We start from the raw sequence: 113,415 nt of genomic DNA, 5'->3' as shown, positions 1-113,415 counted from the left end.
AGCAGCGCCTTCCCGAGCGGGCTGTCGAAGGTCACCAGGGTGAGGTCCCGCTCCTCCGCGATCTCCGAGATCTCGACGGTCTCCTCCGTGCCGTCGTCGAACCGCACGTTCACCGTCGACCCCACCCCGACCACCCGCGCGGACGGCTCCCCGGCGACCTCGGCCTCCCGCAGCCGCGCCTCCAGCTCGACGATCCGCCGGTCCAGCCGCGCCACCTCCGACGCCCGCTGCAACTCGTCCGCCGCGTCCGCCCGGTCCCCCACCGGCTCCACCCCGCGCAGCGTCGCGGCCACCTCCCCCCGCTCCACCCGCAGCTGCGCCAATTCCTCCCGCACCGCACGCAGACCCTCGGCACTGATCGGTTCCGGCCCACCGCTCATCCCAAGCTCCCGGGGCTGCTCGTCACACACTCGAACACCGGCCGTCTCCCATTACCCCACCACCCGCACCCCCGGGCAACTTCCGGGCCGGTCGACCACCCGGAGCGGGCCCCGCGGGGCCGTGGGTCAGCGGGTGAGCAGCCGGGCCGGGGCGATCGGTTCGAGGAAGACGCTGGGTGTGCCGTGCCAGGACACGCTGAGGGCCTCGCGGGCGCGGGTGCACGCCACGAAGAGCAGGCTCAGCTCGCCGGTGAGGTCCTCCTGGTGCTGCAGCGGGTCGGTGTCCGCCGGGGTGATCGCGCTGCGCAGCGGGACCGTGCCGTCGCTGACGCCGACCACGGCGACGCAGCGGTACTCCAGGCCCTTCATCCGGTGCATGGTGCCGACCCGTATGCCGGGGGACGGCGCGTCGCCGAGCACGTGGGTCGGGATCCCGGCCTGCCCCAGGGCGTGGGCGGCCTCGCGGCCGAGCCGTCCGGTCCGTACGGCGACGCCGATGTCCTCCGGGCTCACGCCCGAGGCGGTCCACTCCTCGACGCGGGCGACGAGGGCCCGGAACTCCTCGGCCCGGTCGGGGTGGCCGGACACGTCGGGGTGGGCGCCGTGCAGGGTCGAGTGGTAGCCGGCCAGCGAGTCCTCCCCGCCGTCCATGTCGTCCGGGCGTTCGCCGGTGAGCAGGGACGCGGACCAGGTGAGGATCTCCTGTGTCGTCCGGTAGTTGATCCGGAGTCGGAAGGAGCGGCCGACCACCTGGATGCCGAGCGAGCGCAGCGAGACCTTGTTCCCGTAGATCCGCTGGTGCGGATCGCCGGAGAGGAACAGGTCGTCCGGGCCGGTGGCCACGAGCGCGCGCAGGAACCGCCATTGGACGGGGTGCAGGTCCTGCGCCTCGTCGATCACCACGTGCCGGAACGGGCGGTCGCCCTGTTCGTCGAGCATCCGCGCGGCCCGCGCGCAGACCTGGAGGTACGTCAACTCCCCGGCCTTGCGCAGCTCCTCCTCGAACGCGGCCACCGCGCGCCACAGTTCGGTCCGCTCCGGCGTCCCGAGGGCCTTGCCCCGTCCGGTCCGCGGGGCCTTCAGGTACTGCTCCCGGCTCCCGATCGACTGGGCCAGTACGACCTGCCGCCACTCCTGGTCGAGGAACAGGTCGGTGAACCCGACGCCGAGCCGGCGGGCGACCCGTCCCCAGCGGGCCAGGATCGGGTGCTGCTGGAAGAGGACCTTCGACGGGGCGCCGCCGGGGGAGCGCCGCAGGACCTCGGCGGCCAGCGCGTCGACGGTGACCACCCGGACCTTCGCCCGGATCCGTCCGTCCGTCACGAGCAGGGCGAGGCAGCGCTCCAGCTCCGCGGCGAGGTCCTCGGAGGAGGTGGTCAGCAGAATCGATCCGTCAGGCGCGTTCGCCGGCAACCGGCGGGCCAGGTGGTAGGCCCGGTGCAGGGCCACCACCGTCTTCCCGGTGCCGGGGCCGCCGGTCACCCGGGCCGGCCCGCTGTACGACTCCCGGTAGGCGACCCGGTACTGGGCCGGGTGCAGGAAGATCCGCCAGGCGTCGAAGGGGCGTTCCAGGATCTCCAGCAGTTCGTCGGGCCCGGACACCAGGGCGACCCGGCCGCGCGCCCGGGCCATCGCCGAGACCAGCCCGTCGGCGGGCTGGTCGACGCTCGTGGGCGCGGCCGCCCGGGCGTACGCCCGGACGATCTCACGATCGATCTCGGCCGGCTCCATCCCGCTCGCGAGGCCGACCAGGACGTCGAACTGCTGCTCCGGCAGCACGCGGTGGAGCGCCTCCAGGTGGGCCTCGTCGGGGAGCAGCCGGATGATCGGCAGGATCTCCTCGTCGACGCCCAGGCTGCGCAGGACCTTGTCGGAGCGGTCGGCGAAGAGCCTGCGGGGTTCGTCGGCGGCCAGCGCCTTCAGCGACCGGGAGGCCCGTTCCAGCGCGACGTCGTTGCGGATCTCGACGCCCTGGGTGGCGGCGTTGACGGAGGCCCGGTGCTTGACCGCCCAGTCGTTGGCCTTGTCGTGCGGAAGGACCTTCAGCAGGAGGTAGCCGTCGCCCCGGTCGGCCTTGAGGACGACCCCGCGCCAGAAGTCGGTGATCCGGATGGTCCGGATCCGGGGGTCCCGCTGGTTGGTGAGCTTCTCCAGGTGCACGCCGGTGTGGGTGGCCTCGGTGAACTTCTCGAAGGTCTCGAAGACCCGCCGCTGCACCGGCTTCTCCAGCGCCGCGAACTCCATCAGGAAGTCCCGGTGCATGCCCAGCGTCGCCACCCCGGCCCCCTCGTGCCCGTGCCCGTCCGCCCGGGCCGTGCGTTTCACTGTACTGGCCCGGATGATCACTCACGCCGGGCCGCCCGACGGGTGGTCGGATCGAGGGTGGCGGTGATCACCTTCGGGGGTGGGGGTGGGGGGAAAGCGCAGGTCGGGGGCTCGGGTGGGGAGGGTGGGGGAGGGACCGGCGGTCGGGGCGCGGGCGGGCGAAGCTACCATGTGGGCAACACCCTCAGCTCGAAAGATGGACTTGTGACTGTCAACGACGACGTGTTCACGGACTGGAAGAACCGCGAGGAGATCGCGGAGTCGATGATCCCGATCATCGGGCGGCTGCACCGGGAGCGGGACGTCACCGTTCTGCTCCACAGCCGGTCCCTGGTGAACAAGTCGGTGGTCAGCATCCTCAAGACGCACCGCTTCGCCCGGCAGATAGCCGGCGAGGAGCTCTCGGTCACCGAGACGATGCCGTTCCTCGAGGCCCTGACCGCCCTGGACCTCGGCCCCTCGCAGATCGACCTCGGCATGCTCGCCGCGACGTACAAGGCGGACGACCGCGGCCTGTCGGTGGCGGAGTTCACCGCCCAGGCCGTCGTCGGCGCCACCGGTGAGAACAAGCTGGAGCGCCGGTCCGGGCAGGACGTCGTGCTGTACGGGTTCGGCCGCATCGGCCGGCTGGTCGCCCGGCTGCTGGTCGAGAAGGCCTCGGGCAACGGCCTGCGGCTGAAGGCGATCGTCGTGCGCAACAGCGGCGGCGACGACCTGGTCAAGCGCGCCTCGCTGCTGCGCCGTGACTCCATCCACGGCCAGTTCCAGGGCACGATCACCGTCGACGAGGCGAACAACAAGATCATCGCCAACGGCAACGAGATCACGGTGATCTACTCTGACGACCCGACCACGGTCGACTACACGGAGTACGGGATCAAGGACGCGATCCTGATCGACAACACCGGCCGCTGGCGCGACCGCGAGGGCCTGTCGAAGCACCTGCGCCCCGGTATCGCCAAGGTCGTGCTGACCGCGCCGGGCAAGGGCGACGTCCCGAACATCGTGCACGGCGTGAACCACGACACGATCAAGCCGGACGAGCAGATCCTGTCCTGTGCCTCGTGCACCACCAACGCCATCGTCCCGCCGCTGAAGGCGATGGAGGACGAGTACGGCGTGGTCCGCGGCCACGTGGAGACCGTCCACTCGTTCACCAACGACCAGAACCTGCTGGACAACTACCACAAGGCCGACCGCCGCGGCCGCTCGGCGCCGCTGAACATGGTGATCACCGAGACCGGTGCCGCCTCGGCCGTCGCCAAGGCCCTGCCGGACCTCCAGGCGAAGATCACCGGCAGCTCGATCCGCGTCCCGGTGCCGGACGTCTCCATCGCGATCCTCAACCTCCAGCTGAAGCGGGAGACCAACCGCGAGGACGTCCTGGAGTACCTGCGGAACGTCTCGCTGACCTCGCCGCTGAAGCGCCAGATCGACTTCACCGACTCGCCCGACGCCGTCTCCAGCGACTTCATCGGCTCGCGCCACGCCTCGATCGTGGACGCCGGCGCGACCAAGGTCGAGGGCGACAACGCGATCCTCTACCTGTGGTACGACAACGAGTTCGGCTACTCGTGCCAGGTGATCCGGGTCGTCCAGTACATCTCGGGCGTCGAGTACCCGACCTACCCGGTTCCGGCGGTCTGATCCACCGGTAGGGCAGGACGACGGAGCAGTACGGCGGGGTGGTGACCGACAGGTCGCCGCCCCGTCGGCGTTCGCGGGCGGGGCGGTCGCTATCTTGAGGGATCACTGACAGGACTGGGGAGGGTGATCGGGATGGGTGGTCGGCGGGTGCTCGCCGCGGTGGCGGCGGCCGGGGTGCTGACGGGCGTGCTGACGGGGTGCTCCTCCGGGGGGTCTTCGAAGGCCGCGGGCGGGGCGGCCGCGGGTTCGACCGCGGCTTCGTCCGCGTCGAGTCCGGCCACGACGGGAGCGGCGACCGGTACGGCGGGGGCGTCCGCGTCCGCGCCGGCGGCCGCCGACGCCCCCGGGGCGGCCTCGGCGCCGGCCTCCGCACCGGCCCCGGCCGCTGCCGAGGCCCCGCACGCGGACCTGGAGGCGGCGCTGCTGGACGACAAGGTGGTCGGCCAGGTGCTGCCGGACGCGAAGGCGATGACCGGGTGGGAGGAGGAGAAGCGGAAGGTCGACACCGCCGACCACCAGGTCACCTGTGCCGGTGCCGCCGCGGCCTCCTGCGCGGGCAAGCCGCTGAGTGGGTCGGTCCGGTTCTCCTCGGGCGACGTGGTCGTCCGCTTCCTGGTGGACACCCTGCCCAGCCGGGACGCGGCGGCGCAACGGCTGAAGGAGAACTACGCCTCGTACTCCGCCGGGCCGTTCAAGAAGGTCGACACCCCGGCGCTGGGCAGCGAGAGCCAGGCCTTCCAGGGGCCGTTGGCCGAGGGCGAGGGCGTCGGCATCGTGGTGCGCTCGGGCACCGTGGTGGCGAGCGTCACCAGCGAGGGCGGTCCGGTGGACGTGCCCGCGACGCGGAGGTTCGCGGTGATGCTGGTGAACCGGATCGAGCAGGCGCAGGCCGGGAAGACGCCGGACGCCGGGCTCGGCGCGGCCTGACGGAACCCCCTCGCCGGGCGGGCAGGGCGCTGGGCTGGGCAAACGGATGTCAGTCGACCGTGATATGTACTTTTCCCGTGGCCGCTGTGCGGTCGTGCGAAAGATACCGATGACGTTCGAGGGGGCCAGACATGCCGCTGTTCCGACGCCGCTCCGGCGGGGAGGGCGCGGAGGACCGGGCCGAGCGGCGCGGGTTCGGGTTCGGCCGCCGGGGAGCCGGAGCACCCGCGCCGGCCGGTGGCGGCGAGCCGCGGCTCGACCCGGCGTACGGGGACGAGTCGCTGCGCCTGATGCTCCGGCAGGCCTCCGCCGGGGACTGGGCCGCGCTGCGCCCCGCGCTGGCCGCCGCCCAGGGCGAGGAGCTGACCTTCCTCGTCGGGGCGATATCCGACGTGCCCCGGGTCGAGCAGTGGACGTCCCGCGCGCTGGCCGACGCCCCGGACGACACGCTGCTGCTGTTGCTGTCCGGCGCCCGGCAGATCGCCTGGGGCTGGGAGGCCCGGACGGGCGCCCGGGCCAAGGACGTCACCGAGGAGCGCTGGAAGGCGTTCCACGAGCGGCTGGACACCGCCGAGGAGCAGCTGCTGGAGGTCGCCGAGCGCGAGCCGTCCTGGCACGCCCCCTGGCGGTTCCTGCAGACCAGCGCCCTCGGGGCCTCGCTCGGCCCGGAGGTCGCCACCTGCCGCTTCGAGGCCGCGGTGCGCCGGGCGCCCGGGAGCTCCGCCTCGCACTGGGTCAGGCTTCAGCAGCTGAGCGCCAAGTGGGGCGGTTCGCACGAGGAGATGCACGCGTTCGCCCGCTCGACGATGCTCGCTGCCCCGGAGGGCAGCCACCTCGGCGAGCTGGTCGCGGTCGCGCACCTGGAGCACTGGCTGGCCCTCCCGGACGGCGAGGACCGCGCCTACCTGACCAGTCCGGCCGTGGTGGCCGGGCTGCAGGAGGCGGCCTTCCGGTCCGTCCTGCACCCGGCCTTCGAGCCGGCGCGCGGCTGGCAGGGCTCCTTCAACACCTTCGCGATGGCCTTCTCCCTCGCCGACCAGCCCAAGACCGCGCGCCTGCTGTTCGAGGCGCTGGACGGCCTCGTGACCAAGGCGCCCTGGCGCTACCTGTCGGGCGATCCGGTCAAGGCCTTCCGCGCCCACCGCGACCGCTGCACCTCGTACTGGCGCTGACGCGCACCCGGCGCCGGGCCGTACCGGCGCCGCCGCCGACCCGCATCCCACCACCGTCATCCACCCCGCGATCGAAAGAGCCTCCGGTGTCCCCTACCGACAACCCGACGAGTGCGCACACCTTCCAGGTGGACCTGCGCGGCCTGGTGGACCTGCTCTCCCACCACCTCTACTCCAGCCCGCGGGTCTACCTGCGCGAGCTGCTGCAGAACGCCGTGGACGCGATCTCCGCCCGCCGCGCCCTCGACCCCGGGGCGCCGGCCAGGATCACCGTCCGGGCCGACGACGAGCTGTCCGTCACCGACACCGGCATCGGCCTGACCGAGCAGGACGTCCACACTTTCCTCGCCACCATCGGCCGCAGCTCCAAGCGCGACGCCGACGGCCGGCTCGACGGCGCCGGGCTGGCCCGGGCCCGCGGCGACTTCATCGGCCAGTTCGGCATCGGCCTGCTCGCCTGCTTCGTGGTCGCCGACGAGATCACCGTGGTCACCCGCTCCGCCGCCACCCCGGACGCCCCGGCGATCGAGTGGCGCGGCAGCGCCGACGGCAGCTACACCATCCGCACCCTGCCCGCCTCGGCCAAGCCCGAGCCGGGCACCACCGTCACGCTGGTCCCGCGCGCCGACGCCGCCGAGTGGACCCGCGCCGGCCGGGTCCTCGCCCTCGCCCGGGACTTCGGCAGCCTGCTGCGCCACGACGTCACGGTGGTCGACGGCAACGGAACCGAGCACCGGGTCAACCGCACCCCGCCGTGGGCCGAGCGCCACGCCTCCCCGCTGGCCAGGCGTGACGCGCTCGCCGAGTACTGCCGCGCCGCCTTCGACTTCACCCCGCTCGACACCATCGAGCTGGACCTGCCGCTGGTCGGCCTGCGCGGTGTCGCGTACGTCCTGCCGGACGCCGCCCCGCCCTCGCGCCGCAACGGCCACCGGGTGCACCTCAAGGGCATGCTGCTCTCCGACCAGGCCGACGAACTGCTGCCGGACTGGGCGTTCTTCGTCCGATGCGTGGTCGACACCGACGGGCTGCGCCCCACCGCCTCCCGCGAGGGCCTGTACGCCGACGAGACGCTGGCCGCCGTGCGGGACGCGCTCGGCGCCCGGATCCGCGACTGGCTGACCGGCCTGTCCGCGAGCGACCCGGCGCTGCTGCACCGCTTCCTGTCCGTCCACCACCTGGCCGTCAAGGAACTCGCCCGCTACGACGACGAGTTGCTGCGGATGATGCTGCCGTGGCTGCCGTTCGAGACCACCGACGGCAACGTCACCCTGGACGAGTTCGCCCGCAGCCACCCGGCGGTGCTGGTGACCAGGACGGTCGAGGAGTTCCGCCAGGTCGCCCCGATCGCCGGCGCGGCCGGGCTCGGCGTGGTCAACGGCGGCTACACCTACGACCACGACCTGGTGCACCGGCTGCCCGAGATCCGCCCCGGCGTCTCCGTCTCCGACCTCGACCCGGGCACCGTCACCGCGCACCTGGACACCGTCGACCCGGCCGCCGAGCTGGCCGCCAACGCCTTCCTGGCGATCGCCCGCGAGGTGGTCGGCCGGTTCGACTGCGACGTCGCGCTGCGCAGCTTCCACCCCACCAACGCGCCCGCCCTGCTGCTCGACAACCGGGAGGCCCGGCACGAGCGCACCCGGGCCCAACTCGCCGACGAGGCCGACGGGTTGTGGGCGGACATCCTCGGCTCGCTGCGCGCCGAGGCGCCCCGCGCCCAGCTGGTGCTCAACCACCTCAACCCGCTGGTGCGCCGCGCCGCCACCGTCACCAGCCGCGAGCTGGCCGTCACCGCCGTCGAGGCGCTGTACGGGCAGGCCGTGCTGATGACCCGCCGCCCGCTCAAGGCCAGCGAGTCCGCGCTGCTCAACCGCTCGTTCATCAGCCTGCTCGACCACGCCATGCTCGGCCACGAGGCCGGCGGGGCGGGCGGGGCGAACGAGTCGAACGAGGCGGGCGGGGCGGCGTGATGCTGGACACCCCCGACGCGGTGATGGCCGCGCTGCGCGAGAACGACGCCCGCCCGTACGGCCGGACCAGGACCGTCACCGCCGAGGAACTCGTCGACGCCACCGAGCAGTTCGACGACACCGGCGTCCTCTCGATGGCCCTGCTGGAACTGATGGAGGCCTACGAGTACGACGGCGAGCGCGGCAAGGGCCCGGTCGTCTTCGCCCGCGTCCTCAGACTCTGGGACACCGACCCGGACGGCTTCGGCGAGTGGGCCCGGCAGCAGGTGCTCTGGCGCTTCAAGTGGGTCGCCGACACGCTCAAGGACAACCCGGACGTCCCGCTCGCGGCGGTGCGGCGCTGGCACACCGAGCTGCGCGACCGCTACCGCGCGGCCGGCCAGGACCTCCAGCCGTACTACGCCCAGCGCTACCACCTGGCCGCGCACACCGGTATCGACGTGCAGGACGCCTACGAGCTGTGGGCGGCCCGCCCGCGCGCCGAGCTGAGCGACTGCCACGCCTGCGAGACCCGCGCCCGCGCCCGGCACCACCTCGCCGCCGGGGACGACGCCCGGGCCCTGGAGGCGCTCGCCCCGGTGCTGGACGGCCGGAGCGGCTGCGAGCAGGAGCCCCACCTCAGCCAGGCCACGGCGCTGCTCGCGCAGCTGCGCCAGGGCCGGTCGGACGAGGCCCGCTCGGGCCACCTCGCCGGCTACCGCCACGCCCGCGGCAAGGCCTCGATGCTGAGCGCCGTCGGCCTGCACATCGAGTTCTGCGCGCTGTCCGGCAACGAGCCGCGCGGCCTGGAGCTGCTCGCCGAGAACCGCGCCCTGTTCGCGGTCACCGGCGATCCGGCCGCCCGGCTGGACTTCCTGACCGGAGCCGAGGTGCTGGTCGCCCAGCTCGCCCGGGCCGGCCACGGCGAGCTCGCGGTCAGCGGCCCGGCCGGCACCGCCTGGACGGTGGACTCCCTGCTCGCCCACCTGCGCGCCGAGGGCGACGCGCTGGCCGGCCGCTTCGACGCCCGCAACGGCACCGACGCGGTCGGCGCCGGGCGGCGCGCCCGGCTGGCCGTGGAGCCGCTGCTCGCCGAGCCGCTGGCGCTGGGCGTGCGGGCCGCCGCCGCTTCCGGGCTGTCGGCCGCCCCGGCGGCCGCGCCCGCGCCGCGCCGGCCGGTCGAGGCGGAGCCGGAGGACTTCACCGCCCTGGTGCTGCGGGCCCGCGAGCTGGAGGTGCTCGGCCACCCGGACGCCGACCGGCTGTGGAAGCGGGTCGCCGAGCGCGCGGAGGCCGCGGACTTCGTCCACCCGGAGAGCGCCGAGCTGGGCGGCCCCGAGCGGCTGCGCGCCGAACTCGCCGAGCAGCGGGCCCACGAGGCGCTCCAGCGGGACGCGTGCGAGGAGGGCAAGGCCGGGCTGCTGGCCGCCGCCGAGCTGTTCGAGCAGGCGGGGCTGGCCGGGTCGGCGCTGATGTGCCGGGCCCGGACGCTGATCGCGGACCTCGACGAGGGCGACGAGAGCGACGAGGGCGCCGAGGCCGAGGGCGCTGCGGACGGCGAGGGCGCCGGGCGCGGCGGCCGGCGGGCCGACTGGGCGGCGCTCGACGCGGCGCTGGCCCGGGCCGAGGAGCTGCGCGCCGGCGGCGAACTGACCGACGACGACTACCTGATCGTGCTGCAGACCCGCGCCTACGCCGCCCACCACGACCTGTCCGAGGCGCTGCCCGAGCCCGCCGCCGAGGTGACCGGGCGCTTCGAGGCGGCGGTCGGCGGCTACCGGCGGGCCGCCGTGGAGCTGGGCTCCGAGCGGCGGGCCGCCACCTCCCGGCAGTACACCGCCGACATCGCCGCCCGGCAGGGCCGGCTGGCCGAGGCGGAGGCCGAACTGCGCGAGGTGCTGGCCCAGTTGGACGCGGCCGAGCTGCCCTGGCACACCCCGCGGGTGCTCGGTCTGCTGGGCCAGGTGCTGCTGCAGGGCCACGAGCCGGGCCAGGCGGTCGAGGTCTTCCACCGGGCGCTGGCCGAGGCCGTGCGCTGGGGCGACGACTCCTACCCGTACGCGCCGACGTACATGATGCTCGGCCACTCCTGCCTCCAGGTGGGCGACCTCGGCGGCGCGGTCCGCGCGCTGTCGGAGGCGGCCGCGCGCTACGACCGCAAGGGCGCCGAGGCGGTCGAGGAGGCCGCCCGGGTGCGCCTGCAACTGGCCGACGTGCTGCGTGACGCCGGCCGGGCGGCGGACGCGGTGGCCGTCCTGGAGTCGGTGCTGCTGGACGCGTCGGCGGCGCGGCTGGACGTCCGGATGCTCGCCCAGGGCCGGCTGGACCTCGCCCGGGGCCTGTCCGACCTGGAGGAGCACCGGGACGCCGCCGAGGAGTACCTGCGGCTCGCCGACCTGGTGGCCGGGTGGGAGGACCAGGAGACCCACACCATGGTCGCCTGCGAGGCCACCCTGGCGCTCGCCCGGGCCGAGCGCTGGGACGCCGCCGAGGCGGCGCTGGCCCGCGCCCGGGAGGCGCACGGGAAGGCCCCGCAGGTGGACCAGCTGGCCGCCACCCTGCGGGAGCTGGCCCGGCTGACGACGCGGGAGAAGGGCGAGGAGGGGCTGGCGGCCGCGCTCGCCCTGCTGGCCGAGGCGGACGCGGTCGGCGAGGCGGCCGAGCGGTCCGGCGAGGAGTACAACTCCTGGTACCTGCGCGGCGGTTCGCACTACGAGCGGGCGCGTTCGCTGGCCGTCGCCGGGCGGCACGAGGAGGCGCTGGCCGAGGTCGAACGGGCCATCGCGGAGTACGAGGCGGGCGGGGTGCGGGCCGAGTCCCCGCGGGCGGAGGCCGTCCGGCTGGCCGCGCTGATCGAGGGCAGCGACCTGGGGCGTACCGACGCGGCGGTGGCCCGGCTGGCCGCCGGCATCGCGCGCTGCGAGGCGGCCGGGCTGCCGGAGGCGGCGGAGGTGCTGGCGGAGCTGCGGGAGCGGTTCGCGAACTGACCGGCGGGGGGCGGGCGTTCATGGCGCCCGCCCCCACCGGTGGTCGCCGGTACGGCCGTCAGCAGGGCCCGTCGTCGGCCCAGACGCCCCACTGGCCACTGGCGCTCGGCACCTCGTTCAGCGTCCACCACTTGGCGTGGTAGGCGTGCCCGTTGTACGAGACCTTGGCGCCGCCGTTGTACGTGGTGCTCGCGCTCCACGCCGGGGCGGCGCAGTTGCCCGGGGTGGTCGGCGGCGTGGTCGGGGGAGTCGTCGGCGGGGTGGTGGGCGGCGTGGTGGGCGGGGTCGCCCCGGCGAACTTCACCGTGAACCTGGTGAAGTCCCAGTCGTTCTGCACCACGCTGGAGCAGGAGCCGGACAGCCCCGGGTCGACGTTGCCCGCGCACTGGCGGTCCCGGTTGACCGACCAGTAGGTGTACCGGGCCAGGCCGTGCGCGGTGGCGAAGTCCAGCACGGTCTGGAAGTCGGACTGGTGGAAGTACTCGGCGGCGTCGGTGCGGCCGTTCATCATCGACACGCCCTCGTGGGCGTAGGCGGTGGCCTCGTTCCAGCCGAAGGTGGTCTGCAGGATCTGGTTGAACTTCACCAGCGCGTCGGTCTGCGCCGCGGCGCCGCTGAAGCCGCCGTCGAACGGCATGATCGAGTAGTTGTCGGGCGTGAAGCCCTGCGACTTGGCCTCGTTGAGCATCTGGGTGCCGAACCAGCCGGTGCCCGCGTTGGTGCCGGCGGTGGTGATCGAGACGTACAGGCCGGGGTTGTTCTGCTGGAGGATCCGCGCCGCGCCGATCTCGTTGTGGATGGCCGCGGTGTTCTCGTACTCCGGCTCCTCCAGGTCGAAGTCGATCGCCTTGAGGCCGTACTTGGTGATCACCTTCTGGTACCCGGCGGCGGTCGCCTCGGGGGTGCCGCAGACCTGGCCCAGCTTGGTGCCGCCGTACCCGCCGACCGACACCGAGACGTCCCCGCCCTTGCCGCGGACGGTCTGGATGACGCTCGGCATGGTGGTGTCGGTGTCGATCGGGGAGGTGCCGCCCCAGGCGGGCGAACAGCTGGTGCCCTGGGCCAGGATGAACGCCAGCTGGAAGGCCTTCTGGCCGGTGGCGTCCATGACGGCGGCGGCGTCCGGCGGGCTGTTGTCCTCGGGCATCAGGTACGGCGCCGAGGCGTACCAGTTGCTGCCGAGCCCTCCGGCGGCCCCGGCGGCCCCGGTGCCGGTGGTGTCCGCGGCGGCGGAGCCGGTGCCGGCCAGGGCGGCGACGCCGCCGGCGACCAGGCCGAGCGCGGCGGCCACGGCGAGTACGGCGCGGCGCCTGAAGGGGGGACGTGCGGTGTGCTGTGGGGGAAGAGCGCGCTCCATCGGAAGCCTTTCCAGGACACGGCAGTGGGGGAGGCGGGCCTGCTCACGCCGGGTGCGGGGGTGGCGTGGCGGCCGAACGGGCCGTCGGCGGAGGGTGGTTGCCGAAGGTCCTCACTGGTATAGACCTGTCAGGGAAGGGTGGTCAACCCCAAGGAGGTCAAGGCGCACCGGTCGGCCGACGGGCCCTGGAGCCGGCTCACCGGGACGGAACTCCGGCCGCCGCCCCAGCCGCCACTCCCGGCGCCATCCCCGCCAGCAGCGAGCCGACCGCCGGGGTCCACGGGCGGCCGGTCGGCCCGGTCAGCGACAGCGTCCGGTGGACGGCGGGCCGGATCGGGACCAGCACGCAGTCGGCCGGGAGCATGGTCAGCGCCAGCGCGGGCATCACCGAGACCCCGACGCCCGCGTGCACCATGCCGATCAGGCTGTTCAGGTCGCGGATCCGGTGCCGGGGCGTGAAGCGGGTGCCGGCCCGCCGGTAGGCCTCGCGGATGTGGCGCTCGCAGCCGCCCTCCGAGAGCAGGAAGTCGTCGTCCTCCAACTCGGCCACGTGGACGGTCGGTTGGCCGGCGAGCGGGTGGTCGCGGCGGAGCAGCGCGTGCATCGAGTCGGCGCCGAGCGAGACCGCCCCGGGCGGCAGCGGCCCGGCGTCCACCAGGACGGCGGCGTCCACCGTGCCCGCCTCCAGCCAGGCCGCCAGCTCGTCGTCCTCGCCCTCGAAGACCCGGACGGTCACCTGCGGGTAGGCCGCCCGCCAGTCCTTGAGCAGCCCGGGCAGCAGCGCCTGGCAGACGGTGGTCGGCGCCGCCAGCCGTACGGTGCCGGTCGGGCCGCCGGAGTGCCGGGTGGCGATCGCGCGGACGGCGGCGGCCGAGGCGACGGCGGTCCGGGCGTGCGGCAGGACCTGCTCGCCCAGTGGGGTGGGCCGGCAGGGGGTGCCGCGCCACAGCACGGGGGCGCCGAGGCTGCGCTCCAGCGCGGCGACGGCGTGCGAGACCGCGGACTGGCTGATGCCGAGCTCGTCGGCGGCCGCGCTGAAGCCGCCGGCGTCGGCGACCGCGACCAGTGCCCTGAGCTGGGCCAGGTTGACGTCCGGGGTCATGAGACTTCCTCATCGCGAGTGCACTGCCACTTGTTGGACTCATGCTGCGGCGCCGGGCCACGCTCTGTCCAGAAGACGCGACGGGAGGACGGAGGTGGTCGGGGTGAGGCGCTGGTTGCCGGGCTTCGTGGCACTGTCGGCGATCTGGGGCGCGAGCTTCGCCCTGATCAAGGTGGCGGTCGAGGCGGGCGTGCCGCCGCTGTGGGTGGCGCTGTGGCGCTGCCTGCTCGGCGCCACCACGCTGTGGGCGGTGCTGCTGCTGCGCGGCGAGCGGGCCCCGCGCGACCGGGCGCTGTGGGGGCACTCGGCGGTGGTCGCGGTGCTGCTCAACAGCGTGCCGTTCACCCTCTTCTCCTTCGGGGAGACCAGGGTCAGCTCGGTGCTCGCCGGGGTGATGAACGCGACCACCCCGCTGTTCACCCTGCTGTTCGCGGTGCTGACCGTCCCCGAGGAGCGCCGCCCGGGCACCCGCCGGCTGGCCGGTCTCGGGCTCGGCTTCGTCGGTGTGCTCACCGTGCTCGGGGTCTGGCACGGCCTGGGCGCCGGTGCGACCGCCGGTGCGCTGGCCTGCCTGGCCGCCGCCTGCTGCTACGGCGCGGGCTTCGCCTACCTGCGCCGCTTCCTGTCCGGCCGCCCGGAGTCGGTGACCACCCTCTCCACGCTCCAGATCACCTGCGCCACGGTGGAGTTGGCCCTGGTGGCGCCGTTCGCCGCGGGCCTCCCGCGCTGGCCGGGCGCCGCCGCGGCCGGCGCGCTGCTGGTGCTCGGCGCGCTCGGTACGGGCGTGGCGTACCTGCTCAACCTGGCGCTGGTCCGCGGCGCCGGGGCGACGGTGGCCTCGGCCGTGACGTACGTGACGCCGCTGTGGTCCACCGCGCTCGGCGCGGCCTTCCTCGCCGAGCCGGTCGGCTGGAACGCCCTGGCCGGCGGCGCCCTGGTGGTCGCCGCCGTCGCGCTGACCAGGCCGCGCGCGGCCCGCGCCCGGGCCCCGAAGGACCGTCAGCCGGTCGGTTAGGGTGGACCGGGTGAACGAGGGGTCGGTGACGGACGGGGAGCGGCGGCCGACGTCCGTCCGCGAGGCGCTGCGGGCGCACCCGCTGCGCTTCCCGTTCACCCGCTGGGTGCCGCGCTGCTGGGCGTACCTGCTCGGCGGGGCGCTGTTCGGGCCGGTGCTGCTGGTGGTCCTCGCGGTGCTGCTGGTGGTCGGTGCGGGCCTGTCGGTGGTCGGCCTCGGACTGCCGGTGCTGCTCGCCCTGGCGCTCGCGGGCATCCCCGCCGCCGGTGTGGCCCGGTGGCGGCTGCGGCTGGTCGAGCCGGTCCCGCCGCCCGACCCGCACCGCAGTCTGCCCGGGGCCGGCCGCCGGGCCCGTGTCCGCACCCGGCTGCGCGAGCGGGCCACCTGGCGCGAACTCGCCCACGCCGGGCTCACCTCGACCGTGCTGGCCGCCGCCTCGCTGGGCTTCACCGCGCTGCTGGTGATCTCCGGCGCGTTCACGGTCTCCCCGCTGGTGGTCTGGGCGCTCGCCCCGGAGACCGTGATGCTCGTCCCCGGGCGCGCCGTCGCCGGGCCGTTCGCCGCCCTGCCGTTCACCGCCGCCGGACTGGCCGGTCTGCTGCTCTGCGCGTACGCCGGAGCGCTGCTGGTCCGGGCCGAGGTCGCGCTGGCCCGCTTCCTGCTCGGACCCCGGGAGGACGACCTCGGCCACCAGGTGCTCGAACTCACCCGCTCCCGGGCCCGGTTGGCCGACGCCTTCGAGGCCGAGCGGCGCCGGATCGAGCGCGACCTGCACGACGGCGCGCAGCAGCAGCTGGTCGCGCTCAGCATGACCCTCGGGCTCGCCGAGTACGAGCTGCGCGACCGGGACGGCCGGGCGGCGGAGCTCGTCACCCGGGCGCGCGGCGAGGCCCGGCAGGCGCTGGAGCAGCTGCGCGGGCTGGTGCGCGGCATCCACCCGCAGGTGCTCACCGACCACGGGCTCGCCGCCGCCGTCGACGAGGTCGCGCAGCGCCACCCGATCCCGGTGGCCACCGACATCGAGCTCCCGGAGCGGCTGCCCGCCCCGGTGGAGACCACCGCCTACTTCACCGTCACCGAGGCGCTCACCAACGCCGCCAAGCACAGCGGCGCCACCGCGATCACCGTCCACGGGCGGCTCGCGGGCGGCCGGCTGGTCGTCCAGGTGACCGACGACGGCCGGGGCGGGGCGGACCCGGCCGCCGGGGCCGGGCTGGCGGGACTCGCCGACCGGGTGGCACTGCTGAGAGGACGGTTGATGGTGACGAGCCCGACGGGCGGCCCGACGACGCTGCGGCTGGAGGTCCCGTGCTCCGGGTCGTGATCGCCGAGGACGCGGTGCTGCTGCGCGCCGGGCTGGTCGAACTCCTCACCCTCGGCGGCCACCGGGTGACCGCCGCCGTCGGCGACGCGGAGGCGCTGGCCGCGGCCGTCGACGCCGAGCGGCCGGACATCGTGGTCACCGACGTCCGGATGCCCCCCGACCACACCGACGAGGGCCTGCGCGCCGCCCTCGCCCTGCGCGAGCGCCACCCGGGCCTGCCCGTCCTGGTCCTCTCCCAGTACGTGGCCACCCCGTACGCGACCCGGCTGCTCGCCGCCGCCGGCGCCCAACCGGCCGGTCTGGGCTACCTGTTGAAGGACCGGGTCGGCGACGTCGCGGACTTCCTGGACGCGCTGCGGCGGGTCGCCGACGGGGAGACGCTGATCGACCCCGAGGTGGTCCGGGTGCTGCTGCGCGGCCGGTCCGCCGACCGCCCGCTGGCCCGGCTCACCCCGCGCGAGCGCGAGGTGCTCGCGCTGATGGCCGAGGGCCTCAACAACCAGGCCGTGGCAGGCCGGTTGAGCATCACCGAGGCCTCGGTGGTGAAGCACTGCGGGAACATCTTCATGAAGCTGGACCTGGACCCGACGGAGGGCAACCGGCGGGTCCTCGCGGTGCTGGCCCACCTGCGCGGGGAGTGAACGGGCGGGCTCCGTACGGCTTTTGAGTGACGCCCTTGTCAGGGCGGCCGCGGTGCCGGAACGATGGCGGCATGGCGAGGACACGGGAACCGCAGAGCGCGATCGTCAACCGGATGCTCAAGGGCGAGGCGACCAGGGACGACACCACGACGGCCCAGACCAACTTCCTGCTGTGGCTGCGGCAGGAGTGGGCCGGGGACGGGGACCAGGCGCTGGCGGCCTGCCAGGACGTGCTGACGGCCGCCGGGGGCGAGGAGTGGCGAGCACTTCCGGAACGCGACCTGTCCGCCCACGTCTGGCTGTTCAGCTTCTCCTGCCCGAGCCGGGAGGACCTGCCGGGCCAGGCGCGGAACTGGGTGACGGCGGTCGGCGCCAACGGCGGGGCGCCCGCGATCGCCCGGCTGGTCAGGCACCTGCGGGGGCAGCCGGAGTGACCGCGGCGGCCGGGTCGGCCGGGTCGGCCGGGTCCGGCAGGGGCACGGCGGGGTCGAGCAGCTCGGTGAGCCGCCGCGCCGAGGCCTCCCAGGTCCAGTGCTCCTCCGCCCAGCGCCGCCCCGCCGCCCCCATCCGGGCGCGCTCGGCGGGCGGGGCGAGCAGGATCCGGGTCAGGGCGGCGGCCACTTCGGCGGGCGCGCGGCCGTCGACGACCGCGCCGGTGACGCCGTCCAGGACGGTGTCCGGGGCGCCGCCGGAGCGGCCGACCACCACCGGGAGGCCGGCCGCGGCCGCCTCCAGGAAGACGATGCCGAGGCCCTCGGCCTCCAGGCCCAGCCGGCGGGTGCGGCACGGCATCGCGAAGACGTCCGCCTCCGCGTAGTGGCCGGCCGTCGCGGCGTGGTCGAGGCCGCCGGTGAACACCACGCTGCCCGGCTCGGTGAGGCGGAGGGCGAGGCCCCGCAGCCGGTCCTCGTCCGGGCCCCGGCCGACCAGCACCAGGGTCGTCCCGGGCACGGCCCGGCGGATCGCGGGCAGCGCGCGGATCAGCACGTCCTGGCCCTTGCGCGGGACCAGCCGCGCCACGCAGAGGACCACCGGGGCGGCGGACGCCTCCCCGACGGAGTCCTCGGCGGCCGGCCGGAAGACCGCCGGGTCGACCCCCGGCACCAGGCGCGCCAGCCGGGCGTCCGGTCCGAGCGCAGGCGCGATCCGGGCGCGGGTGTAGGCGCCGAGGTAGGTGACCACGTCCGTGCCGCGGCCGATCCGGCGCAGCAGGCCGCGGGCGCCCGGGGTGCGGGCCCACCAGATCTCGTGGCCGTGGGTGGTGGCGACGGTGCGGCGGATGCCGGGCGCCAGCCGCCGCAGGCCGGGCGTCATCGCGGCGAGCGGCGCGGCGGCGCCGAACCAGACCCGGTCGCAGCCGTGCGCCCGGGCTATCTCGGCGGCCCGGCGGGTGGCCCGCGGGGTCGGCAGCAGGGTGCGGGCGCGGTCGCGGATCACCGGGTAGGGGAGAGCGGCGTCGTGCTGCTCCGCACCCGGTTCGGCCGAGGTGTAGACCACGAGGTCGTGACCGGGGACGCGGTCGGCCATGGCCTTGACGAAGGTTTCGATGCCGCCCTGGCGCGGCGGGAAGTCGTTGGTGACGACGAGGGTGGTGCCCATGGCAGGCCTTTCGGAACGGGGAGTGGAACGGAGGACGGGAGGGGGAGCGGAACGGAGGACGGGAGGGAGGACGAGACGGAGGACGAGAGGGAGAGCAGGACCAGGACGAGCGGCAGCGCGAGGTAGCCGAACCGCCCGGCGGGCGCCAGCAGGAAGGCCGCGGTCAGTCCGAGCGCCAGCCGGTGCACCGCGGCGGGCGCGGTGCGGGGCGGCCGGACGGCCAGGGACGCCCCGACGGCGAGCCCGGCGAGCAGCAGCAGTCCGACGGCGGCGCACCAGCCGGCCGGGCCGAGGTCGGCCAGCAGCCGCCCGGGCAGCGGGCTCGCGGCCGGCGTCGGCAGGCCGCCGCGCCCGGTGGGGAAGGCGAACACCTGCTCCACCAGCGGCCCCGGTGCGCGCAGCGCCACCGGCAGCACCGCCAGTGCCGCCGCCCCCACCGCGACGGCTACCCCGCGCAGCGCCGCGCGCCGTCCGGCGGTGGCCGCCAGCAGGGCCGCCACCACGGCCAGCGCCGGCCAGGCCGTCCACTTCAGCGCGCAGGCGGCGGCCAGCGCCAACCCGGCCGCCACCGGCCGCCGTTCGGCGGCGCGGACCAGGGCGAGCCAGCAGAGGCCGGTGAGCGGCAGGTCCACCCCGCTGACGCAGAGCGGCAGCGCGACCACCGGCGAGGCGGTGAGCGCGGCGGCGCCGAGCCGGCGCCCGGCGGGCACCGTCCGCAGCACGCAGACCAGGAACACCGCCGCGCACCACAGCCGGGCGTCGCCCAGCGGGGTGCCGCCCAGCGGGGTGCCGTCCAGCAGCGCCCGGGGCAGACCCAGCAGGGCCATCCCGGGGAGGTACGGGGTGTACTCCTCGACGGTCCGCGGCTCGGCCAGGTACGGCGTGCCGGTGTGCAGCAGCAGCGACCCGGAGCGCTCGATCACCCCGACCTCGCTCTGCCCCCGCCCGTCCAGGACCAGCAGGAGCAGCGGCACCAGCACCGCCCCGAGGGCCGCGACCGCCACCGAGACCTCACGTCCGCGCCGCCGCACCAGCACCACGGCGAGCGCCGCCAGCAGGTACCCGCAGGCCGCCCAGGCGCCCCAACTCCGGTGCGGACCGAGCCCGGACACCACCGGGAACGCCCCCGCCCACCCCGCCGCGACCAGCCACCCGCCGCACCACCACCACGCCCGTTTCGTCACCGCTTCATTGCATCGCCGCAGCTCGGCGGGGTCATCACGGCCAGGTCGAGTCTCGTGGTCGGGTTTTCCCTACCCCGCCCCGACGGCCGCCGGCGGCGGGCGCCGTCCTCGGGGCCGGCCCGGCGGCGGGGCGGGGTCGGCGCCACCTCCCGCTCCCCGCACTGACATTCGGTGGCGGCCGGATTACTGATCGTCCCCGCCGCGCCGCTATCCTCGCCCTGTGGTGAGGTCGTGGGATGCGGCGGTGGAGCGGGCGCAGGACCGGCTGGCGGCGGGGCCGCGGCTTCGGGCGGCCGGGCCGGGGGACGAACGGCGGTTCGCGCTCTGGGACTTGGCGTCCCTGGTGGAGGGCGGGTTGGGCGAGCTGGTGGACCCGGACGGGCTGGCGCCGCCGGCGGAGCGCGCCTGGCGGGAGCGGCTGGGGGAGAGCGGGCGGGAGTGGCCGGGCGGTGAGCTGTACCGGCGGCGCTACTGGATCCAGGACGACGACGGCGCCGTGGTGGGCACCGTCGCCGTGGACAACTGGACCAAGGGCCCGAGCCAGCTCGCCGTCTCCTCCCTCTACGTGACCCCGGCCGCGCGCGGGCGGGGCCTGGCCGCCGCCGCGCTGGACGAGGTGTACGCGGCGGCCACCGCCGAGGGCCTGCCGGGGTTCCGGCTGGAGGCGCACTGGACCTGGCAGCCGGCGGTCCGCTACTACCTGCGCCGGGGTCTGTGGGTGGTGGGCTGGAAGCACTCGCTCTCCTTCGCCCGGATGCCCCAACTCCCCCTGCACCGGGTGCGGGAGGAGGACGGCCGGCTGCTCCTGCTGGTCGCCGACCGGCTGCGCGGCTGGGTGCCGATACTGGCCGCCGGGCAGGAGGGCCACTGGCTGCGGCTGGACGAGACGGCGGACTACCGGGGCTGCGACGGCTGGGTGCACGAGTACGCCCGCTCCACGCTGGCCCTGTACCTGGCGCTGGCGGGCCGGCCGCTGGTGCGCGGCCCGCAGTGGTGGGCGGAGGCGTGGCGCTGGTCGGACGCCGGGGAGCCGGAGGGCCTGGCGTACCGGATAGAGGAGTTCGAGCGGGTGGCCCGGGCGGCGGGCCGGCGGGTGGTGAGCCCGTACCGCCCAGTGCCGCTGCCGGAGAGCGCATTGCCGGAGGGCGCGTCGCCGGAGTCCGTTCCGCCGCAGTCAGTGCCCCCGCGGTCCGCGCTGCCGGGTTCCGCGCCGCGGCCCGGGTCCCCGCAGCTGGCAGACTCGGGGGATGGCTGAGATCGAGATCGACGGCGCCCCCGCCGACCCGGCGCGGCTGGCCGCGCTGGGGCTGCTCAACTACGGGCACTTCACCACCCTGCGCGCCGAGGCGGGCCGGGTGCGCGGTCTGGCCCTGCACCTGGACCGGCTGGTCCGGGACTGCCGGGCGCTGTTCGGCGCCGAGCTGGACCGGGCGGCGGTGCGGGAGCGGATCGGCGCGGTGCTGCCCGCCGACGGTGCGCCGGTGATCGTCCGGGTCACCGTGTACGACCCGGCGCTCGGCCTGGAGCGCCCCGCCGCCCCGGCCGCGCCCGCCCTGCTGGTGACCACCCGCCCGGCCGCGGCGGCCGAGCCCGCCCCGCTGCGGGTCCGCACCGCGGCGTACCGGCGGGAGCTGCCGGAGGTGAAGCACGTCGGCCTGTTCGGCCTGGTGCACCACCGTCGGCAGGCCCAACTGGCGGGCTACGACGACGTGCTGTTGGTCGGCGAGGACGGCCTGGTGGTCGAGGGCGCGACCTGGAACGTCGGCTTCCTGGCCGGGGAGCGGCTGGTCTGGCCGCAGGGCCCGAGCCTGCCCGGGGTGACGGAGGCGCTGCTGTCCGGCGCGTACCGGGGCCCGCAGTCCCGCGAGCCGCTGCCCGCCGACGGGCTGGACCGCTTCACCGCCGCCTTCGCGGTGAACGCGGGGGTCGGGGTGCGCCCGCTGGCGGCCGTGGACGGCACCGCCTTCGACCCCGCGCACCCGGCGCTCGCCGTCCTGCGCGCCGCCTACCTGGGGATTCCCGCCGAAGCGGTGGGGGGATAACCCCACCGCCGTTCCGCCGGTGGCCTGCATGGTTCGCGGAGCCCGTCGTCCCTAGGTTGGAGCACGTTGACGACGAGCGACGCAGAACCGAAGGAAGGCCCACCCATGGCACGCCGCCAAGACCGCCGCAGGACCGACGAGTTCGGGACGGATCAGTACGGCCCCGGCGGCCACGCTGCCGAGGGGTACGGCCCCGACGGATACGGCCGCGAGGGCTACGGCGCCGACGGTCACGGCGGGTACGCCCCGGCCCCGCAGGCGGCCCCCGCGATCGAGCTGCGCGGGGTGCGCCGCACCTACGGCCGCGGCGAGGCGACGGTGCACGCGCTGCGCGGGGTCGACCTGGCGCTCGCCCACGGCAGCTTCACCGCGGTGATGGGCCCGTCCGGCTCCGGCAAGTCCACCTTCCTCCAGTGCGCGGCGGGCCTGGACCGCCCGGACTCCGGGCAGGTCCGGCTCGGCGGCGAGGACATCACCGCGCTGAGCGAGAACCGGCTGACCAAGCTGCGCCGCAGCCGGATCGGCTTCGTCTTCCAGGCCTTCAACCTGCTGCCCTCGCTGACCGTCGAGCAGAACGTGCTGCTCCCGCAGCGCCTCGCCGGGGAGCGCCAGGACCGGGCCCGGGCACGGGAGCTGCTGGCCCGGGTGGGCCTGGGCGAGCACGCCAAGCGGCGGCCCGGCCAGCTCTCCGGCGGCCAGCAGCAGCGGGTGGCGATCGCCCGCGCGCTGATCACCCGCCCGGACGTGGTCTTCGCCGACGAGCCGACCGGCGCGCTGGACACCCGCACCGCGCACGAGGTGCTGGCGCTGCTGCGGCAGGCCGTGGACTCGCTCGGCGCGACGGTGGTGATGGTGACCCACGACCCGGTGGCGGCCTCCTTCGCCGACCGGGTGCTGTTCCTGGCCGGCGGCGCGATCGTCGACGACCTGCCGCACCCGAGCCCGCAGACCGTCGCGGACCGGATGGTCGCGCTGACCGCCCGCCCGGTGGGAGCCGCGGCATGACGAACGGACTCGCGCGCTCCTCGGTGCGCTTCCGGCCCGCGTCCTTCGCGGGCACCCTGGTCGCCCTGCTGCTGGGCGCCGCCGTGGTGGTGGCCTGCGGCGTGCTGCTGCAGACCGGTCTGACCGCGAGCCTCAAGCCGGCCCGGTACGCGGACACCCCGGTGGTGGTCGCGGCCGACCAGGCGGTGAAGATCCAGCGGAAGGTCGGCACGGACACCGAGACGACGGAGGAGGCCACCCCGGAGCGGGCCCGGACGGACGCCGCGCTGGCCGGCCGGCTGGCCGCGCTGCCCGGGGTCGCGGCGGCCCGCCCGGACACCGCTTTCCCGCTGCCCGCCTCCGGCCGGGCGCCGGCCCTGACCGGCCGGGGCTTCGCCGCGCTCGGTATCGCCGGGCCGGGCGACACCCTGGTCGAGGGCCGCGCGCCCGGCGCGAACGAGGTGGTGCTGGACGCCGACACGGCGCGCGCCGCCCACATCGCGCCCGGCGCGAACCTCACGCTCACCGCGCCGGGCGGCACCGCGGACTACCGGGTCTCCGGCCTGGCCGCCGCCCAGCAGGCCGGCCCCACCGCCTGGTTCGCCGACGCCACCGCCGACCGCCTCTCCGGCCACCCCGGCCGGATCGACGCCATCGCCGTCCAGCCCCGCGTGGGCGTGACCACCGCCGCGCTCGCCGCCCAGGTCCGCCAGGCCGTCGGCGGCGACGCCGGTGCCGGAGCCGGTGCCGGAGCCGGTGCCGTCAAGGTCCTCACCGGGGACGACCGGGGCGCCGTCGAGCACCCCGACCTCGGCGGAGCCCGCACCCTGCTGATGGCCCTCGGCGGCAGCTTCGGCGGCTACGCCACCATGACCGCGGTCTTCGTGGTGATGAGCACCGTCGCCCTCGCCACCGGCCAGCGCGCCCGCGAGTTCGCCCTGCTGCGCGCCATCGGCGCCACCCCGCGCCAGATCCGCCGCACCATCGCCGCCGAGGCGATGCTGGTCGCGCCGCTCGCCGCGGCGCTCGGCATCCTGCCCGGAATCGCCCTCGCCCGCTGGTGGTTCGACCAGCTGGTCGAGCGCGGCGCCGTCCCCGCGGACGTCCGCCTGGACGTCGGCCCGCTGCCGATGCTCGCCGCCGTCCTCGCCTGCACCCTCGCCGCGCTGACCGCCGGGTTCCTGGCCGCCCGCCGGCCGTCCCGGATGCGGGCCGCCCAGGCGCTCGGCGAGGCCGCCGTCGAAGCGCCCCGCCCGGGCGCGGTGCGCACCGTCCTCGGACTGGTCTTCGCCGCCGGCGGCATCGCGGCCGCGGCCATCGCCACCTCCCTGGACGGCGCCAAGGCCGCCCAGACCGCGCTCGGCGTGGTGATGTGCTTCATGATGGCCGTCGCCCTGCTCGGCCCCTGGCTGGCCCGGGTCGCCGCCGCGGTGCTCGGCGCCCCGCTGCGGGCCGGCGGCGCGCCCGGCTCGCTGGCCGCCGACAACACCCGCGCCAACGCCCGCCGCCTGGCCTCCGCGATCACCCCGATCGTCCTGGTCACCGCCTTCTGCGGCACCCTGCTGATCATCCAGAGCACCGTGCGCCACACCAGCGGCGAGAACGTCCGGGCCGGCGTCACCGCCGACCACGTGGTCGGCGCCACCGGCCCCGGCCTGCCCGCCGGGACGGCCGAGCGGGCGGGCCGGGTGTCCGGCGTGGACACCGCCGTCGGCGTGCTGCGCACCGGCGTCGTCTACCGCAACGGCGACCAGCTGAGCTCCGCCCCCGTGCTCGGCGTCGACGGCGACCCGGCCCGGCTGCCGAAGGTGCTCGACCTGGGCGTGCGCAGCGGTGCGCTCGCCGACCTCGGCCGCGCGCCCGACACCGTGGCGCTGAGCTCCACCCTGGCCGAGGCGTTCGGCGCCAAGGTCGGCGACCGGGTCCCGCTCTGGCTCGGCGACGGCACCGCCGTCCGGCCCGCCGTGGTCGCGGTGTACGACCGCGGGCTCGGCGTCGGCCAGGCGCTGCTGCCCCGGGCCGCGGTGGCCGCGCACGTCACCGCCGGGTACGACAGCCAGGTGCTGGTCGCCGACGCGCCGGGCGCCGACCGGGCGGCGGTGGCCGCCGGGCTGGGCGGGCTGGCCGGGGCCGCGGTGACCGACCGGGCCGGGTTCGTCGCCCAGTCCGACAAGGCGATGGAGGTCAACGGCTGGGCCAACACCGTGATGGCCGCCGTGCTCGGCGGGTTCGCCGCCGTCAGCGCCGCCAACACCCTGGTGATGACGGTGCTGGACCGGCGCCGCGAGGTCGCGCTGCTGCGGCTGGCCGGCACCACCCGGCGCCAGGTGCGCGGCATGATGCGCTGGGAGGCGCTGCTGGTGGCCTCGACCGGGCTGGTGGTCGGCGCGGTGATCGCCGCGGTCACCCTGGTGCCGGTCGCCCGGGGCGTGGCCAACTCCGCCCCGTACGTCCCGCCGATGCTGGCCCTGCCGCTGGCCGCCGGAGCCGTGCTGCTCTGCCTCGCGGCGACCGGGGTGCCGGTCCGGGCGCTGCTGCGGACCCGGCCGGCGGGGCTGGGCGCGGCGCGCCAGTAGCGGGCCCGCGGGAGGCGAGGAAGGGGGTGCTCTTGAGGACGACTCAAGGGCACCCCCTTCCTTCGGGTGAGAACGACGGCCCCGAGCGGGCGGTCATGGGGACCACATGACGGTCCGATGACCTTTTCAAGAGCTGATCGTGACGTCGCATCAGTTACGCTCGCGCCCGCCCCGCCAGACCGTCGACGCAGAGAGTAGCCCGACCATGAGCAGTCCTCCTGCCGCCCCCGCGCCCCGCTGGCCGCTGATCCTGCTGCGTACCTCCACCACCCTGCTCGCCCTGCTGGCACTGCTCCAGGTCATGCTGGCCGGCAGCTTCCTGAACGGCACCTACGACTCCCTGAAGGACCACGAGGGCAACGCGATGATGCTGGCCACCGTGGTGGTGCTCCAGCTCGCGGTGGCCGTCGCCGTCCGGTGGCCCGGCCGGGGCCCGCTCTGGCCGCTGTGGACCACCGCCGTGCTCACCGTCGCCGTCATCGGCCAGATCACCGCCGGCTACGCCCGGGCGCTCGGCGTGCACGTCACGCTCGGCGTGCTGCTGGTCAGCGGCGTGCTGTTCGGCCTGGTCGGCACCTGGCGGCTGCCGCTGCCGGCCCGGGAGGCGCGGGTCGTCGGCGGTCCGGACGGCACCGGGCGGCTGCCGCGCCCCGGCGGACCGGTCGAGGTGGTCAAGTGAACCGGCGCCGGTTCCTGCGCGTCGGCGCCTCCGTGCTCGGTGCGGGCGCCCTGGTCTCGGTGGCCGGCCCCTCCGTTGCCCGGCTGCTCGCCGAGGGCCGCCCCGGGCAGCTGCTGAGCAGCGAACTCGACCTGCCGGAGGCCTTCCGGGCCGCGCTGCCGGTGCCGACCGTGCTGCAACCGGTGCGCACCGACGCGACCGCCGACCACTACGAGATCACCCAGCAGGTCGCCCGGCTGGAGATCCTGCCCGGGGTGCGGACCGAGGCCTGGACGTACGGCGGCGGCTTCCCCGGGCCGACCGTGGTCACCCGCTCCGGGCGGACGGCGGTGGTCAAGCACCGCAACGAGCTGCCGGTGCCCTCGGTGACCCACCTGCACGGCGGGCACACCCCGGCGGACAGCGACGGCTACCCGGTGGACCTGCTGCTGCCGGTGGGGTCCTCGGCGGACGCCGCCCAGCAGGCCGGCGGCATGGCCGGGATGGCCGGCATGGCGGGGATGTCCGGGACGGACCACGCCGCCGCCCGCACCGCCGTCGGCGAGCGCAGCTACACCTATCCGGGCAAGCAGCGCGCCGCCACCCTCTGGTACCACGACCACCGGATGGGCTTCACCGGCCCCGGCGTCTGGCGCGGACTGGCCGGCTTCCACCTCGTGCACGACGACGAGGAGGACGCGCTGCCGCTGCCGCGCGGCGAGCGGGACCTGCCGCTGATGATCACCGACCGCTCCTTCGCCGCCGACGGCTCCTTCCGCTACCCCGCCGTCGACCCGCAGCTCGCCGAGCCGGGCGTCACCGACGCCTACGCCAACGGCGTGCTCGGCGACGTCATCCTGGTCAACGGCGCGCCCTGGCCCCGGCTGGACGTCGACCGGGCCCGCTACCGGCTGCGGCTGCTCAACGCCTCCAACGCCCGGCTCTACCGGCTCGAACTCGACCCGCAGCCGCCCGGCGGCGACGCCCTGGTCCAGATCGGCTCCGACGGCGGCCTGCTCGCCGCCCCGGTCCGGCACGACGGCATCGAGATCGCGCCCGCCGAACGCTTCGACGTCGTGGTCGACTTCTCCCGCTACCAGCCCGGCACCCAGGTCCGGCTGGTCAACCGCTTCGGCAGCGGCCGGACGGCCGAGGTGATGCGCTTCGACGTCACCGCGAAGCAGCCGGCCGACGACGCGACGGTGCCCGACCGGCTCGCCGCCGTCGAGGCCCTGGACGCCTCCGCCGCCGTCGCCACCCGCGACTTCACCTTCCGGCGCAGCCGCGGCGACGGCTGGACCATCAACGGCCGCCCGTACACGCCGGGGGAGTCCATCGCCACGCCCGCCCTCGGCGCGGTCGAGCTCTGGCGCTTCTCCACCGACCTGCACCACCCGGTGCACGTCCACCTCGACCACTTCCAGGTGATCGGCCGCAACGGCGCCGACCCGGGCCCGTACGACGCGGGGTGGAAGGACACCGTGGACCTGCGCCCGGCCGAGGCGGTGGAGGTGCTGGTGCGCTTCACCGACTACGCGGGGGCGTACATGCTGCACTGCCACAACCTGGAGCACGAGGACATGGCGATGATGGCGGACTTCACGGTGCGCTGAGCCGCCGGGGTTCACCCGGACGGCCGACCGCCGGAGGGCGCGCGCTGCGCCCTCCGGCACCCGTGTCCTAGCCTCGCGGGGAGGAGGGGACCCGCCGACGCCCGGAGCCGCGCCATGACCACCCCCGCCGAACGCCGCCGGCACGGCCGGGCCGCCCGGGAGCGGGTCTCCCGCTCCGCCCACGGCCGGTGGATCCCCGCCGCCGACCGGCCCGACCCGCTCGGCGTGCTGGAACGGCAGGGCGCGGACCGGGTCGCCCGGCTGCTGCCGATCCGCCACGGGCGGATGGCGGAGAGCCCGTTCGCCTACCTGCGCGGCGCCGCCGCCGTCCTGGCCGCCGACCTCGGCGCCCTCCCCGACACCGGGCTCACCGTCCAACTCTGCGGCGACGCCCACCTGTTGAACTTCGGCCTGTACGCCTCGCCGGAGCGCGCGCTGCTCTTCGACGTCAACGACTTCGACGAGACCTTCCCCGGCCCCTTCGAGTGGGACGTCAAACGGCTCGCCGCCAGCGTCGCCGTCGCCGCCCGCGACAACGGCCAGGACGACCGGCGGGCGCGCCGGGCCGCGCTCGCCGCCGCCCAGGGGTACGCGACCGCGATGCGGCGGCTGGCGGGCCGGGGTGAACTCGACGTCTGGTACGCCCGGGTGGACACCGCGCAGCTGCTGCCGCTGCTCGCCAAGCCCCGGCAGCGCAGGCGGGCCGAGGCCGAGTTCGCGCGCGCCCGGCGCCGCACCAGCCTCCAGGCCTTCGGCAAGCTCACCGAGGAACGCGACGGGCGGCGCCGGATCATCAGCGCTCCGCCGCTGATCGAACCGCTGAGGAAGACCGAACTGCGCGGCGTCGGCAAGGTGTTCAGCGACTACCGGGCCACCCTCGCGGAGGACCGCCGGGTGCTGCTGGACCGCTACCGGTTCGTCGAGGCGGCCACCAAGGTGGTCGGCGTGGGCAGCGTCGGCACCCGCTGCTACATCGTGCTGCTGGAGGGCGGGAACGGGCACGACCCGCTGTTCCTCCAGCTCAAGGAGGCCGGCCGGTCGGTGCTGGAGGACCACCTGCCGCCGCTGCGGGCGGACGCCGAGGTGCTCGCCCACCACGGCGGCCGCCGGGTCGTCACCGGCCAGCACCTGATGCAGGCCGCCAGCGACATCTTCCTCGGCTGGACCACCGGCCCCGCCGGGCGCCACTTCTACGGCCGCCAACTGCGCGACATGAAGGGCTCTGCGGACATCGCCGACTTCCGGCCCTCCGGCCTGCGCGCCTACGCCGACCTCTGCGGCCGCACCCTCGCCCGCGCCCACGCCCGCACCGGCGACCGCCTCGCCATCGCCGGCTACCTCGGCAGCGCCGACACCTTCGCCGAGGCGGTCGCCGACTTCGCGCTGCGCTACGCCGACCGGACGGCGGCCGACCACGGCGAGCTGGTCGCGGCGATCGCCGACGGGCGGGTGGCGGCGACCCCGGGGGTGTGAACCGTGGCCGGGGGACGGCGAGTTCGGCACGGCCTTCGGCGCCGGTGGGGTCAGCGGGGCCGCAGGCCGTCCATGACCAGCCCGAAGAGGTGGTCGCGGCGCTCGGCGAGGGTAGGCCCCTGGTCGGCGGTCCAGCTCAGGGCGTTGACGAGGACGAAGACGTCGAGCGCCGTGACGTCCGGGCGGATCAGTCCCTCCTGCTGGGCGGCGGCGAGCAGCCGCCCGCCCGCCTGGCGCATCCGCAGGCAGCTCGCGTGCAGGGCGGACTCCGGGTCCTGCAGGGTGGCCATCAGGGTGGCGGGCAGGCCCCGGTAGGCGGCGGCGTCGAGGAACTCGTGGAGCCAGGTGGTCAGGGCGGGGCCGGCCGGTTCGGCGGCGGCGAGGGTGTCGGCGCGGGCGGTGAGGAGTTCGAAGCGGCGGCCGAGCAGGGCCGCCAGCAGGTCCTCGCGGGTGGGGAAGTGCCGGTAGAGCGTGCCGAGGCCGACCCCGGCGCGGCGGGCGACGTCCCGCAGGGAGGCCTGGGTGCCCTCGTCGGCCATCAGGGCGGCCGCCTCGGCCAGGATCCGGTCGCGGTTGCGCTGGGCGTCGGCGCGGGGCGCCGTCTGCGGTTCAAGGGGCATGGGGTTCCTCGCCGTTGACAACTGGAGCACTGCTCCGGTTAGCTTTCCGGAGCGGCGCTCCGGATTCTAGTCGGAGCCCGTCCGTCCTGCGTCGGGGGAGAGCACATGGCCACGGAGAACACGATGAAAGCCGTCCGGCTGCACGCCTACGGCGGACCCGAGGTGCTGCGGTACGAGGAGGTGCCGAGGCCCGTCCCGGGGCCCGGAGAAGTGCTGGTCCGCGTCCACGCGGCGGGCGTCAACCCGCCCGACTGGTACGTCCGGAGCGGCTTCACCACCATCCCGGCCGAACGGCGGCCCGACTGGCCGCTGCCGCTGACCCTCGGCACCGACGTCTCCGGCGTGGTCGCGGAACTCGGCGGCCCCGACACCGGCTGGAACGTCGGCGACGAGGTCTTCGGACTCCTCGGCTTCCCCGGCCGCCCGTCCGGCTACGCCGAGTACGTCGTCGCGTCGGCCGCCGACCTGGCGCGCAAACCGGCTGCCCTCGGGCACGTCGAGGCCGCCGCCGTCCCGATGGCCGGGCTGACCGCCTTCCAGTTCCTGTACAAGCGCCTCGGCTACGCCGGGGGCGGATCGGCCGTGGTGGTCGGCGCGGCCGGCGGGATCGGACACCTCGCGGTCCAACTCCTGCGCCTGGCCGGGGCGGAGGAGGTCGTCGCGGTCGCCTCCGGGCGGCACGAGGAGTTCCTGCACGGCCTCGGCGCCGACCGTTTCGTGGACTACACCCGCACCCCGGCCGCCGAGGCCGTCCAGGGCGCCGACCTGCTGGTCGACACCGTCGGCGGCCCCGAGGCCCACCGCCTGCTGGGCGCCCTGCGGCGCGGGGGCCGACTGGTGTCCTGCTTCCTCGGCGACTACCGGCCCGAGCGGGCCGCGGAACTCGGGGTGGCCCTGAACGAGGGCCTGTGGCAGGTCCGTTCCAGCGGCGGCGACCTCGCCGAACTCGCCCTGCTGCTGGCGGACGGCCGAGTCCGGGTGGCCGTGGACGGCGTCTACCCGTTGCGGGAGGCCGTCGCCGCCCACCGCCGGGCGGAGCGGGGGCACATCCAGGGCAAGATCGTGCTGCGGGTGGTCGGGTAGCGGGGGAGGGGGCGTGCCGGGGCCGTACGGGGGTCGGTCCCGGCAGGCAGTCACCCTGCGTCGGGCTGCGGCGCGGGTCGTCGCGGGTGGGGGAGCCGGCTGTCAGGGCCGGTCCCCGGCGGGGCGTCACCGGGCCACCGGCCGCCGTGGGCAGCGGAGTTGCACCGTCGGGGCCGGTCTCCTGGGTGCCGGGCCCGGCCCCGCCGCCCGGGCGATCGACAGGCGCCGGCCGGCGTGCACGCCCGGGTGCCGGTCGACACGCCGGACCAGGAGCGGCCCACCGCGCCGCGGGCGGCGGCCGGCTTCCGCCGCCGCCCGCAGCCGGCTCCGGCAGGGCTCAGCCGAGCCGCGGCCGCACCGCCGCGACGAGCAGTGCGGCGGCGACCAGCAGGCCGCCCGCGTAGAACGGGCCGAGGTCACCGGCCGCCGTGCCGAGGGAGGCGGCGGCCAGCAGCGGGCCGGCCGTGGCGCCGAGGTTGAGGGCGGCGGTCGCGTAGGCGCCGGCCAGCGCGGGGGCGCCGGCCGCCTCGTACAGCACCCGGGTGATCAGCGTGCCGCCGACCGCGAAGGACAGCCCGCCCAGCAGGAACACCAGCGGCAGCAGCGCGCCCGGCGCGTCCGCCAGGACGGCCAGGGCGGGCCAGCCCGCCAGCAGCAGCGGGCCGCCGACGGCGAGGACCAGGCCGGGGCGCCGGTCCGCGAGCCGCCCGGCGACGGTGACCCCGGCGAACGACCCGGCCCCGAACAGCACCAGCGCGACCGGCACCCACAGGTCGCCCAGCCCGGCCGGGCCGGTCACCACGGGGGAGAGGAAGGTGAAGCCGCCGAAGGTCGCCGCGTTCACCAGCGCGGCGAGCAGCATCGCGCGGAGCAGCGGGGGGCGGCGCAGCTCGCCGAGCTCCGCGCGCAGGGCCGGGGCCGGGTCCGGGGCCGCGGCCCGGTCGGTCGACGGGGCAACGGGCGGAAGGCCCTTGGCGATGCCGACGGCGGCCGGCAGGCAGAGCAGCGCGACGGCCCAGAACGCGGCGCGCCACCCGAACAGCGCGCCCAGCACCGCCCCGCCCGGGACGCCGGCGACCGTCGCCACCGTCGTCCCCGACAGCAGCACGGCGAGCGCCCGCCCCTTGCGGTCCGCCGGGACGAGCGCGGCGGCGGTGGTCAGCGCCACCGCCAGGAACCCGGCGTTGGCGAGCGCGGCGACCACCCGGGTGGCCACCAGCACCGGGAAGCTCGTCGTCACCGCCCCGACGGCGTGCGCCGCCGCGAACACCAGGACGAACCCGAGCAGGCTGCCGCGCCCCGACCGGCCGCGGGCGAGCCCGGCCATCAGCGGCGCGCCGACCGCCATCCCGACCGCGAAGGCCGAGGTCAGCCCGCCGGCCGTACCGACGGTGACGCCGAGATCGGCGGCGAGTCCGGGCAGCAGCCCGGCGAGCATGAACTCCGAGGTGCCCATGGCGAACACGGCCAGGGCGAGCAGATAGAGCGGAAGGGGCATCGAGAGGCTCCGAAGCGGGGCGGTGGGAACGAGGAGGACGGATGTCTCGTCACCGCACGCTCAACCCCCGGGCGGCGCAGGCGTGGCGCTCGCTCGGACCTCGGTGGTTCAGGATCTCCGGGGTTTCAGGGGGCTGACGGCGCGTGACCGAAAGCCCCCACCCTGGATGCCTCAGGGCTCGACATGCCCGGCACGCTACCCGACCCCCTTCCGCCGGGTCACCCGGTTTTCCCGGCGGCCGGGCCGGGAGCCACCGGCCGGCGCGCCGCGAATCGAGGAGGGCCCGCGCCCTCCTCGATCGCGACGGCCGGCCGGCACCGGCCTACTGCCTACCGTCCACCGGGACCGGCCTGCGGCTGGCGCAGGTGCCGGGCGAAGAACCCGGCCGCGTCCTCGCCCGCGAACCGCGGGACGCCCGTGTGCCCGCCCATGTTGGCGTGCAGCGTCTTCTCCCGGGAGCCGAAGGCGTCGAACAGGTCCAGGGATGCCTGCCGGTCGTTGCCCTCGTCGTCCCACTGCAGGAGGACGTGCAGCGGAATGGTGACCCGGCGGGCCTCCTCGAACACGGCACGGGGAACGAGGCTCCCGGCGAAGAGGCCGGCGGCCACGATGCGCGGCTCGACCACCGCCAGCCGGACGCCGATGGAGATGACTCCCCCCGAGTACCCGACCGGGCCGCCGATCCCGGGCAGGGCGAGGAGGGCGTCCAGGGCGGCCCGCCATTCCGGGACGGACTTGTCGACGAGCGGGAGGACGAGGGCGTCGACGATCTCCTCGCCGACCGGCTCGCCGGCCTCCATGGCCCGGCGCAGGTCGGCGCGCGCCTGCTCGAGGGCGGCCCAGCGGGGCCGGTCCCCGCTGCCGGGGAGCTCGATGGTGGCCGCGGCGAAGCCGTCCGCCGCGCAGCGTCGGGCCCGGGCGACCAGCCGGGGGTGCATCCTGCGCAGTCCGAGCGGGGGGTGGCCGAGCAGGACCAGCGGGACCGGCTCGGACGGGGAGGCGGATGCGGGCGTCCACAGGATGCCGGGGATCTCGCCGAGGGTGAACCCACGCTCGAGGACGCCGCCGTCGAGGTGCTGTTCGGAAGTGAAACGCATGGTCGTGCCTTTCGGGAGTGCACTGGAACGGCGCTCCCGGACGACGACCTATCGCCCGACCGTGACCCCGGAGGAGAGCACCCATGTCGAAACGTTCACGGGTACCACCTCCTCGTTCTCTCGCACGGCCTCCAGGAGGCTAGCAGACCGGCGGTACCGGGGCACCGGAGAACCTCTCGGCCGGGCCGGGGCGGGCAGCGCCCCAGGATGCCCGGAAACCGAGGAGGGGGTTCGATGGCGAACCGTGGGAGAGCCGGCGGCATCGTGGCCGTCACCGCGCTGCTGCTGCCGCCGGCGCTGTGGGCGGTGGGGCGGATGGAGTCCGGCAACGGCGGGCGGGCGGTGGCGGCCGACGTCCTGAACCGGCCGTGGGCGATGCTCGGCCTGGCCGCCGTCCTGCTGCTGGCCGCGGTCGTGGTCCGCGGCCGGTGGGACGTCGTCGGCGGGCTGGCGTCGGCGTTCGCGGTGTTCGGGCTGCTGCTGTCGGGTGGCGGCCACGTCCTGCAGATGTTCGGACCGAAGGTCCAGGGGGTGAGCCGCACCGCCTCCCCGGAGCGGGCGGACCACGTCCTGACGGTGGCCCACCACGACGATCCGGAGGGCTACAACGGGCGCTACTTCGTCCGGCTGGAGACCGGCACCGGCCTGGCGACCCGCCGCTGGGACGTCCTCGCCCTCCACACGGGCGGCTTCCGGGGCCAGGGGGAGTTCGTCGCGGCGGAGTGGGCCGGGTCCGGCCGGGTCAGGGTCACCACCGACGCCGGCTACCGCGTCTTCACCGTCGACCCGGGCTCCGGCGAACCGACCCTCACCGAGAGCGTCGGCGAGCTGAAGTCCCTCGTCCAGGGGGCCTGAGCACGGACGACGGGACGTTCGCCGCCGAGGCCGCCGCGGCCTGGGACGACGGGTTCACGGTGGTGGAGGGGCCGGGGCGGGAGAACCGCGTGCCGCTGGAGACGGCGGCCGTGGCGGCGGCCGTGGCGCTGCCGGCCGGCCGGGTACGGGCGTGGCGGGCCTGAACCGCCGGATCTGTTGCGGGGATCGGCCGCCGGGGATCGGCCACGGGGATTGTCAGTGCCGTGTGCAACGGTGACGTCATGCTGGCGATCACGGTGCAGACGAACGAGACGCGGCACCTGAGGGTGTCCGCGGACGACCTCGCGGGGATGGTCCGGCGCATCGGTGCGCCGGACGACCGCTTCCTCGTCGTGGAGCGGATACCGGACCTGCCGGACGTGTACGTGCAGGTGTGGCACGCCGACGGCGAGGAGTACACGCTGGAGCACCGGGACGGCTCCGCCGAGCGGCACTTCGAGGTGCGGCTGGACGGGCCCGAGCCGGTGGTCGCGGCGATGACGGGCTGGGCGCGCGGTGCGGCGGGCTGGGACGAGGGGCTGGACTGGCAGCCGCTCGACCTGGGCCCGGCGCCGGCGCCGGTGCCGCCGATCGACCTGGAGGCGGGCGAGCGGCGGGAGTTGGAGGACCGGCTGCGGCTGACGCTGGCCTGCGGCTACACCGACCGCGCCCGGCTCGCCGAGCAGGCCGAGGAGCACCTGGTCGCGGGCGACCGCCGCCCGCTCTCGCGCCCCCAGGCCGAGCAACTCGCCGACCGGCTCTGGCTGGAGCGGGTCGGCGAGCAGACCGGCTGGATCGGCGAGACGGATCCGGAGCGCCTGGCCCGGGCCTTCGCCGCCCTGGAGGCGGGCGGCATCACGGCCCGGGAGGACTTCGGCTGCTGCCGCTCCTGCGGCGACGCCGAGATCGCCGAGGCCGGCGAGGCCGACGCCCGCGGCTTCGTCTACTTCCACGCCCAGGGCACCGAATCCGCCGCCCTCGGCCACGGACTGTCCCTGCTGTACGGCGGCTTCGACGGCTCCCCGGCGGCCACCGCCGCGGTCGGGAAGGAGGTGGTCGCCGCCCTGGCGGAGGCCGGCCTGCCGACGGTCTGGAACGGCGACCCGTCCCAGGCCGTCGAGATACGCCCGCTGCTGTGGCGCCGCCGCCTGGCGGGGTGAGACCGGCACCGCGGTCCGGCGGCACCCCGACGGCCGGACGGCGGCGTCAGCCCCTCACGGCACCAGCACCCGCAGGGCGTCCGGTACCACCGCGACGTCCACCGGGAGCGCGGCGATGAACTCGCCGTCGGCGTAGGCGGTGATGCCGGGGGACTCGATCCGCAGGGCTTCGGTGCGCAGCGTGGTGACCTCCGGGTAGGTGATGTGGGTGCCCTTGAAGAGCGTGGGGAAGAAGCGGGCGATGCGCAGCCGGGGCATGGCGTCGACGAGGGTGAGGTCGAGCAGTCCGTCGTCGGGCAGGGCGGCGGGGCACATCAGCATGCCGCCGCCGTAGCTGCGGGTGTTGCCGACGGCGGCCAGGGTGAGGTCGCGTTCGATGACGGTGCCGTCGGCGAGGGTGATGCGGAACGGCAGCGGGCGGAGGTTGGCGAACTCGGCGGCGATGGCGAGGTTGTAGCGCATCCGGCCGCGCGGCCAGCGCAGCCGGTTGGCGCGGTCGCTGACCAGGGAGTCGAAGCCGGTGGCGAGGACGGAGCCGTACCAGCGCACCGCCCCGTCCGGGCCGGTGATCCGGCCGAGGTCGACGCCGCGGGTGCGCCCGGCGGCGATGACGTCGGCGGCGGCCTCGGGGGCGCCGAGCGGCAGGCCGTACTCGCGGGCGTGGTCGTTGCCGGTGCCGGCCGGTATCACGCCGAGCGGGACGGGCGTGCCGGCCAGGGCCTGGAGGGCGAGGTTGATCATGCCGTCGCCGCCGACCACGGCCACCGCGTCCACGCCGTCGGCCGCCGCCTCGCGGGCGAGCCGGACGGCGTCCTCGGGGGAGCGCCCGGCCCGCGGTTCGACGTCGACGCCGAGGGCCCGCAGCCGGGTGGTGGCCCGGTGGGCGGCGGGCTCGGCGTGGCCGATGCCCGCCGCCGGGTTGGTGAGAACGGCGACCCTGCGGACGGTTCTCACGTCGTTCACGGGATCAGCTTGCCCGGGTTGAGGATGCCCGCCGGGTCGAGTTCGGCCTTGACGGCGCGCAGGATGCGCACGCCGAGGTCGCCGATCTCCTCGGTCATCCAGGGCCGGTGGTCGGCGCCGACGGCGTGGTGGTGGCTGATGGTGCCGCCGGTGCGGAGGATGGCGTCCCCGGCGGCGCGCTTGGCGGTACCCCAGCGGGTGAGCGGGTCCTCGCCGAGGGCGGCGACGACGGTGAAGTAGAGCGAGGCGCCGGTCGGGTAGACGTGCGAGACGTGGCAGAGCACCAGGGAGCCGGGCAGGGCGCCGGTGAGCGCCTCGGTGACGGCGGCCCGCAGGGCCGGCAGCCGGCTCCAGGAGGCCGCGGTCTCCAGGGTCTCGCACAGCGCGCCCGCGGCGAGCAGCGAGTCGCGCAGGTAGGGGGCGCTGAACCGGCCGTGCTCCCAGGCCCGGGCGGGGCCCTCGCCGAGCGAGGTGCCGCCGGCGGCGAGCAGGGCGTCGCGGGTGAGCTGCTGCCGGGCGGCGACCTGGGCGGCGCCGCCCTCGAAGACGGTGACGGCCAGGCAGCCGCTGACCGCCGGGGCGCCGCCGATCTGCTCGGTCATGGCCAGGTTGATCATGGTCTCGGCCTCGTCGGAGAGCCGGATCACGGTCGGGCCGGTGCCCTGCTGCTCGACGGCGCGCAGCGCGGCCGTGCCGGTGGCGAAGTCGGGGAAGCTCCACGCCTCGTACGCCTTGACGGCGGGCAGCGGGTGGACGCGCAGCCGGACGGCGGTGATCACGCCGAGGGTGCCCTCGGAGCCGAGGAAGAGCTGGCGCAGGTCGGGGCCGGCGGCGGAGGCGGGGGCGCGGCCGAGGTCGAGCACCCCGGCCGGGGTGACGACGCGCAGCCCGCGCACCATCTCGTCGAAGCGCCCGTACCCGGCCGAGTCCTGGCCGGAGGAGCGGGTGGCCGCGAAGCCGCCGATGGTGGCGTAGCGGAAGCTCTGCGGGTAGTGGCCGAGCTCCCAGCCGCGCTCGGCGAGCAGCTCCTCCGCGGCCGGGCCGGTGAGGCCGGCGCCGAGGACGGCCTCGCCGGAGGTCTCGTCCAGGTCGAGCAGCTGGTCAAAGCGGCGCAGGTCGAGGGAGACGACGGCGGCGAGGCCGCCGCGCTCGGGGTCGAGGCCGCCGACCACGCTGGTGCCGCCGCCGAACGGGACGACGGCGATGCGGCGTTCGGCGCACACCGCGAGGACGGCGGCGACCTCCTGCTCGCTGCCGGGCAGCACGACGGCGTCGGGGGCGTCCTGCGCCTCGCGGCTGCGGCGGCGCAGCAGGTCCGGGGTGGACTTGCCGCCGGCGCGCGGCAGCCGGTCGGCGTCGGCGGCGCTGACGTGCTCCTTGCCGACCGCGCCGGCCAGCGCGTCGAGGTCCTCGGCGGAGAGCCGGGACGGGTGCAGGACGACCTCGTCGGCGCTCGGCCCGGGGGCGGCGTCGCCGGTGACGCCGAGGGCGGCGGCGAGCAGTCCCTTGATGTCGGCGGACAGCTCCTTGGCCAGGGCCGGGTCGCCCCAGGCGTCCCACTTCATCGGGGGGAGCGGAAGTGCGGCGCCGGCCGGTCCCGCTTGCGTCTCAGGTGCCATGCGTTACAGTTTCACACATCATGTCAAGTAGTAACGACGAGCCCGAGACGCCGGGCCAGACCCACGGGGGCACCGGCCAGGTCCCGGGGGCCCGCAGCACCGACGACGCGATCCTGGACGCCGCCGCCGACCTGATGGTCCACCTCGGCGTGCGCCGCACCCAGCTCGCCGAGATCGCCCGCCGTGCCGGGGTCAGCCGGCCGACCGTCTACCGCCGCTGGCCGGACGTCCGGGCGGTGATCGGCGCGCTGCTCACCCGGGAGATCCTGGCCACCCTGGAGGCCGCCGTGCCGACCGGCCGGGACCGGGAGGCCTTCGTCGAACGGACCGTGGAGATCGCCGTCCGGCTGCGCGACCACCCGGTGATCGGCGCGCTGCTGCGCTCCGACGACTCCGACCTGCTGCTCGAGTACGTCGTCGAGCGGCTCGGCGCCAGCCAGCGCGGCCTGCTGGAGGCACTGCGCACCGGCATCGAGCAGGGCCAGGCGCACGGCTCGATCCGGGAGGGCGAGCCGCTCGAACTGGCCGCCATGGTCCTGCTGACAGCCCAGTCCACCGTCCAGTCGCACCGCATGGTCGCCTCCCTGCTGCCCGAGGCGGCCTGGCGGCGCGAACTGGCCAGAGCACTGAACGGATACCTCGCGCCATGACCCCCACCGCAGGCCCGCACACCGGTCCGCACTCCAGCTCGCACACCGGTCCGTCCTTCGGTTCGCACGCGGGCCCGTACACCGGTCCGCACGCCGGGACCTCCCGGCTCAACGCCGTCCGAAGGGCGGCGGAGCTGGAGGCGCTCGGCGACGACGCCCGGATCGACCTCCTGGTCATCGGCGGCGGCGTCACGGGTGCCGGAGTGGCCCTGGACGCGGCCTCGCGCGGCCTGCGCACGGTGCTGGTCGAGGCCCGTGACCTCGCCTTCGGGACGAGCCGCTGGAGTTCCAAGCTGGTGCACGGCGGCCTGCGCTACCTCGCCTCCGGGCGGATCAAGGTGGCTCGGGAGAGCGCGGTGGAGCGCGGCGTGCTGATGACCCGCACCGCCCCGCACCTGATCCGCGCACTGCCCCAACTGGTGCCGCTGCTCCCGGACCTGCTGCGCCCCGGCCAGGCCGCGCTGATCCGTACCGGCTTCCACGCCGGGGACGCGCTGCGCCTGACGGCCGGCACCCCGGGCGCGCTGCTGCCCCGGGTGCGCCGGATCGACGCCGACCGGACCCGCCGGCTGGTGCCGGGCGTGCGGACGGACGGGCTGCGCGGCGCGCTGGTCGCCCACGACGGCCAACTCGTGGACGACGCCCGGCTGGTGGTCGCACTGGCCCGGACCGCCGCGCAGTACGGTGCCAGCGTGCTGACCAGGGTGCGCGCCGAGCAGGTCACCGGCACCTCAGCCCGGCTGGTCGACACCCTGACCGGGCGGGAACTCGCCGTCCGGGCCGGCGCGGTGGTCAACGCCACCGGCGTCTGGGCGGGCGAGGTGGACACCTCGATCCGGCTCCGGCCCAGCCGGGGCACCCACCTGCTGGTGGACGCGAAGGCCCTCGGCAACCCGGCCGCCGCCCTCACCGTGCCGGTGCCCGGCTCCACCAGCCGTTTCGTCTTCGCCCTCCCGCAGCAGCTCGGCCGGGTCGCGATCGGCCTGACCGACGAGGACGCCCCGGGCCCGATCCCGGACGAGCCGCAGCCCACCGAGGCCGAGTGCTCCTTCCTCCTCGACACCGTCAACGCCGCCCTCGCCACCGCCCTGACCAGGGCGGACGTGATCGGCGCCTACGCCGGGCTGCGCCCGCTGATCGACACCGGGGACGGCAGCACCGCCGACATCTCCCGCGAGCACGCGGTGCTGGAGAGCCCGTCCGGGGTGATCACCGTGGTCGGCGGCAAGCTCACCACCTACCGCCGGATGGCCGAGGACGCGGTGGACGCCGCCGTCCGGCTGCGCGGCCTGCCCGCCCGCGCCTGCTGGACGGCCCGGCTGCCGCTGGTCGGCGCCCCCGGCCACGGGGACAGCCGCCCGCTGCCCGCCGGGGTCCCGGAGGGCGGAACCGCCGGGCGGGTGCCCGCCTCACTGCTCGCCCGCCACGGCGGCGCGGCCCACGAGGTGCTGGCGGCCGGGGAGTTGACGCCGATCGCCGAGGGCCTGGACGTGACCCGCGCCGAGATCGCCTACGCCGTCAGCCACGAGGGCGCGCTGGACGCGGCCGACGTGCTCGACCGCCGCACCAGGATCGGGCTGGTCGCGGAGGACGCCGAGCGGGCAAGGAAGGCGGTCGAGGAGATCGTCGAGGGGACCGTCGAGGAGCGTGCCGGGCGGCGTCAGGACGGCTGAGCGGCCCGGGGGAAGGGGGCGAGGTCCGGCTCCACCCAGGTGGTCCGGGCCCGCTCGCCCGCGAGCGTCCCGGGCCGGTAGTGGCGGGTGAGCAGCTCCTTGTCGAGCAGCTCGGGGTGGCGGGCCGCGAACGTGTCGAAGTCCGGTGCGGCGTCGGCGTGGTGGGCCACCAGCTCGACCCAGGCGCGGGTCATGGTGACGTGGAACTTCTGCGGTGCGCCCGCCTTGGCGGCCGTGCGCCGGATGCCCTCGCCGACCAGGGTGAGGGCGTCGGCGGCGCCGTGGCGGCGCACCGCGAGCCAGGTGAGCCGGACGTGCTGGCGGTGGCCGAAGCGCTCGGAGCCGGCCATCGCCTCGCCCAGGAGGGTGTCGAAGGCGTCAGGGGTCGCGGGGGTGGTCATGGGAGGGCTTTCGTCGTGGGGGTCCGGGCCGGTGGGTCCGGACGGTGGATCGTAAGGTTTGGTGGCATTTGCGGGCAAACCGCCCGAACGGGTGGTTTCGGTGCACCGAAGGGGATCGCGGACGGTCGAGGGTTGACCGAGGGGGTCGGCCACGAACGGGGAACGGGGTCTCCGGCTCCACGCCCTCGGAAGGCGGCCGTGGATGGGCGCGGCCGTGCGGAGGAGGCGGAATTCGCGGGGGGAGGAAGCGGAATCAGCGCGCCGTGCGCTCGGGCATCGGGTGCTCGGCGCCGGACAGCTCCAGGACGCAGGAGAGCGGGTGCTCGGCCCGGCCGGTGCGGTCCAGCCGCACCGCGAGCGGCCTCGGCGGGGTCGGCGGCTCCTCGGCGACCTGGGCGGTGAGGGTCAGTGGATAGTCGCCGTGCCCGTGGACGCGGTGGAAGTCGCACTCCTTGCCGTCGACCAGCAGCTCGGTCTCGGTGATCCAGCCGGACCGGACGTTGACGGTCACCGAGTGCCCGCCCTGGTCGAGGTGGAAGCTGTACCGCTGGCGCATCGGGACCTCCGGCGACCGGGCCTGCGACGAGGGGAGACGGCGGCGAGCCGACGAGGGGGAACGGGGGAAGAGCGGACGAGGGGAAGTCCACTGCCAGTCTAGGGCGGGAGGTCGCTAGGGTGCTCGGCATGCGGAGCACAGCGGGCGGCCTGCGGCCGTACGGGCCGGACGAGGAGGTGGCCGAGGACGAGTACGTCCTCGGCCTGTACCGGGTGCCGGTCAAGGCGAGGACGGGGCGCGGGGCCGGCCCGGCGCCGCAGCCCGGGCGGCTGGAGGCCTGGGTCGACGGCGGCGCCCTGCGGGCCGTCCTGCGCCGTCTGGGTGCGCGGACCCTGCCCACCCTCGCCCGCCACGAGCCGGACCTCGACTTCAGCAGCCGGATCCGGCAGCCGTCGATGGCCGCGCTGGTCCGGGAGATCGAGCAGGTGGACCTGGCCCGGCTCCCGGCCGCCGAGCGCGAGGTGCTCGGCCTGCTGCTGGGCTGGGGCCGCAGGGCGACGGCCGAGAACGGTGCGCTGCGGATCGAGATCGACGCCGTGCGGTGACGTCCTGGCCGGGCCGGCGGCTGTTCCCCCGCAGGGTTCCCGTGTGCGACCCGGAGAAATTCCCGGGGTGGGCCCGCCTGCAGACGGATTCTCGTGATCTCTACAGTGTTGTAGATTCGTCCACAGGGAGAGATCAGAGGAGGGCATTGTGGGAGTTTCGCTGGCCAAGGGCGGCAACGTCTCGCTGAGCAAGGAGGCGCCCGGTCTGAGCGCCGTGATCGTCGGTCTCGGCTGGGACGTGCGCACCACCACCGGGGCCGACTACGACCTGGACGCCAGTGCGCTGCTGTGCAACGCGCTGGGCAAGGTGGTCTCGGACCAGCACTTCGTCTTCTTCAACAACCTCCGCAGCCCCGAGGGTTCGGTCGAGCACAGCGGCGACAACCTGACCGGCGGCGGAGACGGGGACGACGAGCAGATCAAGGTCGACCTGGACCGCGTCCCGGCCGACGTGGCCAAGGTGGTCTTCCCGGTGTCGATCTACGACGCCGACGCCCGGCTGCAGAACTTCGGCCAGGTGCGCAACGCGTTCATCCGGATCGTCAACCAGGCCAACGGCCTGGAGATCGCGCGCTACGACCTGACCGAGGACGCCTCGACCGAGACCGCGATGGTCTTCGGCGAGCTGTACCGCAACGGCAACGAGTGGAAGTTCCGCGCCATCGGCCAGGGCTACGCCTCCGGCCTGCGCGGCATCGCGACCGACTACGGCGTCAACGTCTGACCGTCGCCAGTCGGTAGCGGTCGACGCCCGTTCGCCCGAAGCGGGTCGACCGGGGTTCGGCAGTCACGGCCACGCGCTCAGTCGGTACGGCCGAGCGCGTGGCCGCCGAAGCCCCCGCCGCCGGTGAACTGGTGGTGCCACCAGGCGGTCATGGCCGGTTCGTCCATCCCCGACCAGTCCGGTGCCGCGGTGACCTGGGCCCGGCCCAGGGTGCGGCCCAGCTCCACCAACTCCCGCCCGGCCGCCGTCCGTTCGCGGTCGTAGGCGGCCAGCAGAGCTGCCCAGGAGCCGGCCTCCCGCCCGGCCAGCTCGAAGGCGTGGGCATCCTGGATCGCCTTCACCGCGCCGCTGGTGTTGTGCGGGCGCACCACGGTGGCCGCGTCCCCGCCGATCAGCAGCCGTCCGGCCGTCCGGGCCGGGGCCGCCAGGTCGTAGACCGGCTGGAGGAAGGTCCGTTCGCGCGGGGTCAGGGTGACCAGGCCGGCCCAGTACGGCGGCAGGTACCGCTCGGCGAGCCGGCGCAGCTCGTCCACCTGCGGGTCGGTGAGGCTGCCCGCCGGGATGCTGGTCGGGCCGTCCAGGCGCAGCCAGGCGGGGGTGGGGGCGTAGAAGACCCAGTTCACCTGGGTGCGGCCGGGCGCGACCCCGGGGATGCGGTAGATCACCACCTGGCCGCCGGGGTAGCAGGCGGTGATGCACTGCTCCTCCGGCCAGGGCGCCGCGCCGCCGGGCAGCTCGGCCAGCAGGGCGGCGTCGTAGCTGCCTCGCCAGCACACGTACCCGGCGTACTCGGGCTCGGCCTGCGGGCAGACGGCCTCGCGGACCACCGAGCGGTAGCCGTCGGCGCCGATCACCAGGTCGTACGTCTCGCGGCCGCCGTCCGTCTCGACCCAGGCGCCGTCCGTCTCGGCCCGGGTGCCGTCCGGCTCGGCCTGGGGGCCCTCCGACCCGCCGCCGTCCGGTTCGCCCCCGCGCGGCTCGTTGCCGACGGCCGTCACCGTGGCACCCAGCCGGAACTCGACCTGCTCGGGCATCCGTTCACGCAGGGCCTGCCAGAGCACGCCCCAGTGGTGCGAGTGGAACGGGAAGGGCTGGGCCCAGAGCAGTCGCCCGCAGCCGTCCGGCCCGTCGCCCTCGCCGGCCGCGCCCCGGGCGACCCAGCGGCGGACGGTGAGGCGGTGGCGGCGGGTGTCCGCATCGAGGTGTCCGGCCCGGACCAGTTCGTCGAAGCGGTCGTTGTGGGTGCACAGGCCCACGCCGCGGTCCTCCAGGTGCCCGGGGCTGCGTTCCAGCACCACCACCCGTTCCGCGCCGAGCCGGGCGGCCGCGCCGGCGAAGGCGCTCCCGGCGATGCTGCCCCCGACCACGGCCACCGAGCCACCGCGCACGGTCGCTCCTCTCCTGAGTCCCGAGCTTCGAGTCCGCGGCGTCCCCGCGATGCGATGTCCCCCCGCGACGCCCCCGCGATGTCCGGGACACGACGATACGCGTCCGGTCGGTCCCCGGAGCCGTGTTCGAGCCATCCGGAGGGCCCTCCCGGCGACCCGGGAGAGCCTTATGCAACTAGTTGCATACCCCGCCGCCCGTCCCCTACCCTGCGGTAACAACGCCCCCGGTTCACAACGCCCCGGTCCACTCCCCGGTCCACTTCCCGCCCGCGCCCCAGGAGACGTCGATGAGCGCCCACCCCGGCAGCAACCGCTACCCGCACCTGCTCAGCCCGCTCGACCTCGGCTTCACCACCCTGCCCAACCGCGTGATCATGGGCTCGATGCACGTCGGCCTGGAGGAGGCCCCCGGCGGCTACGAGCGGATGGCCGCCTTCTACGCCGAGCGGGCCCGCGGCGGCGTCGGCCTGATCGTCACCGGCGGCATCGCCCCCAACGAGGCCGGGCGCCCCTGGGAGGGCGGCGCGATGCTGACCACCGAGGAGGAGGCCGACAGGCACCGCGTGGTCACCGACGCGGTGCACGCCGCCGGCGGCAGGATCGCCCTCCAGATCCTGCACTTCGGCCGCTACGCCTACCACCGCGACCTGGTCGCCCCCAGCGCGATCCAGGCCCCGATCAGCCCCTTCACGCCCAACGCGCTCACCGCCGAGCAGGTCGAGCAGACCATCGAGGACTTCGCCCGCTGCGCCGAACTCGCCCGCCGCGCCGGGTACGACGGCGTCGAGATCATGGGCTCCGAGGGGTACCTGGTCAACGAGTTCATCGTCGCCGCGACCAATCACCGCGAGGACGAGTGGGGCGGCACGTACGAGCGGCGGATGCGCTTCCCGGTGGAGATCGTCCGCCGGGTCCGCGAGCGGGTCGGCGAGGACTTCATCATCGTCTACCGCCTCTCCATGCTCGACCTGGTGCCCGGCGGCTCCACCCTCGACGAGGTCGTGCGGCTCGCCCAGGCCGTCGAGGCCGCCGGGGCGACCATCATCAACACCGGCATCGGCTGGCACGAGGCCCGCATCCCCACCATCGCCACCTCCGTGCCGCGCGGCGCCTTCGGCTGGGTGACGAAGAAGGTGATGGGCAAGGTCGGCATCCCGCTGGTCACCACCAACCGCATCAACACCCCCGAGATCGCCGAGCAGTTGCTCGCCGAGGGCAGCGCGGACCTGGTCTCGATGGCCCGCCCGCTGCTCGCCGACGCCGACTTCGTCGCCAAGGCCCGGGACGACCGCGCCGAGGCCATCAACACCTGCATCGGCTGCAACCAGGCCTGCCTCGACCACACCTTCAACCTCCAGATCACCTCCTGCCTGGTCAACCCGCGCGCCTGCCACGAGACCGAACTCGTCCTCGGGCCCACCCAGTTGCGCAAGCGGATCGGCGTCGTCGGGGCGGGCCCGGCCGGCCTCGCCTTCGCCGTCTCCGCCGCCGAGCGCGGCCACGACGTCACCCTGTACGACGCCGCCGAGGCGATCGGCGGGCAGCTGAACATCGCCCGGCGCATCCCCGGCAAGGAGGAGTTCGACGAGACGCTGCGCTACTTCCGCACCCGGCTGGCCGAGTTGGACGTCACGCTGCGGCTCGGCGCGACCGTCACCGCCGAGCAGCTGGCCGGGCAGGGCCACGACGAGCTCGTCCTCGCCACCGGCGTCACCCCGCGAACTCCCGCCGACATCCCGGGAATCGACCACCCCAGCGTGCTCGGCTACCTCGACGTGCTGCGCGACGGCGCGCCGGTCGGCGAGCGGGTCGCCATCCTCGGCGCCGGCGGCATCGGCTTCGACGTGGCCGAGTTCCTCACCGACCCGGGCGACGCGGCGAGCCTCAACCCGCCGGTGTTCCAGGCGAAGTGGGGCATCGACCCGGAGTACCGCGAGCGCGGCGGCCTGCGCGCCCCGGAGCGGCCGAAGCCCCCGCGCAGCGTCCACCTGCTCCAGCGCAGGACCAGCAAGGTCGGCGCCGGCCTCGGCAAGACCACCGGCTGGATCCACCGCACCGAGCTCAAGCACCGCGGCGTGGTGATGGTCCCCGGCGTCACCTACGACCTGATCGACGACGCCGGTCTGCACATCACGGTGGACGGCGAGCGCCAACTGCTGCCCGTGGACACCGTCGTGCTCTGCACCGGCCAGGAGCCGCGCCGCGACCTGTACGAGGCGCTGCGCGAGCGCGGCCTGCCGGTGCACCTGATCGGCGGCGCCGACGTGGCCGCCGAACTGGACGCCAAGCGCGCCATCAAGCAGGGCACCGAGCTCGCCGCGGCGCTCTGAGCCCCCGCGTTCCGCACGGTCGGCGCCCCCGCGTCCCGCACGGTCGGCGCCCCCGCGTCCCGCACGGTCGGTGCCCCCGCCGCGAGCGGGGGCGCCGACCGAAAACCACTCGCCGTCCGCCCGGGGGCCGTTGCTAGTATCCGCAGGTCGCAGCGCGGATCACGGTGCGCGGGGCGTGGAGCGGATCACAGGGGAGAGCAGGCCGATGGACGAGCAGGGCGAGACGGCGTACGCGCCGATGGCGGACGAGCCGGCGGCGGACGAGCGGGTCGAGTTGGCGTACACGCCCACGGTGGCGGACTTCCGGGAGGCCCTGGCCGCCCGGTCCCGGGCGACGCGCGCGGGCCGGCGCCAGCGGGCGTTCCTGTACCTGCTCGTCGTCTGCGGCCCGCTCATCGCCGCGCTCGACCTCTCCACCGGCAAGGGCATCGGCTTCCCGCCGGTGTTCATGGTGCTCGCCGCGCTGGCCCTGCTCCTCTGGCTGCCCCGGCTGCAGGCCGGCCAGTTCCACAAGTTGACCGCCGACAAGGGCGAGTTCACCGCCACCGTGGCGGCGTCCGGCGTGACCATCACCAACCGCCACTCCACCAGCACCCTGACCTGGCAGGCGGTCCCGCACCACGTGGAGACCCCGGGGCTGTTCGTCCTGCTGAGCAACGACAAGAACAACTCCTGCCTGGCCGTCCTGCCCAAGCGCGGCACCGCCGACCCCGACCGGCTGCGCGCCGTGCTCGACCGGCACGCCCCCGCGCCCACCCGGGGCTGAGCCCGACCCGTCCCGCGCGCCCGTACCCCGCCTTCGCCTCGTCCGTCCCCCCTGCCCGCTCCCCGTACGATCGACGGCATGTCGCTGCCGCACGCCATCCTCACCGCCCTGCTGGAGAAACCGTCCTCGGGGCTGGAGCTGACCAGGCGGTTCGACCGGTCGATCGGCTTCTTCTGGCCCGCCACCCACCAGCAGATCTACCGCGAACTGGGCCGGCTGGAGGCCTCCGGACAGATCCGGGCCCTCCGGCCGGAGGCGCCGGTGCGCGGGCAGAAGAAGGAGTACGAGGTGCTCCCGGAGGGCCGCGCCGAACTGGCCCGCTGGACCGCCGAGGGCGCCGCGCCGCGCGCCGTCCGGGAGCCACTGCTGCTGCGGCTGCGGGCGGCCGCGGTGGTCGGCACGGACGGCCTGGCGGCCGAGCTGGAACGCCATCTCGCCCTGCACCGCGAGCAGTTGGCCGACTACCGGGAGATCGAGCGGCGCGACTTCCCGGCCGAGCGGGCGGACGAGGAGAACCGGCTCCAGCACGCGGTGCTGCGGGCCGGCATCGGACTGGAGAGCTTCTGGGTGCAATGGCTCGCCGAGACCCTCGACACCCTGCCGGCCGAGCCCTCCCGCCCGGCCCGCCCCTCCGACGCTTCCGCGGCCTCCGACCGGCCCTGACCTGCGCCGATCCCCGCCCGCGCGCCCGGCCCAGCCCCCGGTGGGACACTGGTGGCCTGTCCCTTCCCGAACTCTCGACCGGGGGACCCGTATGTCTCTGACCAGGCCCTTCCACGCCCTCACCGCCGCGGCCGTCGTCGTGGCGGTCGCCCTGGGCCCGGCCGCCCTCCCGGCGTCCGCCGCAACCGCCCAGCCACTGCCCTCCGCCGACCAGCTGAAGTCGGCCCTGCTGACCGCGGCCGACCTCGGCCCCGGCTGGACCGAGCCCCCGGCGACCCAGAGCCCCAGCCCCAGCGCCGGCGCGAGCCCCAGCGCGAGCCCGTCGAACCCGGTGACCGGATGCGACGCGCTCAGCGCCCTGATCAACATGTACGTCACCCGGCCGGGCGCGGCGATCCCGCGCGCCGAGACCGAACTCGACGGCCCGAACGGCAACCCGATGGTCACCCAGGCCCTCGCGGCCGAGCCGTCCGACCAACTCGCCACCGACTTCAACTCCGCCGCCGACGCCCTGAAGACCTGCCACACCATCACCTTCAACGCCGGCCCCAGCGACACCGTGACCTTCACCGTCAGCCCGGTCACCCTCGGCGACCGCAAGGACGCCCCCGCCGTCCACCTCGACGGCACCCTGGCCGGCGTCCGACTCAACGGCTACGTCGGCATCGAACGCTTCGGTACGGTGGCCATGGCCTTCGGCTACTTCGAACGCCAGGGCAGCAACGAACAGACCGCCTCCATGGAGTACCGCACCGCCGTCGCCAAGGTCGAACGCGCCCTCGGCGCCAAGGCCGGCAGCACCACCGCCCCCACGGCCGTCCCCGCCACCCCCACTGAGGGCCGCCGCGTCTGACCCTCCTCGCCCTCCGAACACCACCGCGGCCCCCCACCGAACGCACGAGGCGCTCGGCGAGGGGCCGCGGTGGTGGCCTGACGACGACCGACGGGGGCTACACGCCCGCGAGGGTCTGGTTGTCGAAGAGCCAGTGCTGGTTCGCCTGGTTTCCGCATGGCCAGACGGCCAGTGCGGTGGTGTTCTGCGTGTTGGACGCGGGCAGGTCCAGGCACCTGTTCGACGCCGGGTTGAAGAGCGTGCCGTCGTAGCGGCGGATCCAGGTCTGGGCCCCGGAGTTGTCGCACGCCTGCGAGACCACCGGGGTGCCGTCGATGACGTTGGCGTCCCGGGTGCCGATGCAGAGCCCGTTCGGTACGGTCTTGAGCTGGTTGTCCCGGGTAGCGGTGAAGTGCTGCTTGTCACCGTTCCAGCAGTCGTAGATCACCACCGGCGAGCCCGCGGTGCTGCCCCAGTTGTCCAGGCACTTGTGCTTGTCGACCGCACTGCGGATGTGGACGATGGACTGCGACGTGGCGACGGTGTTCACCTGGGGGTCGGTCAGCGCGTACGGGTAGACCCGGACGTCGCTGATCGCGCCGTTGACGAGGTCGGCGGGGACGTCCTTGTTGTACGCGGCGCCGCCGATGTTGAGGCTGCCCGCCGGCGGCTTCCACGTGGTTCCCACCTTGGTGGAGCCGACGGCCAGGCCGTTGACGTACAGGGTGGCCATGCCGTTCGTGGCGTTGTAGGTGCCGGTCAGGTGGGTCCACTGGCCGACCGTGGCCGTGGTGCGGCCGCTCTGGTCGTACGCGGTGTACCAGGCACTCGCGTTGAAGCTGTCGTTGCTCGGCAGGACGAAGGCCCAGTTCTTGAGGGACTTCGAGTACTGCAGATAGAACGGGCTGGCCTCGTTGCCGGTGAGCGAGACCGCGGTGTGGTAGCCGTCGGTGTTGTTGATCTTCACCCAGGCTGAGACGCTGTAGCTCTGGGTGGTGTCCAGCCCCGGGGTGTTGGAACCGGAGTTGACCGGCGCGGTGGTGCGGTAGACCGTCGTGCCGTCGAAGGCGGTCGCCTTGTTCGCCGCACGGTTGTGGTCGGTGGTGAGTGCGGCCCCGGCCGGGTAGGTGGCCTTGGGGTCGCCGCCGTTCCTGTACAGCGTGTTGGTGCCGCTGCTGTCACCGGTGCCGTCGAGCGCCCACCACTGGGGGGAGACCGAGGTGTTCCCGATCGGGCTGGGACCGGCCAGCCAGCCGAAGCCGGCCGAGGGGTTGCCGGGGGTGGTGGGCTGGCCCCACCAGATCTCCAGGGAACCGTCGGCCTTCCGGGCCCAGAGGCCGGGGTTGCCGTTGCCGGTGAGGTCGCCGTCCGAGCCGACGGTCGGGTAGGTGTCGGTGGAGACCCAGCCGATCCGGGTGCCGACCGGCGCCATCTGGGTCAGCGTCGGCACGAGCAGCGGCTTGCCGTTGCTGTCGATGACGGGCGCGCCCAGGCTGTCGGTCGCGGTGACGGTCCCGGTGGTGAAGGTGTAGGCGAGGAGGTCGTCCTTGGGTCCGTCGGCGGCGGCCGCGAGGTTGCGGGCCCACAGGCCCGGGCGGCCCTGCTTGGCCCAGTCGCCGGGGGTGATCAGCTCCTTGTCCTTCCACCCGGACGCGGCCAGCTGGACAGGCTTGCCCAGGGTGTTGGCGTTGGTGGCCGGATAGTACCAGAGAGCCGCGTCGGCACCGTTGTTGGTGCTCTCGACGGTGAGTAGACCGGTCTTGTTCTTGAAGCCCAGCTTGGGGTCGAGGTCGGTGCTGACCGGGTCGCCGAGGGCGGCGATCCGCAGCGTGCCGGACCAGTCGGCGGCGTTGTACCCAGCGGCCTTCAGCCAGGCGCAGTCCTCGGACGCGGTCGGGACGCACTTCGGCTTGGCGATCGGCACCGACTTGTCGATCCGGCCGTAGGCGCCGGTGTTCCCGGGGTTCTGGTAGAGCCGCAGCAGCGGGTCACCGGGAGCATGGGCGAACACGTCGTCGATGTTGTTGCCACCGGTGAGCGTGCCGCGGTGGGCGATCTGGATGGTGTTCCAGCCCTTGCCGCCGGGCGCGTCGGCCGGGGTGGCGACGGCCGCCACGGCCGGGGAGCGGACCTTCGAGTTGCCCGGGGCGTTGTAGGCGCGCAGGTAGCCGGCCTGGTCGGGCTGCAGGATGTCCGGGGCGCCGTCACCGGTGACGTCACCGAAGACGGGCGGCGGGCCGTCCGGGTTCCACGGCACGTAGAAGGAGTACTGCGCGACCGGCGAGACGTTGCGCGCGTTGTCCATCACCTGCATGTACAGGATGTTGGTGCCCCAGCGGGAGAGCGTGACGGGGAACCCGTTGCTGATGCCGCCACCGCAGTACCAGCCGTCCCCGGCGAACTGCGGGTCCCAGGACCAGCGCGCGCAGACCACACCGGAGGCGTTGCCGCCCGGGGCCGGGTCGGCCGCGGTGTACGGCACCAGGCCCTCCTGGCCCACGTGCTTCCTGGTCACCTGGCCGTTGCCGGACGGCGGGAGCTTGTAGTCGAGCTCGGCCTCCGGCAGCAGGGTGTTGGCGTCCGGGACGGAGAGGGTCGGCGGGGTCAGGTCGACGCCGAAGCGGCAGGCCGGGCTCCCGCCGGACCGCTGGACCAGCCCGTCGGTGGCCATGACGTCCCAGCCGTACACGTGGCCGTCCTGGAGCAGGCCCTGCTTGACCTGGAACGCGGCCGTGCCGCCGTTGGCCACCTCGGGAGTCTGGCCGCTGTCGGCCCGGTTGGTGTCGGCGTAGTCCCAGATGCCCATCCAGCCGTAGAGCGACTGCTGGACCGGGCTGCTGACCGTCGCGTTGAGGGTGACGGCGCCGTTGAAACCGGACGCGGAGTTCATCCAGCCCATCGTGCCGCCGGTGCAGCCCTGGTTGTCTGCCCACGGCACGGCCGTGGTGGGAGCGGGGGAGGCGTACGTGCCGGTCGGGACGTTGGGGACGCGGTCGTACTCGATCTCGACAGCGGGGCTGTAGCCGAGCCGCTTGAACGCCGACATGTTGGACTCGTCGCGGGCGAACACACCGAAGGTGAGGGTGTCGCGGCTGGTACCGAAGTTCTGGTAGACCCCGGTCACGTCGTAGTTGAACTGGTACTCGCCGCCGCAGCCGGGCTGACCCGCGCCGGGGACCGAGGCCTCGCCGAGTCGGCCGCCCTGGTTCGTGGGCGGATTGCTCCAGCTGGTCTGGTCGCTGATCGGGCTGGTGAGGTAGAGGTCCAGGGTGTACTTGTTGGTGCAGGAGAAGTCCGAGGACTCGTGCTCCCACACCGACATGGTCGCGCGGTTGATGATCGCGCCGCGGTACCAGTGGGTGTCGAACTGGAAGTAGGAGCGCTCGATGCCCTTGTCGACCCGGTAGCCCTGGTAACCGACACCGGGCCGCGCGTACTGGTCCCCGCTGCCGGTGGTCCGCCCGATGTTGGCCTTGCCGGGGTAGGCGGCCTGGGTCCAGGTCCAGTTGTTGGCCACGTTACGGTCGGGGATCCAGGCCGGGTCGATGAACCACGGGCCCTGGCCCTTGCCGAGCACCGCGTCGTCGGTGGTCAGCTCGACGGCGTCGGCCGTGACGGTGGTCGACATGGTGGCGACCTTCGCGCCGTAGCCCGGGCCCTCGGCGGTGCTGCGCGCCTCGGACTTCGCCTGCGGGGCGTCTCCGGCCGAAGCGCTCAGGGCGGGGGCCGACTTGGCGGCCGCCACCGGGGCGGCGGCAGAGCTGTCCCACATCTGCGGGCTGGGGGCGTGCCAGCGGGACGTACCGTCGGCGGCCGCGGCGGTGAGGTTGCCGGCCTCGTCGGCCCGGACGGTGACGCCCTTGCCCTGGGTACCGAAGCGGACCTTCTTCAGCGCCGGGTTCTTCGCCGCCTCCGCGGTCTTGACGATCAGGACGGTGGAGAGCCCGCCGAACTTGGAGGCGGTCACCTTGAGGTCGACGCCGGGGGCGACCTCGGGGTAGATCAGCGCGTCCCCGCTCGGGTCGATCGCCGGCTTGGTGAGCGGGAACGGCGAGTCGATGGTGAGCGTCTCGCCGTCGGCGCTGGTCAGGGTGGCGAGCGGGCCCTGGCCACCGCCGGACAGGCGCAACCCCGACAGCGCGGTCTTCGGCCGGTAGCCACCCTGCCCGTCCGGGACGAGAGCGCCGTCAAGCGTCGCCCAGGCGCCGTTCTGATTCACCCGCTGCGGCTCGACGTGCTCGGTGCGCTTGAGGTGGCCGGCCGGGGTCGCGACGGTCTCGCTGACCTCGTCCGTCAACTCCGGGATCGGGACGGGCTTGCCGGACTTCTGCGCCTCGGCGATGGCCTTGTCGGTCGGGCTGAGCAGCGGCTTGTTGCCGGCGCGCTCGGCGTCGACCGTGGCCATCTGCGCGGCGAGCTCCGGCGGGATGGCCGAGGGGCTGGCGGCGGGGCTCCCGGCCGGAGCGTCGGCCGGGGTGGTGGCAGTGGCCGATGGACCGTCAGCGAAGGCGAACGGTGTGATCGAGGTCAGCGCCAGGGCGAGGCCGACTGCGGTGGCGACAGCGGTCCGTGACGGATATCTGGAACGGCGCGCTTCGGAGGTGGCTCCGAGCGGAGCGGCAGGCATGGTGAAGTCCCCCCACGTGAGATGTCCTGATCTAGCCTGACCAGGCGGGATCTGACTCTGCAGAGGATGTGTGCAGAGGCGCCCAGCAAACTACCGCTGCCGGTCAAAGGATCGTCAACTTCTTATTTCTGCAGACGTGTCCGATTTGGTGGGTCGTCCGCCAATTTTCTCGAATGTGATATCGATCACATCCTCAGCCTTTCCTCAATTTGCTCGACCATTGGATGGTTTGTCCCCTACCCTCCTGCGAGATCCCGTCCGCATCGACCAGCGGTGCGGACTCTTCTTGGGGGGGTAAAAGTGTCTTCCGAAGTAGAAAGACCACCCGGTGAATCCGGATGGGGTGATTCCCCGTCACGGTGGCGCAAGCCTCGAATGGCAATTCTGGGTTCCTTCGCCGTGTTGAGCATGCTGGCCGCGCCGCTCGGTACCGCAGTCGCGGCCCCCGCGGATGGGGGCAAGGGCAAGGTCTGGTCGCCGCCGAACACGCCGCTCCAGCGGACGGCCTCGGTGCCCGGGACGACGGACAAGTCCAAGGCTTCCTCGCCGAACACCGGCTCGCCGGACTGGGTGCCACCGAAGAGCGTGCCGCAGCCGAAGCACGGCACGGCGGTGGTCGTCCTGGACACGCCGACCGACCGGGACGCCGGCGCGGCGGACGGGCGGGAGTCTGTCGTCGGCGCGTCGAAGCAGGCGGGCGACCTGCCGGTCTGGGTGGCTCCGGTCGCCCGCGCCGGCGACGCCGCTGCTGCCGCGCCCGTGCAGGTGAAGCTCGCGGCCGCGCCGGGCTCCGGTCCGGACGCGGGTGCGCCGACGACACTGGTGGCGCTGTCGCGGAGCGGCGACGGGGCCCAGCCGGGGAAGGTCCGGATCGGGCTCGACCTGGGATCGTTGGGTTCCGGTGGCGACTTCGCGCACAGGGCCGGGTTGGCGGTTCTGCCGGAGTGTGCGTTGACGACGCCGGACGCCGACGGCTGCCAGGCGCGTACGCCGGTCGCCTCGCACTACGACGAGCAGGCCAAGCGACTCGTGGCGGACATCGACCTGCCCGCCACCACGACCGGCTCGGCCGAGGGGCAGCGCGCTCAGGCCAAGTCCGCGGGTGCGCCGGCACTGGCCGCCGCTCCCGCGCAGGTGGTGCTGGCACTCACCGCCGCTCCTTCCAGCGGGACCGGCACCTACAGCGCGACGTCGCTGTCGCCGAGCCAGGCGTGGGCGGCGGGCAGCGGCTCGGGGTCGTTCACCTACAGCTACCCGATCGTGACCCCGTCGACTCTCGGAGGTGCCGCTCCCACGTTGGCGCTGGGTTACGACTCGGCGTCGGTGGACGGGAAGACGGCATCGACGAACGCGCAGGCGTCGTGGATCGGTGACGGCTGGGACCTGAGTTCCGGATTCGTCGAGCGGGGCTACCGGACGTGCGACAAGGCCGGCATCCCCGGCTCGGGTGACCAGTGCTGGGGCGGTGCGAACCTGACGCTGTCGCTGGGCGGCCACTCCGGTGAGCTCGTTCCGGAGCCCTCCTGCACGGCCGGTAACGGTGTCGACGAGCAGTCGAAGTGCACCTGGCACCTGAAGAATGACGACGGGACGAAGATCGAGTTCCTGACCGGCGCCAACAACGGCACCTGGAACGGCTCGTACCTGAAGGTGACGGACACCTCGGGAGTGGTCTACTACTTCGGCCTCAACCAGCTTCCGGCGGCCGACGGTTCGCCCAGCAAGGTGGGCCCGGAGAGCAAGTCCGCGTGGACGACGCCGGTGTACTCGCCGAACGCCGGTGACCCGTGCTACGACGCGGCCAAGGGCAAGGGCTCCTGGTGCCAGACGGCGTGGCGCTGGAACCTGGACTACGTGGTCGACCCGCACGGCAACCTGACCACCTACTCCTACACGCCCGAGACCAACGTGTACGCGCGCGGCGGCGCCCAGAACAGCGGGAAGGGCACGAACACGTCGTACACCCGCGGTGGTGTGCTCCTGTCGATCGCCTACGGGCAGCAGCTGTCCGACCAGCTCGCCGCCGGAGGCACGTACCAGGCGGCTGCGAAGATCGACTTCGAGTCGGGGGAGCGCTGCCTGGAGGACGCCAAGGCCTGCGACCCTTCGCAGCGCACGGCGGCGAACGCGGCGAACTGGCCGGATGCCCCGCTGGACAAGCAGTGCCAGGACACCGGGACGTGCACCAACTTCCTTCCGACGTACTGGTCGACGAAGTGGCTGAACGGGATCACGACGACGATCCGTTCGGGCGGCACGTACCGACCAGTGGACCACTACGACCTGAAGCACGTGTTCAAGACGCCGGCGAACGCGACGGACAACGCACCGATCGCCTGGCTGCAGTCCGTGAAGCGCACGGGCAAGGACACCGCCAACGGCCAGGCCGAGCAGGCGCTGCCGGAGATGACCTTCGCCGACGAGCTGCTGCCCAACCGGGTCGACGGCCTGGTGCCCGCGCGTCCGCGGTACTACCGCCCGCGTCTGGCGGTCATCACCACCGAGACCGGCGGCACGATCCTGGTGTCGTACGCCAAGGAGTCCTGCTCGCGCACGACCGGGAGGATGCCGGCTTCGGCGGACGGCAACGACAAGAGCTGCTTCCCGGTGAAGTGGTTCGACACCGGAGTGCAGACGACGGTGGACGACTGGTTCCTGCGGTACCCGGTGGAGACGGTCACCGCCGACCCGAACGCCAAGCTGATCACCGGCGCGGTGGCGACGACGACCTCCTACGTGTACGGTCCCGCCGCGTGGCACCGCAACGACAGTGCGCTGGCCGAGTCGGACTACCGAACCTGGGACCAGTTCCGCGGCTACGCCAGCGTCACCACGGTGACCGGCTCCGGCAAGGACGGGCCGCGGTCGAAGTCGACGACCAGCTACTACCAGGGCATGGACGGCGACTACAAGGCGGACGGCAAGGCCAAGGCCGCTTCCGTCGCGGGCGTGAAGAGCGGCGGACGGGCCGACTCCGACTGGCTGTTCGGTCAGATCCTGGAGACGGACAGCTACGCGGACGCGTCCGCCGACCCGGCTTCGCCGCTCTCGTACACGGTGAACACGTACGAGGCCCCCGTGGCGAAGGCCACGCGCACGCGGGCCGGACTGCCGGACCTGGTGGCCCGGTACCAGGCGACCAAGGTCACCTCGACCACCACGGCAGTGACCACGACTGGTACTCGCACCACCTCGACCGCGACCACCACTGACCCCGATAGCAACAACCGGGTCACCACCTCGCTGAGCACGGCCGACGGCACGTCGGATGTGTGCACCCGCTACCGCTACGCGGCTGCGGCGAACCGGCAGATGACCGGTCTGGTCTCCGAGGTCTTCGTGATCTCCGGCGCCAACGCCTGCACCGTCAACGCGTCGCCGGCCAACACGATCTCCGACACCCGCACGCTCTACGACGGCCAGGACTTCGGCACTGCCGGAGCCAAGGGCGAGGCCACCGGAACCCAGGTACTGGACCACTACGACGCCAACGGTGCGGCCCAGTACGTCCTCAAGGCCACGGCCGGCTACGACACATACGGCCGCACCACGGCCGCCACGGACCCGACGGTCACCGACAAGGCCAACCCCGGCGGCGCGACCGTGACGACCGCGTACAGTTCGGCGAGCCCGGGCGAGTTGCCCACCAAGGTGGTCACCGGTAGCCCGGCCCCGGCCGGTGCACCCGACGCGGGCACGCCCCGCACGACCACGGTCACGTTGAACCCAGCCCGCGGTCTGGCGCTCACCACGAGCGACCCCAACGGCCGGACCGTGACCAAGACCTATGACGGGCTGGGCCGACTGAAGGCGGCCTGGGCTCCGGGACAGGACACGGCGAGCAACGCCAACGCCACCTACGACTACGCCGTCAACGGCACGTCGTCACCGTCCACCACAACGACGAACTCGCTGCGTCCGGACGGCAAGACGTACGGGAAGTCGGTGCAGATCCTGGACGGTCTGGGCCGCCTGGTGCAGACCCAGGGCGATCCCGCGGTCTCCTCCTACCACGGCCGCCTGATCACGGACACGTTCTACGACTCGCAGGGGCGCGTCAACCGGAAGTACAACAACTACTACGAGGACACCACCACTCCGAACACCACCCGGTGGATCCCCGAAGGCGCGAAGGTGCCGAGCGCGAGCGTGATCCAGTTCGACGGCCTGGGGCGAGCGGTGAGCACGCAGTTCGTGGCGCTGGGCACGCTGCAGACCACGAACACCACGGCGTACCCGGGGGCGGACCGGGTCGACGTGTCGCCGCCGAGTGGCGCGACCGCGACCAGCACCGTGACCGACGCCCGTGGCCGCACCGCGCAGCTGTGGCAGTACCGGACACCGACGGCGACCGGCAACCCGGCCGACGCCGACGTCACCACGTACACCTACAACGCGAACGGCCAGCCGGCGACCCGGGTGGACGCCGCAGGCAACACCTGGAGCCTCGCCTACGACCAGCGCGGCCGCCTGGTGAAGAACGACGACCCGGACTCCGGTGTGTCGACACGTACGTATGACGCGGGCGGACGGGTCGCGACCACGACGGACGCGCGTGGGCAGACGATCGCGATGACGTACGACCTGCTCGGCCGCAAGACGGGTACGTTCAGTGGCACGACGGACCCGGCGAACCAGCTGACCGGCTTCACCTACGACACCGTGGCCAAGGGGCAGGCCAGTTCCTCGACCCGCTACGTCGGTGGTGCCGGGGGCGCGGCTTACACCAAGTCCGTTGGCGAGTTCGACGCTGCCTACCGTCCGACGAAGACCACCGTCGCCATCCCGGGCAGCGAGGTCGGCAAGACCGGGCAGGTGACGTTCGACTACACGGCGGCGTACAACCCTGTCAGTGGCTCCATCATCGCTGACGGGCGCGCCGCGGCGGGTGACCTGGCGCAGGAGTCGATCAACTACAACTACGAGTCCTATGGCGAGCTCAACGACATCAGTGGGGCCGGTTACACCTATCTGCGGCAGGCGGACTGGGATGCCTACGGGCGTAACATCCGTACCACGATGAACCCGTGGGGCACGCAGATCGTCGCGACGAACACGTACGACGAGCCGACCGGGCGCGTGCTGACCCAGTACGTCGACAAGCAGACCGCCACCACCGGTACCGTCCAGAACACCACCTACGCGTACGACCCGGCGGGCCAGATCACCGCGATCCGGACGATCCCGAACAACACTCCGGCCGCGACCGACCTCCAGTGCTTCACCCACGACTACCTGGGCCGACTGACCTCGGCCTGGTCGGACACGGGGAAGCTGAACCAGCCGACGCCGTCGCTCGCCGGGCAGGGCGCGTGCGCCAACGCGACGCCGACCAATGGTGCGGTCGCTCCGGCGAAGACCACGGTGGGCGGGAGTGCGGCGTACTGGCAGGACTACACCTACGACGCGGTCGGCAACCGGACCAAGCTGGTCATGCACAACCCGACCGGCGACGTCTCGAAGGACCTGACGATCGACCAGGCCTTCCCGGCCCCGGGCACCCGCAACACGCCGACCACCGCGGCCGGCACGGGTGGCGGCACCGGCGGTCCGCACGTGCCGACGACGGTGAAGTCCACCTTCCCGAACAACGGCAGCACCCCCGGGAGCAACCAGTACGACGCGGCCGGGAACACCACGAAGATCGCCAACCCGGCCGCCACCAAGACGCTGGGCGCGGGCTTCGTGCTCAACTCCGGTGAGTCGGTGCGCTCCAACTCCACCCAGCTGACCATGCAGACCGACGGCAACCTCGTGCTGACCTCGCTGCGCACCGGCCTGGTGACCTGGTCGACCAACACCCAGAACCACCCGGGTGCCTGGGCGACCATGCAGGACGACGGCAACTTCGTGGTCTACGACCCGCAGCGCGTGCCGCTGTGGTCCTCGCAGACCTGGATCGGGGCGAACAGCAAGTACTTCGCGGTCGTCCAGGACGACGGCAAGTTCATCGTCTACGCGCCGGGCTGGGCGTCCAAGTGGGGCACCTCCACTTGGAACGCCGTGGACGCGGCCAACGGCACGGAACTGACCTGGGACGCCGAGGGCAAGCTCGCCTCGATGAAGCAGGGCACCTCCACCACCGGCTACCTCTACGACGCGGACGGCAACCAGCTGATCCGCCGCAACCCGGGCAAGATCACGGTCAACCTCGGCGGCGGAGACGAACTCGTCTACGACACCGGCAGCAAGACCAGCACCGGCACCCGCTACTACACCATGCCCGGCGGCGTCACCCTGGTCCGCCAGGGCCCGACCAAGCTCACCTACCAGTTCACCGACCACCACAACACCGGCACGCTCTCCATCGACTCGGCCACCAGTGCCGAGACCCGCCGCTGGACCGACCCGTTCGGCGTCCTGCGCGGCTCCGGCGCGGCCAACTCCTGGGCCGGCGACAAGGGCTACGTCGGCGGACTCAAGGACGACACCACTGGCTTCACCAACCTCGGCGCCCGCCAGTACCAGCCGGGCACCGGCCGCTTCCTCAACCCCGACCCGCTACTCCTCCCCGAGGACCCGCAGCAGTGGAACGCCTACGCCTACAGCAACAACAGTCCGGTCAACAAGACCGACCCCACCGGCATGGCGTTGGAGGAGTGCGCGAGCGGCTTCGCCAAGTGCACCAACATGGGCACCAAGCTCACTGAAGAGACGAAGTGGCAGGGCCCGAACTACGACAAGATTGTTGCGGACAACAAGGCTGGAGAGGCCTACCGGCAGCAGGGATTGGAGGAGTACCTCAACAGCCCGCCGCCGTTGGGTTCGCCTAGGAACAACAAGAAGCCGAAGCCTGACCGTGCCTATGACGTGAGCAAGAACCGGCCCGATGGTGGCACCGATGTCCTCGCAACCTCGACGAAGAGTACCTACGAGGACTACATTGACAAGAACGTCGGGGCTGATATCCGGACCGCGGATGCGGACGGGCCGCTCGCGCTCGTTGACAGCAGAACGAAGACCAAGCAGTGGACCAAGCAGCTTGCGAGCAAGGTGAGCAAGTCGGAGGGGCGCAAGATCGCCGGATCGGCGGATTTCTATGGCGTCCTCAAGGTCGACGGCGAAATCAACTGGAACGACAGCACGGAGGATAGTACCCAGACGTCCGAGGCGACGACCGACGCGGACACGACCACCGAGTCACGGAACCTGATGGTCAAGAAGGGGCAACAATACGGGTTCGCGCCGTCTTTCCGGAAATGGAGCTACCGGACGACCTACTATCATTCGGACGGCAGTGTGACAACGAAGGATTGGGCAACCTACGAGATGCTCAACTGGAACCGCGTCACCTTCGACTCCTCGCCCGAGCTGGTCCTAGGTAGGAATTGATGGGCCATGGAGTCTCCGGTTCGAGCAGGCGCAAATTTTCGCCCACGGGAGGTGAGTGATGTGACGGGACGTTCGGCGATATTCTGTGTTGTCCTCGCAGGTCTGTTGTGCGGTGTAAGTGCGTGCACCGGGGCGTCCGGAGGCGACGGGTCGGTCGCCACTGGTGGGACCGCATCGACGGCTACGGCTCAGCACACCTTCCCGGAGAGCTACAAGAAGCTGATCCTTCGTACCGCGAAGGCGGACGGGACGGCACCAGCGGGTGACCGGTTTACGGTGATCGAGTTCGACGGCGGGTACGACCCGCAGCTGATCTGGCAGCCGGAGGAGACCGGTGGTCTCTGCATCGCATCGGAGGTCGTCGCGTCCGGGAGATGCAAGACTGAGAAGCAGATTGCCGAGGAACGGGTTCCCGGAGTCGGCATCTTCGGAGACTCCGGGCTGTTCAACCGCGAGGAGGATCCATGGTGGGCAGTGCAGGTGATGGCCAGCGGTGAGACGATCGACCATCTCTCCTGCCAGGGAAGGAACTTCCCGGTGCGTCAGGTGTACTCGATCAGCCTGGCCGGCGCCCAGCGCACCGTCTACACCGCCATCATCCCAAGGAGTCTTCAAGGTGAGTACCGGGTGGCCGTCCAGCGAGACGGGCAGTCGGAAGAAGAACGGCTCGACCTCGGTCTGGAGAAGGGCTACGCCGTTCAGTGCTGAGCCGACGTAGTCGGTATGTGTGACGGTGGCGGGGCGGCCTTCGGGGCTGTCCCGCCACCGGTGTTTGGTGAGGCCCTTGAGCTGGCGGAGTCTGTGAGGGACCTTCGAACCCTGTATTGGAGCGATGGCTGGGACTCGGGTCGCAGCCCTACCGATATCGGCGTCTTGTACGACGGTGTCACGGGGGACTTCCGGCCTGGCTGGCCGGGGTCGCGACGGTCACTCCGGGACCAGGGATGGGCTGGCCGATCCCCTACGCCTTGGGCGCCCTCGTGATGGTCTCCGCGACGGGGCTTGTCGGGACGTGCTAAGGCTGGTCGATATGGGTGCCCGCCAAGGGCCGTCCTATCGGCAATAGCCCGAGGATCACGAAGCTGCGTCGAACCGGTCTCCGGGAATCTTCCCATCCGTTCGTCGCGTGGGGCGTCCCTGCGTACTTGTTCAGGGGCGGAAGGGGGTTGGTGACGATTGATGGGCACGAGGACCTGGCTTCTGGAGGGGAGGTGGCTCGCGTGGCGGGATCCTGACGCGCGCGGTGGGACGAGCGGGAGACCGGTCTTCGGTGGGGGAGGCGATTCGCGTGATAGGGCATTCGATGGTGTTCCGGGTGGTTCTGGTGGGGCTGTTGTGTGGCGCCAGTGCGTGCACCGGGGCATCCGGTGGGCACGGCGGGGCGTCGGCGGGGGCCGCGTCCGGTGGGGTGGCGGCCGAGGTCGCGTGGCCGCTCGGTGAGGAAGGGGCGACGCTCTCGGAGGTCGAGAGGCGGCGGATCCTGCGATCGGCCGCGGAGAACGGCTGGGCTCCGGCCGGTGGCGAGGCCACGGTGGTCCGGTACGACAGCGGGTACGGCCCGGGGCTGATCTGGCGGGCGAAGGGGACCGGCGCGGTCTGTTCGGGATCGTCGCGTGGCTCGGGTCCCTGTGTTCCGCTGGCGGACATCGCCGCGAGGCCGAACCCGGGCGTCGGAATCTTCATCGGCGCCGCCTACTACGAGGGGAAGTGGTCGGTCATGCTGTTGTCCAGCGGTGAGACGGTCGATCGGGTCATGTGCCAGGGGCGGAGCTTTCCGGCGCGGCGGGCGTACGAGGTCACGGTCGACGGCGTGCTCCACACCGTCTACACGGTGTCGATACCGCGCGGACTCCAGGGCGAGTACCGGGTGGCCGTCCGACGGGACGGGCAGCCGGCCGAGGACCGCGTGACGCTCAACATGGATCGGGTCGCCGGCCCGGCGCGGTGCTGACCGGGCGGGCGAGGCAGCGGACTGGGCTTGGTAGGGTCCGCGGGTCGGGTTCCTGCCGCCGCTACCGCCCTGGACCGTCCGGGAGATCCTTGTGCGCATCCTCGTTGCTCTGGCGTTCCTGATCCCCCTGTTCCTCGGAGTGGCCATGGTCACGGACTACCGAGGTTTCTCAAAGTGGTTCACGCAGCCCTCCGGGAGGTCCTCCAAGGACGGGCCAGCCGGCATCCACCTGGTCGTGGGGTGGGGGTTCACCGTCCTCTCGAGCGTCATGGTCATACGCATACTCGTGTCGCTCTTCTTCAACAAGTGAGCCGCTGAGTTCCGCCGCGGAGGCGATCCCGGGTGCGTTCCGGGCCGCTGACGTGGAACGGTGGGTCATCCGTGAGCGTCCCATCCGATGATCGCGTGGGACGCCCACGGCGTTCATCCGGAGGCGAAGCGGTGCCGGTCCCGGCCCGGGCCGCCGGGGGAGGAACAGGTGACCGTGCTGTGCGGGGCTTCCCGAAGTCGCGGGAGGGGGTTGTCCTGCTGGCGGGCCTCCTGCTGATCGTCAGAGCGTGGTTCGCCCGGCGCTGATCCGGCAGGCCGAGAAGACTGGGGCCGTCCGGTCGGCGGTGCCATGGCGAAGTCTTGAGCGATGCGCATGGGGGATGAGTCACGTGGTGGGACGTTCCATGAGGGTGAGCGCTGTTCTCGTGGGTCTGGTGTGTGCTGCCAGTGCGTGCAGCGGGGGTGGGGCCGGAGGGGTGGCGGGCAAGGGTGTCACGTCGGCGCCCGTGGTCCGGCCGGTGTTTGCGGAGAGCTCGAAGCAGGTGATCCTGCGGACGGCGAAGGAGAACGGGACGGCGCCGGCGGGTGATCGGTTCACGCTGGTCGAGTACGACGGCGGGTACGGGCCGGAGCTGATCTGGCAGGCGGAGCGGACCGGGGGTCTGTGCGCCGCGTCGGAGAGCGTCATGGCGGGTTGGTGCGAGACGGTGGAGGAGACCTCCGGGCGGCGGGTTCCCGGCGTCGGCGTCTTCGTGGACCCGGGGCTGCGCGAACGCGACGGGGAGGCGTCGTGGGTGCTGCGGGTGATGGCCAGCGGTGAGACGATCGACCGTCTGTCGTGCCAGGGAAGGGACTTCCCGGTCCGCCAGGTGTACGCGGTCGACCTTGCCGGGGCCCGGCGCACCGTCTACACCGCCTCGATCCCGAGGAATCTCCAGGGGGAGTACCGGGTGTCCGTCCAGCGGGACGGGAAGCCGGACGAGGATCGTCTCGACCTCGGCTTCGAGAAGGGCCGTGTCGTGCAGTGCTGAGGGGCCGGCCGCCGCGGGCCCGGTGCGCGGGCGGAATCTGCCTGGCCGACGCCGAACTGCTGAAGCGCCGTTTCCCGCAGCTGGGTTCGCTGTCGGCGGCGATGTGGGTCGGTCGGGTGCTGACGCAGAACTCCGTGACGTGGGTTCCCGGGCCGACCGACGTGAGTGTGCAAGGGGTGGCGCGGGTCGAGTCGGCGACGCTGGCGGAGATCACGGCGAACGGGACGTGGGAGGAGGTCTCCATCGGGTGCGGTGTCCCGGAGGAGATCGCCGCCGAGGTGGGTGACCCGACCGGGTGGCTCCACAGCAGGGCCTTCGACGAGTCGGTCACCCGGACCCAGTACTCGGGGAGCTTCTACTTCGACAAGCAGACTGGCCGGGTCTACTTCTGTGCGGTCAACCCGAAGATCAGGGAGGGGAGTTGAGCGTCTTCGGGCCTTGCGGGCGGCCGTACCCCCGTGACGGCCGCCCGCCGTACCGGGGCTACGGGTGGTAGACGACCTCCGGGAAGGCCGTCGACGGTCCGTCGAGCAGGTTGCCGCAGTGCCGGCCCCGCAGGTGGAGGTCGAAGAAGGCGCGCGGGTAGGCCTGTTGGACGAGGACGCCGCGGTCGGGGTCGAGGGTGCCGACCTGGGACTGGATGTCCTGCTCGGTCATGCCGAGCAGCTTGCCCGCCTGCGGGATCAGCGTCATGTTGTCGCCGTAGGAGCTGTGGATGGCGCCGGTGGCCTGGACGTCGAGGCGCCAGCCGCGCAGGTGGCCCCAGAAGGTCTCGATGAACGGGCTGGTGGCCCGGGTGTAGCGGGCGGTCATCATCATGAACGGCCGGTCGATGTCGGTGGTGATGGCGGGGTTCGACTCCATCCGCCCGTCCAGGGTGAGCCCGGCGCGGATGCGCTGGTCGGCGACCATGGCGAGGCCGACGGCGGTGCCGCCCTTGGACCAGCCGAAGGCGCCCATGTTCCGCGCGTCCAGGTTGCCGAGCAGGCCGGTCGGTAGGGTGCGGCCGTCGACGTCGGGGTTGCGGCCGTTGGCGAGGTCGACGACGCGGTCGAGGAGGAAGAGCAGGTCGGCGGCGTAGTCCTTGGGGGCCAGCCCCGGGGCGACGCCGTCCCGGGTGACGACGGTGCCGTCGGGGAACTCGGTGAATCCGTCGTGGGTGTGGTCGACGGTGACGACGGCGAAGCCGTGGCTGGCCAACTCCTGGACCACGATGGTGTGGTCGGCGCGGTGGCTGCCCGCGCCGTGCGAGTAGACGATGACGGGCAGCGGCCGCCCGGCCCGGTGGACGGGGGCGCCCTGGTGGCCGGCGGTGAGCGGGGCGAGCGAGAGGGGGAGGGGGAAGCCGGCGTCGTCGAGGAAGGCCTTCAGGGCGCCGTCGGTCATCCAGGGGGCGAGCGGGTACGCGTCGGCGGCCGCGGCCCGGGCCGGGTACCAGACGGTGGCCATCAGCTCGCGGAACTTTCCGGGCCGGGCGTTCGGGTCGAGCCTGGCCTCGTCGCGCAGGTGCAGCGGCACCATGCCCACGGGGAAGGGGCCGGTGGGCGCGGGCAGGGTGAGGCGGCCGGGGGAGTCGGTGCCGGTGCCGGTGCCCGTGGAGGAAGCGGGGGTGGAGGCGGGGGTGGCCGAGGCGGCGTGGGCGAGGCCCAGCGGCGCGACGGCGCCCAGTGCGAGGGCGGCGCCGAGCATGCGGCGGCGGCTCGGTCCGGTGGGGCGGGCGGTCGGCGTGCTGTCCATCGGCGTGGTGCCCGTCGGCGTCGTGTCCATCGGCGTGGTGTCCATGCGCGGAACGCTGTCACGGGGGGCGCGGGGGCGGCATCGGCCTGCGGATTGATGATCTGTCACCCGGCATTGGCCCACGGGTTTACATCCCCGGGCTGATGCGGAACGGGCGTGCGCGGGGTCTCGCGGAGGGCGGCCCCGAGGGCGTGCGGTCGACGCCTCGGCCCCCTCGGGTGCGGGAGGGGGCCGAGGGGGCCGAGGCGGATGGTGCCGAGAGGGATGGTGCCGTTGCCGATGTGCCTAGACGAAGTTCTTGTCGATCAGCATCTGCAGCACGTTGACGTGGAAGTCCGGGAAGTCCATCGGCACGATGCCGAACCGGGCGCGCTGCTGGGTGCGGGCGTTCAGGTACGGGTAGATGCTGCGGTCCATCAAGGTCTGAGAGCTGGTCTTGGGCCAGTAACCACCCGCGTACGACAGGAAGTTGACGAACATCTTCGAGTAGCCCGGGTTGACGAAGGCCTTGTCGAACTGGGCGACGATGCGCTGGCCCTTGGTCCCCAGGGGGTCGGTGCCGCCGGTCTGCCAGAGGTCCTGGGTGTCGAAGTAGCCGTTCTCGCCGCTGGACCAGTCGATCAGGCCCCACGGGTTGGTGAAGTCGGCGATCAGGACGACCTTCCCCCGGGCGGTGGCGAGGGTCGGCCAGCCGTAGAAGTGGAACAGGTCGCGGTAGCCGAGCCCGTCGAGGTAGTGGTTGATCCGCCGCATGAACTCGGTGTCGTCGAGCGCCTGGCCGCCGGCGCGCTCGTTGCGCAGGCGCATCAGGACGGTCTCGCCGGGGTGCGAGCGGAGGAAGGAGCGGCACTGGTCGAGCACGTCCTGGAGCCGGAGGTGCTGGTAGTTGTCCGAGTGGTAGATCCCGAGTTCGTCGGGCGCGCCCTGGAGGCCGTTGCAGCGGATGTCGAGGAAGCGGACGCCCTCGGTCAACTGCTGGGGCAGGCCCCAGTTCTGGGTGTGCGACCACTCGGTGCCGTAGGCGGGGTTCTCGCAGCAGGAGTCGTGGGTGCCGGGGATGGTGAGGTCCAGGAGGGAGGTGCTGCCGTTCAGGCGGCTCATCCAACTGTCGGTCGGCAGCCCGCGCGGGGTGGTCGAGGAGGCGGCGGCAGAGGGGGAGGCCGAGGCGCTGCCCGGGAGGGCGAGGCCTCCGAGGGCGGCGGCGCCGAATCCCGCGCCCCAGCTGAGGAGTTCACGACGTGCGATGCCCATGGTGCGGCTCCTTGGGTCCAGTCGGTCCGGGTCGATCCGGGGTCGGTCCGGTCGGTCGTACGAGTTGTGCGAGGCGTGCGAGTGGTGCGCTTGTCATCTTGGAGCACGCGGCCACTGCTTTGGCAGGTTCACGACGCCGGTAATCCGGGGCCGGCCGGCCCCGGCGGGGTGAAGATCGAAATGCGCGGACGGCCGCCGCCCGCCACGGTGGGACCGTGGCTGCGATCGTCGTCCTCTTCGAACTGGCCCCGGACCAGGCCCTCGGCCCCGAGGGCGTCGGGCCGGGCGTGGTCGCGGTGCACGCCGCCGGCCAGGACCCGGACGTCCCGGAGGACCCGCAGGCGCGCACCCTCTGCGGGCTGGACACCGCGCCGATGGAGCACGCCCACTACCGCCCCGCCCGGCCGGGCGAGCCGTGGTACCCGCCCGAGCTGGAGCAGCAGCGGTGCCGGCTCTGCGAGGCGGCGCTGCACCGGCTCTGAGAGTCCTGAGGATCAGGAGAACGTTCGAGCGGCCGGTCAGCGGGGCCGGTGGGCGATCGCGGCGAACATCGTCACCGACAGGTGGAACGCCCCGTGCCCGGCGGCCGCGTCGAGGTCGGCGTAGAGCCGTTCGCACTGCTCCTCGGTGAGCAGGCCCCGGCCGACGGCCGCCGCGCCGAGACCGCGGACGATCGGCCGGCTGACCGTGTGGGGGTCGTGCAGGAGGACGTCGGCGCCGAGGGTGTCGACGGTCAGCCCGGCCTCGATCAGCCAGCCCGTGAGGCTGCGCCCGGCCTCCGGGTGGGCGGCGGCGCCCTGGACGACGGCGGCCAGCGCGGGACGGACCTCCAGGGTCACCGGGTGCAGCACGAAGGTCGACCAGTCGGTGTCCAGCAGCGCGACCCGGCCGCCCGGGCGCAGCACCCGGGCCATCTCGGCGACGGCCTTCGCCGGGTCGGTGAGGTGCTGGAGAACGCGCTCGCACCAGACCGCGTCCAGCTCGCCGTCGGGCAGCGGCAGCGCCTGCGCGTCGCCGTCCAGGAAGCGGGCCGGGCTGCCGGCCTCGGTGGTGCGCCGCTCGGCGACGGCCCGCAGACCGGGGTGCGGTTCGACGCCGATCGCGCTTCCCGTGCTGCGGCCGGCCGCACCGCCCTCCGGGCTGACCGCCGCCGCGAGCACCCGGGTCTCCGAGCCGGTGCCGGCGCCGACGTCCAGCGCGCGCTCGCCAGGGCGTACGGCGAGCCGCTCGTGCGCCCACGCGCGCAGGCGCCGTACCCCGGGGTTGGCGGCCTGGGCGTCCAGCGCGGCGACCAAGCGGTCGGTTTTCGCCGGGTCGGCGTTGGCGCGGTGGAAGGCCGAGGTGGGGCGCGGGTCGGTCATGGGCGCCACCCTAAACGGACATGACGGTCCATCAGTGACATCCCGTCCGCGCTCCTCGCGGCACGGCTCGTCCGGGACGGCGGTCCGCCCCCTGCCGACCGGCAGGGGCCCTGGGGTGGCGGGTCCGGCCGGCTTTCCGCTCCTCGTGCCCGCCGCCGCGGGTCAGAGTTCCGGCAGTGCCTCGCTGGCGCGGGGTTCGCGGTGCTCGGTGAGCCAGAACAGGTAGCCGCGCAGGTAGGCCTCCAGCCCGTCGTCCAGGTAGGCGGCGTACTGGCGCAGGGCGTCCGGTTCGTTCCGGCTGTCGTCGCCCAGTCTCAGCTCGTCCGTGATCCAGGCGCGGACCTCGTCCCGGCGGGCCCACCAGTCGCGCACCGCCTGCGGGGTCCAGTGCCGGTCGCCGTCCCAGGCGTAGCCGCCCAGGGGTTCGTCGTGGGCGATCTCGACCAGGGCGGCCACTTCGCGCGGGTTGACGGGCTGGCGGTGGACGAACTCGCAGTGCCTGTCGTCGGAGAGCACGTGCTCGGGGAGGTAGTACGGGCCGTTCAGCCCGCTGTCGGTCTCGCCGGCGTAGAACGGGCCGGGCACGTTCAGCCTGCCGCGCTGCTCCCAGCGGCCGTAGCCCACCGAGTCGGTCAGCTCCCGGGCGGCCGGCAGCGGGTCCCAGTAGGCGAGCTCCTGCCACGGCCCCTCCGTCGGGTGGAGGAGCAGCCGCCCGCGCATCCGTACTGCCGACTGCCGCAGCGCCGCCTCGTGCGAGAGCTCCTGCCCCCGGTTCAGCGACCGGATCCACCGGCCGATCACCCCGCCCACCTGCGTCTTGCTCATGCGGCCCAGCCTAGGACCTGCTCGGGCGCGCGTCGTTCGCCCGGGGGGCGGGGGAGTGCCGGCCCGTGGACGGGGCATTCGCCTGAGCGGGCTCGCGGGCCCTCGGAACCGCTCAGGCGAAGCCGGCCTCGGTGAAGCGGCAGCCGCCGCGCTCGGCGCCGGACAGGACCGGGGTCGAGGTGAGCCGCGGGGTCTCGCGGATGTACTGGCGGAAGCCGGAGGCGCGAAACTTCAGGTCGAAGGAGTGGCCCTCGATGTGCCAGTGCGGCGAGTCCTGCTTGTCGTCGTCCGGTGCCAGCCGGTGCAGGTCGGCGATCTCCAGCTCCGGGGCCATGCCCTCGAAGCCGAAGTCGCCCTGGAGGTCCCAGACCTCTTCGAAGGCGAGGGTCGCGGGGGCGACCCAGAAGGAGAAGTTCCGCGCGGGCCGGACGGGGTGGACCCACTGGACGATGTAGTCGAGGTCGAGGAGGAGGCGCGGCAGGAAGTCGTCGGTCTGCTGCACGTACAGGCCGTGGACGGTGGCGTCGTGCCAGCCCATTTCCTCGAAGTCGGCGTCGCTCCAGACGCTTTTCGAGAGGCCTGATTCCTGGTGACCGCCGCTGTTCATGGTCGTCATCCAATCAGGCCCGGTGCGCGGGACGTCGGCCGGGCCGACTTCCCGCGCACGCCGGCTCAGGCGGACGCCTCGCCGGTGGCGGTGCCCGTGCAGCAGGCCTCGGGGGCGCCGGCGGCGCTCTTGCCGAGGGTGTCGGCGTCGGCCTTGACCACGTAGACCTCCCAGGGCTCCTTGCCGGGGGCGGTCACCCAGACCTTGTCCTGGACGGCGTAGCAGCAGGAGGTGTCGTTCTCCTCGAAGGCGGCGAGGCCGGCGTCCCGGAGGCGGGTGGTGGCGGCGGTGACCTGCTCGGTGGAGGCGACCTCGACGCCGAGGTGGTCCAGGCGGGTGTCCTCGCCCGGCTCGCCCTCGATGAGGACGAGCTTCAGCGGGGGCTCGGTGATGGCGAAGTTCGCGTAGCCGGGGCGGCGCTTGGCGGGCTCGGTGCCGAAGAGCTTGGCGTAGAAGGCGATGGAGCCTTCGAGGTCGGCGACGCGCAGGGCGAGCTGGACACGGGACATGGTGGCCTCCAACAGGCTGGATCGAGCCTGGATCGATATTCGTCGATGCAAGCTTGCGGACTGGATCGGCGTTCGTCAATATAGAAGCATGTCGAAACAGGAACTCCGAGTGCTGGGCCAGGACGACGGCGCGGACGGCTGCTGCCCCGGGCTGCTGAGCGCCCCGCTGGACGAAGGGCAGGCCGCCGAACTGGCGCCGCTGTTCAAGGCCCTGGGCGATCCGGTGCGGCTGCGGCTGCTGTCGATGATCGCCTCCGGCGCCGGCGGCGAGGTGTGCGTCTGCGACCTGACCCCGGCCTTCGACCTGTCCCAGCCGACGATCTCCCACCACCTGAAGCTGCTGCGGCAGGCCGGGCTGATCGACTCCGAGCGCCGGGGCACCTGGGTGTACTACCGGCTGGTCCCCGAGACCACCGACCGCCTCGCGGGCGTCCTCACCCGCCCGGCGCCGCTCGAACCCGGCCCGGTGCCGCTCGGAGCCGCCGAGTGAGCGCCGCAACCGGGGCGCCCGCCCCCGCCCCCACCCCCGTCGCCGGCCGGCTGTCGTTCGTCGACCGCTACCTCGCGCTCTGGATCCTCGCCGCGATGGCCCTCGGCATCGGCCTCGGCCGGCTCGTCCCGGGCCTGGGCGACACGCTCGCGAAGGTGACCGTCACCGGCGTCTCGCTGCCGATCGCGCTCGGCCTGCTGGTGATGATGTACCCGGTGCTCGCCAAGGTCCGCTACGACCGGCTCGACACCGTCACCCGGAACCGCCGCCTGCTGATCCCCTCCCTGGTGCTCAACTGGCTGGTCGGGCCCGCCGTGATGTTCGCCCTCGCCTGGCTGCTGCTGCCCGACCTGCCGGAGTACCGCACCGGGCTGATCATCGTCGGCCTCGCCCGCTGCATCGCCATGGTGATCATCTGGAACGACCTGGCCTGCGGCGACCGGGAGGCCGCCGCCGTGCTCGTCGCCCTGAACTCCGTCTTCCAGGTGGTCGCGTTCGGCGCGCTGGGCTGGTTCTACCTGTCCGTGCTGCCCGGGTGGCTCGGCCTGGAACAGGCGGCGCTCGACGTGTCGGCCTGGGAGATCGCCCGCAGTGTGCTGACCTTCCTCGGCATCCCGCTCGCCGCCGGCTACCTCACCCGCCGCCTGGGCGAGAAGGCCCGCGGCCGCACCTGGTACGAGACCGGGCTGCTGCCGCGGATCGGCCCGTTCGCGCTGTACGGGCTGCTGTTCACGATCGTCGTCCTGTTCGCGCTCCAGGGCCGTGCGATCACCTCGCAGCCCCTCGACGTCGCCCGGATCGCGCTGCCGCTGCTGGTGTACTTCGCCGTCATGTGGGCCGGTTCCCTGGCGCTGGGCCGCGCGGTGGGCCTGGACCACCCGCGCGCCACCACCCTGGCGTTCACCGCCGCGGGCAACAACTTCGAACTGGCCATCGCCGTCGCCATCGCCACCTTCGGCGCCACCAGCGGCCAGGCCCTCGCCGGAGTCGTCGGGCCGCTGATCGAGGTGCCGGTGCTCATCGGTCTCGTCCACGTGGCCCTCGCCGCCCGCCGCTACTTCCCCCAGCCCGCCACCGCCGTCGAAGGGTCCGCCCGTGTCTGAGCCTCAGCCGCCCGTGCCCGCAGCCGTGTTGCCCTCCGGGCCGTCCAAGCCGTCCAAGCCGTCCGTGCTGTTCGTCTGCGTGCACAACGCCGGCCGTTCCCAGATGGCCGCCGCCTTCCTGAGCCACCTCGGCGGCGGCCGGGTCGAGGTCCGGTCGGCCGGCTCCGCGCCCGCCGACACCGTCAACCCGGCCGTGGTCCGGGCGATGGCCGAGGTGGGGATCGACCTCTCCGCCGAGATGCCCAAGGTCCTCACCGTCGAGGCCGTCCGGGCCTCGGACGTGGTGATCACCATGGGCTGCGGCGACGCCTGCCCGTACTTCCCCGGAAAGCGCTACCTGGACTGGCAGTTGGCGGACCCGGCCGGCCAGGGCGTCGACGCCGTGCGCCCGATCCGCGACGAGATCGAGCGGCGCGTCCGCGGTCTGCTCGCCGAACTGGGCGTGGGGGCGGGCGCGTGAACGGGGACGTGACCGTCGTCGCGATGACGGCGGCGCACGCCGAACAGGTCCTGGCGATCTACCGGTTCGGGATCGACGGCGGCGACGCCACCTTCGAGACCGCCGCGCCGAGCTGGGAGGCGTTCGACGCCGCGCGCCTGGCCGAGCACCGCTTCGTCGCCCTCGACGGGGATGGGGACGGAGACGGGGACAGGCCCGGCCGGGTGCTCGGCTGGGCCGCGGTGGCCCGGGTGTCGGACCGGTGCGCGTACGCGGGTGTGGTCGAACACTCCGTCTACGTCCACCCGGAGGCGCGGGGGCGGGGCGTGGGCGCCGCGTTGCTGGAGGCGCTGATCGCCTCCACCGAGCGGGCCGGGATCTGGACGATCCAGTCGGGGATCTTCCCGGAGAACACGGTCAGTCTCGCGCTGCACGCCAGGGCCGGGTTCCGGGTCGTCGGGACGCGGGAGCGCATCGGCCGGCGCGACGGCAGGTGGCGCGACGTGGTCCTCCTCGAACGCCGCAGTCCTACGGTCGGTTGAGCACATCGCTGACCGAATCGCCGTCCGACGAGCCGTCCGGCGGGTGGCGCGGAGTGGGAAGTCGGCCTGGCCGACTTCCCACTCCGCACGTGTCCGGGTGCGGCGCCGACTACACGCCGACCGCGGTGCCGGCGTGGGCGGAGGCCGCCTGGTACTCGTCGTCGCCCTCGAACCGTGCTTCGCAGCCGGTGGTGAGAGTGCTGGCGACGATGACCGGATCGAGGATCTTGGAGCCGGAGTTCAGCTTGGCGATCCCGCTCTGGTCGGTGGTCGCGGAGCCGACGCGCTGGCCGCTCGCGGTGCTGTAGAAGGTGATCTGCCGCCCCACGATCGGCTTGCCGTCCGTGTCGGTCAGCGTGGCCTCGAAGTCACCGCTGATCGGCGAGTGGGCGACCACGTGGCCGCTCACCGTGCGTGCCGTGAGCTGGACGGGCTTCTTCTCGGAAGTCATAACGTAACCTCCTGGATGCTCTGGGCTACTCCTTCCACCGTAGGCACGTCCGTGAGGGCCTGCACCCGGGCCGTATCGCCGCAGGTCAGGGTCGTCGGCGGGCCCGCTCCTCACGGGCCGGTCCCGCCCTCGGCGGGGGTGCGGGGAGCGGGTGCGACCCGGTGGCGTCCGGCGCGGGGATCGGGGAGACTCGCGCGCATGGTTTCGGTGTTGCAGAACGTGGCGATCGACTGTGCGGACGCCTATGAGCTGGCGCGGTTCTGGAGTGGTGTGACCGGTCGGCCGTTGGACCCCGACTGCCGGCCGGGGGACCGGGAGACGCAGGTGCTGCTGGCGGAGGGGCCGGTGCTGTACTTCAACCAGGTGTCCGAGGCGAAGACGGTCAAGAACCGGGTCCACCTGTGCCTGCGGCCCGAGACCTCGCGCGACCAGGAGGTGGAGCGGCTGCTCGGCCTCGGCGCCACCTTCGTCGGCGACCACCGGAACCCCGACGGTTCGGGGTGGGCCGTTCTCTCCGACCCCGAGGGCAACGAGTTCTGCGTGCTGCGCAGCGACTCCGACCGGGCTGTCACGAACCCCTGACGCCGGCGCGCCGCCGCAGCCGGAGCCGCGACCAGGCCCCGACGCCCAGGGCCGTCCCGATCCCCAGGAAGGCGCCGACCCCGGCCGGCGCGACCCACCCGGTGATCGGCGCCGCCGCGCCGCCGCCGTCCCCGGTGAGGGCGAGCAGCGCGGTGAGCAGGCCGTACGGGACCAGCAGCGTCCCCGCGCAGGCCAGGGCGAGCAGCGGCCCGCGCGGGAGGCGCCGTCCCCACGGCCAGGCGAGGGCGCAGGCCATGGCGAGCCCGGCCAGGGCGAGGACGGCGGTGAAGTCGACGCCGTGCCGTTCGAGCCAGACCAGGGCCCCGGGCGCGCCGTTGCGCCGACTTCCCACTGACGGGGTGCCGGGGGCTACCGGGAGAGCAGGACCGCTCCCGTGACCGCCGCCGCGGCCAGGATGACGAGGGCCAGGACCGCGCAGCCGAGGTTCGCCTCCACGGACCCGCGGGTGGCGGCGAGGGCCGGGGTGAAGTCGGCCGGGTTGTCGGGCGCGTAGTGGATCACGACGTCCTGGCCGTACGCGGCGGTGGTGTCGGACAGGTACGAGGGCTGGTAGCCGGTGACGGCCGTCCCCTCGGGGGTGGTGAAGGAGTAGACGGGTGTCCGGCTGGTGCGGAGGTCGCCGTCCGCGTCGGTCTCGACGGTCCTGAGGACGGCGATGACGCGGCCCGTCGCGGACGCCATGGCGTCCAGCTCGGCGAGACGCTTCCTCATGCGCCGCCGCTCCCCGGGCAGGTGGAGGGCGGTGAGGACGGTGAGCGGCCCGCAGACCGCGACCAGGGCCCACGGCCAGCCCCAGTCGATCGAGGCGACGACCACCAGCCCGACGTAGATCAGCAGGACCGCAGAGTTCGGCAGGCCGAGCCCGCGCCCGCCGTCCTGGGGGCTGTTGGTGAACCGGAAGGCGTGCGGCCGCCCCGGCGGGTAGCGGATTCCGACCTCCCGGCCCACCCAGGCCGTGGTGATCAGGTCGCCGGTCCCGGTGTCGTTCGTGACGACGAACTCCTCGCCGGTGGAGGGATCCCGGAAGCGGACGACCACCGCGATCCCGTCCTCCTGGGAGCTCCCGTGCCGCGGCTCCCGCACCCGTTCGATCCGCCCCGTCACCCGTACCGTCCGCTGCGCCCGGGTCAGGCCGGCCAGCGACCGCCCGTACCCGACCAGCGCGACGAGGCCGAACGCCCCGCACCACAGCGCCAGAACTCCGTGCCAGTTCATCTGCGTCCCGTTCCTGTCCGTGGTTCAGTGCGCCGAGGTGCGCCGCAGCACCCGGCCCTGCCCGTCCGCCTCCAGCACGGCGGCGCCCCCGGGCCCGGTCACGCTGACCGTGATGGTGACGGGGCCGTCGGTGCGGAGGACGGTGATGCTCCAGGCCTGCGGGGCGTGGACGCCGAGGGTGGTCCTGGCCTCCTCGACCAGGGCGGGGAACCGCTCGTAGGGCAGCGACTTCGGGTCGAACTCGCGGGCCTTCGTGCCGGCCGAGGAGAACGTCACCGCCAGCAGGTTGTCCGTCACCTGGAGGGTGGTCACCGGGCCGTACTCGCCGTTCCGGGTCACGGAGTCGATCGACCGGCCCAACGCGCCGTCGTCGAGGAAGGACTGGCCGGCGCCGAGCACGACGGTGCCGGACCCGCCCGTCACCACCTCGGCCGACCATGAGGAGGAGACCGAGGGGTCCGCCGAGGAGGACGGCGGTTCGGCGGGCCGCTGCTCGAACAGGTCCGCGCGGAACAGGAAGACGACGGCCGTGGCGGCGAGCAGCAGGCCGAGGAGCCCGACGAAGCCGACGGCACGGCTCTCGGGAGGCTCGCTCAGCCTGGTCGCCTCGGGTGCGGAGTCGAGTCGGGCTCCGGCCGCCCGCTCCTCCCACTCCGGGGTCGGCCGCTTCACGATCCGCATGTCCGTCGGCCGGTCCGGCGGGTAGCGGACCACCAGGACGGTGCGGGGCACGTAGTCGGGGAGGTCGGCGACGTTGATGTCCTGGGTGAGCTCCACCCGGAACGCGGGCCCGTCGTCCGGTACGACGGTGAGGTCGAACCGCACCGCCCGGTCGGTCACCTGGCCCTCGGGGACGGTCCGGCCCTCGACCACCGCCAGCGCCGTACGCGGGACGACGGCCGCCTCCCGCGCCCGCCGCGGCCAGCCGGCGAGGAGGTACAGCAGGCCGTAGCCGATCGGCACGCCCAGGCCGCCGACGAGCAGCGGCACATTCTCCAGGACGACGCCGACGACCAGCCCGGCGAGCGAGCCTCCGATGACGCCACCCGTCAGGAAACTGCGGGCGAGGGCGATCGGCAGGTTGCGCCTGGGCGGCACGCCGGGGGTGATCGTCATACCGGTGATTGTGCCGGGCTGAGGGGCCGGCCGATAGGCCTTTGTGCCGTCACCGGTGGGGAGTTGCTCGCGACGGGCCCTGCCGGACGGGCTTCGGCCTCGGTCGGCTACTCGTCGTAGACGACCGTGAAGTCCCGTTCGGCCGTGGCGAATTCGGCCAGCCGGCTGCGGAGCAGCGCCGCCGACGACGGGACCTCGCGCTCCAGCTCGGCCCAGCCGGTGAAGCACAGCTCGCGGGGCATCGCGACCAGGCCGGTGATCGCGTCCCAGAAGGCGTTCCAGTTCCTGCCGTAGGACGCCGGGAAGCCGAGTTCGCGCTTCAGGACGGCGTGGAGACCGCTCTCGTTGCGGACGGATCCGACGTCGATGGTGACGAGGCGGGGCACGCTCGGTGTCGGGTCCTCGGTGGCGCCCGGGAAGGACGGCAGCCACCAGCACCAGACCGACCGGCCCTCGGGCCAGGGGTGGCCTTCCTCGTCCGCCCGGTCCTCGAAGACGTCCGTGGCCAGGTCGATGGGCCGCCAGGCGGGGTCGAGCGGCTCGTCCGGCGTCGGCGGCCGGACGAAGCGGCGGCCGCGCTGGTCGCAGGCGCCGTACTCCTGGACGTTCCGCTGGGCCCGCACCAGCGAGACGCTGTTGGCGCCGCGCGGCAGGAGCGGCCGGCGGAGCTGGGTCGGATCGTCCTCCCAGGAGCAGACCGGGCAGACGACGGACGAACCGGGCCACCCCTCCCGGACGTCGAAGACGAGATGGCCGCAGCAGGGGCAAGGCCGACGAGTGTCCACCCCGGCAGTCTGGCCCGCCGTCCCGGTGCGTGGCGACCCGGTTTCGCGCGGCCGTTCGTCAGCCTTCCGTTCTGCTCCCCAACTCCGCTGCAACTGTGTGCAATCGGCTCGGGCGCGGCGGCGGTGCGCGGCTACGCTTCTCGGTAGGAGCCGCACGGGGAGTGCGCCGTCCACCCCGACAATTCCCAGGCAGGTGAACCATGCCCTCAGTCATGCCGTCCAGCAGCGCGGTGGCGGTCCGCAAGGAGGTCGCCGACCGGTTGCGCGAGCTGTGCCGCGACGCCGGGTTCAACGGGCGCGAGCTGGCGCTCCGGGCCGGCTGGCACCCCTCCAAGTCCTCCCGGATCATCAACGCGCTGACCTCGCCGTCCGACGAGGACATCCGCACCTGGTGCCGGCTCTGCGGGGCAGAGGAGGAGTCGGCCGACCTCATCGCCGCGACGCGCTCCGCCGAGTCGATGTACGTGGAGTGGCGGCGGCTCCAGCGCACCGGGCTCACCCGGCTGCAGAACTCCTACGTACCGCTGTTCGAGCGCACCAGGGTGTTCCGGGTGTACAGCTCCTCCCTCGTCCCCGGGTTCCTGCAAAGCCGGGGCTACGCAACGGCGTTGCTCTCCGCCATCACCCGTTTCCACGGCACCCCCGACGACGTCGCCGACGCGGTCGACGCCCGGCTCGCGCGCTCGCGGATCGTCCGGGAGGGCGGGCGGCGGTTCGCCCTGCTGGTGGAGGAGTCGGTCCTGCGCCACCGGATCGGGGATGCCGGGGTGATGCGCGGGCAGTTGGACGACCTGCTGGCCGCGACCGCGCTGCCCGCCGTCTCGTTGGGGATCGTCCCGGCGGGCGCGGAGCGGGAGGTGTGGCCGCTGGAGACCTTCAGCGTCTACGACGAGGAGCAGGTGGAGGTGGAGACCCTCACGGCGAGCCTGACCGTCACCCGGCCCCGCGAGATCGCCCACTACCTGGACGCCTTCGAGAAGTTGTCCGGCACGGCGGTGTACGGCGACCGGGCCCGGGAGCTGATCGCCTCGGCGGTGGACTCGATCGGATGACATCGCCTTACCACGGTTTGGGAATTGCCGGGGGAAGTCACCCATGAATCACCGGTCCGAGCGAATCCGACGGTTCGTCAGTTTCGCCGACCCCTCTTCTGATCAGGAAGCCGTTCGATAATCCGTTCAGGAAAGGGTGATTCCGCATGACCGAGCCGAACTCCTCCCCGTCGATCACCGAGGCGACGCTGGCCTCCGTCGCCGACAACGGCCTGTGGGGCCCGGGCGCCGCCACCGTCAACCCGGCCGTCATCGACCTCGGCAACGGCCTGCTGGCGGCCCTCCAGGGCGACGAGACGGTTCAGCTGCCGCCGGAGCTCGCCGAACTGGTGGCCGCGGTGCGGGGGATCGCGACGATCGGCGTGCCCAGGATCACCTCGGGGGACGGCGTCCGCCTCTCGGCGTTCTCCATCAAGCTGAACGGCGACCAGCCGCGCCCCGTGGTGATCGTGCCCGCGGGCTGGAGCCCGGTCGGCTGGCTGCCCTTCGTGTACGCGTACCTCAAGCTGGCGCAGCGCGGCTACCACGTCCTCGCCTACACCCCCCGGGGCATCGGCTTCCCGGGGTGGATCTCCACCTCCGAGGGGTTCGTCGACGTCGCCGGGCCCTACGACTGGGCCGACGGGTCGACGGTGATCGACTACGCCATGGAGCACTTCGAGCCGAGCCGGGTGGGCTTCCTCGGCGAGTCCTACGGCTCCGGGATCAGCCAGCTGGTCGCCGCGCACGACCCGGCGAACCGGGTGGCCGCCGTCGTCGCGCTGAGCACCTGGGGCAACCTGGCCACCAGCCTCTACGCCAACGGCACCCGGCACGTGAAGGCCGTCGAGCTGCTGATCGGCTTCACCGGCGGCGAGAAGGAGGACAAGTTCGACGCGGTCACCCTGGAGATCCTCGACAGCTTCGCGACCGGCCGGAACCTCGACGAGGTGGTCGCCTGGGGCACCGAGCGCTCGCCGGAGGCCTACGCCGACATCACCAACGCGCGCGGCATCCCGACCTTCGTCTCCAACACCTGGCACGAGACCCTCTTCCCGGCCTCCTCGGTGATCGAGACGTTCAACCGGCTGAACGTGCCGAAGCAGCTGAACCTGTGGATCGGCGACCACGGCGCGCCCGAGGGCGCCGGCCTGTCCGGCCTGCTCACCCAGCTGCCGTTCCCCGGTCTGGCGGATCCGCTGAAGGAGGCCTACGACTTCCTGGACCACCACCTGCTGGGCGTCGACAACGAGGCGCCGAACCGCCGACAGGTGAGCAACCAGGTGATGTTCAGCTACAAGACCAAGCCCGTGCTGGGCGGCGGGCAGCGGATCACCGAGGCCGCCCGCCGGGAGGGCCACGACTCGTGGGCGGACGTCACCACCGGTACGGAGGCCTGGTACCTCACCGGCGTCAACGGCGACGGTGACGGCGCGCTGGCCGACAAGCAGAACGCCGGCTGGTCGCGGAGCTTCGCCGCCGGCCTGGAGACCAAGGCCACCGCGGTGGACGAGGTCCTGAAGACCGGCCAGAAGGAGTGGACGGGCAACCCCCGGAAGTACGTCCTGGCCGAGTTCGAGCGGGAGAACCTGCTGGTCTGGTCGACCGATCCGCTGACCGGCAGCGGCGAGACGGCCCGCCGCATCCGGGGCGCCGCGTCGGTCCGGCTGACCGTGAACAGCACCGAGGAGGCCGCCACGCTGGTGGCCTACCTGTTCGACGTGGCCCCGGACGGCACCGCGCGGATCATCACCCACGAGCCGTACACCGTGCTCGATCTGACCCCTGGCCAGGACACCACCGTGGACTGGCAGCTCCAGCCGGCCGCGTACGACGTGCCGGTCGGCCACCGGGTGGTGCTGGTCGTCAACAGCCGCGACCAGCTGTACTCCTACGCCGCGAAGCAGGGCACCGTCACCATCGGCTCGCCGCGCGGGAACGAGTCCCGGCTGGAGCTGCCGCTGGGCTGATCCGCCCGCCGCTCCTGCCCCGGCCCGTCGCCCTCGTGGCGGCGGGCCGGTCGGCGTCCGTCAGGCCGTGGTCCTGGCGGAGGAGCCGCGCAGCAGGAGCGCGATGAGGACGGCGAGCAGCGCGCCGACGGCCGCCAGGCCCCACAGCACGGAGTGGAAGGCGGAGTCGTAGGCGTGCGCGAGGAAGCCCGTGAAGGCGCGGTGGTCGGTGGCGCCGGAGAGTTCGGCGGCGCCCGCGAGGTCCCCGCCGGCCGCCCGGTCGGCGACCTCGCCGGCCCGCGCGGCGCCCGGGTGCGCGCCGATGCCGTCGGAGACCCGGGTGCCGAGCACGGTGGCCAGCGCGGAGCCGTACACCGCGACGGCGACGGCCTCGCTGCCCAGGCGCAGGGTGTTGAGGAAGCCCGCCGCCATGCCCGCCTTGGCCGGGTCGACCAACTCCAGCGCCTGGCCGTCGACCAGGCCGGCCGACAGCCCCATTCCGGCGCCGGTGATGAGCATCGGGGCGGCGAGCAGCAGCACGGTGGCGGAGGGGGAGAGCAGGGTGAGGGCGAGGTCGCCCGCGACCAGGCAGGCCAGGCTGAGGAGGACCAGGGTGAGCGGGCGCACGCCGCGGGCGACCAGCCTGGCGGCGAGCATCGGCAGGACCAGCACCGGTGCGGTGAGCAGCAGCATCAGCAGCCCGGCGGCGCCGGTGCCGCGGCCGGTGACGGCGGTCAGGTAGCTCGGCAGGTAGGTGAGCACGGTGACGAAGCCGAAGGAGGCGGCCACCGGCGCCAGGCAGAGGCCGAGGAAGCGGCGGTCGCGCAGCAGGCCGAGGTCCAGCATCGGGTGGGCGCTGCGGTGCTCGACGGCCGCGAAGACGCCGAGTACGGCGACCGCGCCGGCGAACAGGCCGAGCACGCCCGCGCTGCCCCAACCCCACTGGGAGCCCTGGACGATGGCGGTGGTGAGCAGCACCATGGCGAGCACGAACAGCGCGCTGCCGGGGACGTCGATCCGCCCGCCGCCGGTGCCGGCGGATGTGGCGGCCACGGCTCGGGCGATCACGGGCAGCGCGAGCAGGACGAACGCCAGGGCGACGGCGTGCACCGCGAACACCCAGCGCCAGCCGAGGCCCTGCACCAGCACGCCGGCCAGCGACGGGCCGAGGGCGACGCCGGCCCCGGCGACGGTGCCGAACAGCGCGAAGGCCCGGGCGCGGGCCGGGCCGTCGAAGACGGTGGAGAGGATCGCCGCACCGCAGGAGAAGATCGCGGCGCCGCCGATGCCGGTGAGGGCGCGGGCGGCGTCCAGCCAGAGCACGTCGGCGGCGACGGCGCTGGCGAGCGAGCCGAGCGCGTAGAGGGCGACACCGGCGGCGAAGGCCCTGGCCCGGCCGATGACGTCGGCGACCGAGCCCCAGACCAGGGTGAAGCAGGCGAAGGCCACGTTGAAGGCGTTGACCACCCACTGGAGCGGGGCGAGGTCGGCGTGGGTGCCGGCGCCGATCCGGGGGAGGGCGACCGCGGTGCCGGAGATGGACATCGGGACGACGAAGACCGCGAGGAGGACGGCGGCGAGGACGGGGGTGCGGGCGGGGTGTCGTCGCTGGTCGGGGGCGTCTGACGGCAGGGCCGGCACGGCCTGTGTCGGCTGTGCGGCCTGTGTGGGCTGCGTGCTCAAGGGGGTGTGACTCCAGGCTTGAACCGGCCACGGGGTGGCCAGGTACGGATTTGATCGAACCTAAAGCTGCCACGGCGCCGAGGTACGATGCAACCCATACCTTGCGGAGGAGGAACCGATGCCCGACGCCGAAGGCCACCCCTCGACCGGGGAGATGGACCTGCGCACCGTCCTGGGCGCGCTCGCCGACCCGCTGCGCTACGGCGTGGTCGCGGCCCTGCTGCGGGAGGGCGAGGGGGCGGCGCGCACCTGCGCCTCGTTCAACCTCCCGGTCTCCAAGTCCACCCTCACTCACCACTTCCGGGTGCTGCGCGAGTCCGGCCTGATCCGCCAGGTCGACCGCGGCAACAGCCGGGCCGCCACGCTGCGCCGCGAGGACCTCGACCAGCGCTTTCCGGGGCTGCTCGACCTGGTCCGCGCCGACTCCTGACGGCGGGGGAGGCCCAAGCGGAGGTCAAGGAACCTTGACCTCCGCTTGGGGCCGTCCAGGGCTGACGGCGTGTCAAACTGTGCGCCCCGCAGGCCGATGAGGAGAGTTCGGTGGATCTGGCGCGCCCCCTGATCGAGGACTTCCCCGCCCACCCGGACGGCGATCCCGCCGACGCCCTGGCCCGCGCCGTCCGGGCCCGCCGCACCGCCCTCGGTCTCACCCTCCCCGACCTCGCCGTCCGCACGGGCCTCGCCGAGGCCGACGTCCGGGCCGTCGAGGCGGGGCACGCGAGGCCGACGCTGGCGCTGCTCACGGTGCTGTCGCGCGCCCTGCGGAAGGTGTAGCCGGGGAGGATTTCAGACCGGCTCGTAGGAGGTCCGGCGGACCAGAGCGCGGGCGTGGGGGGAGTCCATGGGGTGGGCGAAGAGGTACCCCTGGCCGAGCGGGCAGCCCATGGCGGCGAGCAGGTCGCGCTGGTCGGGGTGCTCGATGCCCTCGGCGATGACCTGGACGCCCAGGGTGTCGGCGATCCGGGTGATGCCCTCGACCAGGGCGTACTGCTGGGGCGAGTGGCCGAGGCCGTCGATGAAGGACTTGTCGATCTTGAGCAGGGAGATCGGGAACTCGCGCAGGTAGGACAGCGAGGAGTAGCCGGTCCCGAAGTCGTCGATGGCGATGCCGACACCGAGTCCGGACAGCGTGGCCATGTCGGCGTGGACGCGGTCGTCGCGGCGCATCAGCACCGACTCGGTGAGCTCCAGGACGAGGGTGTGGGGGTCGATGCCGGTGGCGGCCAGCGCCCGGCGGACCACGTCCACGAAGCCGGCGTCGCGGAACTGGCGGGCCGAGACGTTGACGTTGACCCGCAGCGGCGGCCGGCCGGCGGCCGTCCGCGCCACCGAGCTCGCGGCGTGCCAGGCGGCGACCTCCTGGGCGGCGCGTTCCAGCACCCAGGCGCCGAGCGGGACGATCTGGCCGCTCTCCTCGGCGAGGGCGATGAACTCGTCGGGCAGCACCATGCCGCGCCGGTCGTGCGGCCAGCGGACCAGCGCCTCGAAGGCGACCAGATCGCCCGTGCGCAGGTCGACGATCGGCTGGTAGTACAGCTGGAAGGCCGATTCGGCGATCGCCGAGTCGAGGTGCTCGTTCAGCTCGTGCCGCTCCACCATGCCGGTCTGGAGGGCCGGCCGGTAGTGGCGCCACTGGCGGCGGCCGGCCGCCTTGGCGGAGTAGAGCGCGAGGTCGGCGTGGGTGAGCAGCTCGGTCGCGTCCACGCTGTCCTCGGTGGTCGCCACACCGATGCTGGCCGTCACCCGCACCGTGCCCGACGTGAGCTTGAACGGTTCGGCGAACACCGCCAGCACCCCGGACGCGATGGTGTCCACGTCGGCGGGCCGTCTCGCGTCCTCCACCAGGACGGCGAACTCGTCGCCGCCGAGCCGGGCGGCGGTGTCCGAGGCGCGCAGCGCGGTGGAGATCCGCAGCGAGACGGCGACCAGCAGCTCGTCGCCGACCGCGTGCCCCTGGGTGTCGTTGACCACCTTGAAGTCGTCCAGGTCGATGAAGAGCACCCCGGTGACGGCCCCGCTGCGCTCGCCCCGGGAGAGCGCGTGCCCGACCCGGTCCTGGAACAGCACCCGGTTGGCCAGGCCGGTCAGCGAGTCGTGGAAGGCCCGGTGGGTCAGCTCGCGCTCCATCTGCCGCTGCTCGGTCACGTCGCGCAGGGTGAGCACCAGGGCGCCGACGGTCGGGTCCGCGCGCAGGTCGTCGGAGCGGACCTCGGCCTCGATCGGGGTGCGGTCCTGGCGCAGCAGCCGCCAGTGCTCGCGCGGCTGCTCGCCCCGGGGCGGCTCGGCGGTCCCGCGCATCCGGGCCAGCGCCTTGCCGACCTCCCGGCTGTCCTCGGGCGGGACCAGGTCGGTCAGCGGGGTGCCGGCCAGGTCGGGGCGGCCGAGCACCGTCGCGGCGGACGGGGAGGCGTAGCGCACGCCGTCGTCGGCGTCGAGGATCAGGATGACGTCGCTGGCGTTCTGCACCAGGGTGCGGAAGTACAGCTCGCTGTTGCGTTGGGTGACCTCGCGGCTCAGCACCACCCGCTCGACCGCGAGGGCCGCCTGCGCGGCGAGGATCTCCAGCGAGCTCCAGAGGCCGGCCAGCTCCTGCTCCGTCCCGGTGACGACGAGCGCGCCGATCAGCGGGTCGCCGGAGGGGCGCTCGGCGAGGGTGAGCGGGCAGACCAGGGCGTACGGCATGCCGCCGAGGCGGGCGAGGAGGCCGCCGTCGGCCGGGGTGGCGGCCGGGTCCAGGCCGAGGGAGCCGACGGGCAGCAGCACGGTCTCCCGGGCGGTGGCGAGCTCCAGCACCCGGTCGGACTGCGCGGTGTCCCCGGGCGTGGGCCGGGGGGTGTCGCTCCCGGCGTGCCGGACGTGCAGCACCCCGGCCTCGGCGACGGAGAGCAGGGCGACGTGCCCGGCCTCGGCCGGCATCAGGGTGGAGGCGGCGGACTGGACGGCGTCCGCGACCTCCCCCACCGTGACGGCCGCGGTCAGCCGGGCGCCCGCCTCGCGCAGCGCCCGCTCGCGGGCCACGGCCTGCCTGCGGGCGGAGACGACCACCGCCAGCCGGGCCAGCACCAGCAGGTAGAGCACCGCCGAGAAGGCGCCGATCACGCCCGCGTTGCTGGTGTTGCCGGCCAGCGCCTCGATGATCAGGATCGCCGGGGCGATCAGCGAGGCCAGGGTGAGCAGCACCAGCCGGGCGGTGCTCAGGTCCGGCTGCTGGGTCGGCACCGGCCGGGTCAGCTCGACCATCGACGGGTGCAGCGCCGCCGCGCCCCAGGCGGTGTAGAAGGCGGCCCAGCCGAGTTCGACCGGCGTGCCGATGTGCCAGGTGCCGTGCAGCTGGATCAGCCCGTACAGCACGTCGGAGACCATGATGCCGAGCGAGCCGACGGCGAGCAGCTGCAGGGAGCGGGAGTTGCCGCCGCGCGGGGTCAGCAGCCGCAGCAGCAGGGCGAGCACGACCACGTCGCCGAGCGGGTAGGCGATCGAGACGGCCTTCTGGAACCAGTCGAGGTCCGGGTTCCGGGCGTACGGGAGGATCAGGTAGATCCAGGCGAGCAGGGCCAGCCCCATGGTGGGGACGAGGGCGTCGAGCAGCCCGGCGCGGTCCTGACGGGCCGTGCGCCAGCGGATGAAGCCCAGCACGCCGACCGCGTACAGCACGTACTCGGCGAGGTAGAAGCCGTCCGCGACGGACGGGAACGGGTTGGGCACGTGCAGGATGTCCAGCTGGACGGCCTGCACCACCTCGCCCACCGTGAAGCTGAGGTTGGCGAGCGCCAGCACGTACCAGTAGCGCGCGTGCGCGGGACGGTTGAGGCGGACGCCGACCACGATGGCGGCGACGCCGCCGAGGCCGATGCCGGTCCACCAGATGATCCGCTGGCCGGGATTCGCGTAGTAGATGCCGGTGAACAGCACCATCCAGAGCAGGTAACAGACCATCAGGTGTTGTCGCCGGCGAGTCAACGAGGCTACCTCCTCCACGACATCACCCCGCCGGTCGGGCGGGGGAGTTCGGGTGAGGACGGGACGGGCCGGGCGTTGGAGCCGGTCCGGGTGGGGCGGATGAGCGCTTTCGCGCAGCAGCGAGGCGTCCGGTGGGGGGTGCGACCGGACGTCCTCGACGGGGCAGGAGTGCGTATAGTCGGAAATGTCGCACTCCCCAGCATTCTGCCGCCACAGCACGAGGTCAAGCCGGTGGACGACGCAGTAGACAGCGCACAGGGCGTACGAACGGATGCGAGCTCCGGCCGTCACGCCGTGGTCCGCAACGGCAACGGTCAGTATGCGATCTGGCCGGGCGACTTGACCGTCCCGGCCGGCTGGCAGCAGGTCCACGGGCCGGCCGGACGGGCCGACTGCCGGGACTGGGTGGAGCGCGAGTGGCGCCCGGCCGGGCTGGGCTTCCCCGACGGCGCCCCGGTACGGCGGGCGGCGGGCGGAATCGCCGACCCGGCGGCCGGATCGGCGGACCCGTCGGCCGGATTCCCGCACACCGTCGCCGGATTCGCGGACACGGTGCACGGGCTGTTCCGCGCGCGGGCGGCGCACGACCCGGACGCGGTCGCCGTCATCGCCGCGGACGCCACGCTGAGCTACCGCGAACTCGACCTGCGCAGCGACCGGTTGGCCGCCGCGCTGCGGGCGCGCGGGACCGGCCCGGAGCAGGTGGTGCCGGTCTGCCTGGACCGCGGGGCGGGCCTGGTCACCGCCTGGCTGGCCGTGCTCAAGGCCGGCGGGGCCTTCCTGCCGCTGGACCCGGCCCACCCGCCGCGGCGACTGGCCCGGCTGGTCGAGGACTGCGGGGCGCGGGTGGTGGTCGCGGACGGTGACGGGTTCCCGGAGGCGCCCGGGGCGTCCGTCCTGGGGGTGTCCGCCCCTGGGGTGTCCGTCCCCGGGGTGTCCGTGCTCGGGGTGTCCGTGCTCGGGCCGGAGGACGGCGGGGAGCCCCTGAACCCCGGGGCGTTCTTCGCCGGGGACGACGGCGCCGTCCCCGACGACCTCGCCTACCTGATCTACACCTCCGGCACCACCGGGCGCCCCAAGGGCGTCCCCGTCACCCACCGCGCACTGCTGTTCACCCTCGACCGGATCGTCCACGCCTACCGGCTGCGCCCCGGCGAACGCGTCCTGCACCTGGCCGCGCTGGGCTCCGACACCGCGCTGGAGCAGGCGTTCGGCGCGCTGCTCGCGGGCGCGACGGTGGTGCTCGGCGGGGGCGGCGGCGCGGGCGGCACCTGGGCGCCCACCGAGCTGGCCGGCCGGCTGCCCGGGCTGGGCCTGGCCGTCGCCGACCTCACCCCCGCCTACTGGCACCACCTGCTCGACCTGCTCCCGCCCGGCGGGCCCGGCCCCCAGGGGCTGCGCCTGGTGGTGGTCGGCGGGGACGCCGTGCACGCCGCCGACAGCCGGCACTGCCTGGACCGGCTGCCGGGCGCCCGGCTGCTCAACGCGTACGGGGTCACCGAGGCGGCCGTCACCTCGACGCTCTGCGAGGTCACGGCGGAGCTGCTCGACGGGGGCGGCGGAAGCTCCGCGGGGGCGGGCGGCACCCCGGCCGCGCCCGTGCCGATCGGACGGCCGTTGCCCGGGGTACGGGTGCACGTGCTGGACGCCCGGCTGCGCCCCGTCCGGCCCGGGGAGAAGGGGCAGATCCACCTCGGCGGGCCCGGACTGGCCCGGGGCTACTGGCGGCAGGCCGGGCTCACCGCCGAGTCCTTCCTGCCCGACCCGTACGCGCCGTTGCCCGGCGAGCGGATGTACCGCACCGGCGACGCCGGGCGCTGGCGGGCGGACGGGCAGCTGGAGATCCTCGGCCGCTTCGACGACCAGGTGAAGGTGCGCGGGCACCGGGTGGACCCGGCCGAGGTCGAGGCCGTCCTGGCCGCGCACCCGGGTGTCCGGCAGGCCCGGGTCGCGGCCGACGGCGAGGCGGCCGACGGCAGCCGCACGCTCACCGCGTACTACACGCCCGCCTCCGGGACGGCCGTCGGGGCTCCGGGGCTCCGGGCGTTCCTGGTCGACCGGCTGCCGGAGTACCTGGTGCCGGCCGAATTCGTGCCGCTGGAGGCGATGCCGCTCACGGCGGCGGGGAAGATCGACCGGCGGCGGCTGCCGCACGCGCCGGTGCGCTCCCCGGCGTCGGCTCCCGTTCCCCCGGCGGCCCCTTCGCCGGCTCCCGCGCCCGACCCCGCCGGAGCCGGGGCGCTGGAGGCGGCCGTCGGACAGCTGTGGGCGGAGCTGCTCGGCGTCGAACACGTCGGCCCGGACGGCGACTTCTTCGCGCTCGGCGGCACCTCGCTGCTCGCGATGGAGATGCTGGCGCGGGCCCGGATCCTGCTCGGCATCGGCGTCGGGCAGGTGCGCACGCTCACCCGGGCGCTGCTGCGCGAGCCCGTCCTGCGCGCCTTCGCGGCGGCGCTGTCGGCGGCGCGCGCGGACACCCCCGCCGGGGCCGTACGGGATGCCGCGGTCGACTGGTTCGCGGAGGCCCGGCTCACCGAGGACCTCCGGCAGTCCTGGAGCCCGGCGCCCTCCCGTGCCGAACCCGCCGAGATCCTGCTCACCGGCGCCACCGGCTTCTGCGGCGCCCACCTGCTGCACGCGCTGCTCGCCACCACCCGGGCGCGCATCCACTGCCTGGTCCGCGCGCCCGACGAGGAACACGCGCTGGAACGGCTGCGGGCGGCGCGGCAGCGCTTCCTGCGGCAGGACCTCGCCGACCGGCGGGTGGTGCCGCTGGTCGGGGACCTCACCCGACCGAAGCTCGGCCTGACTGACCGTCAATTCGACTGGCTGGCTGGGAACCTGGACGCGATCCACCACCTCGGCGGACAGGTCAACTTCCTCTACCCGTACCACCAGTTGCGTGCGGCCAACGTCGGCGGCACCCGGGAGGTCGTCCGGCTCGCCGGGCACAGTCGGGGCATCCCCGTGCACTACCTCTCCACCCTCGCCGTGCTGGCCGGCTTCGGCGCGGCCGGCGTCCCGAAGGTCACCGAGCGCACCCTGCTCGCCCACCCCGAACGGCTCGGCGTCGGCTACGTCGAGAGCAAGTGGGTCGCCGAACAGCTGCTGCACAACGCGGCCGCCGCCGGGCTGCCCGTCACCGTGCTGCGCACCAACGACGTCACCGGGGACCTCGCGTCCGGGGCGATGAACACCGGCACCGAACTGTGCGCGCTGATCGCCTACTTGGCCGACAGCGGGACCTACCCGGACGTACGGCTGCTGCTCGACTTCGTCCCCGCCGACCGCTTCGCCCGGGCCATCGCGCACATCGCCGCCCACGCACCCGCCGCCGGCGAGGTCTACCACCTCACCTCCCCGCGCCCGGGCACCCTCGCCGACCTCGCCGAGCGGCTGCGGGCGCGCGGCCACCGGATCGCCCCGCTGCCGTACGAGGACTGGGTGCGGCGGCTGGTCCGGTTCGCCGCCGGGAACCCGACGCACCCGATCGCGCCGTTCGTCCCGCTGTTCGTGGACCGCGCGCCGGGGTCGGAGCTGTCGGTCAGCGAGATGTACTTCCGGCCGACGTTCCCGCTGTTCGAGCGGGCGAACGCGGACGCGGCGCTGGCCGGGAGCGGTATCGAACTGCCGCCGGTGGAGGCGGGGTTGATCGACCACTACCTGGCGGGGCTGGAGCGGGAGGGCTTCCTGCGGGCGGCGTCGCCGTGAGCCCCTCCGACGCGCTCGAAGCACTGGATGTGCTCGGCGCGCTGGACGTGCGGCACGGGCCCGGCGACGGCCCGGTGGCCTTCGGCGGGTCGCTCGGCGCGCTCGGCCCCGGCGGGCTGCTGGCGGCGTACCGGCGCGGGCTGTTCCCGCTGCCGGCGGCGGACGTCTACGCGAGCGCGTACAACGAGGCGGTGTACGGGGACGCCGTCGAGGCGGGCGAGGTGGCGCTGCTGCCCGGCGGGGCGGACCCGTACGCGCTCGCCTGGTGGTCGCCCGACCCCCGGCCGGTGATCGCGCCCGACGGCGTCCGGCTCGGGAGCCGGCTGGCGCGGCGGCTGCGCAACCGGTCCACGTGGTGGACGAGCGCGGACCGGGCCTTCGGGCGGGTGCTGGCGGCGTGCGCCGAGGGCCGTCAACCGGCTTGGCTCACCGAGGAGTTGGCGGCGTTGCTGGTGCGGCTGCACGAGCTGGGGGCGGCGCACAGCGGGGAGGTGTGGGAGGGGGAGGAGCTGATCGGCGGGGTGTTCGGGATCGCGGTCGGGCCGGTGCTGAGTCTGGACTCGATGTTCCACCGCCGCCCGGACGCCGCCCGGGTCGCCGTCGCCGACCTCGGGGCGCGGTTCGGCGCGGCGGGCGGGCGGCTGCTCGACGCCCAGTGGGACGGGCCGCACGTGCGGAGCCTCGGGGCCGAGCCGATGGCGCGCTCGCGGTACCTCGCGGAGCTGTCGGGCGGCGGCGGGGCTTCCGCTGTGGTCCCGGACGGGGCGCCGCTGCCGGCGGCGCGGCTGGGAGAATCGGCACGCCTCCGCTGACCTGCGGTTAAACCTGATCGGGCTGGCTTTTTTGGCCTGTCTTCGACAAACTTATTCCTCGTCAGTAACATGACGCCGCGTGTTCAAAAGTTCCATAGGCAGGGCCTCCGGCCCCGCCGTCCTCACCCTCACCCTCATCCTCGCCGGGGCCACCGCGTGCGGGCCGACCGACCCCGGCACCACCCAGGCCGGTGCCGAACCGGCCGCCGCCACCGTCGCCGACCCGGCCGCGACCGCCGCCGGGGGCAGCCCGGCCGCCGCCGCCCGGCCCGCCGGTGCCACCCCGCACGCCAGAGCGGCCAGTCCCGCCACCGGCCGTCCGACCCCGGGCAAGGCGCCCGTCACCGCCGCGCCCGCCGGCGACCAGCAGGCCGCGATCGGCAGCCCCGGCAAGGACGGTGGCGCCGTCACGGCGGCGACGAAGAACCTCCAGCTGACGGCGTACGACCCGGCGGGCGGGACGGCGGTGCTGTCGGCGACGGGGCCGGGCGCCACGGCCCCGACCTCGCCAACTGCCGCCCCCGGCACCGCTCCTGGCGCTTCTTCCAGCGCCGTACCGAGCGCCGCTCCCAGTGCCGCCCCCAGCGCGGCCACCGCCGCGGTCCAGCCCGGGCAGCTGATCGCCAGCCCGCCCACCGCCGCCGCACCGCAGGGCGCACTGGTCGCCGTCACCGGCGTCCGCCCCGGCGCGGGCAATACACTCGCCCTGACCACCCGCCCGGCCACCCTGGCCGAACTCCTCGGCGGCACCGAGGCCGACGGCAACGTCCCCGTCGACCCGCACGGCATCACGGTGACCCCGCTGGTCAAGGACCTCAAGGCCACCGCCGGCCTGACCGGCAACGGCGTCCAGGCCGACGCCTCCGGCACCCTGGAGGTGAACCTCAAGGCCCCCGTCCCGCTGCCCGACGGCGCCAGCCTCGACGCCTCCGGCTCGCTCCAGCTCCACCCGGCCGTCCACTTCGCCTACCACGGCGCCGCGGCCGGCAGCCCGCGCACCGCCTCGATCGGCTTCGACCTCGGCGCCCACGCGCAGTGGAAGGTCGCCGGCGACGCCGCCCGCAGCACCGGCGCGGCGCCCATCCGGGTGCCCTTCGCCAAGCTGCAGGCCAGCCCGGTGCTGACGGTCGCCGGCCTGCCGGTGGTCGTCAACCTCGGCCTCACCTGCTACCTGGAGGTCAGCGCGGACGGCCAGGTCCACCTGGAGGCGGAGCAGGACGCCACCGGCACCTGGGCGGTCCGCGCCGACTACACCGGCGGCAAGGGCTGGGCCCCGGTCACCAGCGCCGAGACCAAGGTCACCCCGGTGCACGTGCGGCTCAACGGCAAGGCGGGCGTGCGGGCCGCGCTCGGCGCCGAGATCAGCCTCGGCCTGTACGACACCGTCGGCGTGGAGGCCACCGTCGCCCCCTACCTGCGCGCCCAGGCCGAGGGCTCGCTGGTCGCCGACTCCTCCGGCAACCCGCCGCAGGTGCAGGGCAGTTGGTCACTGGTCGGCGGCGTCGACCTGAACGGCTCGCTGCTCGCCCACCTGAAGGTCTTCGGCACCCCGATCATCGAGGGCAAGCTGCCGCTGCCGCCCTTCCACCGGGAGTGGCCGCTGCTCGGGGGATCGGCGACGCTGCCCGCGCCGCAGCACAGCTGATCCGACGTCACTTCGTGGGCCCCTCGTCCGGGTTGTCCGGTCGAGGGGCCCTCGTCGTGGGTAGGCTCGGGTCGAAGCTCGGGCCTGAGTTCGAACCGGTCGGAGGGGGTGCGGGGGCGGGATGCGGAACAGACAGGTGGCCTACGGCGTTTCGGTCGCCCTGGTGTGGGCGGTGTCGCTGACGCTGTACGCCGCCACCGGGATCGGCTGGTGGGCGGCCGTGCCGGCGGGGCCGGCCGTGCTGGTGCTGCTGGCGGTCCTGTGGCCGCGGCGGCGGGGGAGCGGGGCCGGGCGGGGAGGGGATGTCGCCTCGTGGGGCGCGCCCCGCTCCGCGGCCGGGCCGGCGCCCGGCCGGGCGGCCCCGCTGCCGGAGAGTTCGGTGGTCTGGGAGATGGGGGACCCGGCCGGCCCGCCGGTCGTCAAGGGCCCCGTCGCCGGACGCGCCGTCCTCCCGGAGCGGATCGACTCCACCGAGCGGGACGACGACCTGGTGATCGTCGGGAGCGGTGCCGCCTCCCGGTACCGTCCCCTGCACGAGTACGCCCAGGACCCGCTGACCCCGGCGGCCGCCGAGACCGTCGCCACGGGCCTGGAGCGGCTGTTCCTCCGCCTCGGCCCGCCGCCGGGCGCCGCCCACGGCCCCGACCAGTCCGCCCCCGCACCCCGAGGTGACGACCGGTGACCACCCCCGAGGAAGGCCGCGTCCGCCGCCCGACGGCCCTGGAGATCGCCACCCAGTGGGCCCAACTCCCGCCCGAGCACCTGCGGGTGGCCCTGGAGCACCTCGAACTGGAACTCCAGCGGGAGCACACCCGGGAGACGGCAAGGGAACGCCACCGGGCGTCCCTCGAAACGGTCCGCCTCAAGGAGGAGCACGCGACCGAGCGCGCCCGGATCGCGGCCCGGGAACGCCGCGACCAGCGCGCCCACCAGCTCTACGTCGGCGGCCTGGTGGCCGGCTTCGTGCTCGCCGCCGGGATGCTCGTCGGCTCGGTGCTCGTCGGCCTCGACGGCCGCCAGTGGCTGGCCGGCCTGCTCGCCGGGCCCAGCCTGATCGCCCTGCCGGTGGTCTTCGTCCTGCGCCGCAGCGACCGCCCCACTGCCCGCCCGCGCCCCCTCCCGCCGTCCTCGGCCCCGGACCAACTCCCGGGCGACCAAACGGCGTAGCCGGGGGGCGGGTGCCCTCGCCGGGTTGGTCCTGTGGCGTCCGCCGTGGTGGAGGCGTGTCGTGGATTCCGGAGCGCCCCGCCGCCGTGGAACCGGGCGGCCGGCGTCCTGGAGCGGTGCGTCAGGTGCCGCTGGTCGGGGTGTCGTCCTTCTTGACGCCCAGGAGGATCTGGTCGAGCACCGAGACGTCCGGGGCGGCCGGGTCCTCGTCCACGCCGCCGTCGAAGACCACGTAGCCGCCGCCCTTGGCGGGGAGGGCGGCCAGCAGGACGAAGCCCTGGGTGCCGTCGGTGTTGGTGATGTGCCAGCGGGTCGCGTACCCGGCCACGCCGGCCACGGTGATGGTGCCCGAGCCGTAGTCGGTCTGCGAGGCCATCCCGCTGAAGATCTGCTTGGCGACCGTCGGCATGGCGGCGTCGGCGGCGGCCTTGGGGGTGTCGCCCTGGACGGTGTTCTTCTCCACCGAGAACCGGCCGCGGATGCAGGCCTTGCCGTTCGCGCAGGTGTAGCGGCCGCTGCCGAGGTAGACCGACCACTGCGGGGTGTCGGTCGCGGAGACCTCCCAGCCCTCGAACAGCGGCAGGGTGATCGAGTGCTGCTTGTCCGCGACGGTGCTCCGGAGGACCGGGGCGGGCTTGGGCGTGGACGGCTTCGGGGCGGGGGTGGGGCTGGTCGTCGGGCCGGTGCTGCTGGTGACGGGGACGGTGGGGTCGGTGGTCGGGTCCGCCGCCGGGTCGCCGCCGTTGCTGAGCGCGATCCCGGCGACGCTGCCGCCGATCGCCAGGACGCCGACCGCGATGCTGATGAGCACGCCGGGCTTGACCCGCTTGGGAGTCGGGGCCGGGGGCGGGTAGCCGGGGCCGGGCTGTCCGTAGCCCGCGCCGGGGTAGGCCTGCTGGGACGGGTGAACCGGGTAGGCCGGGTACGCCTGCTGCGCCGGGTACGCCTCCTGGCCCGGGTAGCCGTAGGCGCCCTGGGCCGGCCGGACGTCGCCGGTCCAGGCGTTGCCGTCCCACCAGCGCTCGTGGCCCGGGGCGCCGTCCGGGCCGGGGACCGGGTACCACCCGGGAGGCGTCTCGTTGTTCACGGCCGTACGCTACCCGGCGGTGTGCCGCCCGGGCCGGGGAGGGGTGCCGCGCCCGTCGGCACCTCGGCGGGCGGTGGCCGCGAGGGTCACGGCCGTGGTCGTGGCGAGGGCCGCCCAGGCGGCGGTGAAGCCGTGGGTGGTGTCGCGGAGCAGCCCGAGGGCGGGCGGGACCACGACGACGGCCACCTGGTTGACCGCCATGACCAGGCCGAGGGCGAAACCGGTCCGGCCGGGCGGTGCCGACTCCGCCAGGTGGGCCACCCAGGGGCCGTACCAGCCGATCCCGAAGAAGCCGAGCCAGGTGAACAGGACGGCGGCCGCGGCGGGGGACCGGCCCGCCGGCGTCGTCAGGACCACCAGCCCGGCCACCACCGCGGCCAGGCAGACCAGGACGGGCCGGTACCGCCCGGCGCGGCTCCGGTCGCTCCAGGCCGCCAGTGCGATCCGGCCGACCGCCCCCGCGACCTGGACCGCCACCAGGACGGCGGCGCCGGCGCCGGGGCCGAGGGCCGTCACGTCGTGGAGGTACAGGGCGCCGAGCACGCCGATGCCGCTGTGCACCGAGACCAGGGCCAGGCCGGAGAACAGGAGCCTGGCCATGGCCGGTTCACGGAGGATCCGCAGCCGGGCGCGGACGGAGGCCGTCGGTGCCACGGGGCCCGGGGCAAGGCCGCGAGCCGGGGCGGGAGCGGGGCGTACCGGTGGGACGGTCGGCGGGCGCCGGTAGAGGGCCGTGAAGAGCCCGGCGCCCAGGAGCGCGACCAGCCCGCCGACCACCAGTGCCGCCCGCCACCCGTACGCCACGGCCACCAGCGGCAGCACGGCGGCGGCGAGCGCCCCGCCAAGCGGCAGTCCGGCCTGGCGGACGCCCATGGCCAGCCCCCGCTGGGCCGGGTCGAACCAGGAGGCCACCGACTTGCTGCCGCCGGGCTGCACGGTGCTGTACCCGGCGCCGACGGCCAGCAGGACGGCCAGCAGGGAGGCGTACCCCTGCGCCAGGCTGCCGAGGAGCAGGGCCGCGGCGACCACGGCGGCGCCGAGGCCGACGACCCAGCGCTCGTTGTACCGGTCCAGCAGCTCGCCGGCCACCAACAGGCCGACCAGCGGCACCAGTTGGGAGGCCGACAGGAGCAGGCCGAGTTGGCTGGTGCTGAGGTCCAGCGCGTGCTGCAGGGGGACGGCCATCGCCCCGATGCCCTGGACGAAGAAGCCGGAGGCGGCCTGGGTGACGGTGGCGACGGCCAGGACCACCCAGCGGTACCGGAGCGGGCGGGCGGTGTCCCCGGGAGCCGCCGGTGCGGAAGTCGTCGGATCGGAAGTCGGTGAGGTGGAAGTCGTCGGAGCGGAAGGCTTTCCGGTGTCGGTGTGCTGACGCATGCCCAGCAGCCTGCTGTCATGGTCTTATGCACCTCAACCCTTACGGCGAGAGCGCCGTGCACCTGGCCGCGGCCCTGGCCAACCGGCGCCCCGGGACCGCCGAGGAACTGGCGGACCGCTGCCGCGCGGCCGGGCTGGTGGTCGACGGGCCGGTCCGGCCGGCGGACCTGGCACGCATCCTGGCCCTGCTGGACACCTGGGAGTCGGTGGTCGACGCGACCGGCGAACGCGAACGGGCCGAGCGGCTCAACCGGATGCTCGCCGCCGACGCCGCCCACCCCCGGCTGACCGACCACACGGGCGGCTGGCACCTCCACTACCGCGACGACCACCAGTCGTTCGGGGCCGTGCTGTCCACCCTGATCGCCGTCGGCACCGCCTTCCACCTGGTGGGCCGCGGCATGCACCGGCTCGGCCGGTGCGCCGTCGCCGAGTGCGCCACCGTCTTCGCCGACACCACCCGGACCGGCCGCAAGCGCTACTGCACCCAGCGCTGTGCCAACCGCGACGCCGTCCGTCGGCACCGCCGCGCGGCGCGGCCGGCGAACGGGTCGGCCCGCGCGTGACCGTCCCGGCCTCGGGAGCAGGAAGTCGGCCGGGCCGACTTCCTGTTCCGACTGCCCCGGGGGCCGTGTCGGTGCCGAGGGCTACGGTGTCGATCATGACCGACTACGACTGGATCCACCGGGGCCCCATCGACTGGCTGGAAGGACGGGGCTACGGAGAGGACGAGACCGTCCTGGTGTACTTCCGGGGAACCACCCGGGCCGCCGTGGCCGACGGGCTGACCGCGCGGCACCGTCCGCCCTTCGCCCGGGGCGAGGAGCCGGCGCCCGGCGAGTGGGGCGTGATCGTGCACCCCATGCTCAACCCGTCCCGCAACGACTACGACGACATCGACTACCGCGGGCTCTGCCCCGAGGGCGCCGAACTGGTGGTGTTCGTGCCCAACCCCTGCATCGTCAAGGCCCACGGCCCCAAGGCGTACCACTACCGGGACGGCCGGATCTCCTCGTGCGTCGACTACGAGGGCGCCGAGCACGTCGGGGAGCGCTGGCCCAACGCGCTGGCCCCCCTCGTCACGGCGGCCGGGCTGGGCATCGGGGGCGAGTTCGCCGAGAGCCCGGACCACGAGCAGCGGCTCACCGCGCTGATCTGCGAGCACCTGGGCCTGCCGGCCCTGGACCGGGCCGCCATGACGGTGGACCGCGAGCTGATGGACGACTACCAGTAGGGCCCCGGCTCGCGGGGGCGCTTCCGGGCGGGACCGGTGGTGGATCGTGTACGGCACCGGCTGGATAGCATCGTCTTATGATCTCCTCCAGCGCCCGCACCACGGTCTTCGACATCGACGGCACGCTCTGCTTCGACGGGCGGACGATCGACAGCCGGATCCTCGCCGCCCTCGACGCCTGCGAGCGGGCGGGCCACCAGCTGGTCTTCGCCTCCGCCCGGCCGGTCCGCGACCTCCTGCCCGTCCTCGACGGGGCCTTCCCCACCGCCACGCTGATCGGCGGGAACGGCAGCCTGGTCTCCGTCGACGGACAGGTGCGGGCGCGGGCCGCGTTCGAAGCCGGTGAACTCGGGCGGCTGCTGACCGAGGTCGAACGCTTCCGGGCCGGCTACCTCGCCGACGGCCCGTGGGACTACGCCTACACCGGCCCGGCCGACCACCCGATCCGCGGCCGGGTCGACCAGGGCGGCCTCGCCCGCCGGGTCGAGCTCGCCGAACTCCCCGCCGTCGTCAAGTTCCTGGTCGTCGACGCGACCGACCTGCCGGCCCTCGCCGAGGCCGGCCGCGCGCTCGGGATGACCGTCAACCACCACCTCGACGAGGCGATCATCGACTTCGCCCCGGGCACCACCAACAAGTGGGAGGCGCTGACCTCGCTGGGGATCGACGCCTACAACGCCTTCGGCAACGACATCAACGACCTCGACCTGCTGCGCAACGCGCGGCACTCCGTCCGGGTCGGCGGCCACCCGGGCCTGGACGGCGTCGCCCGCGTCACCGTCGCCGCCGAACCGGAGGCCGTCGCCGCCGAGATCTCCCGCCTGGCCGAGGTACCCGTCCGGTAGTCGCCGGACGCCGCTCGCCACTCGGGCACGGCGAGCTGCCGGGTGCTTCCCGTGGTCGCCGCCGCCGTGCCCCATCAGGACCCGACGCCCGATCAAGGCGTGGGAACATCAGGGGAGATGACCGCCGTCCGGCCCCGGGGGAGACCATGACCGCGCCCGTCGATCCGGTGCCGAGCCACCGGGCGATCGAGAACCTGATCGCGCGCTACGCCGAACTCGTGGACGACGGCGACTTCGCGGGCCTCGGCGCCCTGCTCGCCGACGCCGTCTTCGTCGGCAGCGGCGAGCCGGTGCGCGGCGGCGAGGCGATCGAGGCGATGTTCCGGGAGACGGTGATCATCCACGCCGACGGGACACCGCGGACCCAGCACGTCACCACCAATGTGGCGGTCGAGGTCGACGAGCCGGCGGGGACGGCGGTCGCCCGCTCCTACGTCACCGTGCTGCAGGCACTGCCCGGGCTTCCGCTGCAGGCCATTGCCGGGGGCCGGTACCACGACCGCTTCGCGCGCGGGGAGGACGGGCGGTGGCGGTTCGCCGAGCGGCGGGTGCGGATCACCCTGGTCGGCGACGTGAGCCGCCACCTGCGGCGGTAGGGTGCCGCCGACCGGGACGACGAGGGGCGGGGCAGTGGTGCGGGAACGGTTGGCGGGTGCGGCGCGGGCCGCGCTGGGCGGCGGGCGGCGGCTGGAAGCGGTCGAGCGGCTGGCGGGCGGCAGCAAGAAGGGCGTCTACCGCCTGCGGATGGACGACGGGACGACGGCGATCGCCTACCGCTGGGACCGGACCGAGAACTACTGGCCGGCGGCCGAGGGCGACGACGACCTCGCCGACCCGTTCTCGCCCGGCCTCGGACTCGACCTGTTCGAGGCCGCGCACGCGCGGCTGGACGCGCTCGGCGTCCGGGTCCCGGCGCTCCGGTTCGTCGAGCGCGCCACGCACCGGGACGGCGGGAGTGCCCCGGGCACGGCCGCTCCCGCGGCCGACGACCCGGCCGACCGCACGGCCGACCTCGCGATCGTCGAGGACGTCCCCGGCGAGAGCCTGGAGAAGCTGCTCGCCCGCGACCCGCACGCCGCCGCCCCGGTCCTGGCCCGGCTCGGCGAGGCACTGGGCGCCATGCGCGGCCACCGGGCGCCCCGCTACGGGAAGGTGGCGGTGGTCGACGGGGGAGGAGCGTCGCACGGGCCGTCGTGCGAGGGCGTCGTGCTGGACCGCGCGCTGCGCGACCTCGCCGAGGCGGCCGCGCGCGACCCCCGGATCTCGGAAGCCCGGGACCGGTGCGCGGACCGGCTGCGGGCCCTGGCGGCAGCGGTGCGCCCGCGCGCCGAGTACCCGGTGGTGCACGGCGAACTCGGGCCCGACCACGTACTGGTGGACGCGGACGGCCGCCCGGTGCTGATCGACATCGAGGGCACGATGTACTTCGACGTCGAGTGGGAGCACGTCTTCCTGCGGATCCGCCTGCCCCGGGCCGACTACCGGCCGCTGGCGGCGGACGGCCTCGACGAGGACCGGCTCGCCCTCTACGCACTGGCCCAGCGCCTCTCGCTGACGGCGGGACCGCTGCGCCTGCTCGACGGGCCCTTCCCGGCCCGCGAGGCGATGGCCGCCATCGCCGAGCACAACCTGCGCCAGGCCCTGCGCCTGCTCGGCGACTGAGGCCGGGTGGGGCGGATGAACCCGTGGACGGCAGACCCCCGGACCGCTCTCGCCGAGGCGGGCCTGGTTCTCGTGGGCGGATGGACCGAACCCGAGGGCCTCGTCCCGCCGTTCCTCACCGGCCGGGCGCCGGGATGCCCGCCCGCGGGTGCTGCGGCGGTTCGCCGCGTGGGTCGTGGAGGGCGCGCTGGACGACCCGGACGAGCCGCCGCTGGGCCCGGTGGCGCGTCGCCGGCTGGACGGCCTCCCGGGGCGGACCTGATCGCGGGCCGGCCACGATCAGGTCCGTCCCGGCCGGTCAGCCGGTGAGCTGGGCCTGGAAGACGGCGCTGTTGAAGTACGCCCGGGCCTCGCGGATGAGGCCGGTGTCGTCCAGCTCGTAGACGTTGATGCCGGACCAGTTGACCGGTTTGCCGTCCAGGGCCACGGCCGCGCCCCGCCAGGAGACGGCGACGTGGCTGCCGACGGTGTGCGCCTCCAGCGGCGTCAGCCCGAGGAAGGGGCGGAAGCCGGGCAGGACGGAGGAGATGAAGGCGTGGATCGCGGGGCGGCCGGTGATCGGCGGCGCGCCGACCGGGTCGTGGAAGACGCCGTCCTCGGCGAAGGACCCCGCCCAGGCGTCGGCGTCGCCCTCCTGGGAGGCGCGGAAGAACTGGAGGACGGCGGGCGGCATGGCCGGGAACGTCATGGGAACTCCTTCGGGATGCGGTGACACGGTGACGTGGTGGTTTGGTTGAAGCGGTTGGAAGCGGCTCAGCGACCGGCCCCGGTCCTGACCCCGGTCCGCAGGGCGGCCAGGGCGGCGGCCGCGGTGAGCGCGACGAGGCCGCACACCCCCGGCCAGCCGAGCTGGGCGTGGAGGCGGATGCCGAGCCAGGAGCCGGCGCTGCCGCCGAGGAACGAGCAGGTCATGTAGGCGGTGTTGAGCCGGCTGCGGGTCTCCGGGCGCAGTGCGAAGATCCGGGCCTGGTTGGCGACCTGGCCGCACTGCACCGCCAGGTCCAGCAGCAGGAGGCCGGCGGCCAGTGCGATGAGGCCCGTCGCGCCGCCGGTGCCGCCGGCGGCGAGTACCGCGGCCGCGGCGAGGGTGGCGCCGGTGCACCAGGCGTTGACCCGGTCCGGGCCGTGCCGGTCGACCCGGCGGCCGGCGGCCGGGGCGCAGAACATGCTCGCCGCCCCGATCAGGGCCAGCAGGCCGAGGGCCTGGGCGCCGAGCCGGTAGGGCGGGCCGGTGAGCAGCAGGGCGAGCGCGGTCCAGGTGGCGCTGAAGCCGCCGAAGAGCGCGGCCTGGCCGAGTGCGGAGCGGCGCAGGGCGGGTTCGGTGCGCAGCAGCCGGACGGTGTCGGCGAGCAGGGCCGGGTACCGGTCGCGGACGGCGGGCGGGGTGGCGGGCAGGGCCAGGCCGAGGGCGAGTGCGAGCAGCGCGGTGAGGGCGGCGGCGGCCAGGTAGGGGGCGCGCCAGCCGAGCTGTTCGCCGAGGACGCCGCCGAAGGTGCGGGCCAGCAGGATGCCGCCGATCAGGCCGCCCTGGAGGGTGCCGATCACGGCGCCGCGCCGGTCGGGTGCGACCAGGCCGGCGGCCAGCGGGAGGAGCAGCTGGGGGACCACCGTGGCGAGGCCGACGACCGCGCCGGCCGCGACCAGCGGGCCGGCGGCCGGGGCGAGCCCGGCGGCCAGCAGTGCGCAGGCCGTCACGACCAGGAGCACGGTGATCAGCGGCCGGCGGGGGAGCCGGTCGCCGAGCGGGACCAGTAGGAAGATCCCTGCGGCGTAGCCGAGTTGGGTGACCGTGGCGAGGTTCGCTGCGGTGCCCGGTGCGATGCCGAGGCCGTCGGCGACGAGCGGGGTGAGGGCCTGCGGGAAGTAGACGTTGGCCACGCTGACGCCGCAGGCCAGCGCCATCACCAGGGGCAGTCGCCGGCCCGTGGCGGCGGGCCGGGGTACGGGTTCCGGTGGCGTCGTCGCGGGCGGTGTGGGCCCGGGTGGCGCGGGGGCCGTGGGTGGCTCGGGCTCGGGCAGGACAGCCGGATCGATCCGGGGCATCGTGACTCCAACCGAACGAACTAGATGGTTCGAATGCTCGCCGTGAGCGTGCCAGACCGCCGCGGGATCGTCAAACGAACCGGTTCGTTACCATCGGCCCATGGCGTACGACTCGACGGCAACCAAAGAGCGGATCCTCACGGCGGCGGCCACCGAATTCGCCGCGTACGGCGTGGCCGGCGCCCGCGTGGACCGCATCGCCGCCCAGGCCCAGGCCAACAAGCGGGCGATCTACGACTACTTCGGCGACAAGAACAGGCTCTTCGCCGCCGTCCTGGAGCGCCTCATGGCCGACCTCGCCCAGGCCGTCCCGCCCGGCGACGAGGACCTGGCGGCGTACGCCGAGCGGCTCTTCGACTACCACCGCGACCACCCGGAGGCCCTGCGGCTGCTGCTCTGGGAGGCTCTCGAACTCGGCGACGAGCCCGTTCCGGGGGAAGCGGACCGGACCCGCCACTACCAGGACAAGATCCGGGCGGCGCGGCCCGCGGGCAGTGGCGACGACGGCGACAGCGGCGGTGACGGCGACGAGGCCCGCGCGCGGCTGTTCCTCACGCTCGGCATGGTCGGCTGGAGCCTCGCCATGCCCCAGCTCCGCCGCATGATCCTCGGCCCCGACCACACCCTCGACGGGCTGCGCGCCGAGATCGCCGACGCCGTCCGGGCGCTGCCGACCGCCGGAAGCGGGCTCCCCGAGCAGTCGTGACCCCCGCCGTGCGGTCGGCCCGTCCTTCACGGAAGAGCGTGGAAGACGCCGAAGGACGCGGAAAGTCGGCGGGTCCGACTTTCCACTCCCGGCGGACCGCGGGCGAATGCCGCGCCGGGCATTGTCCTCGGTTCGGGGGATTTGCGGCGGGATTTCTGACATGGACAGGGCGGTGGGGGAATTCATGGCCCGGAAGGGTGCCGTAACCGATGTGCGCCCTCGGAAGGGAGAACAGTCATGCGTCGTCGGATTGCCGCGGTCGGGATGCTGGCCGCCGCCGGAGTGCTCGCACTCGCCGTGCCCGCACAGGCGGCTACGGGGGTTCTGGTGGTGAACGGTGTGACGCACCAGAATCCGGCGCGGGGGTGCTACCCGACCGTGTCGCCGGTGGTCGTCGAGAACCTCACGAACGTGACGGTCGACGTGTATTCCGCGCCGAACTGTCAGGGGACGGTGACGCGGGAGGTGGCAGCCGGGATGACCGCGGCGACGGTCGGGTTCAGCTACTTCGTCAACTGAGGTACGTCGTCAACTGAGGTACGTCGTCAACTGGGGCCGGCCCGCCGGCCGCGCGACGGAAAGGGGCCGGGGCGGTGCTCCGTACGGAACACCGCCCCGGCCCTCACGTCGTCCGGTGGGTCAGTTCGACTGGTAGAAGCCGAGCAGGTCGACCAGCAGGTCGGCGTCCGACCAGCTCTGGTTCCAGAAGTCGATGATGCCGCCCTTGCCGCCCGGGGTCTGCGCGAGGTTCGGGACGGTCGCGCCGGCCGTCCAGTTCAGCGTCGAGGAGACCGGGCGCTGCGGGACGACCGCGGTGCCGTTCCGGTAGGCGGACCAGTAGTTCGGGTCGGTGTCGACCGAGAGGAAGCCGGCCCCGGCGGTGTTGGTGACGGTGGTGTTCAGCACCCAGCCCTCGACCTGCGGGGAGGTGGTGTCGCCCTCCATCCCCAGCGCGAAGAAGCTGCGGCCCGGCATCGGGGCGCCCGTCCGGTCGGGGGTGGTCTCGCGGGTGTCGAGGACGCGCTCCGGCGACACGAGCGGGACCAGGGCGGACCGGCTGGCGGGGCTGTAGTAGCCGACCACGTCGACCACCGCGTCCGTCGGGAGCCAGCTGCCGTTGCGGACGGTGATCTTGCCGTCCTGGCCGACCGGCACGATCACCGCGTTGGCCACCGTCTGGCCGGCGGTGAAGTTCACGTTCGAGGTGGTCGGGACGGCCTGCCCGGTCGGGTAGGCGATCAGGTGGCCGTCCGCCTGCGGGTTGGTGACCGTCAGGTTGAGCGCCACGGCGGTGACGCCCGACGGCACCCCGTTGCGGCCGGCGACGGCGACATCGAAGCCCGACGTCGCGGGGACCTTGCCCTGGGCCGTGCCGATGCCCTCGCGGGTGTCGACGATGCGGGTCTGCGGCACCGACTTGTAGCCGCTGGCGGTGGTGGGCGTGAAGTAGCCGGTGACGTCGGCGAGTAGGTCGACCGGGGCCCAGTCCGAGTTGAACAGGTACACGTAGCCGTCCGGACCGACCGAGGCGACCACCAGGTTCGGAACGGTCTGGCCGGGGACGAAGTTGAGGCTCGACGTCGTGGCGTTCTGGGCCAGGTCCTGGCTGGGCGCCACCGAGATGTGGCCGGAGCCCGAGGTGTTGGTGACGGTGACGTTGAGGACCACCGCGGCGACCCCGTTCGGGATCTGGGCGGCGCCGTCGATCTTCAGGGCCACGGTGCCGCGGGCGGGGACCTTGGCCTTGGCGGCGCCGATGCCCTCCCGGGTGTCCAGCAGGCGGGTGGGGGTGTGCGGCGTGAACTCGGCGCCGGCGGTGACGACCTGGACCTGGTTCTTGGCGACCACCGTCCCGCTCGTGAGCGTGACCGTGATGTCGAAGGCGCCGACGGTCTTGTACTGGTGGATGTCGACGTGCGGGTTGGCGACGCCGGCGGTGAGGGCGACGGGGTAGGAGCTCGTGGTCCCGTCGCCCCAGGAGATGGTGAGGTTGCCCGTGGTGGTCTCGCTGGACGAGAGCGTGGTCTTGAGGCTGAAGCCGTGAGCGCTGAAGGCCGTGGCCTGCAGGTCGACGCCCAGGTTCGCGGCGCTCTGCGCGGCGGGTGCGTTCTGGGCGGGCGCGTCCTGCGCGGGCGCACCCTGCGTCGGGGCCGCCGCCCGCTCGCCGGCCTTCGACGAGACGACCGTGCGGTCGGCGGAGCTGTTGAAGGTCTTGCCCGGGAGCTTCTTCGTCGCGTCGAGGCCGGCGACGCCGGAGGCGGGCGAGGAGGGTGCCGCGGCGGGAGCGGCCGCCTGGGCGATTCCGGACGAGGTGAGACCGACACCGGCCGCCACGAGGGCAGCGAGAACCACAAGTCGGCGATTGCGCACCGATTCCCCCACAGTTTCATCAAATGCCGAACGGATTCGACACAGTTCGAATGTGTGTTCAGCGTACAGGTCGTGCGCAGGTCATGGGACCGGGTTTTTCCGGGGCGTTCGACGGTCACTCGACGGGGCGTTCGACGGTCGCTCGACGGGGCGTTCGACCCGTGGGCGATTTACGGCCCATGGATGATTTAGGAATTGACGCCGCATTTGCGCGGTCCGGGGTACGGAGTCGGAAAACACGGGAAGGCCCCGGTTCGTACAAAGGCACCGCGGAACGATCCCCGGAAGGCACCCCAGGAGGTCCGATGCAGATCCCCGGTCCCGAGCCGAGAGCGGACGGCGGGGTGGGCGCCATCGCGCGGGCGGGCGGGTTGCACGACTACCAGCTGTGGCTGCACGCCGAGTACGGGCCCGTCGTGCGGTTCCAACTGCCGGGGGCCGAAACCGCGGTGTCGATCGCCGACCCGGTGCTGCTGGAGGCCGTGGCCCACCTCGACGAGCGCCCGCCGGGGCTGTTCTCGTTCCTGGACCCGCTGTTCGAGGCGGGCAACCTCCAGGTGCTCCCGGCCGGGGAGCACGGCCCGTGGCGCCGGCTGCTGCTCACCGTCCTCGCCGGACGGCCCTCGCACGAACGGCACTTCGCCCGCTTCACCGCCCTGGCGACCGGGCTCGCCGACCGCTGGGCCGCCCTGCCCGCCGGTCAGGCCGTCGAGCTCCAGCGGGAACTCACCGGGCTCTCCCTCCGGATGATCTGCGGCTACGCCCTGGACGGCGGGACGGAGGACCCGGACGGGGGGATCGAGGACCCGGAGGGTGTGGTCGAGGCCTTCGAGGCGGTGCTCACCGACCAGTTGGAGCGCCTCTACCGGGTGCCGTCCGAGCAGCCCCCGGAGCAGCGCGCCGAACGGGCCACCCGGGCACTCGCCCGACTGCGGGCGACGGTCGACCGGGTGATCGCCGCGCACCACCGGGGCCACCCCGGCGGCCGGAGCGGCGGGGACGGCAGCGGTGGGGGCGGCAGCGGTGGGGACCGCAGCGACCTGATCGGCGCCCTCGTCGAGGCCGGGGAGAGCCCCGCGCGGATCCGCGACACCGTCCTCGCGGTGATGCTGGCCGCCCACCACACCACGGGCGTCGCCGTCTCCTGGACCCTGCACCTGCTCGCCGCCCACCCGGCGGCGGCCGCGCGCGTCACCGAGGAGCTCGACCGCGTCCTCGGCGACCGCCCGGTGCCCGACCACGCCGACCTGCGCCGGCTGCCGTACCTGGGGATGGTCCTGCGCGAGTCCCTGCGCCGGTACCCGCCCGGCCCGTACGGCGCCCGGCTGACCACCGGGCCGCTGGCCGTCGGCGGGTACGTCGTCCCCGCCGGGGCGGTGGTCTTCCTCCCGATCCGGGCCGTCCACCTGAACCCCGCGTACTGGCCCGAGCCGGAGCGGTTCCGGCCCGAGCGGTTCACCCCCGAGGAGTCGGCGGGGCGGCCCCGGCTGGCCTGGATCCCGTTCGGCCTGGGGCCGCGCGCCTGCGAGGGGGAGGGCCTGGCCGTGGTGGAGGCCCAGGTGCTGCTGGCCGTGCTGCTCAAGCGGCTGCGCTTCCGGCCGGAGCCGGGCCACCGGGTGGTCCCGGTCGAGCGGTTCGTGCTCTGGGCCGCCGACGACATCCGCATGCTGGTCGAGCCGCGGGCCGCGGCGGGCGAGCCCGCCCGCTGAACAGGCCCGTCGAACAGGTCGGCCGAACCGGTCTGGCGGGAAACCCTATCGCGATATATCGTGAGTTCCTGTCCGCGCCGCTGACCCCAACGCGCGAAGACCATCGCCGAGTTCAGGACGGGAAGTATGCCGGGAGAGATCGTGCCCGCCGCAGGGAAGCAGGCCGCCCGCGGCCAGGAGTCCGCGATGCGGGCCTCCCACGCCGACCGGGACCGGGTGGCCGAGCTGCTGCGCATCGCGGCGGGCGACGGCCGGCTGACCTCGGAGGAGCTGGACGAGCGCCTGGAGGCCGCCCTGTCCGCGCGGACGATCGGCGACCTGGCCGGACTCACCACCGACCTGCCGCCCGTCTCGCTCGCCCCCGGCGGGGTGGTGGCGGAGGTCAAGGACGTCCTGACGATCGACCAGCGGTGGAGCCGGGTCAGGCGGGAGGGGCGCTGGGTGGTGCCGCGCCGCCTGGAGCTCTTCGTGGAGTGGTGCGACGTGACGCTCGACTTCACCGAGGCGGTGATCACGCAGGACACCCTGCAGATCGACCTGGACATGGAGGGCAAGACCCTGACCCTGATCACCGGGCCGGGCATCGTGGTCGACGCCGACGGCCTGGCCCTGGAGTTCAGCCGGATCAGGAACCGCCGGGCGCCGGACCACGGTGCGCCGGTCACGCTGCGGATCGAACTGGTCGGCAGGAAGCGCCACGGCCGCGTGGTCGTGCGCCGGCCCTGGAGGACGGCCGGACAGTGGCTGCTCAGGAAGCCCCTGGCCCTGCCGCCCGGCGACTGACGGTCCGTCATGGCGGCGGAGGCGGTTTCGTGTCGTACGCCGCAACCGTCGAGCTCCGGCCCCGACCTCCCCTACCCTTCCTCCATGCTCTCTGTGGTGGTCGCCCCCTGGGCGGGAAAAGCGGAGCCGGTGTTCGTCCACAATCCGGACGAACTTCACGACGCCGCCAGCACGATGAAGGTCGCGGTGCTCGCCGCGCTCTGCCGCGGCGGGGCGAACCTCGACGCCGAGGTGCCGGTGGTGAACCGCTTCGAGTCCGTCGTGGGCGGCGAGTTCGGCAACGACCCGGACTGGGACAGCGATCCGCTGCCCTGGGAGCTGGTCGGCACCCACGTGCCGCTCCGGCTGCTCGCCGAGCGGATGATCACCCACTCCTCCAACCTGGCCACCAACATCTGCCTGGCCCGCACCACCCAGCAGGCCGTCACCGAGGTGTGGCGCCGCGCCGGTGCCACCCACAGCTCCACCCCGCGCGGGATCGAGGACTACGCGGCGCGCGCCCAGGGCGTGCACAACCGGGTGACGGCCCGCGACCTGGTCCGGCTGCTGCGCTCGCTCGCCGGGGAGCCCGAACTCCTCGCCCTCCTCGAGTGCAACGAGTTCCGGGTGGACCTGGCCGCCGGCCTCCCCTCCAACACCCGGATCGCCTTCAAGAACGGCTGGGTCCCCGGTGCCCGGCTCGGCGTCGGCCTCGTCCAGCCGGCCGACTGCCCGCCCTACCTGATCGCCGTCTGCTACACCGGCCCGCTCGCCGACGGCACGGACCGCACCGACCCGGCGGCCCGCCTGCTCGCCCGCGTCTCCAAGGCGGTGTGGGACCGCCGGGACCAGATCAGCCGCCCGGCGCCGGTGGCCCGCCCGGTGCCCTCGGCCGGCCCTGCGCCGCTCCGCTCGGCGGGTTGATCCGCACCGGCCCCGCGTGGCCGGTGCGTTCGCCACGCTCCCCGTCGGGCTTCGGACCGCCCCCGTTCTGGTGTTCGGCGCCAAACCGTAACCGATCGTGCGCGCATGATGATCGGTCGGTTGCGGTATCCGATTGAGGCGTCCTGCTCAAGCGGTCGGGGGTGGGCTGAGAATGTCGTCCCGTCTACGGATGTTCGCCCGGTGGATCACGGCGACTGCGGTCGTGGCCGGCTACGTGGCGTTGCACCTGCTGGTCAACGTCGGCATGGGGCAGTGGGTGGGTGGGAGCAGGGCGGGGGCGCTGTGGTGCGGGGCGGTGGCGCTTGCGCTGGCCGGGCCCGCGCTGTGGCTGCGGCACCGGCGCCGGTCGGGGGTCGCCGAACTCGTGGGGCTCGTCACCCGCTTCACCCCGCCCGTCCCGCGCTGGCGACGAGCGGTCCTGCTGGTCAACGGCCTCGGGTACATGCTGTTCGCGGCGGGAATCGTGGCGGTCCGCTCCTCGGAGCGGCAGGGTGACAAGCTGTCGCTGGAGGGGCAGCTCCTGATGTTGGCGGGCGGTCTGGCGGCCCTGGGCTGCGGTCTGCTGATCCTGCGCCGGACGCGTCGGCACGCGGCTCCGGGGGCGGCCGAGATCCTGCTCTCGGACGGTCGCAGGCCGGTGCTCTACCTGCGGAGCTTCGCCGACGACGAGGTGGCTGCCCAGGTGGACGACGGTGCGCCCATCAACCTCCATACGAGGGAGGAGCAACTCGCCGGCGCCCTGGGATCGGTGGGCCCCGTCATCGCCGTGGGGCGGCCGGGGGAGCCGCTGCCACTGCTGGGGGCGGCCCGCTTCTACCTGCCGCTCGACGACTGGCAGGGCACCGTGCGGCGGCTGATGAGCCTGTCGCAGCTCATCGTGCTGCGCCTCGGGCACGGGGACGGACTGTGGTGGGAGGTCGGACAGGCACGGGCCACGCAGCCGGCGGGCAAGCTGATCCTGCTGACCCCGGGAAACGGTGCCGATCTGGTGGACCGGCTCAACGAACACCTGGTCACCTCGGTGCCCGTGGGCGAGCTGACGGCAGGTCGGCACTGGGTCGGCGCCGTCGTGGCCTTCGACAATCTCTGGACACCCCGGGTGTTCCCGGTCGGTTCCGGACGCAAGGGCCTGTGGGCACGGATGGCGAAGGCGGGCCTGCTGGGGGATCAGACGCCCACGGCGGACGTGGCGCGTGCCGTTCGGACGGCCCTGGCAGTCGGTGGATACCGGAGGCGGACGATGGTGTGGCGGGCCCAAGTCGCCACGGGCAAAGCGGGTTTGATCGGGCTCTGGCTCGTCGGGGTGATCGCCCTGCCGTGCTGGCTCGGGTACCGGGTGTTGCAGCTGGCAGGTCTCTGGTGAGCCGGGGACACGGGAAGTCAGGGGGAAACGTGGACGGTTCGCAGCGGTACAGGGCCGTGGCCGGGTGGGGCGTCGCGGCGTCGGTCCTGGTCGTCGTGGTGATGGTGTACAACGTGTTGGCGACGTGGACCGACTGGCGCGCGTACCTGCTCTACGAGGACGCTCTCGCCGGGAAGGCCACGCTGGCGGACCTCCAGGCGGTAGAGGACTGGGCGGACTTCTTCGGGGATTCCGTCTACCTCGCGTTGGCCCTCCCCGCCGGAATCGTGGTGACGGTGTGGCTGTGGCGGGCGCGGATCAACGCCGAACTGCTGGGCGGCCCGGGCAGTCAGCGCCGGGCCCGGGCCTGGGTGGTCGGCGGCTGGTGGCCGCTGGCGAACCTCTGGATTCCGTACCAGGTCATCTCGGACGTCTGGCAGGCCAGTGCGCCGCGGCGGCCCGTCTCCCGTGCCCTGATCGGAGTCTGGTCAGTGGCGTGGGTGATCTGCTTGTACGTGGGCCGGGGTTACGCGTACCTGGTGGACAAGGACACGCCCACGGAGGACGACCTGCGTCGTGCCATCGCCTACTCCACCATCGCCACGGTGGCGACCGTGGTCGCCGGCGTGATCATCCTCCATGTCATCCACCGCGTCAGTACCTGGCAGACCCAGCGGCGCGCCGAAGCGCGCCGCTGAATCCGCCGGCCGTCAGTACGGCTGCACGAGGACGTGCGCCGCGCCGGGGATGCCGACCTTGAGCAGCTCGTCCTCCTCCGGCGTGGTCGCGGTGCCCGTCTCCTGCTTGAGGACGGCCCGGGACAGGGCCTGGACCCACATGGCGCGCGGGCGGCGGCGGGCCTCCCAGGCGGTGAGGGCGGCCGGGACGGTGTCCTCCGCGTCCAGGCTCTGGGCGAGCACGAGCGCGTCCTCGACGGCCATCGCGGCGCCCTGGGCGAGGTGCGGGGTGGAGGCGTGGGCGGCGTCGCCGGCCAGGACGATCCGGCCGACGTGCCAGGGCTCTTCGACGGTGACCTGGGAGATCCGCGAGTAGACCACGGCGGCCGGGTCGGTGATCTGCGCCAGCGCCTCGGCGATCGGGCCGCCGAAGCCGGCCAGCCGCTCGCGCAGCTGCTCGTGGGCGCGTTCCGGGTCGGGGCGGAAGTCCTCGGCTTCGGCGAAGACCGAGCCCAGGTACATCTGCTCCGCGCTGATCGGGGTGAGCAGCGCCTTCGCGTTCAGGTTGCCGGAGGACATCACCACGCCCCGCACCTCGGGCGAACGCGGGACGGTCACACGCCAGTTGGCGAAGCCGGTGTACTCGGGGGCGTACTTCTCGCCGTACAGGTGGCGGCGCAGCGGCGAGCCGATGCCGTCGAAGCCGACGACCAGGTCGTAGCGGCCGACCTGCCCGTCGGTGAGGGCGGCCTCGATGCCGTGGGCGTCCTCGCGCAGGGTGCCGATGGTGGTGCCGAAGCGGAGGGTGGCGCCCGCCTTGACGGCGGCGTCGGCGAGGACGCGGGCCAGCGCGGGGCGCGGGATGCCGTTGTTGGAGGGGGCGTCGCCCATCCGGGGCTGCGGGATCTTCGCGAGGGTGGCGCCGGCCGGGTCGCAGATGGTCAGCACCTCCCACTCGAAGCCGGCGGCGAGGCAGTCGTCCAGGACGCCGATCTCGCGCATCACGTGCAGGGCGTTGGACGGCTGGATGATGCCGACGCCGAGGGCCTCCAACTGCTCGCGCAGCTCGGCGACGTCGACCTGGTGGCCGCGCGTGGCGAGGGCGGTCGCGAGGGTGAGGCCGCCGATGCCGCCGCCGTTGACGAGGACGCGCAGGGGTCTGTTCATGAGGGGGGCTCCGAAAGGAAGTTCACAGGAGGTGCGGGGGTGCGGGGGCGGTGCGGGGGCCCGGCCGGAGCCGGTCCGGCCGAGCGGGCACGGCGGTCGAGGGGAAGGGTCGGCCGGGATGCCGGTCCGGCCGGGGCCGGTTCAGCCGACGGGTGCGGCGGCGAGCTCCATCAGGTGGTCGACCAGGGCGAGCAGCAGGTCCCGCCCGAAGGCGCGCTCGCGCACGTCCCCGAGCAGCATCGGCACCTGCGGGTCGAGGTCGAGCGCGGCCCGGATCTCGTCGGGGGTGCGGGTGTTGGTGTTGTGGAAGCAGTTGATCGCGACCACGAACGGGATGCCCCGGCTCTCGAAGAAGTCGATGGAGGCGAAGCTGGTCTCCAGCCGGCGGGTGTCGGCGATGACGATCCCGCCGAGGGCGCCGTTGACCAGGTCGTTCCACATGAACCAGAAGCGCTCCTGGCCGGGCGTGCCGAACAGGTAGACGACCAGCTCGGGGCTGACCGTGATCCGGCCGAAGTCGAGGGCGACGGTGGTGGTGGTCTTCTGGTCGACGCCGGCCAGGTCGTCGACGCCGACGCTGGCCCGGGTCAGGTACTCCTCGGTGCGCAGCGGGGCGACCTCGCTGACCGAGCCGACCAGGGTGGTCTTGCCCACGCCGAAGCCGCCCGCGATCAGGATCTTGACGGCGGCCGGGGCGGCGGGGGCGTCGGTGGCGGAGTGGGGGGTTGCCATGTTCAGAGTCTCCGGAGTCCTTCGCGTACGGCCGTGAGCAGGCCGAGGTCCACGCCGCCGGCGGCCCGGGCCACCGACAGCGGTGCCCGGGCCTTCAGCAGGCCCTGGGCGACCAGGTCGCCCAGCAGGATCTTGGTGACCGAGACCGGGAGGTCCAGGCCCGCCGACACCTCGGCGACGGCGATCGGGCGCCGGCAGCGTTCGAGGATCAGCCGGTGTTCGGGCTGGAGGCCGCGGGCACCGGCGCGGCTGCCCCGTGCCAGGGCGGCGTCGGCCTCCTCCTCGACCGTGGTGAGCACGGTGATGAGGGTGAGGTCGTCGCGCTCGGGCGCGGTCCGGCCGCGGGTGATCGTGTACGGGCGCACCATGCTGCCCGTCTCCTCCTCCGCGTCGTCCTCCAGCTCGCTCCAGTGCGGCACGGTGCCGCGCCGCCAGGAGTCGTCCCAGCCGGACTGCCGGCCCGAGGCCGGGCCGGACGGAGAGCCGGGCTGCGGGCCGAGCTGCGAACCGGAGGCCGGACCGGGTCGCGGGTCGGCCTGCCGGCCGTCGTCGCGGCCGTCCCCCCAGGCGTCGTTCCCGTACGGTTCCACCCTGGTCAGCCCCGGTTCCGGGCGGCGAAGGCGTCGAAGGAGGCCGGGGCGGCGGGGGCGCCGGGGGCCTCCTCGTGGCGGACCGGGGTGGTGAGCTTCTGGCCGACCTGCTGCACCAGGGTGTGCATCGCGACGGACATCACCTCGGCGTCCACCTCCTGGGAGGCGACCACGGCCAGGTGGGTGCCCTGGGCGGCAGCGATGACGAACAGCCAGCACTCGGCGAGCTCGACGATCACCTGGTGCACCGGGCCGCCGTCGAACAGCGCCCCGACCCCGCGGGCCAGGCTCTGCTGGCCGGTGGCGACGGCGGCCAGGCGCTCGGCGTCGGCCCGCTCGATGGTGCGGGAGTGGCTGACCACGAGACCGTCGTCGGAGAGGAGGACGGCGTTCCTGGTCCCGGGCACCGAGTCGACGAGTCCGTCCAGCAGCCAGTCCAGGTCCTGGTGGGTGGCGATCGTGCGGTTCATCACTGCTCATCCGTTCGTGTGGTTCGGGGGTCCGCGGCCGGAAGGGCCCAGGGGGCGGGCGCAGGGGCCGGAGGGCCCGCGGGTGCGGGGGAGGGCGCCGGCGGGGTGACGGGCAGGCGGTGCTCGCCGCTGTCCTGGGCCCGGGCGGCGCGGGACTGCCGCTGGAAGGCGCCGATCGCCGCACCCGAGCGCCGTACCGGGCGCTCGGTGCGCTGGAACGGTCCCGCGGGCGGGGTGTCCCCGGCGGGCCGCTCGACCCACTGCGGCTGGGCCGGCGGGGGCACCCGCAGCTCGGCCGCCAGGCTGGCCTGCCGGACGCGCTGCGGCAGCGGGGGCTGGCCGGCCTGGGCCGGGCTGAACGGCACCGAGGTCCGGTACTCGCGGGGCTGGCGCCGCTCGGCCAGCCGGTAGTGGTCGGCCGGGCGGTACTGCTCGTCGGCGTACGGGGCCTCGGCCTCGGTGACCCGGGCGTAGGCGATGTCCGGGTAGGCCGGGGCGTCCTGGGCGGGCGCCGGGTCGGCCGGGGAGGTGTGCTCGATCGGCTGCTCCGGCTGGTGGTCGGGCCGGGCAGCCGTGGCGGGCTGCTCCACTCCGTACGACGGCACGGGGCCGGTGGACGGTTCAGCGTCGTACGACGGCTCCGATCCGAAGGGCTGCCCGGACGGGTACGGCTGCTCCGCCGGGTACGCCTGCCCGGCCTGGTACGGCTGCTCGGCCTGGTACGGCTGCTCGGGCCACTCCGCCTCGAACGGAGCCGCCGGGAGGACGGCCGGGGCGGCCGGGTCCGACGGCAGCGGCTGGACGACCGCCGGCTGGAACGGGGCCGCGGGCAGCGGGACCTCCTGGAGCGTGGCCTCCGGTGCCGCGCCCCACCCCGCCGCCGGTCCCGCGTCCGGTCCCGGCCACGTCCCGGCCTCCGCCGGGGGCAGCGGCACCGGGGCCCCGTGCGGGGCGTGGTCGCCCTGCGTGAAGGAGTCCACCGGCGCGACCGGCGGACCGGCCGGCACCGGGACGGGCGTCTCGTCGGAGGCCGAGCGGACGGCCCGGCGCGAGCGGCGCACCAGCGGGATCGGCTCGGTGGCCGTGCCGCCGGCGCCGTCCGGCAGCCCGGTG

Annotated in this window: 98 protein-coding genes (2 of these 98 only partly in view); 60 read left to right on the top strand and 38 right to left on the bottom strand. The window is 74.1% G+C overall.

All coding sequences use genetic code 11. From position 1 onward, the window contains the following. On the bottom strand, window positions 1-380 hold the 5' portion of the coding sequence (locus ACFCY1_RS13025; protein ID WP_375874542.1) for a GreA/GreB family elongation factor. The gene continues 103 nt to the left of window position 1, outside the view; 380 of the gene's 483 nt are visible here — the first part of the coding sequence; its start codon is at window positions 378-380; the stop codon falls past the left edge of the window. Window positions 381-506: 126 nt separating this feature from the next. Continuing rightward, complete coding sequence (locus ACFCY1_RS13020) at window positions 507-2,642, bottom strand: UvrD-helicase domain-containing protein (RefSeq protein WP_375874564.1); 2,136 nt, start codon at window positions 2,640-2,642, stop codon at window positions 507-509. A gap of 267 nt (window positions 2,643-2,909) precedes the next feature. Between ACFCY1_RS13020 and ACFCY1_RS13015 the strand changes: the two genes are divergently transcribed. The 5 genes from ACFCY1_RS13015 to ACFCY1_RS12995 all read left to right on the top strand — a co-directional run bounded on the left by ACFCY1_RS13015 (window position 2,910) and on the right by ACFCY1_RS12995 (window position 11,390). Beyond that, a complete protein-coding gene (locus ACFCY1_RS13015; protein WP_049660894.1) occupies window positions 2,910-4,352 on the top strand; it encodes a glyceraldehyde-3-phosphate dehydrogenase in 1,443 nt (480 codons plus the stop codon). Window positions 4,353-4,484: 132 nt separating this feature from the next. After that, entirely contained in the window at window positions 4,485-5,279 is a 795-nt protein-coding gene (locus tag ACFCY1_RS13010) for a hypothetical protein (RefSeq protein WP_375874541.1), read from the top strand. A gap of 131 nt (window positions 5,280-5,410) precedes the next feature. Then, on the top strand, window positions 5,411-6,451 hold the full coding sequence (locus ACFCY1_RS13005; protein WP_375874540.1) for a hypothetical protein: 1,041 nt from the start codon (window positions 5,411-5,413) through the stop codon (window positions 6,449-6,451). An 86-nt stretch (window positions 6,452-6,537) separates the two neighbouring features. Then, the gene (locus tag ACFCY1_RS13000) at window positions 6,538-8,424 is read left to right on the top strand and encodes an HSP90 family protein (RefSeq protein WP_375874539.1); all 1,887 of its coding nucleotides are present in this window, start codon (window positions 6,538-6,540) and stop codon (window positions 8,422-8,424) included. After that, window positions 8,424-11,390, top strand: a complete 2,967-nt coding sequence (locus tag ACFCY1_RS12995; protein WP_375874538.1) for a hypothetical protein — start codon at window positions 8,424-8,426, stop codon at window positions 11,388-11,390. The genes ACFCY1_RS13000 and ACFCY1_RS12995 overlap by 1 nt, the downstream gene beginning before the upstream one ends. A 58-nt stretch (window positions 11,391-11,448) precedes the next feature. Here the strand turns inward: ACFCY1_RS12995 and ACFCY1_RS12990 are convergent, their stop codons facing one another. Both ACFCY1_RS12990 and ACFCY1_RS12985 read right to left on the bottom strand, forming a co-directional pair. After that, window positions 11,449-12,747, bottom strand: a complete 1,299-nt coding sequence (locus ACFCY1_RS12990) for a chitinase (protein WP_375874537.1) — start codon at window positions 12,745-12,747, stop codon at window positions 11,449-11,451. A gap of 196 nt (window positions 12,748-12,943) precedes the next feature. Beyond that, window positions 12,944-13,849 carry a LysR family transcriptional regulator gene (locus ACFCY1_RS12985; protein WP_375874536.1) on the bottom strand — a complete coding sequence of 302 codons (906 nt, stop codon included), beginning with the start codon at window positions 13,847-13,849 and terminating at the stop codon, window positions 12,944-12,946. 103 nt (window positions 13,850-13,952) lie between these two features. On the opposite strand from ACFCY1_RS12985, the gene ACFCY1_RS12980 reads away from it, so the two are divergent. From ACFCY1_RS12980 to ACFCY1_RS12965, 4 genes are all read left to right on the top strand, one after another. Then, on the top strand, window positions 13,953-14,864 hold the full coding sequence (locus ACFCY1_RS12980) for a DMT family transporter (RefSeq protein ID WP_375874535.1): 912 nt from the start codon (window positions 13,953-13,955) through the stop codon (window positions 14,862-14,864). A 10-nt stretch (window positions 14,865-14,874) separates the two neighbouring features. After that, window positions 14,875-16,188 carry a sensor domain-containing protein gene (locus ACFCY1_RS12975; RefSeq protein ID WP_375874534.1) on the top strand — a complete coding sequence of 438 codons (1,314 nt, stop codon included), beginning with the start codon at window positions 14,875-14,877 and terminating at the stop codon, window positions 16,186-16,188. After that, window positions 16,173-16,829: a response regulator transcription factor gene (locus tag ACFCY1_RS12970; RefSeq protein WP_049660614.1), complete on the top strand. Its 657-nt coding sequence runs from the start codon at window positions 16,173-16,175 to the stop codon at window positions 16,827-16,829. Before ACFCY1_RS12975 ends, ACFCY1_RS12970 begins: the two co-directional genes overlap by 16 nt. Window positions 16,830-16,900: 71 nt before the next feature. Beyond that, a complete protein-coding gene (locus ACFCY1_RS12965; protein WP_049660617.1) occupies window positions 16,901-17,263 on the top strand; it encodes a hypothetical protein in 363 nt (120 codons plus the stop codon). Here ACFCY1_RS12965 and ACFCY1_RS12960 read toward each other — a convergent pair. Next, entirely contained in the window at window positions 17,235-18,356 is a 1,122-nt protein-coding gene (locus ACFCY1_RS12960) for a glycosyltransferase family 4 protein (protein WP_375874533.1), read from the bottom strand. The genes ACFCY1_RS12965 and ACFCY1_RS12960 overlap by 29 nt on opposite strands. After that, window positions 18,263-19,612 carry a glycosyltransferase 87 family protein gene (locus ACFCY1_RS12955; RefSeq protein WP_375874532.1) on the bottom strand — a complete coding sequence of 450 codons (1,350 nt, stop codon included), beginning with the start codon at window positions 19,610-19,612 and terminating at the stop codon, window positions 18,263-18,265. Before ACFCY1_RS12955 ends, ACFCY1_RS12960 begins: the two co-directional genes overlap by 94 nt. A gap of 223 nt (window positions 19,613-19,835) precedes the next feature. Here ACFCY1_RS12955 and ACFCY1_RS12950 point away from each other — a divergent pair, with 223 nt between their 5' ends. The 7 genes from ACFCY1_RS12950 to ACFCY1_RS12920 all read left to right on the top strand — a co-directional run bounded on the left by ACFCY1_RS12950 (window position 19,836) and on the right by ACFCY1_RS12920 (window position 28,958). Next, window positions 19,836-20,867, top strand: coding sequence for a GNAT family N-acetyltransferase (locus ACFCY1_RS12950; protein WP_375874531.1), 1,032 nt, complete (start codon window positions 19,836-19,838; stop codon window positions 20,865-20,867). After that, window positions 20,860-21,654 carry an aminotransferase class IV gene (locus ACFCY1_RS12945; protein ID WP_117490597.1) on the top strand — a complete coding sequence of 265 codons (795 nt, stop codon included), beginning with the start codon at window positions 20,860-20,862 and terminating at the stop codon, window positions 21,652-21,654. Before ACFCY1_RS12950 ends, ACFCY1_RS12945 begins: the two co-directional genes overlap by 8 nt. A gap of 105 nt (window positions 21,655-21,759) precedes the next feature. Beyond that, window positions 21,760-22,659 carry an ABC transporter ATP-binding protein gene (locus ACFCY1_RS12940; protein ID WP_079272403.1) on the top strand — a complete coding sequence of 300 codons (900 nt, stop codon included), beginning with the start codon at window positions 21,760-21,762 and terminating at the stop codon, window positions 22,657-22,659. Continuing rightward, entirely contained in the window at window positions 22,656-25,214 is a 2,559-nt protein-coding gene (locus tag ACFCY1_RS12935) for an FtsX-like permease family protein (protein ID WP_375874530.1), read from the top strand. The genes ACFCY1_RS12940 and ACFCY1_RS12935 overlap by 4 nt, the downstream gene beginning before the upstream one ends. 205 nt (window positions 25,215-25,419) lie before the next feature. After that, a complete protein-coding gene (locus ACFCY1_RS12930) occupies window positions 25,420-25,893 on the top strand; it encodes a hypothetical protein (RefSeq protein ID WP_375874529.1) in 474 nt (157 codons plus the stop codon). Beyond that, entirely contained in the window at window positions 25,890-27,485 is a 1,596-nt protein-coding gene (locus tag ACFCY1_RS12925) for a multicopper oxidase family protein (protein WP_375874528.1), read from the top strand. Before ACFCY1_RS12930 ends, ACFCY1_RS12925 begins: the two co-directional genes overlap by 4 nt. Window positions 27,486-27,599: 114 nt before the next feature. Continuing rightward, window positions 27,600-28,958 (top strand): DUF2252 domain-containing protein, encoded by a 1,359-nt coding sequence (locus ACFCY1_RS12920; RefSeq protein WP_049658339.1) that lies wholly within the window; start codon window positions 27,600-27,602, stop codon window positions 28,956-28,958. A 50-nt stretch (window positions 28,959-29,008) separates the two neighbouring features. Here the strand turns inward: ACFCY1_RS12920 and ACFCY1_RS12915 are convergent, their stop codons facing one another. After that, complete coding sequence (locus tag ACFCY1_RS12915) at window positions 29,009-29,578, bottom strand: TetR/AcrR family transcriptional regulator (protein WP_375874527.1); 570 nt, start codon at window positions 29,576-29,578, stop codon at window positions 29,009-29,011. 105 nt (window positions 29,579-29,683) lie between these two features. Between ACFCY1_RS12915 and ACFCY1_RS12910 the strand changes: the two genes are divergently transcribed. Beyond that, window positions 29,684-30,661 carry an NADP-dependent oxidoreductase gene (locus ACFCY1_RS12910; protein ID WP_063780350.1) on the top strand — a complete coding sequence of 326 codons (978 nt, stop codon included), beginning with the start codon at window positions 29,684-29,686 and terminating at the stop codon, window positions 30,659-30,661. A 337-nt stretch (window positions 30,662-30,998) separates the two neighbouring features. Here the strand turns inward: ACFCY1_RS12910 and ACFCY1_RS12905 are convergent, their stop codons facing one another. Beyond that, on the bottom strand, window positions 30,999-32,159 hold the full coding sequence (locus ACFCY1_RS12905) for a Cmx/CmrA family chloramphenicol efflux MFS transporter (protein WP_375874526.1): 1,161 nt from the start codon (window positions 32,157-32,159) through the stop codon (window positions 30,999-31,001). A 329-nt stretch (window positions 32,160-32,488) separates the two neighbouring features. Next, window positions 32,489-33,256 (bottom strand): alpha/beta hydrolase, encoded by a 768-nt coding sequence (locus tag ACFCY1_RS12900; protein WP_375874525.1) that lies wholly within the window; start codon window positions 33,254-33,256, stop codon window positions 32,489-32,491. A gap of 234 nt (window positions 33,257-33,490) precedes the next feature. On the opposite strand from ACFCY1_RS12900, the gene ACFCY1_RS12895 reads away from it, so the two are divergent. Both ACFCY1_RS12895 and ACFCY1_RS12890 read left to right on the top strand, forming a co-directional pair. Next, complete coding sequence (locus ACFCY1_RS12895) at window positions 33,491-34,111, top strand: hypothetical protein (RefSeq protein WP_375874524.1); 621 nt, start codon at window positions 33,491-33,493, stop codon at window positions 34,109-34,111. A gap of 242 nt (window positions 34,112-34,353) precedes the next feature. Beyond that, complete coding sequence (locus ACFCY1_RS12890) at window positions 34,354-35,271, top strand: DUF6891 domain-containing protein (protein ID WP_375874523.1); 918 nt, start codon at window positions 34,354-34,356, stop codon at window positions 35,269-35,271. A 54-nt stretch (window positions 35,272-35,325) separates the two neighbouring features. Here the strand turns inward: ACFCY1_RS12890 and ACFCY1_RS12885 are convergent, their stop codons facing one another. Together ACFCY1_RS12885 and ACFCY1_RS12880 are read right to left on the bottom strand one after the other, a co-directional pair. Next, window positions 35,326-36,234: a diacylglycerol kinase gene (locus ACFCY1_RS12885; RefSeq protein ID WP_375874522.1), complete on the bottom strand. Its 909-nt coding sequence runs from the start codon at window positions 36,232-36,234 to the stop codon at window positions 35,326-35,328. After that, window positions 36,231-37,799 (bottom strand): FAD-binding oxidoreductase, encoded by a 1,569-nt coding sequence (locus tag ACFCY1_RS12880; protein WP_375874521.1) that lies wholly within the window; start codon window positions 37,797-37,799, stop codon window positions 36,231-36,233. Before ACFCY1_RS12880 ends, ACFCY1_RS12885 begins: the two co-directional genes overlap by 4 nt. Before the next feature lie 74 nt (window positions 37,800-37,873). Between ACFCY1_RS12880 and ACFCY1_RS12875 the strand changes: the two genes are divergently transcribed. After that, window positions 37,874-38,503 (top strand): TetR/AcrR family transcriptional regulator, encoded by a 630-nt coding sequence (locus ACFCY1_RS12875; protein ID WP_079272406.1) that lies wholly within the window; start codon window positions 37,874-37,876, stop codon window positions 38,501-38,503. Next, complete coding sequence (locus tag ACFCY1_RS12870; protein WP_375874520.1) at window positions 38,500-40,176, top strand: glycerol-3-phosphate dehydrogenase/oxidase; 1,677 nt, start codon at window positions 38,500-38,502, stop codon at window positions 40,174-40,176. The genes ACFCY1_RS12875 and ACFCY1_RS12870 overlap by 4 nt, the downstream gene beginning before the upstream one ends. Here the strand turns inward: ACFCY1_RS12870 and ACFCY1_RS12865 are convergent. Further along, window positions 40,164-40,577 carry a hypothetical protein gene (locus ACFCY1_RS12865; RefSeq protein ID WP_375874519.1) on the bottom strand — a complete coding sequence of 138 codons (414 nt, stop codon included), beginning with the start codon at window positions 40,575-40,577 and terminating at the stop codon, window positions 40,164-40,166. The two genes, ACFCY1_RS12870 and ACFCY1_RS12865, sit on opposite strands and share 13 nt — an antisense overlap. A 253-nt stretch (window positions 40,578-40,830) precedes the next feature. Beyond that, entirely contained in the window at window positions 40,831-41,133 is a 303-nt protein-coding gene (locus ACFCY1_RS12860; protein ID WP_074004108.1) for a hypothetical protein, read from the bottom strand. A gap of 128 nt (window positions 41,134-41,261) precedes the next feature. On the opposite strand from ACFCY1_RS12860, the gene ACFCY1_RS12855 reads away from it, so the two are divergent. Continuing rightward, entirely contained in the window at window positions 41,262-41,678 is a 417-nt protein-coding gene (locus tag ACFCY1_RS12855; RefSeq protein WP_159028378.1) for a hypothetical protein, read from the top strand. Between the two features lie 148 nt (window positions 41,679-41,826). Further along, window positions 41,827-42,402 carry a TerD family protein gene (locus tag ACFCY1_RS12850; RefSeq protein ID WP_049650185.1) on the top strand — a complete coding sequence of 192 codons (576 nt, stop codon included), beginning with the start codon at window positions 41,827-41,829 and terminating at the stop codon, window positions 42,400-42,402. 77 nt (window positions 42,403-42,479) lie between these two features. On the opposite strand, the gene ACFCY1_RS12845 is transcribed toward ACFCY1_RS12850, so the two are convergent. After that, window positions 42,480-43,790: an FAD-dependent monooxygenase gene (locus ACFCY1_RS12845; protein WP_375874518.1), complete on the bottom strand. Its 1,311-nt coding sequence runs from the start codon at window positions 43,788-43,790 to the stop codon at window positions 42,480-42,482. Between the two features lie 287 nt (window positions 43,791-44,077). On the opposite strand from ACFCY1_RS12845, the gene ACFCY1_RS12840 reads away from it, so the two are divergent. The 4 genes from ACFCY1_RS12840 to ACFCY1_RS12825 all read left to right on the top strand — a co-directional run bounded on the left by ACFCY1_RS12840 (window position 44,078) and on the right by ACFCY1_RS12825 (window position 48,402). After that, on the top strand, window positions 44,078-46,120 hold the full coding sequence (locus tag ACFCY1_RS12840; protein ID WP_375874517.1) for an FAD-dependent oxidoreductase: 2,043 nt from the start codon (window positions 44,078-44,080) through the stop codon (window positions 46,118-46,120). Window positions 46,121-46,295: 175 nt separating this feature from the next. Then, window positions 46,296-46,886: a YcxB family protein gene (locus ACFCY1_RS12835; protein WP_375874516.1), complete on the top strand. Its 591-nt coding sequence runs from the start codon at window positions 46,296-46,298 to the stop codon at window positions 46,884-46,886. A 78-nt stretch (window positions 46,887-46,964) separates the two neighbouring features. Continuing rightward, window positions 46,965-47,549: a PadR family transcriptional regulator gene (locus ACFCY1_RS12830; RefSeq protein ID WP_375874515.1), complete on the top strand. Its 585-nt coding sequence runs from the start codon at window positions 46,965-46,967 to the stop codon at window positions 47,547-47,549. A gap of 91 nt (window positions 47,550-47,640) precedes the next feature. Further along, complete coding sequence (locus tag ACFCY1_RS12825) at window positions 47,641-48,402, top strand: hypothetical protein (RefSeq protein ID WP_375874514.1); 762 nt, start codon at window positions 47,641-47,643, stop codon at window positions 48,400-48,402. A gap of 97 nt (window positions 48,403-48,499) precedes the next feature. On the opposite strand, the gene ACFCY1_RS12820 is transcribed toward ACFCY1_RS12825, so the two are convergent. Then, entirely contained in the window at window positions 48,500-52,786 is a 4,287-nt protein-coding gene (locus tag ACFCY1_RS12820) for a LamG-like jellyroll fold domain-containing protein (protein ID WP_049650192.1), read from the bottom strand. A 597-nt stretch (window positions 52,787-53,383) separates the two neighbouring features. On the opposite strand from ACFCY1_RS12820, the gene ACFCY1_RS12815 reads away from it, so the two are divergent. The 6 genes from ACFCY1_RS12815 to ACFCY1_RS12790 all read left to right on the top strand — a co-directional run bounded on the left by ACFCY1_RS12815 (window position 53,384) and on the right by ACFCY1_RS12790 (window position 64,017). After that, window positions 53,384-60,340 (top strand): RHS repeat-associated core domain-containing protein, encoded by a 6,957-nt coding sequence (locus tag ACFCY1_RS12815; RefSeq protein ID WP_375874513.1) that lies wholly within the window; start codon window positions 53,384-53,386, stop codon window positions 60,338-60,340. 276 nt (window positions 60,341-60,616) lie between these two features. Continuing rightward, on the top strand, window positions 60,617-61,048 hold the full coding sequence (locus ACFCY1_RS12810) for a hypothetical protein (RefSeq protein ID WP_049650194.1): 432 nt from the start codon (window positions 60,617-60,619) through the stop codon (window positions 61,046-61,048). A gap of 562 nt (window positions 61,049-61,610) precedes the next feature. After that, entirely contained in the window at window positions 61,611-62,291 is a 681-nt protein-coding gene (locus tag ACFCY1_RS12805; RefSeq protein WP_375874512.1) for a hypothetical protein, read from the top strand. Between the two features lie 91 nt (window positions 62,292-62,382). Continuing rightward, complete coding sequence (locus tag ACFCY1_RS12800; protein ID WP_049650196.1) at window positions 62,383-62,601, top strand: hypothetical protein; 219 nt, start codon at window positions 62,383-62,385, stop codon at window positions 62,599-62,601. A 478-nt stretch (window positions 62,602-63,079) separates the two neighbouring features. Further along, a complete protein-coding gene (locus ACFCY1_RS12795; protein WP_375874511.1) occupies window positions 63,080-63,592 on the top strand; it encodes a hypothetical protein in 513 nt (170 codons plus the stop codon). Window positions 63,593-63,708: 116 nt separating this feature from the next. Beyond that, window positions 63,709-64,017: a hypothetical protein gene (locus ACFCY1_RS12790; RefSeq protein WP_375874510.1), complete on the top strand. Its 309-nt coding sequence runs from the start codon at window positions 63,709-63,711 to the stop codon at window positions 64,015-64,017. A gap of 58 nt (window positions 64,018-64,075) precedes the next feature. On the opposite strand, the gene ACFCY1_RS12785 is transcribed toward ACFCY1_RS12790, so the two are convergent. Together ACFCY1_RS12785 and ACFCY1_RS12780 are read right to left on the bottom strand one after the other, a co-directional pair. Next, entirely contained in the window at window positions 64,076-65,374 is a 1,299-nt protein-coding gene (locus ACFCY1_RS12785) for an acetylhydrolase (protein ID WP_375874509.1), read from the bottom strand. A gap of 240 nt (window positions 65,375-65,614) precedes the next feature. Then, the gene (locus ACFCY1_RS12780; protein ID WP_375874508.1) at window positions 65,615-66,580 is read right to left on the bottom strand and encodes a phosphatidylinositol-specific phospholipase C; all 966 of its coding nucleotides are present in this window, start codon (window positions 66,578-66,580) and stop codon (window positions 65,615-65,617) included. Window positions 66,581-66,795: 215 nt separating this feature from the next. On the opposite strand from ACFCY1_RS12780, the gene ACFCY1_RS12775 reads away from it, so the two are divergent. Then, window positions 66,796-67,062 carry a hypothetical protein gene (locus ACFCY1_RS12775; RefSeq protein ID WP_053111985.1) on the top strand — a complete coding sequence of 89 codons (267 nt, stop codon included), beginning with the start codon at window positions 66,796-66,798 and terminating at the stop codon, window positions 67,060-67,062. A gap of 36 nt (window positions 67,063-67,098) precedes the next feature. Here the strand turns inward: ACFCY1_RS12775 and ACFCY1_RS12770 are convergent, their stop codons facing one another. The 4 genes from ACFCY1_RS12770 to ACFCY1_RS12755 all read right to left on the bottom strand — a co-directional run bounded on the left by ACFCY1_RS12770 (window position 67,099) and on the right by ACFCY1_RS12755 (window position 69,882). Beyond that, complete coding sequence (locus ACFCY1_RS12770; protein WP_375874507.1) at window positions 67,099-67,941, bottom strand: methyltransferase domain-containing protein; 843 nt, start codon at window positions 67,939-67,941, stop codon at window positions 67,099-67,101. 162 nt (window positions 67,942-68,103) lie between these two features. Then, on the bottom strand, window positions 68,104-68,766 hold the full coding sequence (locus tag ACFCY1_RS12765; RefSeq protein ID WP_375874506.1) for a ferredoxin: 663 nt from the start codon (window positions 68,764-68,766) through the stop codon (window positions 68,104-68,106). 112 nt (window positions 68,767-68,878) lie between these two features. Further along, a complete protein-coding gene (locus tag ACFCY1_RS12760) occupies window positions 68,879-69,373 on the bottom strand; it encodes a hypothetical protein (RefSeq protein ID WP_049651013.1) in 495 nt (164 codons plus the stop codon). A gap of 65 nt (window positions 69,374-69,438) precedes the next feature. Then, window positions 69,439-69,882 carry an ArsI/CadI family heavy metal resistance metalloenzyme gene (locus tag ACFCY1_RS12755; protein WP_375874505.1) on the bottom strand — a complete coding sequence of 148 codons (444 nt, stop codon included), beginning with the start codon at window positions 69,880-69,882 and terminating at the stop codon, window positions 69,439-69,441. A gap of 88 nt (window positions 69,883-69,970) precedes the next feature. Here ACFCY1_RS12755 and ACFCY1_RS12750 point away from each other — a divergent pair, with 88 nt between their 5' ends. From ACFCY1_RS12750 to ACFCY1_RS12735, 4 genes are all read left to right on the top strand, one after another. Further along, window positions 69,971-70,372, top strand: coding sequence for an ArsR/SmtB family transcription factor (locus ACFCY1_RS12750; protein WP_375874504.1), 402 nt, complete (start codon window positions 69,971-69,973; stop codon window positions 70,370-70,372). Window positions 70,373-70,467: 95 nt separating this feature from the next. Beyond that, window positions 70,468-71,475, top strand: a complete 1,008-nt coding sequence (gene arsB, locus ACFCY1_RS12745) for an ACR3 family arsenite efflux transporter (protein WP_375874563.1) — start codon at window positions 70,468-70,470, stop codon at window positions 71,473-71,475. 28 nt (window positions 71,476-71,503) lie between these two features. Beyond that, on the top strand, window positions 71,504-71,935 hold the full coding sequence (locus ACFCY1_RS12740; RefSeq protein WP_375874562.1) for an arsenate reductase ArsC: 432 nt from the start codon (window positions 71,504-71,506) through the stop codon (window positions 71,933-71,935). A gap of 23 nt (window positions 71,936-71,958) precedes the next feature. Next, entirely contained in the window at window positions 71,959-72,456 is a 498-nt protein-coding gene (locus ACFCY1_RS12735; RefSeq protein WP_375874561.1) for a GNAT family N-acetyltransferase, read from the top strand. Window positions 72,457-72,565: 109 nt separating this feature from the next. Here ACFCY1_RS12735 and ACFCY1_RS12730 read toward each other — a convergent pair whose 3' ends face one another. Further along, window positions 72,566-72,907, bottom strand: a complete 342-nt coding sequence (locus tag ACFCY1_RS12730; protein WP_049651007.1) for a hypothetical protein — start codon at window positions 72,905-72,907, stop codon at window positions 72,566-72,568. A gap of 198 nt (window positions 72,908-73,105) precedes the next feature. On the opposite strand from ACFCY1_RS12730, the gene ACFCY1_RS12725 reads away from it, so the two are divergent. After that, on the top strand, window positions 73,106-73,489 hold the full coding sequence (locus ACFCY1_RS12725; protein WP_049651006.1) for a VOC family protein: 384 nt from the start codon (window positions 73,106-73,108) through the stop codon (window positions 73,487-73,489). Here ACFCY1_RS12725 and ACFCY1_RS12720 read toward each other — a convergent pair. From ACFCY1_RS12720 to ACFCY1_RS12705, 4 genes are all read right to left on the bottom strand, one after another. Next, a complete protein-coding gene (locus ACFCY1_RS12720; RefSeq protein ID WP_375874503.1) occupies window positions 73,476-73,841 on the bottom strand; it encodes a hypothetical protein in 366 nt (121 codons plus the stop codon). The genes ACFCY1_RS12725 and ACFCY1_RS12720 overlap by 14 nt on opposite strands. A gap of 17 nt (window positions 73,842-73,858) precedes the next feature. After that, a complete protein-coding gene (locus ACFCY1_RS12715; RefSeq protein ID WP_375874502.1) occupies window positions 73,859-74,725 on the bottom strand; it encodes a DUF3592 domain-containing protein in 867 nt (288 codons plus the stop codon). Between the two features lie 24 nt (window positions 74,726-74,749). Further along, window positions 74,750-75,841, bottom strand: a complete 1,092-nt coding sequence (locus ACFCY1_RS12710; RefSeq protein WP_375874501.1) for a hypothetical protein — start codon at window positions 75,839-75,841, stop codon at window positions 74,750-74,752. Window positions 75,842-75,948: 107 nt separating this feature from the next. Next, window positions 75,949-76,626 carry a CPCC family cysteine-rich protein gene (locus tag ACFCY1_RS12705; protein ID WP_375874500.1) on the bottom strand — a complete coding sequence of 226 codons (678 nt, stop codon included), beginning with the start codon at window positions 76,624-76,626 and terminating at the stop codon, window positions 75,949-75,951. 212 nt (window positions 76,627-76,838) lie between these two features. Between ACFCY1_RS12705 and ACFCY1_RS12700 the strand changes: the two genes are divergently transcribed. Together ACFCY1_RS12700 and ACFCY1_RS12695 are read left to right on the top strand one after the other, a co-directional pair. Beyond that, entirely contained in the window at window positions 76,839-77,678 is an 840-nt protein-coding gene (locus ACFCY1_RS12700) for a helix-turn-helix domain-containing protein (protein WP_375874499.1), read from the top strand. A gap of 146 nt (window positions 77,679-77,824) precedes the next feature. Next, window positions 77,825-79,627: a CocE/NonD family hydrolase C-terminal non-catalytic domain-containing protein gene (locus ACFCY1_RS12695; protein ID WP_375874498.1), complete on the top strand. Its 1,803-nt coding sequence runs from the start codon at window positions 77,825-77,827 to the stop codon at window positions 79,625-79,627. 60 nt (window positions 79,628-79,687) lie between these two features. On the opposite strand, the gene ACFCY1_RS12690 is transcribed toward ACFCY1_RS12695, so the two are convergent. Continuing rightward, complete coding sequence (locus ACFCY1_RS12690) at window positions 79,688-81,289, bottom strand: MFS transporter (RefSeq protein WP_375874497.1); 1,602 nt, start codon at window positions 81,287-81,289, stop codon at window positions 79,688-79,690. A 118-nt stretch (window positions 81,290-81,407) separates the two neighbouring features. On the opposite strand from ACFCY1_RS12690, the gene ACFCY1_RS12685 reads away from it, so the two are divergent. Together ACFCY1_RS12685 and ACFCY1_RS12680 are read left to right on the top strand one after the other, a co-directional pair. Then, on the top strand, window positions 81,408-81,719 hold the full coding sequence (locus ACFCY1_RS12685; RefSeq protein WP_074004133.1) for a helix-turn-helix transcriptional regulator: 312 nt from the start codon (window positions 81,408-81,410) through the stop codon (window positions 81,717-81,719). A gap of 110 nt (window positions 81,720-81,829) precedes the next feature. Beyond that, entirely contained in the window at window positions 81,830-82,063 is a 234-nt protein-coding gene (locus ACFCY1_RS12680; RefSeq protein WP_049650998.1) for a helix-turn-helix transcriptional regulator, read from the top strand. Window positions 82,064-82,075: 12 nt separating this feature from the next. On the opposite strand, the gene ACFCY1_RS12675 is transcribed toward ACFCY1_RS12680, so the two are convergent. Then, the gene (locus tag ACFCY1_RS12675; RefSeq protein ID WP_375874496.1) at window positions 82,076-85,249 is read right to left on the bottom strand and encodes a putative bifunctional diguanylate cyclase/phosphodiesterase; all 3,174 of its coding nucleotides are present in this window, start codon (window positions 85,247-85,249) and stop codon (window positions 82,076-82,078) included. Window positions 85,250-85,480: 231 nt separating this feature from the next. On the opposite strand from ACFCY1_RS12675, the gene ACFCY1_RS12670 reads away from it, so the two are divergent. From ACFCY1_RS12670 to ACFCY1_RS12650, 5 genes are all read left to right on the top strand, one after another. Continuing rightward, on the top strand, window positions 85,481-88,960 hold the full coding sequence (locus tag ACFCY1_RS12670; RefSeq protein ID WP_375874495.1) for an amino acid adenylation domain-containing protein: 3,480 nt from the start codon (window positions 85,481-85,483) through the stop codon (window positions 88,958-88,960). Further along, window positions 88,957-89,772, top strand: a complete 816-nt coding sequence (locus tag ACFCY1_RS12665) for a leucyl/phenylalanyl-tRNA--protein transferase (protein WP_375874494.1) — start codon at window positions 88,957-88,959, stop codon at window positions 89,770-89,772. Before ACFCY1_RS12670 ends, ACFCY1_RS12665 begins: the two co-directional genes overlap by 4 nt. A 79-nt stretch (window positions 89,773-89,851) precedes the next feature. After that, window positions 89,852-91,417: a hypothetical protein gene (locus ACFCY1_RS12660; RefSeq protein WP_375874493.1), complete on the top strand. Its 1,566-nt coding sequence runs from the start codon at window positions 89,852-89,854 to the stop codon at window positions 91,415-91,417. Between the two features lie 136 nt (window positions 91,418-91,553). After that, window positions 91,554-92,099: a hypothetical protein gene (locus ACFCY1_RS12655; RefSeq protein WP_375874492.1), complete on the top strand. Its 546-nt coding sequence runs from the start codon at window positions 91,554-91,556 to the stop codon at window positions 92,097-92,099. After that, window positions 92,096-92,584: a hypothetical protein gene (locus tag ACFCY1_RS12650; RefSeq protein ID WP_375874491.1), complete on the top strand. Its 489-nt coding sequence runs from the start codon at window positions 92,096-92,098 to the stop codon at window positions 92,582-92,584. Before ACFCY1_RS12655 ends, ACFCY1_RS12650 begins: the two co-directional genes overlap by 4 nt. A 121-nt stretch (window positions 92,585-92,705) precedes the next feature. Here ACFCY1_RS12650 and ACFCY1_RS12645 read toward each other — a convergent pair whose 3' ends face one another. Both ACFCY1_RS12645 and ACFCY1_RS12640 read right to left on the bottom strand, forming a co-directional pair. Beyond that, complete coding sequence (locus ACFCY1_RS12645; RefSeq protein WP_375874490.1) at window positions 92,706-93,671, bottom strand: DUF2510 domain-containing protein; 966 nt, start codon at window positions 93,669-93,671, stop codon at window positions 92,706-92,708. A 9-nt stretch (window positions 93,672-93,680) separates the two neighbouring features. Further along, on the bottom strand, window positions 93,681-95,048 hold the full coding sequence (locus tag ACFCY1_RS12640) for an MFS transporter (protein WP_375874489.1): 1,368 nt from the start codon (window positions 95,046-95,048) through the stop codon (window positions 93,681-93,683). Between the two features lie 26 nt (window positions 95,049-95,074). On the opposite strand from ACFCY1_RS12640, the gene ACFCY1_RS12635 reads away from it, so the two are divergent. The 5 genes from ACFCY1_RS12635 to ACFCY1_RS12615 all read left to right on the top strand — a co-directional run bounded on the left by ACFCY1_RS12635 (window position 95,075) and on the right by ACFCY1_RS12615 (window position 98,789). Continuing rightward, window positions 95,075-95,614, top strand: a complete 540-nt coding sequence (locus ACFCY1_RS12635; protein ID WP_375874488.1) for a CGNR zinc finger domain-containing protein — start codon at window positions 95,075-95,077, stop codon at window positions 95,612-95,614. Window positions 95,615-95,709: 95 nt separating this feature from the next. Next, window positions 95,710-96,282: a hypothetical protein gene (locus tag ACFCY1_RS12630; protein ID WP_234348521.1), complete on the top strand. Its 573-nt coding sequence runs from the start codon at window positions 95,710-95,712 to the stop codon at window positions 96,280-96,282. Window positions 96,283-96,359: 77 nt separating this feature from the next. Further along, window positions 96,360-97,127: an HAD hydrolase family protein gene (locus tag ACFCY1_RS12625; protein WP_375874487.1), complete on the top strand. Its 768-nt coding sequence runs from the start codon at window positions 96,360-96,362 to the stop codon at window positions 97,125-97,127. A 146-nt stretch (window positions 97,128-97,273) separates the two neighbouring features. After that, window positions 97,274-97,723, top strand: coding sequence for a nuclear transport factor 2 family protein (locus ACFCY1_RS12620; RefSeq protein WP_375874486.1), 450 nt, complete (start codon window positions 97,274-97,276; stop codon window positions 97,721-97,723). Window positions 97,724-97,757: 34 nt separating this feature from the next. Next, window positions 97,758-98,789: an aminoglycoside phosphotransferase family protein gene (locus ACFCY1_RS12615; protein WP_375874485.1), complete on the top strand. Its 1,032-nt coding sequence runs from the start codon at window positions 97,758-97,760 to the stop codon at window positions 98,787-98,789. 298 nt (window positions 98,790-99,087) lie between these two features. On the opposite strand, the gene ACFCY1_RS12610 is transcribed toward ACFCY1_RS12615, so the two are convergent. Together ACFCY1_RS12610 and ACFCY1_RS12605 are read right to left on the bottom strand one after the other, a co-directional pair. Beyond that, complete coding sequence (locus tag ACFCY1_RS12610; protein ID WP_049655217.1) at window positions 99,088-99,477, bottom strand: nuclear transport factor 2 family protein; 390 nt, start codon at window positions 99,475-99,477, stop codon at window positions 99,088-99,090. A 65-nt stretch (window positions 99,478-99,542) separates the two neighbouring features. After that, window positions 99,543-100,691, bottom strand: coding sequence for an MFS transporter (locus ACFCY1_RS12605; protein ID WP_375874560.1), 1,149 nt, complete (start codon window positions 100,689-100,691; stop codon window positions 99,543-99,545). 241 nt (window positions 100,692-100,932) lie between these two features. Here ACFCY1_RS12605 and ACFCY1_RS12600 point away from each other — a divergent pair, with 241 nt between their 5' ends. Beyond that, window positions 100,933-101,538: a TetR/AcrR family transcriptional regulator gene (locus tag ACFCY1_RS12600; protein ID WP_375874484.1), complete on the top strand. Its 606-nt coding sequence runs from the start codon at window positions 100,933-100,935 to the stop codon at window positions 101,536-101,538. Window positions 101,539-101,775: 237 nt separating this feature from the next. After that, complete coding sequence (locus ACFCY1_RS12595; protein ID WP_049654447.1) at window positions 101,776-102,057, top strand: hypothetical protein; 282 nt, start codon at window positions 101,776-101,778, stop codon at window positions 102,055-102,057. A gap of 120 nt (window positions 102,058-102,177) precedes the next feature. On the opposite strand, the gene ACFCY1_RS12590 is transcribed toward ACFCY1_RS12595, so the two are convergent. After that, window positions 102,178-103,872, bottom strand: a complete 1,695-nt coding sequence (locus ACFCY1_RS12590; RefSeq protein WP_375874483.1) for a hypothetical protein — start codon at window positions 103,870-103,872, stop codon at window positions 102,178-102,180. Window positions 103,873-104,213: 341 nt separating this feature from the next. On the opposite strand from ACFCY1_RS12590, the gene ACFCY1_RS12585 reads away from it, so the two are divergent. The 5 genes from ACFCY1_RS12585 to ACFCY1_RS12565 all read left to right on the top strand — a co-directional run bounded on the left by ACFCY1_RS12585 (window position 104,214) and on the right by ACFCY1_RS12565 (window position 109,364). After that, window positions 104,214-105,617: a cytochrome P450 gene (locus ACFCY1_RS12585; RefSeq protein ID WP_375874482.1), complete on the top strand. Its 1,404-nt coding sequence runs from the start codon at window positions 104,214-104,216 to the stop codon at window positions 105,615-105,617. Window positions 105,618-105,743: 126 nt separating this feature from the next. Next, window positions 105,744-106,400, top strand: a complete 657-nt coding sequence (locus tag ACFCY1_RS12580; RefSeq protein WP_375874481.1) for a DUF1707 domain-containing protein — start codon at window positions 105,744-105,746, stop codon at window positions 106,398-106,400. 84 nt (window positions 106,401-106,484) lie between these two features. Continuing rightward, a complete protein-coding gene (locus ACFCY1_RS12575; RefSeq protein ID WP_049654454.1) occupies window positions 106,485-107,303 on the top strand; it encodes a serine hydrolase in 819 nt (272 codons plus the stop codon). Between the two features lie 223 nt (window positions 107,304-107,526). Beyond that, a complete protein-coding gene (locus ACFCY1_RS12570; protein ID WP_375874480.1) occupies window positions 107,527-108,687 on the top strand; it encodes a transferase in 1,161 nt (386 codons plus the stop codon). 29 nt (window positions 108,688-108,716) lie between these two features. Then, window positions 108,717-109,364, top strand: coding sequence for a DUF4328 domain-containing protein (locus ACFCY1_RS12565; protein WP_375874479.1), 648 nt, complete (start codon window positions 108,717-108,719; stop codon window positions 109,362-109,364). Between the two features lie 12 nt (window positions 109,365-109,376). Here the strand turns inward: ACFCY1_RS12565 and ACFCY1_RS12560 are convergent, their stop codons facing one another. The 5 genes from ACFCY1_RS12560 to ACFCY1_RS12540 all read right to left on the bottom strand — a co-directional run. Then, on the bottom strand, window positions 109,377-110,510 hold the full coding sequence (locus tag ACFCY1_RS12560; RefSeq protein WP_375874478.1) for an FAD-dependent monooxygenase: 1,134 nt from the start codon (window positions 110,508-110,510) through the stop codon (window positions 109,377-109,379). A 141-nt stretch (window positions 110,511-110,651) separates the two neighbouring features. Then, a complete protein-coding gene (locus ACFCY1_RS12555) occupies window positions 110,652-111,242 on the bottom strand; it encodes an ATP/GTP-binding protein (protein ID WP_049654460.1) in 591 nt (196 codons plus the stop codon). Window positions 111,243-111,244: 2 nt separating this feature from the next. Further along, window positions 111,245-111,832, bottom strand: a complete 588-nt coding sequence (locus tag ACFCY1_RS12550; RefSeq protein ID WP_375874477.1) for a DUF742 domain-containing protein — start codon at window positions 111,830-111,832, stop codon at window positions 111,245-111,247. Window positions 111,833-111,837: 5 nt separating this feature from the next. Next, a complete protein-coding gene (locus ACFCY1_RS12545) occupies window positions 111,838-112,302 on the bottom strand; it encodes a roadblock/LC7 domain-containing protein (protein ID WP_049654463.1) in 465 nt (154 codons plus the stop codon). Further along, window positions 112,302-113,415: the end of a nitrate- and nitrite sensing domain-containing protein gene (locus ACFCY1_RS12540; protein WP_375874476.1), read on the bottom strand. 1,835 nt of this gene lie beyond the right edge of the window; 1,114 of the gene's 2,949 nt are visible here — the last part of the coding sequence; the start codon falls outside the window, past its right edge; its stop codon occupies window positions 112,302-112,304. Before ACFCY1_RS12540 ends, ACFCY1_RS12545 begins: the two co-directional genes overlap by 1 nt.

The organism is Kitasatospora sp. NPDC056273 (assembly GCF_042268845.1).
GTDB lineage: Bacteria > Actinomycetota > Actinomycetes > Streptomycetales > Streptomycetaceae > Kitasatospora.
This window is presented reverse-complemented; position numbering and strand designations above follow the sequence as displayed.

What these genes read in the sequence shown, in the direction of transcription:
- ACFCY1_RS12945 (WP_117490597.1), top strand. Translation starts at nt 20,860, where the DNA reads ATGGCTGAGATCGAGATCGACGGCGCCCCCGCCGACCCGGCGCGGCTG.
- ACFCY1_RS12710 (WP_375874501.1), bottom strand. Translation starts at nt 75,841, where the DNA reads ATGACGATCACCCCCGGCGTGCCGCCCAGGCGCAACCTGCCGATCGCC.
- ACFCY1_RS12625 (WP_375874487.1), top strand. Translation starts at nt 96,360, where the DNA reads ATGATCTCCTCCAGCGCCCGCACCACGGTCTTCGACATCGACGGCACG.
- ACFCY1_RS12875 (WP_079272406.1), top strand. Translation starts at nt 37,874, where the DNA reads ATGTCAAGTAGTAACGACGAGCCCGAGACGCCGGGCCAGACCCACGGG.
- ACFCY1_RS12990 (WP_375874537.1), bottom strand. Translation starts at nt 12,747, where the DNA reads ATGGAGCGCGCTCTTCCCCCACAGCACACCGCACGTCCCCCCTTCAGG.
- ACFCY1_RS12935 (WP_375874530.1), top strand. Translation starts at nt 22,656, where the DNA reads ATGACGAACGGACTCGCGCGCTCCTCGGTGCGCTTCCGGCCCGCGTCC.
- ACFCY1_RS13010 (WP_375874541.1), top strand. Translation starts at nt 4,485, where the DNA reads ATGGGTGGTCGGCGGGTGCTCGCCGCGGTGGCGGCGGCCGGGGTGCTG.
- ACFCY1_RS12595 (WP_049654447.1), top strand. Translation starts at nt 101,776, where the DNA reads ATGCGTCGTCGGATTGCCGCGGTCGGGATGCTGGCCGCCGCCGGAGTG.
- ACFCY1_RS12610 (WP_049655217.1), bottom strand. Translation starts at nt 99,477, where the DNA reads ATGACGTTCCCGGCCATGCCGCCCGCCGTCCTCCAGTTCTTCCGCGCC.
- ACFCY1_RS12895 (WP_375874524.1), top strand. Translation starts at nt 33,491, where the DNA reads ATGGCGAACCGTGGGAGAGCCGGCGGCATCGTGGCCGTCACCGCGCTG.
- ACFCY1_RS12940 (WP_079272403.1), top strand. Translation starts at nt 21,760, where the DNA reads ATGGCACGCCGCCAAGACCGCCGCAGGACCGACGAGTTCGGGACGGAT.
- ACFCY1_RS12575 (WP_049654454.1), top strand. Translation starts at nt 106,485, where the DNA reads ATGCTCTCTGTGGTGGTCGCCCCCTGGGCGGGAAAAGCGGAGCCGGTG.
- ACFCY1_RS12880 (WP_375874521.1), bottom strand. Translation starts at nt 37,799, where the DNA reads ATGAAGTGGGACGCCTGGGGCGACCCGGCCCTGGCCAAGGAGCTGTCC.
- ACFCY1_RS12910 (WP_063780350.1), top strand. Translation starts at nt 29,684, where the DNA reads ATGGCCACGGAGAACACGATGAAAGCCGTCCGGCTGCACGCCTACGGC.
- ACFCY1_RS12930 (WP_375874529.1), top strand. Translation starts at nt 25,420, where the DNA reads ATGAGCAGTCCTCCTGCCGCCCCCGCGCCCCGCTGGCCGCTGATCCTG.
- ACFCY1_RS12630 (WP_234348521.1), top strand. Translation starts at nt 95,710, where the DNA reads ATGACCGACTACGACTGGATCCACCGGGGCCCCATCGACTGGCTGGAA.
- ACFCY1_RS12995 (WP_375874538.1), top strand. Translation starts at nt 8,424, where the DNA reads ATGCTGGACACCCCCGACGCGGTGATGGCCGCGCTGCGCGAGAACGAC.
- ACFCY1_RS12700 (WP_375874499.1), top strand. Translation starts at nt 76,839, where the DNA reads ATGCCGTCCAGCAGCGCGGTGGCGGTCCGCAAGGAGGTCGCCGACCGG.
- ACFCY1_RS12640 (WP_375874489.1), bottom strand. Translation starts at nt 95,048, where the DNA reads ATGCGTCAGCACACCGACACCGGAAAGCCTTCCGCTCCGACGACTTCC.
- ACFCY1_RS12545 (WP_049654463.1), bottom strand. Translation starts at nt 112,302, where the DNA reads ATGAACCGCACGATCGCCACCCACCAGGACCTGGACTGGCTGCTGGAC.
- ACFCY1_RS12820 (WP_049650192.1), bottom strand. Translation starts at nt 52,786, where the DNA reads ATGGCCACGGTCGACGCCGAGCGCGCCGGCAACAAGCCGCTGCTCAGC.
- ACFCY1_RS12780 (WP_375874508.1), bottom strand. Translation starts at nt 66,580, where the DNA reads ATGGGCATCGCACGTCGTGAACTCCTCAGCTGGGGCGCGGGATTCGGC.
- ACFCY1_RS12915 (WP_375874527.1), bottom strand. Translation starts at nt 29,578, where the DNA reads ATGCCCCTTGAACCGCAGACGGCGCCCCGCGCCGACGCCCAGCGCAAC.
- ACFCY1_RS12960 (WP_375874533.1), bottom strand. Translation starts at nt 18,356, where the DNA reads ATGGCCGACCGCGTCCCCGGTCACGACCTCGTGGTCTACACCTCGGCC.
- ACFCY1_RS12755 (WP_375874505.1), bottom strand. Translation starts at nt 69,882, where the DNA reads ATGTCCCGTGTCCAGCTCGCCCTGCGCGTCGCCGACCTCGAAGGCTCC.
- ACFCY1_RS12600 (WP_375874484.1), top strand. Translation starts at nt 100,933, where the DNA reads ATGGCGTACGACTCGACGGCAACCAAAGAGCGGATCCTCACGGCGGCG.
- ACFCY1_RS12985 (WP_375874536.1), bottom strand. Translation starts at nt 13,849, where the DNA reads ATGACCCCGGACGTCAACCTGGCCCAGCTCAGGGCACTGGTCGCGGTC.
- ACFCY1_RS13005 (WP_375874540.1), top strand. Translation starts at nt 5,411, where the DNA reads ATGCCGCTGTTCCGACGCCGCTCCGGCGGGGAGGGCGCGGAGGACCGG.
- ACFCY1_RS12555 (WP_049654460.1), bottom strand. Translation starts at nt 111,242, where the DNA reads ATGGCAACCCCCCACTCCGCCACCGACGCCCCCGCCGCCCCGGCCGCC.
- ACFCY1_RS12585 (WP_375874482.1), top strand. Translation starts at nt 104,214, where the DNA reads ATGCAGATCCCCGGTCCCGAGCCGAGAGCGGACGGCGGGGTGGGCGCC.
- ACFCY1_RS12770 (WP_375874507.1), bottom strand. Translation starts at nt 67,941, where the DNA reads ATGACCGACCCGCGCCCCACCTCGGCCTTCCACCGCGCCAACGCCGAC.
- ACFCY1_RS12825 (WP_375874514.1), top strand. Translation starts at nt 47,641, where the DNA reads ATGTCTCTGACCAGGCCCTTCCACGCCCTCACCGCCGCGGCCGTCGTC.
- ACFCY1_RS12735 (WP_375874561.1), top strand. Translation starts at nt 71,959, where the DNA reads ATGACGGCGGCGCACGCCGAACAGGTCCTGGCGATCTACCGGTTCGGG.
- ACFCY1_RS12725 (WP_049651006.1), top strand. Translation starts at nt 73,106, where the DNA reads ATGGTTTCGGTGTTGCAGAACGTGGCGATCGACTGTGCGGACGCCTAT.
- ACFCY1_RS12965 (WP_049660617.1), top strand. Translation starts at nt 16,901, where the DNA reads ATGGCGAGGACACGGGAACCGCAGAGCGCGATCGTCAACCGGATGCTC.
- ACFCY1_RS12890 (WP_375874523.1), top strand. Translation starts at nt 34,354, where the DNA reads ATGCTGGCGATCACGGTGCAGACGAACGAGACGCGGCACCTGAGGGTG.
- ACFCY1_RS12620 (WP_375874486.1), top strand. Translation starts at nt 97,274, where the DNA reads ATGACCGCGCCCGTCGATCCGGTGCCGAGCCACCGGGCGATCGAGAAC.
- ACFCY1_RS12840 (WP_375874517.1), top strand. Translation starts at nt 44,078, where the DNA reads ATGAGCGCCCACCCCGGCAGCAACCGCTACCCGCACCTGCTCAGCCCG.
- ACFCY1_RS12750 (WP_375874504.1), top strand. Translation starts at nt 69,971, where the DNA reads ATGTCGAAACAGGAACTCCGAGTGCTGGGCCAGGACGACGGCGCGGAC.
- ACFCY1_RS12815 (WP_375874513.1), top strand. Translation starts at nt 53,384, where the DNA reads ATGGCAATTCTGGGTTCCTTCGCCGTGTTGAGCATGCTGGCCGCGCCG.
- ACFCY1_RS12715 (WP_375874502.1), bottom strand. Translation starts at nt 74,725, where the DNA reads ATGAACTGGCACGGAGTTCTGGCGCTGTGGTGCGGGGCGTTCGGCCTC.
- ACFCY1_RS12920 (WP_049658339.1), top strand. Translation starts at nt 27,600, where the DNA reads ATGACCACCCCCGCCGAACGCCGCCGGCACGGCCGGGCCGCCCGGGAG.
- ACFCY1_RS12905 (WP_375874526.1), bottom strand. Translation starts at nt 32,159, where the DNA reads ATGCCCCTTCCGCTCTATCTGCTCGCCCTGGCCGTGTTCGCCATGGGC.
- ACFCY1_RS12765 (WP_375874506.1), bottom strand. Translation starts at nt 68,766, where the DNA reads ATGAGCAAGACGCAGGTGGGCGGGGTGATCGGCCGGTGGATCCGGTCG.
- ACFCY1_RS12580 (WP_375874481.1), top strand. Translation starts at nt 105,744, where the DNA reads ATGCCGGGAGAGATCGTGCCCGCCGCAGGGAAGCAGGCCGCCCGCGGC.
- ACFCY1_RS12760 (WP_049651013.1), bottom strand. Translation starts at nt 69,373, where the DNA reads ATGAACAGCGGCGGTCACCAGGAATCAGGCCTCTCGAAAAGCGTCTGG.
- ACFCY1_RS12695 (WP_375874498.1), top strand. Translation starts at nt 77,825, where the DNA reads ATGACCGAGCCGAACTCCTCCCCGTCGATCACCGAGGCGACGCTGGCC.
- ACFCY1_RS12635 (WP_375874488.1), top strand. Translation starts at nt 95,075, where the DNA reads ATGCACCTCAACCCTTACGGCGAGAGCGCCGTGCACCTGGCCGCGGCC.
- ACFCY1_RS12730 (WP_049651007.1), bottom strand. Translation starts at nt 72,907, where the DNA reads ATGACTTCCGAGAAGAAGCCCGTCCAGCTCACGGCACGCACGGTGAGC.
- ACFCY1_RS12855 (WP_159028378.1), top strand. Translation starts at nt 41,262, where the DNA reads ATGCGGAGCACAGCGGGCGGCCTGCGGCCGTACGGGCCGGACGAGGAG.
- ACFCY1_RS12900 (WP_375874525.1), bottom strand. Translation starts at nt 33,256, where the DNA reads ATGCGTTTCACTTCCGAACAGCACCTCGACGGCGGCGTCCTCGAGCGT.
- ACFCY1_RS13020 (WP_375874564.1), bottom strand. Translation starts at nt 2,642, where the DNA reads ATGCACCGGGACTTCCTGATGGAGTTCGCGGCGCTGGAGAAGCCGGTG.
- ACFCY1_RS12830 (WP_375874515.1), top strand. Translation starts at nt 46,965, where the DNA reads ATGTCGCTGCCGCACGCCATCCTCACCGCCCTGCTGGAGAAACCGTCC.
- ACFCY1_RS12560 (WP_375874478.1), bottom strand. Translation starts at nt 110,510, where the DNA reads ATGAACAGACCCCTGCGCGTCCTCGTCAACGGCGGCGGCATCGGCGGC.
- arsB (WP_375874563.1), top strand. Translation starts at nt 70,468, where the DNA reads ATGGCCCTCGGCATCGGCCTCGGCCGGCTCGTCCCGGGCCTGGGCGAC.
- ACFCY1_RS12870 (WP_375874520.1), top strand. Translation starts at nt 38,500, where the DNA reads ATGACCCCCACCGCAGGCCCGCACACCGGTCCGCACTCCAGCTCGCAC.
- ACFCY1_RS12605 (WP_375874560.1), bottom strand. Translation starts at nt 100,691, where the DNA reads ATGGCGCTGGCCTGCGGCGTCAGCGTGGCCAACGTCTACTTCCCGCAG.
- ACFCY1_RS12685 (WP_074004133.1), top strand. Translation starts at nt 81,408, where the DNA reads ATGCCCGACGCCGAAGGCCACCCCTCGACCGGGGAGATGGACCTGCGC.
- ACFCY1_RS12860 (WP_074004108.1), bottom strand. Translation starts at nt 41,133, where the DNA reads ATGCGCCAGCGGTACAGCTTCCACCTCGACCAGGGCGGGCACTCGGTG.
- ACFCY1_RS12865 (WP_375874519.1), bottom strand. Translation starts at nt 40,577, where the DNA reads ATGACCACCCCCGCGACCCCTGACGCCTTCGACACCCTCCTGGGCGAG.
- ACFCY1_RS12785 (WP_375874509.1), bottom strand. Translation starts at nt 65,374, where the DNA reads ATGGACACCACGCCGATGGACACGACGCCGACGGGCACCACGCCGATG.